Below are 115,343 nucleotides of genomic sequence, written 5' to 3'. Positions count from 1 at the left end.
CCATTTTTTGCACCTCCTGCTATTCTGTATTCGCTTTATTCTATTCATATTTCCATAATATGGTACTTTATTTTTGTTCAAGGGGCAAAAATATACCCTCCCGAGCAGTTCACTGCCAATGGGAGAGTATATTTTGAGTTTCTTCATCTCATTTGTAATATATTGAAACTTTTATCTTGTTTATCTTCGCGGGAATGCTCTCCTGGCCCTTGGTTCCTTTAGAACCTCAGCCCAGACCACGCCACGCATCACTTCCGAAGATGACAAACCCAGACTGAAAGCCGCTCTTTTTTGGGAAATTTGATCTCTCGGTGTGATCTGCCTGTTGGCATAATCACTGCCTTCGGCTCCCCATGTTCCTTCCTGGTCTGCGGCTCCTTCATCACCGCCAAGGCCTTCAGTGCCCTGGGTGCCCTCGTTCGAAATATACCGATCATAGTCCGATCGTCCTTCTTCTCTCCATTTGTTTTCTGTTTTTTGGACGGTTTCAGCTTTCCGCGGAACTGAAGAAGCAGAAGTTGGAGGGGCAGCAGCCTTTTTCTTGACGGTTGATCCGTACGGTCCAACCTGCAGCTCTCTCTCAGCCTTTTCCACAGATTCCCTGAGCTGTCTTTCCAGATCTTCGAAGAAATTTCCTTTTCTCTTTCTTTCCATCCGGGAAATGTCCCTGTCCATCTCGGCTATCAGAGGTTCGGACGGCGGCATATTGTCCTCCGGCCTAACAGGCCTGCGCTGCGGAGGCTTGTCTTTATTGGCAAAGAAGCTGTAAATTACAACCGCAATAATGATAAATGTTATGATATCCACTGAACATCACCTACTTCTTGGGTATCGTCGTTTCCGGTTCATCTCCTTTGGCTGTGACAGCGATATTATCCCGCATGCGGGTATCTGCAATCACGTTTTGCAGATTGTAATAATCCATAACGCCAAGGCGTCCTTCTTTTAAAGCTGACGCCAGTGCCAGCGGCACCTCGGCTTCCGCATCCACAACTTTTGCTCTCATTTCCTGAACGGACGCTTTCATTTCCTGTTCCCTGGCCACCGCCATCGCTCTGCGTTCCTCCGCTTTGGCCTGGGCAATCCTCTTGTCCGCCTCAGCCTGATCTGTTTGCAGCTGCGCTCCGATGTTTTTGCCGACATCGACATCGGCAATATCAATTGAGAGGATTTCAAAAGCTGTTCCGGAATCCAACCCTTTATTCAAAACGGCCTGGGATATCATGTCCGGATTTTCGAGGACATTGGCATGGGAAGAGGAACTGCCGATACTTGTTACTATGCCCTCTCCGACGCGTGCAATAATCGTTTCTTCACCAGCTCCGCCAACCAGACGGTCAATGTTTGCCCGAACTGTGACTCTTGCTATGACTCTTAATTCAATCCCATTTTGTGCAACAGCAGAGACAGTGGGTGTTTGGATAACTTTCGGATTAACGGACATTTGCACCGCTTGCATAATATCACGTCCTGCCAAATCAATGGCTGCGGCTCTTTCAAATTTAAGCGGTATAGCTGCTCTTTCCGCAGCAATTAATGCGTTAACGACCTTGTCGACATTTCCTCCGGCAAGGTAATGGGCCTCAAGCTGTGCCGGGGTAAGTCCCAGACCAGCTTTATGTGCTTTAATCAATGGGTTCACAATCCTGATCGGTGCGACTCGCCTAAGTCTCATCCCGATCAGCGTGAATATGCCGATATTAACACCGGCTGCCAAAGCCGAAATCCAGAGACCGACCGGAATAAACGTAAAGAGAACCATTAGAATAATCAGAACCAGCATAATCAGTATCACCGTTGTAACAAGTGCTGTTGTCATATGTTTTATGACCTCCTATTCATTTTCTTCCCTGCTCACAATGATTCTTGTACCCTCAACCGCGATTACCTTTATCGCAGAATCTTTCGGGATAAAACTTCCATCTGTGACGACATCGACCCGTTCCCCTTCAATCTGCGCTGTGCCTGCCGGACGGAGCAGGGTCAGGGCTTTTCCGGTTTTCCCGAGATAGTGTATATAATCTGTTTTGGGTGCTACGAAGCCTTCTTCGGTTCTCTGCTTTTCCCCCAAAGCTACCTTGCGCCAGAGTTTTTTCAGCCGACCTGTTTTATACCCAATATAGACCAGCAGCCCTGCCACAATAAGTATGATCAGAAGATACACGACACCCTCGGCGAACGAATCAGCCACTAAAAATACTCCGCCGATCATCATCAAAAGTCCGATGATTCCAGAGACGCCAAAGCCTGGAATAATGAATATTTCCAGAATAACCAGAATGATTCCTACAATAATCAGGGAAAGAGAAATCCCGACAAAAACATCCAAATTCACATCCCCCTTTCTTCGCTTATTTTAGCATAATTTTACTTTTAGGGCTATTCTTTCTTCGTGCTGTCACGCCTCATTCATAAATTCATTCGTAAAGACAGCCGTTTCCTAAACCTTACAATATCCGGCAATGATTAAATTCACCTTAGAGCTTATTCGATAATCTATGATTCATTCTGCAGACAAATATCTGCATTAATCATTTGTCTGCATTAATCATATCTTAAGCTTACTGCTTATAATAATAATCAGAGGTGATATAATGCCTGATTTATTAAAATTCCTTCTATATTCTATTTTTGCTTTTGGAATAATCTTCCTTTCAGCAATAGCTTCTTGGGTCTTTTTGCTTCTCCTGGGCATCGGGATTTCCACCCGCGTCATCTATCAGAAATTTTTCAGCAAGAAGAAAAAGACCACACTCGGGGCAAATGCCTTTCGCCAAGGGACGTGGAATAAAACTGCCAATGACAGTCAGCGGGAATATATGACTGTGATTGATGCGGATAATACAGAGAACGAATACCGGATACCGAAGATATAACAACTTTAAGGAGACAGTAAAAGGAAGAAGCCGATAAACAGTTAGATAAAAAGCTCTATGTCCGCTTCCAGGGCATCCTGCAGATAATCTTTCGCTGTCATAATTTTGACATCCGGAATCATTTCTTCAAGTGTAAAACCCATGATCTCAAGGGAAAGCTTGCATATGTAAAAGCTTACCCCCTTTTTTTGTGCTCCTTTCAGAAAAGCGGAAAGATCGGGTGCGTCCTGGTCTTCCATCATTTGTTTCAGCATGGCTTTTCCAATACCAGCCATATTCATCCGGGAAAGCGGCAGGTCTTCCGGACCTTTCGGTGCCGTCATTCCCAGCATTTTTTCATAAACCGTTTTATCTTCCAAAGACATCTTCTCCGGATCGCGTATCAGGCACAGACCCCAAAAAGCGAAAAAGATACTGACTTTCATGTTGAGTTCGCGGGCCGAATTGGCCAGGATCAAGGCAGCCATCGCCTTGTCATAATCCCCGCTGAACAAAATCAGGCTGAGTTTCTTCTCTTTTTCCATGATAAGCACCACCATTTCTTAGATGTATGCTTTTATTCTCGGTAATGGTTCTTATCTTTATGCAGGCTTGACTGCCTTAGCTGTACATTTTCAAATATCGTCTTCTGTCTTTGGCAATTTCCTGCAATACTTCCAGCAGCCTGCCAACTTCGTGAGGTTCATTGTATAAACCAAAACTGACTCTGACCATCCCGGGTCTGTTTTCCGGAAGATGATCTGCAACTGCGCTTAAGATGGCTGGTTCGACTTTCATGAGCTTTTGGACGTAAGGATGCGCGCAAAAACACCCACTCCTGACAGAAATACCGGCTTCTCCAGCTAGTATATCCGCCAGTTTCTCATGATAAACGCCCTTCATATTAAAGGGAACAATCCCGACTCGTTCCTGACTTTGATCTTCTGCACAATAGATGTCGATACAGTCTATTTTTTTTAGTCCCTGAATCAGTTGAGATGTTAGGGTTTTTTCATGCTTGTACACATTTCGCATCCCGACTGCACTTAAGGTTTTTATACTTGCGGCCAAGGCCAGCACGCCCATTAAGTTGGGCGTTCCAGCCTCATCTTTGGAAGGAGGATCATTCCAGATTACAAAATCGCGGGTTACGGCTTTGACTGTTCCTCCGCCCTGATAATCGGGGCTTCCCTTCAGGAAAAAGTCTTTGGGGCCAATCAGAACGCCGGTCCCAAAAGGCGCATACATCTTATGTGCGGAGAAAACAAGAAAATCGATATGCTTACTGGAAGCGGAAGGCTTCGTATCAAACGGCTGATGAGGAAGCAGCTGTGATCCGTCAACCATGACCTTGGCGCCATATTTATGGGCCCATTCAGCAATTCGATGTACGGGATTGACATAACCTGTTACATTTGAAGCTCCGGCTACAGTTACCAGCTTGACCCGGCCTTTATATTTTTCCAGCTTTTCAATAAAATCGTTAAAAATTAGCCTGCCGCATTCATCCACCTCAATATAGTCGACCTCATACTTTTCCCGCCAAGGAAGGTCATTGGAATGATGCTCCATGGAAGTGGAAAGGATAACACTTTTTATGTATGGATCCATGTCCTGTGACAGTCTGAAGGCCACTTTATTGATAGCTTCTGTGGCATTCTTAACAAAGATCACCACATCTCTTTTGTGGTCTGCACCCACAAAATCCATCACTGTTTTCCTGGCATTTTCATATTTTTCCGAAGACAATTTGGACTTGTAGCCGGACCCCCTGTGAATTGACGAATAATACGGCGCAAAATTGCTGATTTCCTGGAGCACTGAAACAAAAGGCGGCGTCGTTGCTGCATTGTCAAAATTGATTCCCCTACAGTTTTTACCGTTTTTGAGCTCAACCTCCGCATCAATTCCGATAACCAGTTTACCGTAATTCATTTTGGTAATAGCAATACTCATTTTCCTCTCCCCTATAACATAATGATCCCCTCATAGTTTATTGACCAAGCAAAAATTTGTTACTTCATTACGCGCAGACTCATTTTATATTCATGAATCAGCGTCGAGAACTGCTCATTATTGGCTTCCTGAGCCACTAAAACACCGCTTTTTTTTAGTAATCTTTGATGAACTTCTTCCCGGTTGACTAAGAATTGGAGCATTTTCTTTAGTGAAGTGTCCTCAGTCAGTGTGAGATGCCGCAGGTACAGTCTCTTAGCCCTGATCTCCGCTTCTTCATTGATTTTGAGCATCTCATTAATATCCGTACTCTTCTCAACATATTCCATATTCCAGGACTCCTGCCCGGAATTGGCAAGCGGCAAATCAGCAAGGCCAAGCTTTCTGACTGCAGCTGCAATAATCTCCATATGCGCAAGCTCTTCCGAAGCAATCATACCCAAAAGATCACGAATATATGGATTGATCACATGCAGGCGTTGATACATATGACGTGTAAAAGCAGTAAATTCCCCGTCTTTCCCGCCGATATGTTCCAATAAGGTCCAGGCCAGCTTCTCATTTTTCTGCTCAACATAAACCGGATATAGTAAACGTTTCTGGTAACTAAACATCCCAATTCCTCCTGACGGCCATGGCAAATCATTCTTTTAGCTTATTATATTGATGATCCTTTCAACCGGTTCCGGCCCATGCATTTTAAAAAGCCCTCACTTTTGTTCCCGTCGAGCATGTATCGGATGTATGCATATCTGGCCTCGTTGTATTCCTGAAATATTCTCCTGGCTTTCTCAGGAGCATGGTAGACCTTCCAGTAACCGGTCAGCAGAGGTTTTTTATCGGGGAAATAGATAAAATCTGCCACATCGTCCAGTGGGAAGCCCAGAAATAGTCCGATTTCGTGAGGGAAAGGCCCAATGATCCATTTTTGTTTTAAAGTCTGGATTGCCGTATCCTGATCCGTCTCCCCACAATAATCCAGTGATCTTAAGAAATGCTGGTTCTCAGGGATTTGAAGTATTGAAGATAATCTGTCTGCGGCATAAAATAATACGCTGACAGAAGCTTTATTCCTGACAATTTCCTGAACCGTCACATAGGGGTAAAGCCTATCTTTGATTTGATCCCAGGTCTCCAGCGCATCTTTTTTGATGGCAGTGGTAAATGTAAGCAGTTCAGCCGGCTTGGATGCGATAAGCAGCGGTGCGAGATGATAGGTGATATTATCGAGCAGATATCGCCGGGTCTCCTGTTTTTTTCTTTGGCTGGTGTAAGTCGCAATGAAGTTCTGCATATCATCCTCCAAAACCAAATTTTCAATGGTACTAGATTTATTTTCCTAAATGCCAGAACGGATTATACAAAAAACCTGTTTCCTTATTTTTGTAAGGAAACAGGTTTTTTCATCTTGTTATTATATTTTAATACTGTATTTGATCGCTTACTTTCTTCTTTCTTCATTTGAGCGCGAGTTTGTCCATCGCAGCCTGCATGATTTCAGCATCTCTGACTCTTAGAACGACCTGGGCCTGCTCGTTTTCCTTTTCCACAAAACCATACATATATTCAACGTTCACACCCTCGGCAACAAGCTTGTTCAGTTGTCCAGCCAGACCTCCCGGACTGTCGGGAACTTTTAGCACCCAAACCTGGGTAATCTTGACGACACAATTGCGCTCCCGGAGTTTCTCCGCAACTTCTTCCGGATTCTCCACGATAATCCTGAGTACACCATAATCTTTGGTGTCAGCAAGGGACAGCGCGCGGATATTGACTTGAAGGTCAGCTAAAGTATTCAGTGCGTCTGCCAGACGGCCCTGGGCATTTTCCAGAAAAATTGACAGTTGTAACATATGTTTTTCCCCCTTTATTTTTTTCATTTAGGAGAATTTAGCTTAATTGTTTTTCCTTGCGTTTATCAATTACACGCTTCGCTTTTCCTTCGCTGCGCGGGATACTCTTCGGCTCGACAAGACGCACCCTGGCCGCAATATTAAGGATCTCATGTATTTTAGTTTGAAGCCTTTGCTGGAGCTCTTCGAGTTCCCGGATCTCATCGTTGAAGCTTGCCGCATTCACCTCAATCTGGACTTCGAGGGTATCGAGATTGCCCTCACGGTCCACAACAATCAGATAATGCGGTTCGATTCCGCCCACCGACAGGATCGCTTCTTCAATCTGGCTTGGGAAGACGTTGACACCACGAATAATCAGCATATCATCGACTCTTGCCGACACTCTCTTCATCGTCCAGCCGGTGTGGCCGCAGGTACAGCTTCCATAGGTGATGCTGGTAATATCTTTCGTTCTATAGCGGAGTCCGGGGAAACCCATTTTGTTAAAGCTGGTAAGAACTAGCTCTCCTGTTTCTCCTTCCGGCAGAACATTTCCGTCTTTATCTAGAATCTCAGGGTAGAAGTTCTCATCTATATGCAGCCCTTCGCCCTTCAGGCACTCTAGAGAAACGCCGGGTCCCATCGTTTCACTCAATCCATAGATATCAAGCGCCCGAATACCAAGTCTGACCTCAATCTCAGCTCTCATCTGTTCTGTCCAGGGCTCAGCGCCAAATATCCCGACCCTCAGTTTCAAGTCTTCTTTGGTCATACCCTCTTCTTCCAGACTGTCTGCCAGATAAAGTGCGTACGACGGAGTACAGCAAAGAACCGTACTTCCAAAGTCACGCATCAGCATCAGCTGACGCTGGGTATTGCCGCCGGAGATCGGAATGACTAAAGCCCCGAGTTCTTCACATCCGTAATGCAGTCCCATACCGCCGGTAAACAAGCCATAGCCGTAAGCGACCTGTACAACGTCGTTGGACGTAATGCCGGCTCTTCTGAGACCGTTGGCCACAATTTTGGCCCATAACTGAATATCTTCACGGGTATATCCTACAACGGTCGGTTTTCCCGTTGTTCCTGAGGAAGCATGGATTCTGACCATCTTTTCCAATGGCTCGGCAAATAATCCAAAAGGATAATTCTGGCGTAACGCTTCTTTATCCGTCAATGGTATCTTCCGAAAATCCTCCAGGGATTTGACATCACCGGGATAATAGATACCCACCTCAGCCAGTCTTTTCTTGTAGTAGGGAGCTTTTAAGACCTGTTCAACGGTCTTTCTTAAATGAAGTAACAACTCATCCTGAGTCATCCTACCATCCTCCTGCCTCAAACTTATTTTGACACGCTAACTGTTAACAATAGGTATATTATATATCAAGATAATCCATATTTGAATCTGTATTTTTAAAACGCTTTTAATAAAAATTGTAAGTTTTTGTTTTCCTGTTATCAACATAAAAAGGATGCCCTGGATTCCCACGACACCCTCTGCAGTCTGTTATTCTTCTACTGACACCGATGATTTTTCTCTGCTATAGCTTATTTCTATTGGAAGCTTAACAACGTTTCAGCGTCCGGCTAGTTTCCTTAATTGTTCGACTTTATCAAGCTTCTCCCACGGGAGGTCAAGGTCATTGCGGCCAAAATGCCCGTAGGCCGCAGTCTGTCTATAGATTGGTCTGCGGAGATCCAGGGTGTTGATAATTGCAGCCGGACGAAGATCAAACGTTTCATTAATCAACGCGATGATCTTATCATCACTGACCTTGCCCGTCCCAAATGTTTCAACAGAAATGGAGACAGGATGCGCAACACCAATCGCATAAGCAATCTGAATCTCACAGCGGTCAGCTAGGCCCGCTCCGACAACATTTTTGGCCACATAGCGCGCGGCATAAGCCCCGGACCGGTCAACCTTCGTAGGATCCTTTCCGGAAAACGCCCCGCCACCGTGTCTAGCCATACCACCATAAGTGTCGACAATAATTTTTCTGCCGGTAAGTCCTGCGTCGCCTTGAGGCCCGCCAATCACAAATCTGCCCGTCGGATTGATATAATAACGGGTATTCTCATCCAGCATTTCAGATGGAACCACTGGTCTTACGACATGCTCCAGAAGGTCGTTTTTGATCTGCTCCTGGGAAACCTCAGGATGATGCTGGGTCGAAATTACAATCGTATCGATTCTTTTGGGTTTTCCGTCCTCGTATTCAACGGTAACCTGCGTTTTGCCGTCAGGTCTTAAATAGTTCAGCACTTCCGCCTTACGGATTTCAGCCAGCCTGCGGGCCAGCTTATGCGCAAGATCAATCGGCACCGGCATGAATGTTTCGGTTTCGTTTGTGGCATAGCCAAACATCATCCCTTGGTCTCCTGCACCGATCTCACTGATGTCTTCTTCGGATATCTTTGCCTCCAATGCTTTGTTAACGCCTAAGGCAATATCACTGGACTGCTCTCCAATCGAGGTCAGCACCGCACATGTATCCGCGTCAAAGCCATACTTGGCTCTCGTATATCCGATCTGTCTGATGGTTTCCCTTACGACTCTTGGAATATCCACATAACAATGGGTGGTAATCTCGCCGCTTACCAGAACCAGCCCGGTTGTCACAGATGTTTCACAGGCGACTCGTGCTTCTCTGTCCTGACGCAGGACGGCATCAAGAATTGCATCCGAAATTTGATCGCATATTTTGTCGGGATGTCCTTCGGTAACAGATTCTGAGGTAAATAATTTGTAACCCATTCAAAATCACTCCTTTGATCCAATGCCTTTGTCCAAGGCAATCTCTTGCACCAACTTTCTGGCAACTTCCAGCTTGCTCATTTTGGGCAGATCTATTTTTCTGCCATCAGGATAAAGAAAACTAACAATATTGGTATCCGTACCAAAACCAGCCCCTGATGCTGTGACATCATTGACCACAAGCATATCGGTCTTTTTGCGGTTCAGCTTTTCCAGACCGTTTTCAATCACATTTTGGGTCTCAGCAGCAAAGCCAACCAGGTACTGGTGCTTCTTCCGAGCTCCCAAAGCTGACAAAATGTCCGGATTCGGTACTAATTCCAGGATAACAGACTTTCCGTCTTTCTTGATCTTTTGCTGATTGCGGATTGCAGGCCGAAAATCAGCAACCGCAGCTGCTTTGACGACGATATCCTGTTCCGCATATCGTGTCATAACTTCCGCATACATCTCTTCCGCTGAAATAATCCGGACCGTTTCCACGCCGAATGGGGGAAGAAGATCCGAGGGTCCGCTGACCAAGGTCACCTGTGCGCCTGCCTCAGCAAACGCCTCAGCAATTGCATAGCCCATGCGGCCTGAGCTGTAATTTCCAAGATATCTGACCGGATCAAGTTCCTCGCGGGTGCCGCCGGCCGTAACTAGCACTTTCCGGCCTTTCATGATTTCACGGTTTAACATAAAATTCTGAAGGAAATCAATGATCTCCCCAGGCTCACTCATCCTGCCGTCGCCTTCTGTCCCGCAGGCCTGGAAGCCTCTGGCTGGTCCAATCAGATGAATCCCCCGCTGCTGAAGAATCCCCAGATTCTGCTGCGTCGCAAGGTGATGATACATAGCATGATTCATAGCCGGTGCCACAAAGACAGGATTCTGAACGGCCAATAAAACTGTCGACATAAAATCATCGGCAAGCCCAACAGCCATCTTCGCAATGATATTAGCGGTCGCCGGTGCGACCAACGCAAGGTCTGCCTTCTGTGCCAGGGAAATATGTTCAATGTTCCACAGTTTGGGTTCACTGAACATATCCGTATAAACCGGCTGGCCGGTGATGCTCCTGAAAGTCAAAGGCGCAATGAACTCTGTCGCTGATTCTGTCATCACGACAAAGACCTCTGCACCGCTTTTCACCAGTCTGCTGGCAATGTCGACCGCTTTATAAGCAGCAATACTTCCTGTCACACCCAGAAGTACACGTTTACCGCGTAGCATCTGTCGTCACCTTCTCAAAAAAGTCGGAATTGATTTTGCCGTATGCAATCTCAACCAGCGCCCTGCTGACAGGTTTCGTATCCTTAAATTCATTTGCATCCATATTGTTCATGAGTACCCTGGCCCTTTTAGCAGCGGCCACAACAAGGGTATATTTACTATCTGCCTGGGACATCAGAACATCCAAAGAAGGCTGCTTCATCGTTATTCCTCCTTTAAACTAAAACGACTTTGGATTTATCCGGCATTTTTCTGCAATGATGATACTCTTAAGCTTTTCAGCTGCAGTACCGATTTCGTCGTTCTCAACAGCATAATCATAATCCTTCATATTTTTCATTTCCTGAACGGCTTGTGCCAGTCTGCGCTGCACGACGTCAGGTGTTTCCGTTCCTCTTCCGTAAAGCCTTTCAGCGAGCTCCTCCAAGGAAGGTGGAACAATGAAAATAAACACACCATCCGGAAAAGCCTTTTTGACAATTTTTGCTCCCTGCATATCGATTTCCAGTAAGATGGTCTTGTTTCGTTTCAGGACACTTTCCACATGAAATCTTGGGGTTCCGTACAGGTTTCCGCAAAACTCTGCCCATTCCAGGAACTCATTGTTCTCGACCATTTTAAGAAATTCATCCCTGGAACGGAAATAGTATTCTTTTCCCTCTGTTTCTCCCGGTCTTGGTGCCCTGGTCGTTACGGAAACAGAATATTCTAGATCGCCGCACTCGGCAAAAAGCCGCTTACACAGCGTTCCTTTTCCAACTCCTGCAGGACCTGAAACCACAATCAGCAGCCCTTTGTCTTCCATTTTAATCAACCGGATCCTCATTACTGGATTCTTTGGCGGTCAGACGATGGGCAACCGTTTCAGGCTGAACAGCCGACAAAATCACGTGGTGGCTGTCACACATAATGACGGCACGCGTTCTTCGCCCATAGGTGGCATCGATGAGCATTCCTGTATCGCGCGCTTCCTGAATGATCCGTTTAATAGGTGCTGATTCCGGACTTACAATCGAGATAATTCTGTTGGCCGATACAATATTGCCAAATCCTATATTAATTAGTTTGATATCCAATTCCTTATACCTCCCATATTCAATACGCTGCATATCGGCGTTATTACTGCTCTTTTCATCGTGTTACTCGATATTCTGAACCTGTTCCCGGATTTTCTCCAATTCACTTTTTCCCTGAACAATGATATGTGAAATCTCCAGATCATTTGCCTTAGACCCAATGGTATTGATCTCTCTGTTCATTTCCTGAATCAGAAAATCCAGTTTCCGTCCAATCGGTTCGTTGGCCGAAAATGCTTTGGTAAATTGTTCAAAATGACTCCCGAGCCTGACCAGCTCTTCCTCAATAGAAGACCTGTCGGCAAAAATGGCAACTTCGGTAATCAGTCTAGCTTCATCCAGCGAAGTGTCCGCCAGAAGCGCCGCAAGCCTTTCCCTCAATTTTTCCTGATATTCTGCCACAACCTGCGGCGCTCTTACAGTTACTTGATCAACCATTCCGGAAAGGTCATCTAATTTTTTCAGCAAATCCTTGGCCAGTCTCTCCCCTTCAGTCCTACGCATTTGAATTAACTGGTTCAGTGCCTCCTGTAAAGCCATACTGAGATATGGCCACAAGGCTTCGGCATCCGTCTCTTCGTTTTCAACACTGAGTACTTCAGGGAGCGAAACCAGACTAAAAAGATCGCTCTTATACGTGGTATTGAGCAAATTTGCCAATTCCTTCAGAGAATTATCATACGACAGCACTAAATCTTTGTCAACCTTAACTAATCTCTTTTTTTCTTCCGTTTCCTTGATATTCACGTAAATATCAACACGGCCCCGCTGGACTTTTTCCTGCACGGCTTTCCGGAAACGCTCCTCGATGATATTCAGGTTTCTGGGCAGTTTCACCAGGACTTCAAGGAAACGGTTGTTTACAGATTTCATTTCTACTGAGATCTGAACTCCAAGTCCTTGAGCTTCCCCTCTGCCAAAACCAGTCATACTATTTGCCAATTTCCTCAACTCCTTAACGACAATATACCACTCTTTTGTTCTTAAGGGCAAGAATACTATGCTTTGCTCTCTTTACATGCGTTTTAGAGTTATACAAGGTACCAGAAAGAAAAAATTGAGGAGACAAACAGCTCCTCGGTTAAATCACGTTCTCAAGCAGTAGATTGCTTCATCCTACCTAATAGCTTTATACTATCCTGGTCCTTATCCTTTCAATGGCCCTCGCCGTATTCTCCCTAGTGTTGAAAGCCGTCAGACGGAAGAATCCTTCTCCGCTCGCACCGAAGCCGGCTCCAGGTGTTCCGATAACATTTGCCTCTTTCATCAGCTTGTCAAAGAATTCCCAGGATCCTAACTGTCCCGGTGTTTTTAGCCAGATATATGGTGCATTCACACCGCCAAAGACGGTATATCCCGCTTTTTCGAGACCAGCCCGGATAATTGCGGCATTATCCATATAATAATCAATGGTTTCTTTGACCTGTTGTTTCCCTGCCTCAGAAAATACGGCAGCAGTGGCAGCCTGGATCGGATAAGATACTCCATTGAATTTTGTGGTCTGCCTTCTAAGCCATAATTTATTCAGACTGTGCGCTTCCCCTTTGGAATCATAGACCATGACTTCCTTTGGAACGATGGTATATGCGCAGCGGGTTCCGGTAAAACCAGCCGTCTTGGAAAAACTCCTGAATTCCACGGCCACTTCGCGCGCACCTTCGATTTCAAAAATACTATGGGGAACACCGTCTTCCCGAATGAAAGCTTCGTACGCAGCATCAAATAAGATGATGGCCTTATGATCGCGTGCATAATCGACCCATTTCTTCAGTTCTTCAGCCGAAAGTGTCGTTCCAGTCGGATTATTCGGATAGCACAGGTAGATCATATCTGCTTTCGTGCTGGGAAGCGCCGGTTTCAGTCCATTTTCCTGATTACAGGGAAGATAAACGATTCCTTCAAACTGCCCTTTGTCGTTGTTATAAATACCGGTACGTCCAGCCATGACATTGCTGTCCACATAAACCGGATAAACCGGGTCTGTAACAGCCAAGATATTGCCCATTCCAAATATCTCCTGGAAATTGGCGGTGTCCGTCTTGGCCCCGTCACTGATAAACACTTCGTTAACTGCCAGGTCGACACCGCGGGGCTTGAAATCGTGCTCAATGATCTTTTCAATCAGGAACTCATATCCCTGTTCTGGGCCATATCCTCTAAAGGTTTTCTGCTGGCCCATTTCCTCGACAGCCTGATGCATTGCTTCGATGACGGCTGGCGGAAGCGGGCGGGTCACATCACCAATACCCATTTTTATTAAGTCACAGTCCGGGTTTTCCTGTCTGAACTGCTTTTCCCGGCGGGCTATTTCCGAAAAGAGATAGCTTCCAGGCAGTTTAAGATAATTTTCATTGACAAAAGCCATTCTATTCACTCTCCTGTAAATATGTAGTTATAATTCCCTGATGTTGTCTTTACTATAGTAGTCATTCAAGTATGATGATGTCTTATGATTCAAGCGTACTTCCGCGAAAAACACAGACTGCTGGACCCGTCATATGGACCTGCTGACCTTCCTGCCATTCAATCTTCAGGTCCCCCCCGGGCAAATGAACAATCACAGTTCTACCGGTTCTACCAGCCAGTACTGATGCAACCACAGATGCGCAGGCTCCCGTTCCGCAGGCTAGCGTTGGGCCGACTCCGCGTTCCCACACCTTGACGGTTATTTCACCTGAATTGTTTACTTTGACAAACTCCACATTTGTTTTTCTCGGAAACAGCGGGTGTTTCTCGATCGCACGGCCCAGCGTTTCAAATGGAAGCAATTCCAAATCCTCGGTAAAAATAATACAATGCGGATTTCCCATCGATACCGCCGAAAAAATATATTCTTGCCCGGCAACCTCAAGTTTTTGGTTAAGTGCAGTATCCGTTCCGGCCAAAACAGGTATCTTAACGGGATCAAGACACGGCTCGCCCATGTTAACCGTAACATGGTGTACAGCTCCCCGGCAGATCTCCAGTTTGACATTCAGAACTCCAGCCAACGTTTCTATCTTAAGCGAATCTCTCTGAACGTAACCGGCTTCATAAACATATTTGGCAAAACAGCGTATGCCATTGCCGCACATCTCCGGTTCAGAACCGTCCGGATTAAATATCCTCATCCTTGCATCGGCTACATCGGAAGACAGAATCACAATAAGACCGTCACCGCCGACGCCGAACTGTCTGTGGCAAAGCTGGACAGCGGTTTCGGCATAATCCATACCTGTCTGAAAAAGAAAATGATCCAGGCAGATAAAATCGTTTCCCAGACCATGCATTTTCACAAAATCCATAAAGGGTTCTCCTCTCGCTGCCTTTTACAGAGTCTGTTCAAAAGTGACCTAATCGACAAAGGCCCATGGGCCTGCGCCAGCCAAGTTTCTTTAAGAATACTATGAGAACAGCAAAGGGTCAATATTTTTGTCTGAAGTATACATAATGTATGTTTTCATTATCGTAGATTAATTCGCAGGTCCCGTAAGCTGCAATAATACGTAGCTATGTTTGGGTCAGTCTCCATAATGGATGGCCGCTTTCTGTTTATTGTATCATCTTTGACACAAAATCCCGCGCTGCGCAATCCATGCTCCGCTTAGTGCTGGCCATCCATTACGGAGACATATTTTATAATTAGTGAACGCTTTTCTTGAAGCTAAAATTTGGGCTGGATTTAGCTGGCTGATATCTGTTCCGAATAAGTCGTGTCAGGCCGATGATTAAGCTTGGTCCGCAGGCAGCCACCAGAATGACAAACCATTGCCAGCCGACCAGCGCTGTTGTTTTGAAAATTGCCTGCAAAGCCGGAAGATAGATTACCGATAGCTGCATGATAACAGAGATTGCTACTGCCACAACCAGCAATGGATTGGAAAATATACCAACCTCAAAGATTCCGCGGCGTTCCGACTTGCAGTCAAAGACATGGAAAAGCTGAGAAAAAACAAGCGTGGTAAACGCCATGGTCCGTGCCGCTAAAAGGCCGACGCCATACCATAAACCAATAACAAATACAAAGAGTGTCGCTAAACCAATAATCGTTCCCCTGATTAGAATTTTTTGTCCTAATCCCCGTGCAAACACACTTTCCTCCGGCTGACGCGGAACCCTCTTCATGATATCCGGCTCTGTTCCATCCACTCCCAAAGCCATCGCCGGCAAACCGTCCGTAACCAGATTGACCCAGAGAATTTGTATCGGCAGCAAAGGCAGCGGTAGCCCTGTAAGCGTTCCCAGAAACATGGTCAGCACTTCTCCGAGATTGCAGGAAAGAAGGTACCGGATAAACTTTCGGATATTGTCATAAATTCCTCTTCCTTCTTCGACCGCTGCGACGATCGCCGCAAAATTGTCATCAGAGATTACCATAGCCGAGGCCTCTTTGGTGACATCGGTTCCGGTCTGCCCCATGGCGACCCCAATATCAGCTTCTTTCACAGCGGGGGCATCATTGACGCCGTCTCCGGTCATCGCTACAATTTGGCCGTTCTTTTTTAAAGCCCTGACGATTCTAAGCTTATCCCTTGGTGCGACCCGGGCAAACACCGAAATATTCATGACCATGTTGCTTAGATCTTCATCTGTCATCTGATCAAGTTCTATTCCGGTAACGACCCGTTCATTAAATCCGTGAATGATCCCGAGTTCTTTCGCGACAGCCTGCGCCGTCAGCTTATGGTCCCCGGTAATCATGACCGGCTTGATCCCGGCAGCCTGGCATACTTTTATCGCTTTCACCGCACTCGTACGTGGCGGATCGATCATCCCGGTCAAACCCAGGAATATTAGATCATTTTCCACATCACCGTTTGGTTCGCCACGCCGGACATCTTTCAGCCCAAGTGCCAGAACCCTGAGTGCATGCGATGCCATCTCGTCATTGTAAAACAGAATTTGCTTTCTTCTTTCGGAGGTCAGCTCCACCACGCCATCCTTTGTCATCTCCCGCAAGCATAGTCCCAGAACAACATCCGGAGCTCCTTTGACGTAGGCTTTATATTCCTCTTTATTCTTATAAATAACCGTCATCCGTTTCCGTTCCGATTCAAAAGGGATTTCCGCAACCCTTTGTTCCTTCCGTTCCAAAGCCTCCCGCCAGACTCCCGCTTTGGCGGCAGCAACCAGAAGGGCGCCTTCCGTCGGATCACCTTCGATTCCCCAGATGCTGTCCTGACTTTTGCCTCTGAAAAGTCCTGCCACCTGAATTCCTTTCTTAGTTAATACAGCATTATTGCACAGGGCTGCACACCTGAGCAGTTCTTTCAGAGGGCCTTTATCCTTATACGGGTCAGCGCCATGATAATCGCCTTTGGGGTCATAGCCCTGACCCGTCAGCGTAATGACCTGGTTATCGCAGAAAATCCGCCGGACCGTCATTTCATTTTGGGTCAGCGTTCCGGTTTTATCTGAGCAGATTACAGTCGCGCAGCCCAAGGTTTCCACAGCCGGAAGCTTTCGGATCACTGCGTTGCGTTTGACCATCCGCTGTACACCGATTGCCAGTGCAACCGTAACAATTGCCGGAAGACCTTCAGGGATCGCAGCGACTGCCAGAGATACTCCGGCAAAAAACATCTTTTCGAAGCTTTCCCCTTGTAAAATTCCTGTCACCACGACAACAACACAGACGGCAAGACTGATCGTGACCAACCATTTCCCAAGCTGGGCCAGCCTTTTTTGCAGAGGCGTCTCTTCCTCGTTCACCTCCTGAATCATTCCGGCAATCATCCCCATCTCGGTATTCATGCCTGTGGCTATAACGATCCCAAGTCCTCTTCCGTTCACAACCACGGTTCCCATATAGCCCATGTTTTTTCGGTCGGCAACCGGACTGTATTCGTCAATCAAAGGCTGGTTCATTTTAGCGACCGGTTGGGATTCTCCGGTCAGCGCTGATTCTTCCACACGGATGTTCGAGGTCTTCAGCCATCGGATATCGGCAGGTATCCGGTCACCTGCTTCCAGCATAAGGATGTCCCCCGGAACCAAGCCGGAAGCAGGTACCTTTTCCGTCCTGCTATTACGCAGAACCATCGCCTCCGGTGCCGTCAGGGAACGCAGCGATTCCATGGACCTTTCAGCCTTGTATTCCTGAATAAAGCCGAGCACTGCATTTAGAAAAACAATAGCCAGAATGGTTACTGCGTCCGCAATTTCCCCCAGCAGACCTGAAATAAGCGTAGCAACCATCAGCACCAGAACCATGAAATCCTTAAACTGACCCAAAAATAAGAAAACCGGGTTAACCCCTTTTTTTGCAACCAGAGAATTCGGACCAAATTCTGCCAGCCGCCGGCTGGCTTCCCTATCACTAAGACCCTTTTCAGGATCTACTTCAAATCCTTTGCATATTTCTCCGCAGGTTAATATGTGCCATACTTGCCGCTGCATTTCTTGCTCCTCCTTTTCATTTCCATTAGTACATGCTATTCGGCCTGTCCAGAAAAAATTCCCGGATTTGTGTTATACTGATATTGAATTTTGTTGACTAACCCTGCCTAGAAACATTTGAGTTTGAAGGAGTTAACGATATGGCCCTTGACAGTATTACACTCTATCATCTATTGAAAGAGCTTGAGCCGGTTCTGGTTGGAACGCGTATTGATAAAATTCAGCAGCCTGAAAAAGAAGAGGTCCATCTTCTACTGCGGAGTCCCGGAAAAAATTTGCGTCTGCTGTTAAATGCCGGCAGCACTTCCGCCAGACTGCATCTGACTGAGCAAAATAAAAAAAATCCTGTCTCACCTCCGATGTTCTGCATGATTCTACGCAAACATCTCGAAGGCGGCAAGATTATCGGGATCAGTCAGTCCGGACTGGAACGCATCATTACCCTGACCGTACAGAATTACAATGAAAGAGGCGATCTTCAAGATTATCAGCTTATCCTGGAAATCATGGGCAAGCACAGCAATTTGATTTTAGTCGATCCTCAGACCAATATTATTCTGGACGGAATCAGACGGTATTCCCATCTCCTGAGCAGGCACCGGGAAGTGCTTCCCGGAAGATTGTATATCTCACCGCCTTCCCAGCATAAAGCCGAAGCTGTCAGCGATGAACAAAAATGGATGTCAGTCATCCTCGGGTACCCGCTTGACCGAAAAGTCTGTGATGTCCTGGTGAATCTGTTTGACGGTATCAGCCCTGAACTGGCCAAAGAGCTTGTTCTGAGGGCTTGTCTTGAGCTAGATGTGCTTCTTGACAACTGCGGGCAAATTGACCTGAGCCGTCTTTTCCAGGCTTATTCCTTTTTCCTGCTGGCCAAACAGGATACAGCCGCTGATCCGTGCGTATATTATCAGTCCGGACGGGACAAGAACATGCCGGCTGCTTTTACCTTTATTCCGTATGTGCAGTACGAAGGTCTCAAACTTCAGAAAACACCGTTCCTAAATGACGCGGTAGATTTGTATTACACCCAAAGAATGACCAGTCGGAAGAATGAGTCCAAAAAAGGCTCGCTCCGCAAGGTTGTCCAGGATCATTTTGTCCACACCAGCAAGAAAGACGTTATCTATTGTGATACAATTGCCAAGGCTCAAAAAGGGCTGGAATATCAAAAACTCGGAGAACTTTTGACGGCCAATCTCTATCAGCTTTCACCGGGTATGAAGGAAGTTACCGTAGAAGACTATACCGATCCCGATTATAAACCTGTTACCATTGCGCTTGACTCAAACCTGACCGGCATTGATAATGCACAGCGCTACTACAAGACCTACAATAAGGCCAAAGCAACAATCAGAAAAACTGAACCATTGCAAGAAGCTGCCCAGGAAGAAATGAATTATCTTCAGACGCTCGCTTTAAGCATTGACCAGGCTGAAGACGATATCGAACTCAATGAAATCTATCAGGAGCTGATTGATCAAGGGTATATCTCCAAAAAACAGGATAAGCATGTGACGAAAAAGAAACAGTCTGCTGGAAAAGAACAGAATTCCTTTTCTCAGCCACATGTCTATCTATCTAGAAGCGGCAAAACCATTTTGGTCGGACGCAACAATAAGCAAAATGACCGGTTGACCTGGCGGGAAGCGAGACCAAGTGATCTTTGGCTTCACGTCAAAAACATTCCGGGTTCCCATGTCATCGTTCCTTTGACCGAAGATGAAGAGTTTCCGGACGACAATACGCTGCTCGATGCCGCGGCACTGGCTATTTATTTCAGTCAGGCCAGGGGGTCAACCCATGTCCCAGTCGATTATACCCACGTGCGGCAAATTAAAAAACCCCGGGGGGCTAAACCCGGGATGGTTGTTTATGAACAAAACTGGTCTCTCCTGCTGACGCCGGAGCCGGATGCTATCGAGCGGCTCCTAGCTACCGAACAATAGATAACTCGATAATCAGCATTCAATAGCTAGAGAAACCTTCGCAAATACCATAAAATAGACTCCGTAATACGTAGACAGCGTCAGCGGAGCACGATGCGGAGCGCGGCTTTTTGTGCCAAGGGAGCACAACAGCCGAAAGCGGCTATGTATTATGGAGTCCTACCTAAATATTCACAGTTTTTACTTGTTTCGGTCTATTTTATTCCCCGGCTCCCAGGTTTCTCCCACGGGATACCCTGCTTGCAAAGCGGGCAATCATCCGGCTCATAAGCTTCAATATTCATCTGGATCAGACTATGCAGTAAAAGTCCGTCAAAATCAGCTTTGCCGCCGCTGCGGTCCACAAGCACGCCTACACCGACCGCAACTGCACCGGCCTCCTTGACGATATGGATGACTTCTTTGACCGATCCACCGGTTGTGATAACATCTTCGACTACGAGGACTTTTTCGCCAGGTTCAAGCTTGAATCCTCTCCTGAGCGCCATTTCCCCATTCTGTCTTTCAGTAAAGATTGCTTTGACGCCTAAGTTCCGGCCAACCTCATGGGCGACGACAATCCCTCCCATCGCAGGACCAATAACGGTTTCGATCTCCATTCCTTCAAACTTTCCGGCCAGCTCCTTCCCAAGAACCGCAGCCTTCCTCGGATACTGAAGTACCTGGGCGCACTGCATATAACGCGCGCTGTGTTTCCCTGAAGTAAGAAGAAAATGACCTTGAAGCAGCGCTCCGGTCTCCTTGAAAATATCGAGAATGTCATTTTCATTTAATCTTTCAGTCGCTGAATGATCAGACACGTTTATTCCACCTTCCAAAATGTGATTTCTGAATTTATCCAGAGAATACCAGTAAAATAACATTTTACATGTATTATGGCACTTAAAATATTCTACCACATTGATTCAGAAAAAAGGAACTATTTTGGTGTGGAATCTATCTTAACTTTTGTTCTGTTCATTTGCGAAAGGAGCATTCCCGTGAATATGAGTACCCATTCAGCATAGGCTACACTTACCGAACATACGCCTCCGTTTAAGACGTGGAGTTTGCCAAATTTTTTATGCGAGTTGTTAATTTACATCATCAATTCCGTACGAAGTTAATTTTGTTGAAATTTGTAGAAAAATACATTGTTATACACAAAATATACTAAGTATTATTTACAAAAATAGTTATTATATTTATTATTTTTTGTTATATAATAGATTACAGAAATATTCCTTACTTTATTTTACATTTCTTTTATTTACTAGTAATCACTATTTTATAATATCTAAAAACTAAAACAATCTATTATTTATGATTAGAAAATAATAGATTATTTACCAAGGTGGTTTAAATGATATATCAGGATTTTGATGTCTATTTCAAAAGTGAGCAGGATAAAGAAGAAAAACTTCTATATGCCTTCATGAGCCTTGAAAAAATACCCGATAGTGTGTTCTGGGTCGATGACGAAGGAAACCTCTCTTTCGTCAATGAAGCCGCCTGCCGGACATTAGGCTACACCAGAGAAGAGCTGCTTACTTTTAATATTAGGGACTTTGATCCTATTGTTGCAGGCGGAATTAATCAAAACATTATTGAATGTGTTGATGTTGATTACGGGGGACTTTCTCTTTTCCGGACATTTCACAAACATAAGGACGGTCATCTAATCCCGGTCGAAGTATTAAGCACAGTCAGACAATTGGTCGGTAATAAATATCTCGCTACATCCATTGTCCGCGACATCACGGACCGGATTCAGGTAGAGGAAGAATTAAAAGAGACGTACAACCGTCTTGAGGTTTTATATAATATTTATCAGGCGACGACAAGTGAAAAGAACATTAACAGACTCATCCGACAAGCTGCCGATATCATGAAAAGAACGTTTGAATTTGATGCTTTTGTGTTTTACTTTTATGATGACTACCTGCAAAGCTCGGCGTTATATTATACGCTTGGACTGCCCAAGGAGATCATCCGCAAAATAGAAATTCTGCCGCAGTATGTCGGTTTTATCGGCCAAAGTCTTACATCAGGCTTTGTGGCATACTCCAATTATACGGAAAAAACTGAAATTGATGAAAACATTAAACAGTTATTTCTTGATTACGGCTTTACTGATGAAATGGCTTTTCCGATCATGTTTGAACAAAAAACGATCGGCGGTATTGGATTGATTAATAAGCATAATAAGCCTTTCAAAGCCAAAGATAAGGAATTGCTGCAGGCTGTTTGCGGGCAGCTCAGCACGGTTATCCAAAATCTCAAGCTGATCCACTCTCTGAGCAAAGAACTGAAAGAGCACAAACGCACGGCTGAAGCTTTAAAAAAAGTGAATGCTGAATTGGAAAAATCAGCATTCACCGACCAGCTCACAAATATTTGGAACCGAAGATGCTTTCTGAAGAATTCGGCAATTGAAATTGAACGTTCCAGACGTAACAAGTATCCGCTTTCCCTGCTGCTTCTGGATATTGACCACTTCAAATTGATCAACGACAACTACGGACATCAGGCCGGGGATCAGGCTTTGATTGAGTTTGCAAATCTTCTGCGGGACAATATCCGGAGCTTTGACTCTTTAGCACGTTGGGGAGGGGAGGAATTCCTGATCCTGGCGCCTCACCTTCGGGCCGGAAATGCCGTGCAGTACGCCGACAGGCTCAGGGAGCTGATCGCGGAACACCCGTTCCAGGAAGTCGGAAAAATCACAGCAAGCATCGGGGTCGCCGAACTGGCCAATACCGATAACATAGATTCCTGGATCAAGAAAGTGGATAACGCTCTCTACCGGGCCAAGGAACAAGGCCGCAACAGAGTAGAGTTCAATGGCGTTGTCATCCTCTGAAATTAGCCCACAAGCTTCCCTGGACATCGTCTACCAGAGATCCTGCTTCAAACTGGTTCCTGCCGTTGGCTTTCGCTTTATACAGCTGGAGGTCAGCTTTTTTGATCAGTTCCTCGGCCGATTCTTCTTTAAGCTCACTGATTCCTCCGCTTACGGTTATATGTATGCCTTCCCGAAAATCAGTTAGCGCTATCTTATATCTTAGCCGTTCCGCCAGGAATAAAACCTCATCCGAGGCAGTATCGGGCAGGATAATGACGAATTCGTCCCCGCCATATCTGCCGATAATATCGGTGCCCCGGCATGCCTGGCTCAATATTCCGGCAACACGGATGATGACATCGTCTCCACATTGATGACCGAACCGGTCGTTGATGTCTTTAAAATCATCGATATCCATCATAATGATAGACAGTGGATAATCAATCCGTTTGGCACGTTCAATCTCTTCCTTGAGTTTCAGAAAGAGATTTTCATGGTTATATAGGGATGTCATCGAATCGCGGACGGATAGGTCGGCCAATATTGTATTTTTAGTTTCAATTTCTTTCTTATAAATCAAGGACAATAATCTGATTCTGAACACCATCCTGGAAAAAATCCAGGCGCACAAGTTCATTATAAAGGCATTGATACGCAGAATCTCTACCGTATATGGATCTGGCTGATAGTATGGAATAACCCCGAAAAAGAAAAGGTAAATGGTAAAATACAAAATAAAACTTGTCAAAGGGGTTAAATAGATAAAAGCTGCTATGCCGAATACCGCAATAATATAGGGATTAATAGAAACAAGTTCATTTTGCGGCAGAACACTAAGCGCGCAGCCAAAAACCAGTAAAATGATTAAATATCCAACTTCTGTACAATAGATGATTTCCTTTCTGTAAACGTTGCATTTCCGGTATACTTGAATAAGAAGCGGAAGCATCAGCAAACTGACCGGAACAAAAATCAATATGCTGATTTCAACGTCTACGACCGCATGCGGAAAAAAGATCAGAAGCAAACTCTCACAAATGCTAAAAAATCCCGCGACAACAATTAGCTTTAAAAAATTGTCTTTCCAAAGCTGACGCGAAAATTCATCCTTGTTTTCTTTTGGAAGAACCGTAAAGTATTTACGTAAACGCTCAAACCTCATGAATTGCCTAACCTCATGAATTTTTTCATGCTGTCAAGTTATGCTGTCATTTTTATGCTGTAAAATATAGCTTCAAATAATATAACCATATCATGTCAACTTATAACGTCACAACTATATAACGATAGCCAAATGCTGTCAATACAAATACTGTTCCTATTTTAATCCCATAGGCGCTCCATGGCTTCCCTGGGATTCTCATTCAAGGTAATCGGTCTGCCGACTACCAGATAAGAGCTTCCAGCTTCCAGGGCCATGCGCGGGGTAAGAATCCGCACCTGGTCATTTCTTTCGCTCCAGGCCGGCCGGATCCCCGGTGTTACGAGAAGAAAATCCTCTCCGCATTCCTCCCGCAGAATTTTTGCTTCCTGCGCGGAAGAAACGACCCCTTTTAAATTTGCTTTCTTGGCGAGCATTGCTAGTCTCAGTACCTGCTCCTGCGTACTGCCCTGCACCCCGATCGATGTTAGGTCTTCCTGTCCCATACTTGTAAGAACGGTTACGCCGATAATGGTTTTGCCGGCCTTTTGGCCGACCTCGGCCGCTCTAGCCATCATTTCGTATCCGCCGCTGCAGTGGACATTGATCATATCCACGCCGGAGGCGGTCAGCACACTTAGGGTTTTTTCGACGGTGGTCGGAATATCATGCAGCTTGAGATCGAGAAATATTTTAAATCCGAGCTCCTTAAACTGTTGAATCAAGCTTAAACCCGAAAACGCATAAAGCTCGAGACCGACCTTCAGCCAGCACCCGCTGCCGGCAAGTGCCCGGGCAATGTCCAGGGCTTTTTCTTTCGTATTGACATCCAGGGCAACGATGACTTTTTCATTTAAACTTTGTAAAGTTTCCATTTTCCTCATCCTTTCTGTGCATGAGCAAGTCCGACGATTTCCCCGACCGACTGATAACCTCTCTGATTGCAATAGGCCTGAATTCCTTCCAAAATTTCAACGGGCGCAAGCGGATTGCCAAAATTAGCTGTTCCGATGCTCACTGCCGAAGCACCTGCCAGCATGAACTCGATAGCATCCTGCCAGGTCAAGATTCCTCCCATCCCGATGACCGGTAGCTTTACAGCCTGATATACCTGATAGACCATTCTGACGGCCACCGGCCTGACTGCGGGACCGGATAATCCCCCCATCGTGTTGGCCAACACCGGCTTCTGGGTATTGAGATCAATCTGCATGCCCAAAAGCGTATTAATCAGAGAAATGATATCCGCCCCGCCACTTTCCACAGCTTTAGCCATCGCTGTAATATCGGTCACATTCGGAGACAGCTTCGCAATCAACGGCAGATCCGTTTCTTTTCTGACAGCAGCGATGACTTCTTCCGCACTCTTGGGATCAGTTCCGAAAGCCATTCCGCCGTGTTTGATGTTCGGACAAGAGATGTTAACTTCCAGGGCTGCAATCCCACAGCCGCGTTGGAAGGATGATGCCATCAGGGCATAATCTTCCAGTGAGAAACCCGAGATATTGACAATCACTGCCGTGTCCAGCGAAGCCAGCTGCGGCAGATAACTTTTTAAGAAAGCCTCCAGCCCGGGATTTTCCAAGCCTACAGAATTCAGCAGGCCTGATGGCGTCTCCGCGAGCCTCGGTACAGGATTCCCAAGACGCGGAAGCGTTGTAATCCCTTTGACTGTGATCCCGCCGAGAATGGAAGGTTCATAAAACGGCGCATAAGCTTCACCGAAGCCATACGTGCCGGAGGCAGTGATGACAGGATTTTTAAGCTTTAATCCTGCCAGATCAGTCTCAAGATTAAATGTCTGCATCCCAGACCACCTCCTGCCCATTCATTACCGGTCCTTCTTTGCAGACGCGTTTTCGTTTCAGTCCGCCGTTTGCATCTCTGACGGTACAGACACATCCCAAACATGCACCTACCCCGCAGGCCATCCGCTCTTCTAAAGAAACTTCGAGCGGAACATCGTTGTTCTGGCAAATCCCCGCGACAGCCTTCAGCATGCCGTTCGGACCACAGGCTGCAGCCTGTAGAAGGCCCTTGCTCAGTAATTGCTGCGTGTTTTTATCAGCTAAATGCTTTTCGAGCAATGCGGTAACCAAGCCTTTCTCTCCGCAACTTCCGTCCAGCGTAGCAAGTTCAACATCCAGACCCTTAGCAAGAAGCTGATTCGGATCGGCACTGACTAGAAATTCTTTGTTTTCTCCGCCCCAGAGGACTTTTATTTTTACAGGAACTTTCTGTGCGGCCTGGATTACAGAGAACAGCGGAAACATCCCTATTCCGCCCGCAATCAGCAGAAGCTCCCCTTTCTCCGGGATTGAAAAGCCCGTCCCCAGCGGCCCCAGCACACTTAAATATTGGTCTGCCGGTATCCTTGAGAGAAGTTCAGTTCCTTTCCCTTTGATTCTATAGTAGACAGTCACTTCTCCGCGTTCAGGGTCGATCCCGGCAATGCTAAGTGGTCTGCGCAGAAGCGGATCACTCGTGTCCGTAACCTGGATATGCAGAAACTGGCCCGGTTGAGCTGTTTTAGCAGCTTCTCCGCTCAAAACAAGTTTATACAAACCCTGGACGGGATGTCCGATCCTTTCATTGAAGACGACTTTTTCCTTGAGGTTCATGATATGCTCACTCCTAGTAGATCGATTTTATTAGCAAAGGCCTTTCACCACGATGGACGGCGCTGCCCATCCATTACGTTGATAAAACCTGCAACTAGTGAAAGTGTGTTCCTTGGAATTCGCCGTACTAGTACAACGTTCTAAAATTTATTGCTCAAATAATTCATTCAAGCCTGATTACCCCATATTAGGTCTGGGTGCCACAAGTTCCAGCGTCAAGCGGAGCATGGATGCGGAGCGCGGCTGTTAGACGGCCACGGATGGCCTAATGTCGCGATGCCATGGATGGCAAAGAGCGACTCGCCATGGAGGGCGCTAGCTGCCGAAAGCGGAATTGTGACACCCAGACAACCCTAGATACTTATGGGCTGCATATATTTGCTTATTTATTTAAAGAACGTTGTACTAGCTGAGTGGTACGATGCTCGGTATATTGGCCTCCAAAACATGCAGCCAGGCTTCGGCCGTATCCATACTGGTAAAGCACGGTACGCCATGTTCAACGGCACTTCTACGGATCGCAAAACCGTCACTGGCAATGATTCTGCCATGTGTGGTTGTATTTAAGACGCACTGGACACGTCCTTTGCGTATCTTCTCGGTGATATCGTCCGATCCTGAATGAAGTTTACCAACTGTGTCAACTTCAATACCGGACTGGCGAATCGCCTTAGCCGTCCCTTCCGTGGCGATGATTCTGAAACCAAGTTTGGCAAAACGTTTAACGAGCCGTATCCCGTCTTCCTTATCGCGGTCGGCTAGGGTGGCAAGCAGCGTGCCGTAAACCGATATCTGCATGCCGGCGGCCACTAAAGCTTTCTGGAGTGCTTTTTCATAATCATAATCAATCCCCATGACTTCTCCGGTTGATTTCATTTCAGGACCGAGAGAAGGTTCAACGAGCAGCAGTTTTGAGAAAGAGAATACCGGTGCTTTTACCGCAACCTTCTCTCCAACCGGCCACAAACCGGATTTAATACCCATGCTCCCCAGCTTCTCTCCAAGAATGACCCGGGTGGCCAATTCCACAATCGGCACGCCGGTAATCTTGCTTAAGAAAGGAACCGTGCGGCTGGAGCGGGGATTGACTTCCAAAACATAAACCTGGTCTTTATAGATGACATACTGGATATTCAATAAGCCTTTGATCCGCAGACTCCGGGCCAGCGAAACGGTTAAGTCCTCGATGATTTCTTTGATGTTGTCTGCAACCGTTTGCGGCGGATAGACCGCAATCGAATCGCCGGAATGAATACCGGCTCGTTCCAGATGTTCCATGATTCCGGGAATGCAGACGGTTTCGCCGTCGGAAATTGCATCGACTTCGACCTCTTTGCCGAGAAGATACTGGTCGATCCAGATGCTTTGTCCCGGAAAATCCGCCAAAGCCCTTGCAAATACGCCCTGGAGTTCCTGAGGTTCATAAACAATTTGCATAGCCCTTCCTCCAAGCACATAGGAAGGACGTACAATCAGCGGATAGCCGATATCCTCTGCAAGCTTTTCAGCTTCTTCCATGTTGGAAACACATCCGCCGCGGGGCCGGCGAGCGCCCAGCTGCTGCAGAACTTCATCAAAGATTCCTCTCTCTTCCGCTCTGTCCGTGTCTTCCACCGTCGTACCAAGAATCCGGTAACCGCGTTCCGCCAGTCCTTTGCATAACCCGATCGCAGTCTGTCCGCCAAATTGGACGACGATACCCTCAGGTTTTTCTTTCTCGAGTACTGCCGTGACATCCTCAATCGTGAGCGGTTCAAAGTAAAGCCTGTCGGCCGTATCAAAGTCAGTAGACACTGTTTCCGGATTATTGTTGATAATGATACTCTCAATACCTGCCTTGCGCAGCGCCTTCACAGCATGAACTGAGCAATAGTCAAACTCGATGCCCTGACCGATCCTGATCGGCCCCGATCCCAGGACGACAACTTTCCGTCGGTCTGTCGGCTGCACCTCATCCTCGACATCATAGCTCGAGTAGAAGTACGGGGTCGTCGCTTCAAACTCCCCGGCGCAGGTGTCGACCATTTTAAAGACAGGCTTCAGGTTGTTTTGGATCCTGAAATCATAAACCTGCTGCTCTGTCGTATTCCAAAGTCCAGCAATCTGCCGGTCGGAATAACCAAGCCGTTTTGCTTTCGCCAGAACTGTTAAATCCCACACCTGCTGCTTTATTTCTGTGGATGTCCTGACAATCCCTTCTATTTTCTTCAAAAAGTAAGGATTCCACTCATTTAACCGATTAATTTCGTCTACAGTCCATCCCCTCCGGAAAGCTTCCGCGATCACGAAGAGCAGATTATCTTCCGGCAGGCTGCATCTTTTCCGAAGAAGTTCATCGTCGATGTACTCCATCTCTTCGAGCAGGATGCCGTAGGCTTTCGTTTCAAGGGAACGCACCGCCTTTAAAAGGGCCGTCTCCAAATTGCGGCCCAAACCCATCACTTCGCCGGTCGCCTTCATTTGCGTACCAATCCTGCGGTCGGCATCGGAAAATTTATCGAAAGGCCAGCGCGGGATCTTCACGACCACATAGTCCAGGGCAGGCTCAAAACAGGCCGAAGTCTTCCCGGTTACCGCATTCGGCAGTTCGGCCAGCGTATAGCCAATCGCTATTTTGGCAGCCACCTTCGCAATCGGATAGCCGGTCGCTTTGGAAGCCAGCGCGCTCGAACGGCTCAAACGCGGATTGACCTCAATGACACAGTATTCAAGTCTTTCCGGATGCAGCGCATATTGAACATTGCAGCCTCCCTCAATGCCGAGGGCAGCTACGATTTTCAGGGCCGAAGTCCGAAGTGTCTGGACTTCCTTATCTGTAAGCGTCTGACAGGGTGCCACGACGATGCTGTCACCGGTATGGACGCCGACAGGATCTATATTTTCCATATGGCAAACCGTAATACTGTTGCCGCAGCTGTCCCGCAGCACCTCATACTCAATTTCTTTCCAGCCGGCTACACTTTTTTCGATTAGAATCTGCCCAATCATACTGGCTTTGATTCCGCTGGCAGCAATTGTTGCCAGGGCATCCGCGTCTTTGGCAATCCCGCCGCCGGTACCGCCCAGCGTGAATGCCGGTCGAACAATCACCGGATAGCCTATTTCTTCAGCAAATTTTAGGGCTTCCTGCACATCCGAAACAATCGAGCTTGCCGGGATCGGTTCCCCGATTTCGTTCATCAAATTCCTGAAAAGCTCCCTGTCCTCCGCCTTGCTGATGCTCTCCAGCGGCGTTCCCAAAAGCGTAACACCGCAGCGGTCCAGAATACCGGCTTTGGCTAGCTGGAAAGCCAGGTTCAGTCCGGTTTGGCCGCCCATAGTCGGAATCAGTCCGTCGGGTCTTTCCTTCTCAATAATTCGCTCCAAAAACTCCAGTGTCAGCGGTTCGATATATACTTTATCGGCAATCTCTTTATCCGTCATAATGGTAGCCGGATTGGAGTTGACCAGAACAATTTCCACGCCTTCTTCCCTTAAAGCCCGGCAGGCCTGTGTTCCGGCATAGTCAAATTCAGCCGCCTGTCCAATCACGATGGGTCCTGAACCAATCACCATGACCTTCTGCCAATTTTGTTTTGGCATTTATATTTCCCCCCATTTAGCGTTTAACATCTCTGCAAAGCGGTCAAATATTTCATCATTTTCCTCAGGGCCCGGTGCAGCTTCAGGATGATATTGCACAGTTAAAACCGGATATTTTTCGTGCTTCAGCCCTTCAACCGTGCCATCATTCAAATTCGCATACATGATGTTAAACCCAGTTCCCCGAAGCGATTCTTCACTGACAGCATAACCATGGTTCTGAGAAGTCATGGTTACTTTGCCCGTTTCTTTGTTCTGAACAGGATGATTTCCACCGCGATGGCCAAACGGCAGCTTGTAGGTTGAAGCGCCCGCTGCCATCGCCATGATCTGATGACCCATACAAATGCCCATGATCGGTAATTCTGCAATCAGTTTCCCCATGTTCTCTGCAATCTCAGGCAAACGGGACGGGTCCCCAGGTCCGTTACTGAGTACAAGCCCCCTGGGACCCAATGCAAGAATTCTCTGAGCGGGAGTCCCTGCAGGGAAAACATGCAGCTGGTAACCCCTTTTTTGCAGGCAGCGCAAAATATTCTTTTTGGCGCCAAGATCAAGTACGGCCAACTCCGGGCCGTTACCGGGAATGACATATTCTTCGTCGGATGTCGCCTGGTACACCCAATGTTTTTCAGGGTCAAAATCCTGCGGCGTGCTTTTCTGCCAGAACGCTGCGGCCTGTTCCAGTTTCTCGACCATTATGCCGGACATCGTCCCGTTGTTCCGGATATAGCGGGTCAACGCCCGGGTATCGACGCCTTTTAAGCCAGGGATATTCTGTTTCATACAGAAATCCTCCAGGCTTCCGTCGGCATGCAGGCTGCCTTCACCAGCCGAGAGCTCCCGAACGATGATACCCTTAAGCAGTACCTTGTCAGCTTCGCTCTCTTCATTATGCCAGCCGTAGTTCCCGATCTGCGGGTGAGTAAATGTCAGGATCTGTCCGGCATAGGACAAATCGGTAATCATCTCCTGATATCCGCACATTGAAGTATTGAATACGACTTCCCCTTTGATCACGTGGTCTCGGCCAATCCAGGGACCAAATTTTTCTCCTTCGAAAGCTTTTCCGTCACTTAAAACCAGCCAAGCCATTATGCTTCCTCCTTATTGTCTAAAAGCTTTCTTCCAGCCATTCGTATTTTTCCGCCGACAATGGTCATTACTGGGAATCCCTGCATCTCCTGTCCCAGGAAAGGGGTATTCGGCGACTTTGTCTCCATTGTCTCCGCAGAAATCATTTCCCGGTATTCCGGGTCAAACAGGACCAAGTCGGCCTGGCTCCCGGTTCGAAGCGTTCCACTCGGCAGGCCGAAACGGCGAGCCGGGTTCGCCGACCATAAAGCGATGACCTGATCCGGGGTTATTTTTCCTTTTAACACGAGGTTCTGCCAGACTGCGGCTAGGACTGTTTCCAGCGCGTTGATCCCAAACGGTGCTTCGGCAAAAGGCCGAGTCTTTTCTTCCCAGGTATGCGGGGCATGGTCTGTCGCCAGCATATCGATCGTCCCATCCAGCAAGCCTTCCAATAGCGCAATCTGGTCTTCTGCCGAAGGAAGCGGTGGATTGACTTTATAAGAGGCATTGGTCAGGCTAACATCCTGATCCGTAAAGATCAGATGGTGCGGGTTCACTTCGGCCGTTACATCCACACCCATTTTTTTGGCTTCTCTGATAATCTGCACACTTTCTTTTGTCGACACATGCGCAATATGGAGTTTCCCTCCTGTTTCAGCCGCCAGCAGCACATCCCTGGCCACCATTACGCTCTCGGCGCTGGCCGGAATTCCTCTTAAGCCGAGTCTCGCACTCATTTCACCTTTGCGCATCACGCCGTGTCCGGCCAGGCTGTCATCTTCACAATGACTGATGATCGGGCAGCCGGTTAGCTTGGCGTATTCCAGTGCCAGACGCATCATCTCAGCGTTCTGGATTCCTTTGCCGTCATCGGAAAACGCCACTGCTCCGCCGTCGAGGATATCCATCATCTCAACCAGCTCTTTGCCAAGAAAACCTTTCGTTACCGCCGCGATCGGATAGACTCTGGCCATAGCGGCGCGTTCTCCCTGCAGCCGCACAAATTCCGTTAGCGCACGGTTGTCAACAATCGGCGTTGTATTGGCCATGGCGAGTATCGAGGTAAATCCTCCTTTTATCGCAGCTCTGGAACCGCTGCGGATATCTTCCTTCTCCTCTTGACCGGGTTCGCGGAGATGCACGTGCACATCAATTAGACCGGGGAACAAATATTTTCCTTCCCCCTCAACCTGTAGCACATCCTCCAGCCGCTGGGTTTCCAGCGCTTCCAGAACGTCTGCAGACTGCAGGTTCCCGGCTAATTTCGCGATAACGCCATCTTTAACCAAGATATCATTGATCCCGGACAATCCTTGGGCCGGGTCAATCACATACGCATTCTTAATCCACAACACTGCCTGTCCCTCCTATCAGCAAGTAAATCAAAGCCATCCGAACGGCAACACCGTTGGTAACCTGCTCTTCAATCACAGACTGTACACTGTCAGCCAAATCACTCGTAATCTCGACACCTCTGTTCATCGGACCGGGGTGCATGATAATGGTGTCTTTGCCGGTTTGTTTTAACCTTTCCTGGCTAAGACCATATAACCTGCTATATTCCCTGATTGACGGAAAGAGGCCGCTTTGCTGCCTTTCCAGCTGAAGGCGGAGAGCCATCACCGCATCGGCCCCGGGCAGTTCTTTATCCAGATCGTAAGAGGTCTTCACACCAAGGTAATTCATTTCCTGTGGCAGCAGCGTCGGCGGGCCAACCAAAACGACTTCGGCACCAAGTTTTTTCAGTCCGAGGACATTGCTCCGCACAACTCTAGAGTGCAGCACATCGCCGACAATCACGATTTTCTTGCCTTGAAGTTCACCCAGTCTTTCCTGCATCGTAAAAAAGTCCAGCAAGGCCTGAGTGGGATGGGCATGCTGGCCGTCACCACCATTGATCACGCCGGCTGAAAGCTCGTCGGCGAGGAACTCTGCCGCCCCTGAGCTGCCATGCCTGATGACCACCAAATCTACTTTCATGGCCTGAAGAGTCTTCGCTGTATCCAGAAGGGTTTCTCCCTTACTTACACTGCTTTGGGCAACTGCAATATTTGACGTATCTGCTCCAAGGATTTTGGCCGCAGTCTCGAAGGAAGTCCTGGTCCGGGTGCTGTTTTCATAAAAAAGCATCACCACAGATTTCCCTCTCAGTGTCGGTAATTTCTTATTGGGTCTTGCCAGAATCTCTTTCATCGGAGCCGCAGTCTTCAAGATATGTTTGATTTCTTCCGCTGTCAGTTTGTCCAGATCAAGCAGGTCCTTGTGCTTCCATTTCATGCGTACGCCTCCCATCAATCATTTCTTCATGCCTGATTTACTTCTCAATCCATTCCAACCTCAAATTTCTTTCCATGCTTTTTAAGTTCGTTTTACCAAAGAATTCGGTTTGATTGTATAAAATATATTCGGAATCTTTGACCCGAGATTTATCTACGTAATGGATAGCCAGCGTCAAGTGAAGCACGATGCGGAGCGCGGATGTTTGCGCCACGGAGGGCGCAATCTTCCGAAAGCGGCTATCCATTACGTAGATTTACCCGATCATCATAATAAAAACCTCCCGCCAAAAGGAAGGCAGGAGGAATTGAATAATCAACTTTCTCGCTTTCCCTTGGCTATCTCTCTGGATAACATTTAAAGGGTCGGACTCAAAATGTTCGTTATGTTTTTTCCTGTAGGAATACTTCTTCACTTCCGTCCGTTTCTTCCAGGCACACAGAAACAATTTCTCTGCTGGAAGTCGGAACGTTTTTGCCGACATAATCGGCCCTGATCGGCAGTTCCCGATGCCCCCGGTCTACCAAAACGGCCATCTGGATTTTCGATGGTCTTCCGAGATCGAGCAGTGCATCGAGCGCTGCTCTGACTGTACGGCCGGTAAACAAAACGTCATCGACCAAAATGACGATTTTCCCATCTAAACTGAACGGCACTTTGGTCTCGTGCAACACAGGTTGAATATCGATTGTACTCAGATCATCTCTATAGAGTGTGATATCAAGCAGTCCGAGAGGAACCGATACACCCTCAAATTCTGCAATCCTTTCTTTAATGCGTTCTGCTAACGGGACCCCTCTCGTCCTTATCCCGATCAGGACAAGATCTTTCGTTCCTTGATTCTTCTCCAGGATTTCATGGGATATCCTGCTGATCGCTCTGCGGATCCCGTCCGCATCCATGATCCTGTTCTTTGGCGTACCTTCCATTTGAGTTCGCCTTCTTTCAAAAATAATAAAGCTGCCTGCAGGAGCAGACAGCCATACTTCACGTACAACATTTCATCTGCCTTACCTGCCTCACGGGACAATTTTAAAGGCAACTGATTCAATTTCATCATAACTAGTTTAGTGTACTAGGCACCAAATGTCAATCGCTATTCTTTAGCTTTTCCAGAACGTCCTGAAATGATTCGGGTGGATCTGCCGTAAATGTCATCTTTTCTCCGGTCCGCGGATGAATAAAACTCAGCGTCTCGGCATGAAGAACCTGCCCGGTCAAGCCAAAAGGATTTTTCTTCGGTCCGTAAAGCGGGTCTCCCAGCACAGGGTGTTTCAAATAGGCCATATGCACTCTGATCTGGTGGGTCCTTCCTGTATCCAACACTGCTTTGATCTCGGTAAATTGCCTAAATCGTTCCAGTACATAATAGTGCGTCACCGCATTGCGGGAATTCTTAAAAACAACCGCCATTTTCTTACGATCCTTTGGATCTCTGCCAATGGGTGCATCCACAGTTCCCGACGGTTCCGACATCAACCCGTGAACGACAGCCCTGTAGCTTCGTCCGACACTGTGCTCTTTAATCTGATGGGCAAGATGATGATGCGCGTCATCCGTTTTAGCAACGACCAACAGCCCGGAAGTATCTTTGTCGATCCGGTGAATAATTCCCGGGCGGATGACACCATTAATTCCGGAAAGGTTTTGGCAGTGATACAGCAGTGCATTGACCAGCGTTCCGCTCCACGCACCAGGAGCAGGATGCACCACCATGCCCTGGGGTTTATTGACCACGAGAAGATCATCGTCTTCATACACAATATCCAGCGGTAATTCTTCAGGCAGAACGTCCAGCTTCTGCGCAGGGGGAATACTGATCTCAACACGGTCTTCTTCCTGAACCCGGTAATTGGCCTTCTTAGGCTGGCTATTGACAAGCACGCATCCCTGCTGGATAAGGTTTTGTATATAACTTCTGCTCAGTGAGGTGCATTCCGCCAGCGCCGTATCCAGCCGCTGGCCGGGAGCTGCCTGAACAAACTGCCATTCCTCACTATCCGGCTCCTCAATAAAATGATCCTGCGTTTCTTCTTCAAAATGGTAATTCGTCATTTGTATCCTCTTTCATTCGCATCAAAAGAATAATCAACAAGATACCGCCGATGACAATCATGCTGTCGGCGATATTGAAAATATAGGACCAGACCCTGAAATCAAGAAAATCAATCACTTTTCCGGTAAGCAATCGGTCCCAGAGATTGCCGAGCGCTCCGCCCCCGATCAGCCCCATGCTTACCCGCATAAGCTTTTGTCCCTGCGGCACTTTTCTTTGAAAATAGAACAGGGCGGCAAGAACAATTACTGAAACAGTGACCAGCACCCACTTTTGGCCCTGCAGCATGCCAAAGGCCGCGCCGGGATTCAAAATATAGGTCAGATGGAAAAAGCCTGGGATAACGACCCGGCTTTCTCCCAGCGTCATATTGCTTTGAACGACCCATTTACTGAGACGGTCTAAGACTAAGACAACGATCAGTGTTACCCAGGTATATAAGAATGGCAAAAGGTTACCCTCCATCTAATGAATCATTAATCCTCAATGATCACCGTTCCGGTATCTCCGTTTTTAAGCCCCAGCGCATTCGCTTCATCGGTATCGATGTGCAGATCCAGCGCATAAGTTGATTTTACTCTGACCAGAACGTTATGAAGAATGCCGCCACGAGGTCCTTCAAAAAGCACTTTCACCATATCCTTATCCTTGATGCCATACTGCAGCGCATCGTCTTCACTGGCATGGATGTGACGCATCGCAGCAATGACTCCGCGTTCCAGACTTACTTTTTTATCTCCGGCTGAAATATCAATACCGGGTGTCCCTTCGGTATTGCCGGAATCTCTTGCCGAAATGTTTAATCCCAGTTTAATCGCATCTGTCACAGCAAGTTCAATCTGGGTTTCATCACGGGCAGGCCCCAGGACACGGACTCCCTCAAGTTTCCCTTTGGGACCGATCAGCGTTACGGTCTCTTCAGCTGCAAACTGTCCGGGCTGACTTAAGTCTTTCTTTTTAGTAAGTGTACTGTTTTCACCAAAAAGCTGGTTGATATGTTCCTCCGAAAGATGAAGATGACGATTGGATATTCCAACCGGAACAGAAAATGTACGCATGATGTTCACTCCTCAATGTTTGTTTGAATGATTGCTCCATGGTCCATGATCGCAACAATTGCTTGTCAAGAAGCTTTCCGACATAAATGACCGCAATACTTTAATGTTTCTATTATAAACCAGATAGCTGCAGATATCCTGCATCGTACGTTCAAGATTCAAAAAAGACTTCTTTGTCTTCAAAGACTCCGATACCGGCAGACCTGGCAATGGGAACTAGAATTATTTTACCATATGAAGTCAAACCCCGCGACGGTACAGGAAGTGTAAAGGCGTTTAAATAGCCTTCACGGTGTCGAATACGTCATAGATGACATGGCATTCGGTTGAGAATACGGAAAACTCGTCTCAGGACGAGTTTTCTATTTGCGATATTCAATATCTCACCGCATCTGTTGGACGTTTCTTCCGTTCTAAATAATGAGCCTGGCAATAAGCGCATAAAGCGGCGCAAGAATCACACTTTTGATCAGCACGATGGCCAGGACAGCAAAAAATGGGGCAAAATCCACCATCATTGCCTGGTTACCAAACCGTATTCTTCGGAAAGGCCTCAAAAGTGGTTCAGTGATATCGTAAATGATCCGAATAAACCTGTTGCTTGGCGAATGAGGTATCCAGGATAAAATACAGCGTATGATTACAAGCCATTCCAGGATCAGAAGGACCTTGTCGATAATTGCGTAACTCCAATAAAGAATCGTAATTCTGATTACCCCCCCAAGATTAATGCCTGTGGATGAATGCCTTCGATTAATTATTGATTTTAGGCCAGAGGATATCCCGCTCGGTCGTTTTGTAATTCAACTCGCCGCTAATGTCCACATTATTTGGGACAAACAGGAAAATACCATTGCCAACCTTCTGCATATTTCCACCTAAAGCATAGGTCGTACCGCTGATAAAATCAACAATCCGCTGGGACAGATGACCGTCGGTCCGTTCCAGGTTCAGAATAACTGATTTGCGGGCTTTAAGGTGCTCGGCGATTCCCTGGGCTTCCTCAAAAGAAACCGGCTCTACGACGATGACCCTTACCTGCTTTTGGGTGTGAATGCTAACCACAGAAGCTTGTTTTCTTTTCAGGGCATTGTCTTTGTATGTTTCCCTGCTGAAGGATTCGCTCGGAGCGGATTCTCTGAGCGCATTATCTCTAAAACTGCTGTTTCTGGACTTCTCTGCTCTTCCGGAATACTCTTCTTCTAATTCTTCAGGTTCGAAATCGTCCTCATCGTCCCCAAAACCCATAATACCTATAAATTTGTCAAGTATCTTTGCCATTTTCATCCTCCATGATTTTAATTTTTTTTATAAGTTTTATGTAAAATATATTAATTCCTGTGCCCGAAAATCGTATTTCCGACCCGGACAATCGTAGTGCCCTCTTCGACCGCAATTTCATAATCCTGGCTCATCCCCATCGACAAGTGGGGAAGACCATCAGGCCCTCCGGCACCTTTTGTCAGTAAATCATCTCTGATCTCCCTGAGTTTCCGGAAATACCCTCTTGTTTCTCCGGGTCCGGCATCAAGCGCACCAATCGTCATCAGTCCGTGGACTGTCACATAGGGAAAGTCGTGCACGCTGTCCATAAAGTCCTGAAGTTCTTCAATCTCGAGACCGGCTTTGGCCTCATCCCTCGCAACATTGACCTGGACAAGCGTCTTCCATCTGATCTGACGTTTTTCCCCTTCCAGATTCAGCTTCTCCAGCAGAGCAAAGCGGTCCAGCGAATGAATTAGCGCGATGCTGTCGTCTAGGTATTTTACCTTGTTCGTCTGCAGACGGCCAATGATATGCCACTGGCAATCTTGCGGCAGCAAGAGGTGCTTGGTCTGCCACTCCTGTACTTTATTTTCCCCGAAAGCCCTTAAGCCTGCCCTGTATGCCTCCATGGTCCTGTCTTCAGGTACTGTCTTGGATACGGCCAGAAGTGCGATATCCTTCGGGCTGCGGCCTGCTCTCGCAGCGGCTGCCGCAATTTTTTGCTGTACTTCCGAAATGTTATTGACTATACTCATTGAACTCCTGCCGCCTGTGTTGGCGTATGATCATTTATATGTTCTACATTTTCCTTGATTTCCCTGCTTTTTATGCAGGAAATGGCTGAATTTATTGACTTTTTTAAAATTAGGACTTTACATACATGCCTTCAATGCCTTGTCTCGGATTAACGACAACCTGGACACCCTCCGGAAGACCTTCGACACAGACTAAATTCTCGCTGCTGTCCTTGACGATGACACCCTGGTAGCGGATCACGCCGTCCTCCAGGACATAGACTCCTTTTTCCTCACCGGAGGTGCACAAGGCACTGGCAGGAACGACCAAACCCTTGGTCGGGGGCCGGAATCTCCAGACAATTTCGCGTATCCTGTTCTCCGTGGTCCCTTGCACATATTGACTAAAGCGGATCACTGCTCCTCCGGGCTGCGCCGAAAGTTTCATGACCGTACCATAGTATTCTTCATCATCAATCACAAACTCGGCGACATCTCCAACAGCCAGAGAATCCTGGATTCCCAAATACACAAACACCCAGCTCGGATAAAGGTTGTTCACCATCTTGCCGATCGGGGAATGCAGACTGACCGTGGTATTCTGACTGTTATCCGCAGATTGACCGTTCTCCTGGGCAGTCTCTGTCTGCTCTGTTTCTATCCCGTCATTTTGCGTCTGGGCCAATAATCTGTCCAGATCCATATTCATCAGATTTTCCGATGTCATGATCTGTTCCAGCCCGTCCCGCTGCGAATAAAACAGGCCCGAAACCGGCGCACTTATCCATATTCCTGCGTCGGATTGTTCATGTCCTACTCCGACAGGGATCACCCGGGCTACTGACTCACCTTTTTTAAATCTTCTTGCTTCCTCGCCAACCAGTACAACGGTTCCTTCAGCCGGTGCCGTCAGTACGGTTTCCGTATTGGCAAATACGGCCTTTACTGTTTTCTCGTGTTGTACAAGGCCCTGATGAACAGTCTCAAACGAAAGTGAGCCAGCAATCCACGATGACCGGTAATCCCAAAGGAATAGACCAATTATAGACAAAACCAATATCATAAAAAATACATTAAATCTTTTTCTGGTTTTTTTAGCCATTATCATTCCTCTTAAAAACAGTACTTATGAGAATCCGATATAAGCGGCCATCCTGCCGGTTATCCCTTCTCTCCTGTAAGAAAAGAATTCTCCGGAATGACAAGATGTGCACATTTGAGCGGTCAATATATTCTCTGCGCGAATTCCGGCGGAGATCAACAACTGACGGTTTGCTTCCTGTAAATCGAGACGGTACTCACCCGGTGCTGTTTCTGAAAGCACGGAAGGTTCGTTCCATTTTTCTCGAAATATTGAAGCGACGGGATCTCCAACGACATAACAGCACGGTCCGATGCAGGGGCCGATCGCGGCCAAACATTCTTCCGCATCAGCTCCGGCTTGAATCATCCTGTTCACCATTTCTTGAACGATATTGGCTGCCGTTCCTCTCCAGCCGGCATGCGCAAGCCCGATGATTCTGCTACGCGGATGGAAAAAGAAGACGGGCACACAATCCGCATAAAAACTAAGCAGTCCTACGTCCTGCGCCGTAAGCATTCCGTCGCAGGACGGCAGCGCCGATACCAAATCCTGCATACCCCTGCCCCGGTCTTTTTCTGCTACAAATCGAACATCGGTACCGTGAACCTGTTCAGCGGCGACACAGTCTTCTGGTGAACGCCCTATTCCGGCCAGAAATATCCGTCTGTTATGTAAAACATCATCAATCGTATCACCGACATGCAAAGCCAGATTCAAAGAGGAATAAGGCGGGCTGCCGACGCCCCCGTCCCTGGTCGAGAACACAGCGGTTACTCCGTGAAGGGACCATCTAGGAATTGTCAGGTAAGCTAGTCCGCCGACCGTTTGTCTCTCCCATGCCATATGATTATACCTCATTGCAGTCAAACCTTAAATCATTTCTATTATTATATCGAAAAAAACCTTTGAATACAGCTCTTTTACAATTTTTAATAGTTGATATTGATTAAATCCCTGCCGTCGACCAGGATTACATCAATACCGATCTTGATCACTTTTTCCCAAGGAACAAATACGTCGCCCGTCCTCCCGCTGCCAAAAAAGCCTTTCGCCCGGGAGGAAGCCATGATAATGATCCCTTTCACAATCCCTTTTTCCAAATCCAGATCAAGGTCGATGACCGGTCCTAGGCGCCGCCCGTCCTCTATGTTGATAATATCGAGTACCCTCAATTCAGAGACTCTCATGGCAAAGCCCCTCCTCTCACTTACTATCATATGAGGAGGGGTTACAATCATGACACCTTAAAAGCAGCGAGATGTTTGATAAGATATTTTTAGGCCAATGCCTATTTGGGACTCAGACATGCTTGCGCATATACTTCAAAGCGGCTTTCTCAAGGCGTGAGACCTGTGCCTGGGATATCCCAATTTCTTCGGCCACTTCCATCTGGGTTTTGCCCTGGAAGAAGCGCAGCGAGATAATCTTCTTTTCCCTTTCTCCGAGTTTGCCCATACCTTCCTTAATCGAAATCGATTCCAGCCAAAGTTTGTCCGACTGTTTGTCATCACCGATCTGATCCATGACAAAAATCGGATCGCCGCCATCATGATAGATCGGTTCAAAGAGAGATACGGGTTCCTGGATCGCATCGAGCGCAAAAATAACATCTTCATGGGAGATTTCCAGTTTCTCGGCAATCTCATTGATTGTTGGCTCCCGCGAGCACTCCGATGCCAGCTTGTCCCGAACCTGCAGGGCTTTATAGGCGATATCCCGTAAAGATCTGCTGACTCTGATCGGATTGTTATCCCTTAAATAGCGCCGTATCTCCCCAATAATCATTGGGACAGCGTAGGTAGAAAACTTGACGTTCTGACCAAGATCAAAATTGTCGATCGCCTTCATCAGGCCGATACAGCCTACCTGAAAAAGGTCGTCCACATGCTCCCCTCTATTGCTGAACCGCTGAATCACGCTGAGCACCAGGCGAAGATTTCCCCGGACCAGCTGTTCGCGGGCCGACTTGTCCCCGGCCTGAAATTTCAAAAACAGTTCTTTCATCTTGGCACCACTTAAGACGGGCAGTTTGGACGTATTCACTCCGCAGATCTCAACCTTGTTTAAGACCATTAAAATACCCTCCAGATGTGGTTTTTTATGGTTATTCTCTGGAGAGTATGCCCTGACAGCAGACAAGTTATTCCAAATCGTTATTCCAGCCGGACAAATTCTTTCCGCAGCCTGCGTATGATGCGTTTTTCGAGTCTGGATATGTATGATTGCGAGATCCCGAGGCGGTCAGCCACCTCCTTTTGCGTCTTTTCTTCGCATCCGCCCATGCCGAATCTAAGCTCCATAATCAGTTTTTCCCGCTCACTCAGACTGCCCATAGCGAGGTCCAGCAGCTGCCTGTCGACTTCCTCTTCGATCGGACGCGAGATGATATCGTTCTCGGTTCCCAGTACATCGGACAGAAGCAGCTCATTGCCGTCCCAGTCGATATTCAGAGGTTCATCAAAAGAAACCTCTGTCCTTATTTTATTATTTCTGCGCAGATACATCAGAATTTCATTTTCAATACAGCGGGAAGCGTAAGTGGCCAGCTTGATCTTCTTGGCGGGATCAAAGGTATTGACCGCTTTAATCAAACCGATCGTCCCGATCGAGACCAAATCCTCGATACCGATTCCCGTGTTCTCAAATTTGCGGGAGATATAAACAACCAGTCTTAGGTTGCGCTCGATCAGCATATCTTTCACCGAAAGGTCCCCATGCTCGAGTCTCGTGATCAGATATTCCTCTTCTTCCAGGCGCAGCGGAGGCGGCAGAGCTTCGCTGCTGCCGACATAAAAGACCTCCCTTACCCGATGCAGTTTCAGGGACAAAAAAATTAATTTTCTCTTAAATGCCGACATTACTGCCCTATAATACTGTTTGATGCGGTTCATCAGGCGATCTCCTCCTTGCCAACTGGCATTTGAATATGTTCCGGATGCAGCAGGGCCACAAATTTACCTTCCGAATTTAGACCATGCGGGACCAAGGCGGCGGTAACGGCATGTTCCCATACTTTTTCCCCCTGACGGATTTTAACAGATCCGAGCCGGATTCCCGGCAGCCAGGTTTGGCCATTGATTCCCCTGGCGGAGATAAACACCATTTTTTGTATACAGGGGTCTTCACTGTTCCAGATATAAGTCCAGGGGTTGGCACTTTCCCTCCAGGGCATAAGCAGAAACCTTTGAATTCCTTCCGGCAGGGCCTGGGCCACAGCTCTTTCTTCCACGACCATCACAGGTGTCCCAGTTAGCGGGTCCCGCAGTTCGTTTCCGGTATCCAGCAGTGCCTTAATCTGTGCCTGCCGGCCATTCTCAAAAGACAGTTCAACCTCGTAGCACACATTATCGAGAAATAACGTCGTTTTTTGGATTTTTTCCCAGACCCGGCAACCTGCGGTCAGAATCAGGGCAATCACAGGCAGGACCCATAAATCCTTTAAAGCCAGCCCTGTGCCTTCCAACCCAAGCCAGCCCGCCAGCGCATAATAGATTCCGGCGCTTAAGGATGCCAGAAGGCTGAAATACAGGAGTCCTTTAGCCAGATCAAGGATTGTTCTGGTTCTCAAAGCCACTGCGACCATGCCGACAGGAACCAGAATTCTGGAAACAGCGATGACCCACGAAGGCCCAAAGATGATGAATACAATTGGCAGCTCGCCAAGAAGAACTGCTCCCAGTAGATTTCGAACCTGAATCTTTTTTCGAAGCAGATGGGCCGTAAAAACCAACAAAAAAGCATCCATAGCCCCATTGATGAACAGAATAATATCCAGGTAGACCATACCCGAAATCCTTTCTGCGCGAAGTTATTCTCATTAACAAATTATACCTCTGTGTTGTGAGAAATCCTGTCGCTTTAAGTGGGCTTGGAATGCGATTTTTTTGGCTAAGGGAATACAGATTATGATGGATATTTGGTTATTTTTTCTTTTCTGGGGCATGGAGCCTTGCCCAAAACACCCCACTCGCACGTTTTCGTAGCTGCTCGCTCTGATCCTCGCCGACAAAATTAACTACCAGCATATTGGTGGTAGTTCGTTAAATATTAACGTTTGTAGAAATTACATTGTCTTGCGGCGGATTACCTGATCCAAAGCTGTAAAGGTCTGCGGTCCCGCAATACCATCTGGGATAAGTTCATAATCTCTTTGGAAAGCGATCACAGCTTCCCTGGTCTTAGGCCCAAATACTCCATCAGCCATTCCTGGGGCATAGCCGAGTTCTTTAAGGATTGACTGCAGTGTAGCAACTTCCGGACCTCGGGAACCTACTTTGAGAAAGGCAGGTTCAGTAAGGGTTCTGTTCAAAGCTGCTGTCGTTACCGGACCTACAATTCCGTCCTGTACCAGCCCGTTATTTTGCTGAAAGGCCATTACTGTTGCTTGGGTACGGGGACCAAAGATACCATCTGGAGTTCCAGGATTGTAACCCAGTTCGATCAGCGCAATTTGCAGCTGTCTGACATCATTACCACGCATCCCTAGCCTGAGAGTTCTAGTTAGCCGAAGGCTCATTGAAGCTACCCCCTCGATGTTAATTATCCTTATATTTTCTAGTAAGTTCTGGGCATTATCGTTTTTATAAGCTTACCACCATCTTATGTTTTCTTAGGGTGACTATGTGAAAAAGACCTGCCCCATCTTTGGGTTTGGGGAAAGAAGCTACCAGGTAATCTCTTTTTAATCTAAGACCGTTACCAAGCTTCCTTACCAAATACTTTCTTGAAAATAGGTACGCTTACACCGCATGATAGGTTATCAAGCCTTCAGTGTGAATCTTCGATACGAAATAATTTCTGAATTTGAAGAATCCCCAAACGCTTGGAAGTTCTTCGGTTATCTAAAAAATACGTGGCGGTGTCGCAAAACTACAAAAAAGTAGTTAAGCAACACCGCCTTCTTCTATCGTTGAATGAAAAGCCAGCAAAATTTTAGGATCTCTGTTTAAAACCCAAGGCTTGAAGTTTTGCTTTTTTTAACAGGCATAAAAACGGAGAGGAAGGATAGAACCAAGCATATAGCTCCGGCCGACAATAACGATGTCATTGGTTTAATCATATTGGTACCAGCAAAATAGAAGAAATCCCGCATCACCTCTACTCCAAAGCGTAAAGGCATCCAGGAATATAACCAAAACTTTGACGCAGAGGAGAGCATTTCATAAGGCAGAGAGATCATTGGAAGCCCGAAAAAGAATACCAGCATGACAAGTACAATTCCCTGAGCGCCTAATCCGTTTACCAGCATTGACTGCATTAGGAAAAAACTGAAGCTTATCAGTGTAAAATATAAACAGAACTCAAAACTGTTCGGAATCGTCATTTTCAATAAGCCGTTTCCAACGATCAAGATAACCAACGAAGCAATGAAGCAAAACGCAATGGCACAAACGATCTGTATTCCAATCGTAAGCGCCTTTTCCGTTTTTTTAGTTGGCTCAACTTTCTTTATCACAAAAAAGAGAAGTATGGATAATATTAAGCCGGTCATCCAAGCCAACATTGTGACAGAAACAGGTGCATTACCATTGGCACTGTGATCAGGAATAACGTTAACTTTGTCAATTGTAAAACTTACGAGCGTATTCTGCTGCAGATTTTGCATTATCTGCCTCTGCGCTTGCATTGCTGCGGCTTGGGCGGAAGCCGTTTGACTGGTTTGCTTTGACGGACTTTGACCGATCTCCGGAGTTTGTTTAGTAGCGCTGGCTAGCTGAGCTGCTAGCTGTGTTCTTAATTTGTCATTGATACCCGTCTCCATTTTTTCCATAACCTGCGTTAAAATATTGGCAACGGTTTGACTCATTCCGTTGTTGATATATACCTCAACTTCACCAGGCGTCTGGTTTGCACTTATGACAGACATCACCTTTTTACTAAAATCCTTTGGAATAATCAGAGCACCATAATATTTCTGATTATTCATTGCATCCATCGCCTGATTTTCGTCAGTGAGAATCGTCCATTTAAAGGCTGAGTTGTCCTGGCTGTCTAATGTTATAACGGAGTCTACTATTTTTTGCCCAAAATTTAAATTTACTCCGGACTGCAAGGCTACTCCCTCATCCTGCAAAACTAAAGCCATAGGCGCACCTTTCAATTCAGCATTAATCGTTGATCCTAAAAGTGCAATTGTCAGCACCGATGCAAATACAATCACCACTGCTAATCCAATCCACAATATTTTTTGTTTTAAAATACCAACAATAAATTCCATCATCTCAACCCTTTCCATAATTTCTTTTTTAGGCTGTAATCTTGGGCTATGTAATTCACCCACACCGCTATTGAAATCAACACAGTGTTGATTTATTATAAAAATATCATAGAAGATTAGCGTGATCAATCAACAGATCATTTGAAAATGTTTATATTTCCGCGTATCTCCCTAATTGTTACATAGGAGTGGTTTTTATGACGGGAATCGCTGGACCAAAAAAGTCCATTCAGACAAAACGCATTTTCATGGATGCTTTCATTGCGTTAAATCATTATAAAATGATTGATAAAATGAGTATTAAGGAGCTTTGCAATCGCGTCGGGTTTAATAGGGGAACATTCTATCTTCATTTCCAGGATATTTATGATTTACGTGATCAAATTGAAAATGAGTTGCTGAATGGTATGAAAGAAATTTTTCTTGAGTTTAGCAAAGATATCATTATAATAAGAGACCCTCATATAGCAAGAAATGCCTTCAGTAGTATACTTGCCTATATCCAAAAGCATCACTTGTATTTTGAAGCCCTTCTCGGCCCAACCGGTGACATTTCGTTTATTAATAAAATCAAAGATTACGTAAAGCTTGTACTCCTTGATAACTTATTATTACGCGATAAGGAAAATAACATAAATAAAGACTATTACGAATTAATTTTAGAATATGGTCTATCGGCTAATGTCGGTATCATCATATATTGGATAAAAAATGGTATGAAAATACCAATAGATGAACTGGCTACCTTATATAACGAACTAATGTTTAATGGCTTGGCTCAAGGTATTTTAACCCCCAATACTTCCTCCCGAATTCTGAAGGAAATATAATGGTTTTTAGTACGAGGACAAGGTATTTAAATTAAATGCGGCCACAGATGGCCTAATGTCCCGATGCCATGGATGGCAAAGAGCGACTCGCAGGGAGGGCGCTATCTGCCGAGAGCGAAATGTGGCGCGCAGACCAGATCCAAATGATTTGATTGATAAGCTTTACTGCGGCATCGGGGTTATGAAGCACAGTAACAGCGAAGAAGCTGGATTTTTAGCTTATATGACTTAATATGGATTGGTCGCAAGTGTGTAAAACATCTTCTTAACGGCATGTCCCAAAATCGACATCATCAATGTCGATTTTGGGACATGCCTGACGGTGGTGAGTGGGTATCTGTAATTCGCTATGTTGTGCCGGTATTCTTCTAGAGTAGTTTTCTTTTTAGAGCCTGATCAGCCTTTCGGCAGTTTTCTGAGTTAATAAGGATAGCAAAAAAGACGCCTTATTGAGACGCCTTCAGCATTGAATAGAACCAACTTTTATGCTTAAAAGTCAGTGTTTATCTTTTATATTTCAGGAAATTCGGAATATCCACGTGATCCTTGAATGGATTGTAGTCATCCATCTTGGCTGTTTCCTGCGGGTTCTTTACTTTTTTGACAAAGCTGGATCGCTGGTCAAAGCCTGTGGCGATGACCGTTACCCGGACATCATCTTTTAGGTTTTCATCGATGACTGCACCGAAGATAATGTTGGCCTCCTGATCGGCTGCTTCGCCGACGATTTCGGAAGCTTCGTTGACCTCAAGCAGGGTCAGGCTCGGACCGCCGGTGATATTCAGCAGAACACCCTTCGCGCCTTCAATCGAGGTTTCAAGCAGCGGGCTCGAGATCGCCTTACGGGCGGCATCGACCGCTCTGTTTTCTCCGGAAGCCTGTCCAATACCCATCAGTGCCGAACCGGTATCGGACATGATGGTCTTCACATCGGCAAAGTCGAGGTTGATGAGTCCCGGAATGGTGATCAGGTTGGAAATCCCCTGTACACCTTGCAGCAGTACGTCATCAGCAATGCTGAAGGCTTCCTGGACCGTCGTATGTTTATCGACAACCTGCAAGAGTCTGTCATTTGGAATGGTAATCAGCGTATCAACCTTTTCCTTCAGTTCAAGGATTCCTCTTTCAGCCTGCATGGCTCTTTTGCGTCCCTCGAACGAGAAAGGCCTTGTAACAACGCCGACTGTCAGGGCTCCAATTTCCCTGGCGATCTCGGCAACAACGGGAGCGGCTCCCGTTCCTGTTCCCCCGCCCATACCGGCGGCAACAAAAACCATATCGGCACCGAGCAGCGCTTTGGCAATCTCGTCGCGGCTCTCTTCAGCCGCACTGTGACCGATTTCCGGATTAGCTCCTGCACCGAGTCCTTTGGTGAGTTTAATGCCGATTTGTATTTTTTCAGCTGCCCTGGACATTTGAAGCGCCTGAGCATCTGTATTCAGCCCGATGAACTCTACTCCTTTAAGACCAACGGAAATCATTCTGTTTACGGCATTGTTTCCGCCGCCGCCCACTCCTATTACCTTGATCCGTGCAAACTGCATCTCATCACTAATGAATTCGAGCATCTTTTCCCCTGCCTCTCCTTATTCTAGTTCTCATCTATTGGTTATGTTTTTCCGATGCAAACGGTTAATAGTCAACCCAACTATATGAGTTCGAGATGAGAAACTATTACTCCTCTTTTTCCGTCATAATATTTAAATTTTTTTGGTTCCAATCAGGTTTTATAATATTTATTAATGATATGCCGGCGAATAATACTGATGTTTTGGAATAATCTGGTGCCAAAGGCCACCACGGCAGCAAGATACAGGTCGACGCCTATTCTGTCCCCGATAAATGCCAGCAAGCTGGCCATAATGATATTGACAATAAAACCGCTGAGGAAGATCGTGCTGTCGAAATGATCTTCCTGATAGGATCTTATGCCGCCCATGACTGAGTCCAGTGCGCCTAAAATCGCCACTGAAAAGTATTTGGTATAATCAACCGGAATACTAAACGGACTTACAAACCCAATGAACAGTCCAATAATTAATCCGAAAACCGGCAGCAGCCACATGATCTATCCCTCGCTATCTTCCTAAAACAGGTTTCCCTGCAGTTAAATCAATATATTTAATTGCTTTTTCAACTGTTTTGTATTCTTCACTGTTTAACAATTCCTGAAGCAGCTTCAGCTTTTCTGTAAACTCGGCGTCAAATCCTATTTTCACTTCAATGCCGGAGGTCATATAAAGGCTTATTTGCCCGTCCGTTGCACTGTGAACCTCTCCAATTAGCGGCAGAAGTTCCGCAGGGGCTTGTCCCAGCAAAAGAAGGGCTTTGTTCAGATTCACATTGTCAATCTTTTGCCCAGGCCCGATTGTTTCAGGGACTTCGATTCCGGTCAGCACTGGGTTGTCTTCCGCGGGCCAGGAATCATAAAACTTCAGAATGACGCCCTGAAGATCCACGACGACAACCCCGTCACCAGTTAAGATCATTGCGACCGGAACACGTTCCTGTACTTTGACCACCAGCGTTTCCGGCAGTTCTTTTTTTACCTGCACCTGATCAATCAGAGGGTGCAGCTTGACCTTCATCGCCAGGGCTTCGGTATCGGTCAAAAAAATATTCTCACCTTTTACGGTCCCCAAAAGCTGTAATACTTCATTCGCGGTGACATTGCTTAATCCTTCTGTCCTGACTTCCTTCACGTTAAAAAAATCCGATTTGGAAAACATATAAAATCCTACAGCAATGAGACAGATCAAAGCCGCTGCGTAGATCCAAAATGTATTTGATCTGGTTTGAGCCAAAATCTTCCTCTCCTGCTCTCGTTTTATCTATTTTACATTATCCGCCTGGCAAGGTGCAACACTATTGTTTGACAACCCGCTGTATTTTTGCTCCCAAAGCCCTGTATTTTTCCTCAAGATCTTCATAACCGCGGTCAATATGATCGATTCTCTCCAGAACCGTACCCTCTTCAGCAGCCAAAGCTGCCAAAAAGAGAGCCGCTCCAGCGCGCAAATCAGTTGCTTCCACAAACGCACCTTCGAGGTTGGGCCGGCCGTTAATAATTGCGGTTCTTCCCTCAACAGTAATCCTGGCTCCCATCCGTCTCAGCTCAGCGACATGCTGGAAGCGGTTTTCGAAAATCGTCTCGGAAACAATACTCGTTCCGTCGGCAATCGTTAACAGTGCCAGGAACTGCGGCTGCATATCGGTCGGGAATCCTGGATAGACCAGCGTTTTAATTTCGAGCGCTTTAAACTGTCCTTTTTGGCGTACCCTGACGCTGTCTCCATAAGGGGTTACTTCAGCTCCCCCCTGGCGCAGTTTGGCAATAATGGGGCTGATATGTTCGGGAATCACGTTTTCCACCAGGATATCCCCGCCTGTCATGACAGCAGCGGCCATATGCGTGCCGGCTTCTATCCTATCAGGGATAACGGTATGTTCCGTACTCTTAAGTTTCGCGACGCCGTCGATGCGCAGGACGTGAGTCCCGGCCCCTCTGATCCTGGCTCCCATTTTATTCAGTAGATTCTGCAGGTCAACAATTTCCGGTTCTCTGGCCGCATTGCGGATGATGGTTGTGCCTTCGGTCAGAACCGCAGCCATCATGATATTTTCCGTAGCCCCGACACTCGGGATATCCAGATAGACATCTCCGCCTCTGAGTTTCCCCGCTGTGGCCTCTATGTATCCATGTCTCTCTTCAACACGTACGCCAAGCTCCTGCAGTCCTTTAATATGTTGATCCATCGGACGTGTCCCAATCGCACAGCCGCCCGGTCTGGATATTTTTACCCTTCCGTTTCGTGCGAGCATCGGGCCTAAAATCAAGTTGGATGCCCGCATTTTCCGCATTAACGCTTCATCGACAATGCAGTCATTCAGTGAAGAGGAATCAATGGTCAGTTCATTTGAGCTGAATTGTGTTTTACAGCCAAGGCTTTTCAGAACTTCGCCCATACAAAGGATATCTGTGAGATGAGGAATTCCCTGCAATCCTGTTTTTCCATCGGCCAGAATGGCGGCTGCCATGAGCGGCAGTGATGCGTTTTTTGCTCCGCTGGTCCGAATACTTCCCTCAAGTCTTTGTTTTCCCGTAATGACATAACGATCCATCGTCATGTCTCCTCCCCCTTTAGCCAATTAAATGACGCGTATTTCTGTTTCGAGCTGAATATCAAATTTTTCGGACACATCTGTTTGAATTACCTGAATAAGCGTTAAAATGTCAGTGGATGAGGCGTTCCCTCTGTTCACAATAAAATTGGTATGTTTCTCAGATACCTGAGCATCCCCAAGGCGGCGTCCTTTCCACCCTGCCTGCTCGATCAGCCTTCCCGCGGAGTCTCCGGCAGGATTGCGGAATACACTTCCTGCATTGGGATACTCCAGCGGCTGATGTTCTTTCCTTTTGGCCATAAGACCCTGCATTTGAGCCTGGATCATGGCCTGATCCCCTGGATGGAGGGACAGCGTACATTCCAGGACAATGCATTCCTTTTCTAAAAGGGAACTGCTGCGATACCCAAAAGCAATCTGGCCCTTCGGTATCATTTCAATTTTTCCCTCGGCCGTCAATACACTAACTTTCTTAACCAAATCACCAATTTTTCCGCCATAAGCACCTGCATTAATGGCTACTGCTGCGCCGAGTGTCCCTGGTATCCCGCAGGCAAACTCAAGCCCGCTAAGGCCGCTCTCTCCTGCCTCCCGGGCCAGACGCATCAGAGAATAACCTGCTTCGGCCGTGACTTCTTCACCATGCCAGCGAATGCTGTCCATGGCTGTAACAACAATCACCACACCCTTGAATCCGTGATCCGGCAGCAATACATTTGAACCCCGGCCCAGAAGCAGAAACGGTATGTTATTCTTCCTGCACCCATCAATCACAGAGACCAGTTCCTCAATGTCCCGGGGCCAGACAGCAAGTTCGGTCATACCGCCGATTCTCCAGGTATTCAGCTTTTTTAAAGGATAATCTTTTTCAATCCTACCCTTTATGTTCGGTAAGTACATGATATTCCTTTCCCTTTTCCTTACAGCATATCTTATGCTGATCCGGCTTGCAGTGTTAAAGAAGTTTATCTCCAGGCAGTCTGCAGGCAGAGATTGATAATGCGGTTCAAAGCTCCAGGCGCAAATACCTCCCTGGCCCGCGCGGCCATTTCTTCCAGTTTAAACGAATTCAACAGCACTTTTTGAATATTGTCCCACAAAATCTCCGCATTCAGTTCCTTATCTAAAATAACACAGGCTGCTCCCTTATTTTCAAAAGCCCTGGCATTATATTCCTGGTGATTTTCAGCCGCATACGGGTACGGGATCAGGATACCGGCCTTCCCTGCAGCCGAGATTTCTGCCAGCGTGGATGCCCCAGCCCGGCAGATGCACAAATCGGAGCAGGCCAGAGCTTCAGGCATATGCTCAATGTAGGCTAAGATTCTCCATTGTTCTCTTTGCCAGTTAATGTTACGCGTTTCAAGCTCATGTAAAATCGTATCATGCGTCGCTGTCCCGGTTGCCCATATCAGCTGGACATCCGGGTATTCGGTCAGTTTTGGCAGGAGTCCGGTCAGTGCCTGGTTGATGCTCAGTGCACCTCTGCTGCCGCCGGTTACCAGGATTGTTCTCTTGCCGGGATCAAGACCAAAGGCCTTAGCTCCGGCTTTGCGGTCAATCTTGCCGATTTCTTCCCTGACCGGCAGGCCGACAACCTGAAGCTTGTCTTTAACCCCAAAATATTTTTCACTTTCCGGAAAAGTCAGTAAAATACGTTTAACCATTCTGGCCAATATTTTATTGGTCTTGCCCGGAAAAGCGTTCTGTTCGTGTAAAACGGTCGGGATACCAAAAAAGGATGCTGTCAGGACGACCGGACCGGATACATAGCCACCGGTCCCTACTACCAGATCGGGATCAAACTCCTTCAAGATCCTTTTCGTTTCCCATAAGGCCCGAACGTTCGTGCCGGCTGCTTTCAGTATTTCGGCGCTTAACTGCCGCGGCATTCCTTGACCGGATATTCCCCGGAATTCGAGACCGTTTTCCGGAATCAGCTTCGCTTCCATGCCGCTTCTTGTTCCAACGTATAGGACGCGAATATCATTCAGCTGCTCCTGCAGCGCTTTGGCGATTGCCATTGCAGGATAGATATGCCCGCCTGTACCGCCTCCGGTTACAATAACCCGCAATTAAAAGACCTCCTCAGATCTGCCCGCAGCCGCAGAAATATTCAAGAGCAGCCCGGCTCCGATCATTGTAAATAAAAGTGATGTACCCCCATAGCTTAGAAATGGCAGGGTGATTCCCGTTACCGGCAAAACGCCTGATACCACACCCATATTGATCATTGCCTGAATCCCGATCAGGGATGTCAAACCCACAGCCATCAAACCAAGAAATGGTTCCGGCGCGAGCATGGCTGTCCGGAAACCGCGCCAGATGAAAAGGAAAAAGAGCAGAACAACAAGTGAGGCACCGACAAAACCAAGCTCTTCTCCAACCATGGCAAAAATAAAATCTGTATGGTTCTCAGGCAGATAAAGAAATTTTTGTCTGCTTTGACCGAGTCCCAGTCCGAATAATCCGCCAGGCCCGAGAGCCAGGAGCGACTGAATAGTCTGATAGCCCTTGCCTGAAGGATCAGCCCACGGATCAAGGAAAGCAAAGATCCTGCGCATTCTGTACGGAGCAGCTGCAATCGCGGCAACCACCATCGCTAGCCCGGCCAGACCAAGGCCTGCCATGTGCCACATTCTGGCCCCTGCGGCCAGAAGCATAAAGAAAACAGTAGCGGCAATTACCAGCGTTGTGCCGAGATCAGGCTGCAGCATAATCAGGGCACAGACCACACCCAGCAAAGCCAGGGAGGGGATAATGCCCTTACGAAATGACTTGATCTGATAAGGGTTTACAGTAAGGAACCTCGCCATGGTCAGCACCATGGCCAGTTTCGCCACTTCGGAAGGCTGGATGGACATCGGACCAAGTCCAATCCAGCGGGTTGCACCATTCACTGTCCTGCCGATTCCCGGGATCTTAACCAGGATCAGCAGAACCAAAGCTGCGTATAAAATAGGTTTCGCCCACTTATGCAGAAACGCGATATCGATCATGACGGCGACACCCATGGCTGCAAGCCCCAGAGCCACCCACAGCAGATCCGCTTTGAAATAATGATAAGGATCCTCATAGTACAGGTAGCCTTTCACAGCACTGGAACTATAGGTCATGATGATCCCGATCAGCAGCAGGATAAGAATCACGCCTAGCAGAACCGGGTCGACCTTTAGGAATTTTCGGATCACATAGCTCCCCCCTCCAAAATCATTCGGGTTCGCTATAATGCTTACGCACCAAATCCTTAAACAATTCCCCTCTTTCTTCATAACTTTTAAACATATCCCAACTTGTACAGGCTGGCGACAGTAAGACGACGTCACCCGGCACTGCCTCGGTAATAGCAATATTGACAGCATCCTTAAAATCAAGCGTCCGGATAATGTTCGGGAACCCTAAACGGACAGCAATCTCCTCAAGCTCCGGAGCCGCCATCCCCACTAAAATCAGACTTTTTACCCTTATACGTGCTTCCTGCAAGAATTCCGTCATATCAAGGCCTTTGTTTTTACCTCCGGCAATCAGCACGATCGGTTCCTCATAGGACTGAAGGGCTTTGATCGATGAGTCAGGATTGGTTCCCTTGGAGTCATTAATATACAGAATATCATCAAATCTGCCGACGATTTCCTGGCGGTGTTTCACCGGCTGGAAATGACGCAGTACGTCAGCAATTTTAGAGATATCGAGTCCGAACTCAAGCGCAGCTGCCACTGCAGCCATCACGTTCTCAAGATTATGGCCACCCCTCAGCAGCAGTTCCCTGCGTCCGATGATCGTCGCGGCAACGCTATGATCTTTTTTTAGGACAATATCCTCTCCGTTTAAGCAGATTCCGTCTGACAAATTTTCCTTCAAGCTGAAGAATACCACCCGAGCCTTGGCTTTAGCGGCTAATTCTTTAACAATCGGATCATCCCAGTTTAGGATGGCTAAATCTTGTTCCGTCTGGTTTTCAAGGATCCTGGCTTTGGCTGCAGCATATTTCTCCAGTGAACCGTGCCGGTCTAAATGATCAGGTGTCAGGTTTAAAAAGATCGCAATGTTCACCCTGGTCTTATTAATCAGTTCCAGCTGAAAGCTCGAAAGCTCTGCAACAACAATCCCATTCTGATCAAGATGTTCAACCTGACCGCATAAAGCAAGCCCGATATTTCCGGCAACAACCGTCTCACGTCCGGTTTCCTTAGCCAGCTCTCCGACAAGCGTGGTAGTGGTCGTCTTACCGTTGCTTCCGGTTATGCCGGCAATCACTGCCCTTGAATCCCTTAAAGCCAGTTCGACCTCACTCCAGAGTGGGATGCCTGTTTCTGACGCCTGGCGGATAAATGGCAGGAGCGGGGAAACCCCCGGTGATAAAACCAGTAAATCGGGCCTGATCTCCTTTAGATCCGGTTCCCTTTCCAAAATAAGATGAGCAGCGTCCAGTTTCAATTCATCTATACCTGTAAGCTTGGCCAAAGGCTGCATATCGGCGAGAAAGACCTCAGCTGCTTTGCTCTGAAGCTTATGAGCCGCAGCTAGGCCGCTTCTGCCACCGCCTACGACCAGCACTCTTTTTTCGGCTAATTCCACAATACGATCCCTCCAACCTTAATTGATCATCAACCAAAAGGCGCTAACTCCAATCAACGTGAAGATGGCTGCAGCCAGCCAAAAAACGCGTACAACCTTTTTTTCGCTCCAGCCGCCCAATTCAAAGTGATGGTGCACCGGACTCATCCGAAATATCCTCTTCCCCCTGGTCTGAAAAGAAACAACCTGAAGAACAACGGACAGACCTTCCAGGACAAAGACCCCGCCGAGAATTAGCAAAACAAATTCACTCTTGCTGAGGACCGAGACCGCAGCCAGCGCTCCGCCCAGAGCAAGTGATCCACAGTCGCCCATAAAGATCCTGGCCGGGTGGATGTTAAACCTTAAGAATCCCAGACAGCCTCCCGCAATGGCCGCGGCAAAAACCGCGAGGTCGCTGGAAGAAACATCGATGCCGTCAATAAATCCTGTCCGCGCAGCCAGATAAGCGATGCCAACATAGCCGACAGCCGAAATGACTGTACAGCCTGCGGCCAATCCGTCCAGTCCGTCTGTCAGGTTAACCGCATTGGACATATACACCACAATAAGTATGACCAGCGGATAGTAGAAAATCCCTAAATCTATTTCCAAAGCCGTGAACGGAAGTTCTACCGCTGTGCCCCTACCAAGGTACAAGGTGGAAACTCCGACCAATATCACCGCAAGCAGGATTTGACCAGCCAGTTTCTGCCAGGCCCGTAAGCCAAGGTTTTGCTTCCTGATTACTTTTAAAAAATCATCCAGAAAGCCAAGTAAGCCAAAGCCTAAGGTCACAAGGAGCATGGTTAGCATTCCGGGTGAATAAGGTTTTTCCGCAATCATCAGCACCCCGGCTGTAATTCCGATTAGAAATATAAGTCCGCCAATCGTCGGTGTCCCGGCCTTGGCAAGATGCCGTTTGGGGCCATCAACCCGGATACTTTGACCAAATTTTAACGTACGCAGGACTGGTATTAAAAAAGGTCCCGCCAGAAGACTTACCAGCAAGGCAACCCCCGCCGCCAAATAGATTTTTTCCGTCACTTCCCGAATGTTCCTTTCTTAGCCTTAATCACTTAATTCGAAGTTGTATACACACAAAACTTAGAGAGAATTACTCTTTCGGGTAGGTCTGCAAGCCACAATACCGCTCTTCAGCGAATTGCGCCATCCATGGCGCAAATGCCGCGCTCCGCAATCCATGCTCCGCTTTTCGCGGAAACTGTGGCTTGCAGACTGATCACCGGAGATAATAGACGTATTTGGGGCCAGTTCAAGATGCTTTGTAGCTCTTTGCAATAAGAGGTGTGCTGCTTTCTATCTATTTTCTTTAGCTAAGCAATGCAATTGAATACCTAAGAGAAATACTTTCATATCTTTCAATCAGTCTGCGAGCCACAGTTCCGCGTTAAGCGGAGCATGGATGCGGAGCGCGGCTCTTTGTGCCAGAGAGGGCACAAGAGCCGAAAAGCGGTATTGTGGCTCGCAGACCAACCCAAAAAAATATCGTCGTCTACTCTTCCTGACAAAGCGCACCGCTTACGCGCTCCATCCTCATGCCGCGAGATCCCTTAACCAATACCCAGACGTCGCTGCCCATCTCCTCAATAAGTGTCTTTGCCACAGAAACGGCCTCAGCGCATTCGCTGCAAACATGAATGCCGGAGACAGGGAAGCCTGCCTCAGAGGCTCCATGTGCAATATCTTCAGCCATTTTGCCGACCGTGATCAGCGTGTTGATTCCCAGCTCCGCAGCAGTCCGGCCGACATCCCGGTGACCGGGGACGGCAGATTCTCCCAATTCATACATTTCGCCAAGCACTGCAATCGTTTTTGCCCCTCCGCTTTCAGCCAGCACGCGCAGTGAAGCTTTCATGGAGGTAGGATTCGCATTATACACGTCATTAATGATCGTACTCCCGAAAACGCCCTGCTGAATCTCGAGCCTCATCTTGGACAGTTCCAGTTCTTCGAGTGCCTTGGCTCCTTCAGCCAGGGATACCCCTTTAGCCAGTCCAACACTCAAAGCCGCCAGTGCATCGAGCACATTATGCTCTCCTGGCAGCGGCAGGCGAACCTCAGCTCTGTCCTCGCCGGATACCACTTCAAAACACGTCGTTAGCGTTCCGGAGCTTCGGATATTGACAGCATAAACATCTGAAGATGCATATTTACCGGAAATCCCGTAGAAGACTTTTTTCACATCAGCAGTGGCTGCCTTGCTGACACTGAACGCATCCTCCGCATTCAGCACGGCTATGCCTCCTTCCGACAGAGCGTCAACCAGTTCCCATTTGGCCTTCGCAATATTCTCCTGTGATCCTAACAACTCCAAATGTGTTGTCCCTATATTCGTGATCACAGCAACCGAAGGGCTGCAAATATCGCAAAGGGCCTTAACCTGCCCAAGTCCGCGCATTCCCATCTCCAGAACCATGATCTCGGTTCCTGCCGGTGCATTCAGAATGGTCAGCGGCAGCCCAATCTCGTTATTATGGTTTTCCAGATTCTTATGGACCTTAAAGCTTTTGGCAAGTACGGCAGCCGTCATATCCTTGGTCGTAGTTTTGCCGCAGCTGCCGGTAATCCCAATGACCACAGGATCAATCGTTTTTCTCCACGCTATGGCTAAATCCTGCAAAGCCCGTAGAGAATCCTTCACAGCAATGATTGCTTTGCCTGCGGGAATAACCGGAAGTCCGAATTCTTCCAAGCTGCGGGTTTCCGCCAACGTAATTGACGCCCCGGCTTCAAAGGCTTTGTTGATGAATAGATGCCCGTCGGTCTTTTTTCCCCGGATCGCAGTGAACAGCACTCCTTCGGAAGCTGCCCTGCTGTCAATGACGCATCCCTTAAAATAAGCCGACTCCGAACCGTAAAGTCTGCCGCCAAGAATTTCGGCAATTATACCGCTATTCCACATAACCCAATCTCCTAAGAACTTTATCTGCTTCTTCCCTGTCATCAAAATGTATTTTTTCCGTGCCAAGAATCTGATAATCTTCATGCCCTTTGCCGGCGATAAGTACCGTGTCTCCAGAACCGGCTGCCATACAGGCTTCGTCGATCGCACTGCGGCGGTCTTTTATCACCTTGTAATTGGCTGATTTAAGCCCCGGAATAATATCTTTAATAATTTCATCAGGGTCTTCAGTCCGGGGATTATCTGAGGTTACGACAATGTAGTCGCTAAAATGGCCCGCGGCTTCTCCCATGAGCGGCCTTTTTTTTCGGTCCCTGTCACCGCCGCAGCCAAATACTGTGATCAGTTTTCCACCAGTGATTTCTCTGGCCGTACGCAAAACATTTTCCAGACCGTCCGGTGTATGGGCATAATCGACAATAACCAGAAAAGGCTGGCCTTTGCGAATACTCTCAAATCTGCCCGGAACCCCTTTGATACTGTGAAGCGCTTGCACCACAGTCTCAGTCGGATATCCGCTTTCCAGTGCCCAGGCAATTGCGGCTAGAACATTGTAAACACTGAATTTACCAGGGGTACTGTAAAAAAGCTCGGTCCTTTTCCCGTGAAAAAGCACGTCAAATTCAACACCTCTGTCTGAAAGCCTGATATTCACAGCTCGGTAGTCCGCCTCGTGATCAACACCATACGTGACTACCCTGCAACCTGCCTGTTCTTTCAGAAAAACGCAGGAGCCGTCGTCAGCATTGAGCACAGCCAGCTGGCCGGCTTTTCCGCCGTTCAGGCCGGAAAAAAGCAGTGCTTTCGCTTTGAGATATTCCTGCATATTCTTATGGTAATCCAAATGATCCTGGGTCAGATTAGTAAAAATCCCGGCATTGAATACACAGCCGCTGACTCTTCCCAAATCGAGCGCATGCGAAGATACTTCCATCACAGCAAGGTCTACATTCTCCGCGACCATTTCAGCCAGTAAATGTTGAATCTCCGTGGACTCCGGTGTAGTATGCTGGCCGGGATATGCGTTGTTTCCGATTCTGCTGCCGAGCGTGCCGATCAGACCGGTTTTCTTTCCACTTTGCTGAACGATCCGCTCAATCAGGTGCGTCACTGTGGTTTTACCGTTCGTCCCGGTTACACCGACAAGTTCAAGCCGGTCGGATGGATTCCCGAAGACCTCAGCCGCTAAAAAACCCATGGCCTTCCGGGTATCCGTAAATTTAAGCTGGGGTACGGCTAGCGGCAAGAACTCCTCCACGGCTAACGCTGTAGCGCCGGCCTGGACAGCAGCCTCGGCAAACGCATGACCGTCCGCCTGATAACCTCTGATGCATACATATAGATTGCCCGGAGATACCGTTCTTGAGTCATGGGCGATCCCATTAATTACCGTCTGCGTATCTCCAAGCACTTCAACCTGTTTCATACCGTCAATGATTTCCGCCAGTGTTTTTTCAGAACTAGACACGAGCTACACCTCTTCTCAGCTATCTTACCACAATCATGCTTTTTTTTCTAACTCCATCCTGATTATGACATATCGTCTTTATTCGGCCAGGTCAGGATTCAGGCTGATCGGGATCCGCTCTCCCAGGTTTTCAATCGCTTCCACATCCGGGTCACCCACTTCGAGCCATGGAGCCAAGGTTTCTTTGCCTGTTTCGGTTCCAAAATAAAGCAGCACCGTCGAACCTTTTTCGACCTCTGCGTCTCCATGCGGGATCTGGTCAACTACGACCGCACCACTGCCTTTCACTTTCACGTTAAATCCCTGCTTTTTCAGGGCAGCTTGGGCCTCAGCTGAAGTATATCCCAGAACGGAAGGTACAGTGGCGGCTTCTTTGACAGCGGGGAACTCCACACCATAAAGCGGTTCTCCCGGAGTGAGCGGAGCATTCAGATCAGGCTGGACACCAAGATATTTCAGGGAATCAAGCATAACACTCGAGAATACCGGGGCTGCCACAACCCCGCCGTAGAACGGGACACCATCAATAATGACCAGAATTGCCAGACGTGGATGATCTGCCGGTGCAAACCCGATAAAAGAAGCAACATATTCCCCCTGAATATAGCCGCCGCTGCCGACTTTCTGGGCTGTGCCGGTTTTCCCGGCTACCCGGTAGCCGGGAAGAAAGGTCCTTCTGCCCGTGCCATTGGTGACGACAGACTCCAGGATTTCACGCTCGAGCTTAGCCGTATCCTCACTGATGACCCGCCGCACCGTCTTCTTCGCAAACGGGACAAGTACTTCACCTGTCGGTACTGTAATTTCCTGAACCAACTGGGGCTCAAGCAGTGTACCACCGTTGGCAACCGCTGAAACTGCTGTCAGGAGCTGAATAGGGGTAACATTATTGGTTTGGCCAATGGACATCGTGGCCAGATCCAATGCTGTTGCCTTCTTCTTTTTGGCCAGGATACCTTTCGCCTCTCCAGACATTTCAATCCCTGTCTTCTGCCCAAAACCGAACGCCGTCAGATATTGATAGAACTTATCCATCCCGAGGCGCTGCCCCAGCATAATGAATCCCGGGTTGCAGGAGTTCTCGACAACTTCCACCATGGTTTGGGTTCCATGTCCGCCAGCTTTCCAACAACGGATCTTTTTGTTTAAGATTGTTGCATAACCGGGATCTGTAAACCTTTCTTTCGGGTTATAGTCATCCTCTTCAATCGCTGCTGCGAGTGTAATGATCTTAAAGGTTGACCCTGGTTCATAGCCATTTTGGATCGCAATATTTCGCCGGGTCGACGCATTGGACGCTTGGTAGTTATTCGGATCATAAGTGGGTGCAGAAGCGATCGCCAGCATTCGTCCTGTTGAAGGCTCCATAACAAGAATAGAGGCACTCTTTGGGACTTTGCCTTCCATGTTGACACCTTGGCCAGCCATCAGTTTGGCCAGCTCTCTTTCGGCAAAAGCCTGGATGTTTTTGTCAATGGTGAGTTTTACTGTATTTCCCTGAACCGGCTGGATAAATTCATGCTGGCCTCCGGGAATTTTTATGCCGTTTGCTCCGTATTCGGTAAGGATGCTGCCGGATGTTCCTGTAAGTTCTTCATCCCTGGAGTATTCAATTCCTTCCAGCCCCTGACTGTCAATTCCGGTAAAACCTAAAATATGTGCCGCCAATGAGCCATTCGGATAAAACCGTGTACTGTCTTCGATAATACCGATACCCGGGAAATTTTCCCTGGTGATCTCTGCTGCAACTTCCGCAGATACTTTCTTTTTGACATACTCGACGGAAGTCCGTTTCGTAATTTTTTGCAGAACCTGTCCTTGGTCCGTGTCCAGAATAGCGGCAAGTCCGGCCGCTATTTCATCCTGCCGCTTGGATTTTCTGACTTCGGCCGGAATCGCATAGACTGTCTGGGCACTGACACTCATCGCTAGGATATTGCCGTTGCAGTCTTCAATATTGCCTCTTTTAGCTGCGACCGGAACACCGCGGTAATGCTCGGCATCCGCCAGGTCTTTTAGGAAAGGGCCGTCCCGCAGCTGAACAAACGCGAGCCGGATAATCAGAATCAGCAGGAAAAGGCTGCATAGCCCAAATAACAAGAGAATTCTTTTACGCGTCTTGATGTATTGCACCATAGAAAATCTACCCCTTTTGAGCAGAGGTAGATTAAACTCAGGCGACGCTATCTTTGGGTTGAAGCAAAAAAACTAGAAAATATGCTGAATACATTTTCAAATATAGAATTGGCTTTGCCTTCATCCGGCACCGCCGCAGTCTTCTGAGTTTGGTCAACCTCTGCTGTACTCTCAGGCTGGATCAGGCTGCTGGCGATATAGATCGTTCCTTCCGGCTTCTCCATACCCATCGCCAGGGCAACCTTTTCAATTCTGGAAACGGAGCTGAGCTTGTCGACTTCAACCTGCAACAGATCATTTTCTACGTTCAGGGTCTGAATTTCTTTTTGCAGGGCTTTGATTTCCGCAGCTTTGACCACGGTGATATGTACTGTTTTGGCCCCAATCAGACCGAACATTCCAATGATCCCCAACATGACCAAAAGCGCTATGGCCCGGTACTTCAGCATCTGAGAGGTCTTTTTGGACGGGGCGGCTTTTTTGGCCTTTGGCTTGCCTTTATCAAGGATTTGATCATATTCCTGATAGGCAAAGGATTCATTGAATTGTAGTTTTCTCTGTGCTGTTAACATCGTATTCTTCTCCCCCCCTATTTAGACCTTAAGTTTCTCAGCAGTACGAAGCTTGGCGCTCCGCGATCTGGGATTATCATTTTCCTCTTCCCTGGATGGAACAATCGGTTTTTTATTGACCAGCCTCGCCAGGGGCTTTGCACCGCAGCAACAAACCGGAAGAGAAGGAGGGCATGTACATTTGCCCATCCAGGACTGAAATTTGTTTTTAACAATTCTGTCTTCCAAAGAATGAAAGGTAATGACGGCTATTCTTCCGCCATCCTGCAGGCACCGCAGAGCCTGATCCAATGTTTCTTCCAGTACCTCAAGTTCTTTATTCACAGCAATCCTTAAAGCCTGAAAAGTGCGCTTGGCAGGATGAGGTCCTTCTCTGCGCGCTGCAGCAGGGACCGCATTCTTTATGATTTCAACAAGTTGCCCTGTTGTTCTGATTCTATCGTGAATTCGGGCTTCGCCAATAAACTTTGCAATCCTCAGCGCCCATTTTTCTTCTCCGTAATCCCGGATAATTCCGGTCAGGTCTTCCACACTCCAGCTGTTGACGATTTCTTCGGCAGTAAGCGGTTTTCTGCGGTCCATGCGCATGTCGAGCGTTGCATCCTGCATATAGCTGAAGCCTCTTTCCGCTTCATCCAGTTGGGGCGACGAAACCCCTAAATCATACATGATCCCCGCTGCCGGCAATAAGCTATTCGTTCGGATCGTATCCTCAAGTTCCACAAAGTTCTTTTGAAAAACAGTGACTCTTGGGTCATTGGCAAACTTCATGCGGGCATTGGCAACAGCAATTTCATCCTGATCAAAACATACCAGCCTGCCCGAAGCACTCAACCGCTGGAGCAGCAGTGCCGAGTGTCCGGCTCCCCCCAGCGTACAGTCCACGTATAGCCCGTCAGGGTCTGTAAACAGCATTTCAATTGTCTCTTGCAGCAGGACGCTTTGGTGTTCAAAAACCACTTAGGGCCATTCCTTTCTTTGCTTTATCGCAAGCGTACCCACTTTTTGTTCAGCCTATGTACAATGGTGTATTCTCTATATCATTAAACCCATTGCAGCAAGGGACTCAGCATCATCTTCATAATTTTTGGCTGCGTTGGTGCTGTATTCTCTCCATTTCAAGGAATCCCAGACCTCGATTCTATCCATGACACCGACAACAACGACATCTTTTTCCAAAAAAGCACGCTCCCGTAAATTCGCAGGTACCAAGATCCTCCCCTGTTTATCAAATTCGCACTCGGCAGCGCTGGAAAAGAACAAGCGGGTAAATTCACGGGCTCTGGTTTGCGATACAGGAAGCTGTTTCAGCTTCTCCACAAAATCAAACCATCCGTTTTCAGGGTAAAGAAAAAGACAGTCTTCCATCCCCTTGGTAATAAACGACTTATTGCCAAGAAGCTCTCTGAACTTTGCCGGTATGATCAGACGGCCTTTATTGTCTATCGTATGGAGAAATTCCCCCATGAACATAATCTTCACCCCACCAGGCACCACTTACTTACCACTTCAACCCACTATACCCCACATATTCTCTATTTTTTTGAGAATTCCTGCTGCAAAAAAAAGAAAACAAAAAAAATAGGAATTTAGTCCCTATCTTTTATGTTTTCCTTAATCCGCTAACCAAAAAAATCCAAACGTAATGATTAGGTAATGTCCTGCGAATTTTTATTTGGCAGGATTGCAGCAGCAAAATTCTGTTCTTGAAAAAGCTCACGAATCAGTTCCCGCAGAATCAGATTTTTCACCATCTTGGGCAGAACGCCGCTTTGCTTCACGAAAGCAGGCAGGGCGAAGGCTTCCCCGCTGCTCTTTGTTTTCACTTCCCGTAAATTCATACTGACCAATTCCAGAAAATCCTGAAACGAATAGACTCGAAACCTATAGATATCCTGTTCCAGTGCAATAAATTCCAAAAGAGCAATTACCATTTCCTCATAACTTGTTTCTTTTTTCACATCAAGCAAAGCAGCAATCTTCGGTATAATATATTCATAAAGCATCCTCCTGTAAGGAATGCCTTTAAAGCCCAGCTTTTCTCCCAACGCCAAAATTTTTTTCTCACCGAGAGACAGCATCATGCGAATAAAAAAGTCCTCATCCCCTGTTGGTTCGATATAATACTTTTGGCCTTTCAGACGCCTGAACTGCCTTATAACATCGTAATAACCAAGTTTAAGATGATATCTGGCCTGTTCATTGCTGAAATCCAGGATACTGCCAAGCGTCTCGGCGGGAGAAATATATTGAACATGAACCTCCCTGTCCGCAAGCTTTCTGCGACGGCCCAGCGCGTTGGTCCTGATCGCAATGATCTCTTTGAAACCTTTGCTCACCAGCATGTTTAAAGGCAGATTGTCATAAAAACCGCCGTCAAGATAGTGTTTTCCGTCAATTTTTTCTTGCTGAAAAGCAGGAAGGTTTGAGCTCGCCAGTAAATACTCTACAACTTTGCCTTTGGGGACATCCTCCAGAAAAAATTCCACGGGTTTCATATCCGACAGGGAAACCGTCGTAAATCCGAACAACATTTTGGATTCTCTAAGCTTGTCTTCATCCACGATTTCCTGAAGCAGTTTTTTGATAAATGTGATATCCAGGCCTTTGCTGGAGGCAATTTCCTTGGCCTTTTTCATATAGTAAAGCAGTCCGTCATGAGATATGTCCAACTTTTTAAGTTCTTCCAGCCGTACTTCTTCAATATCAAATACCTTCGAGGGAGACATCTCATACCACAGCTCATACGCTTTATCCAGTTCGCCCTGAACAATCATCGCTCCATTCAGCGCCCCGATGGACGTACCGGCCACTGCCCCGTAGTTTATGCCCAATTCCCGCATCGCCTTACAGGCTCCGATCTGATAGGCGCCTTTTGCACCTCCGCCTTCCAAAACAAGACCGTACATCCTTCCACTCCTTCACTCAAACTCCTGAAGTTAATACCGGATAAGGAAAACTTAATCGGCGCCAAACCTTTGGCGGCAACCTCACCTGCTCTTATTTCTATCAAAAATGCTTACACTTTTATGATACACTAAAAAAGCCCTGCGGAATATACCGCAGGGCCTTGTTGTTGCGAGAATGATCGGGGTACTTGGAGTCCTTACTGTCCGACGGCTTTGTTAAGCTCTGCCACCAGATCATCAGGGTTTTTGCCATGCGTGATCGCAGCGCCTTCAACACTCTCCCTTGTTGCAGACGGGCATCCTAGACAGTGCATACCAAGTGCCACAAAAATTTCTGCAGTTTGCGGGTATTGTCTGAGAACCTGGCCGATAACCATATCTTTCGTGATCATTCGATTTCCTCCTGTACAAGTTGTTCAATGCTATTATAAAATATTTCATTATAAGAAGCAAATAAATTCATCCACCATTAGAATTTAGAAATAGATATTAAAATAATTGAAAAGAAAAGTCGATGTTGGGCAAGACCATTTGAATCAGATAGGAAAAATCCTGGTAATGCCATAAACACGTGATCAGAATGCCAAAAAATACTGTGGCTGGAACGATCAGCAGGCGTGAGTGTTTCCCACCGGCTTTCCAGGAGCCTCTGATCCTGGCAGGCAGGAATATAACAGACAGAAGGATATACGTTGCAATCGGGAAATAGTAAGGCATGCCGTATATTGTCAGCACGAAAGCAACGCCAACAAGAACAATCCAGCCGTATTTTCTTTCCATCCAGCATGTCAGCCCCAACGTCCCTGGATTTTGTGGGAAGGCTGAAGCTGCAACCCCAATCTGCAGCAGTCTTAAGACAATCAAAAAGAAGGAGATAAGGATGCAGACAAGTACGAACGGGAGATCCTGTACTTCCTTAAGCCAGGTGAAGTCGTAAGAAATCCAGGGCGGTATGGTATCGGCCGGTAAATCAAAAAGCGGAGAAGCGACAATCGCTCCGAGCGTTCCCATGCGGGCCACGAGTGACAGGCAACACCAAAAAAAAGCTCTGCGCACGGCCCTTTTGGGTAAATCATTAAACAACTCCTGGTATTTCCATTTAATCGAGAAGAAGTTTTGGGCACTCAAAAACACAAGACAGATCAGCCATAAAATTACGGCGACTTTCTCCGTTTTCCATTTGGAATCTGATGGTTGCACCACGTTAGCTGACCTATCGGAATAATAAGTCAGATTTCCCCATTCGCCATGCAATCCTTCAGACAGGATCAAAATATTCTCGGTTACGCTTGAATCAACCGGACCTTTTGGGAATGAAAGTTGATACTGCGAAAAGCCGGAAATCATATCCCCGGCCTTCTGAAGGTATTCTGAGGAAGCCGTGGAATCATCAATGCCTTTGGCAACTGTCCAGGCTAATACCGACGGATGCTTTGCCGCAACGGCAGCAAGATCTTCAAAGACTGCCGGATCCGGTATTTTAGACGATGCCGTGAAACCGACAGGCATTTCCAGCCATACGCCCACGCCAAGCTTGTCCGCGGCATACAGCCAGCTCTCATCAGGAAAGAAGCCCATAAAGCAGATCACATGATAGCCGCCGGATTTAAGGTTCTTCAGAAAGGCCTCCGTCTGGCGCTGATTTCGAATTGTGTAATCCTGTTCCTGGGAAATGATTTTGCCCCGGACGTCCAAGGCTGTACCGTTCATTGTCCATTTTCCGTTTGCTGTTCCCAGCTGACGGATTCCCACCGGAAGCTGAAGACTGTCATAGCCTCCGCGGTTATTGGTTATATTCAAATTAAGCTCATACAGAAAAGGATCTTCCGGACTCCAGAAATGCGCAGCCGGCACCTGAAAAATCAGCTCCGCGTCTTGTTCAAATTTGCCGTTTGTACTCAGCGGAAGCACACATTCGGCGAACTTCTGCTGATTAGCAGTTAAAGCTCCGTTTAAGACCCAAGGTCCTTGCTCCAGCATATCGTGATGCTTGATCTTCACGCGGGCCTTCACTTGCTTTTTCGCTGAATCATACGAAACAGCTATGCTTGATAAATCAATGGTCGTTTCCGATACTGCCTCCAGGCGTACCTGACCGGTAATTTTTCCTTGTTCCGGCCATAACCAGCCGAAAATTCTGTTCTGCTGAACGCTGTTCTTCTCAGTCTTCAGGTACAGCGTGTTTTCCTTGCTGAAATCAAATCTGGAGGCAGGAAAGTTTAAAATATATACGCCGCCGTTTCCTTCAACTTCACCGATCAAATTCACATCATCAATGCCGTTTAAGAATACACTAACCTTTCCGCTTACCCCTTCCAGAGTCAGCTGAGCCGTCTTGTAACTCCATTTGCCGGCAACAGAAAATTTTTTAGCGGCAACATCGAACCCCTGACTCGAAGGTATAATCAAATCTTTGGCCTGGTTGAGGTCCAAAACATCAATCATGCTATCCGTTGCCTCATTTTCATAGGTCAAAGCCTGCTTTAAGCTTGAATAGCTATTCCATTTTCCGCCTAAATCCTGGGCAATCCTGTACGGTTTTGTGACAGGATTATCACTGTATAGTTCAACACCCTGAGTATTTTCCCAGCATATAGATACTGCAAGAGCAGCAATAATAAGCATCGAAACAAGTATGACTGTAAATCTTTTAAACATAAAACCTCGCAAGATCTTGCATTTCCATATTTATTTCGAGCAAAGCCCTAAAAAAACCTGCAAAAATTTAGAAAACTTGGCTGCCAAGCTTTGGCAGCCTTAGTTACACTTAGATCTATCAGAAAAATGTAATGACCGCGGCATTTATCCATCCATGGACATCAAAAATGCTGATAATAGTCTGAAACTATTACCAGCATCCTATTTAGCGTTCTGTTGCTTATAAGTTTACCCCAACATTTGACTAAGAGCCTTATTCTTTGCTATCTTGACAACCTGGACATACCCCATAAAATACCAGGTTATGGGTATATACAACAAAGCCGGTTTTATCAGTGACCATTGCATCCATATCAATCAATGAGCTATGAAAATCGACAACCCTGCCACAGCTCGAACACATCACATGATAATGGTTTACCGGATTACCATCAAAACGGCTGGACATATCCCCACAAGGAAGTTCCAGAAGGAACCCATGTTCCTTGAGCATATTCAGTGTGTTGTAAATCGTGCCCAGACTCACACCAGGGAACTTCGTCTTCACCTGTTTGTAAATCTCTTCCGCAGTGGGATGAGAATCAGTAACTAATAAAAATTCCAAAATTGCCTGCCTTTGGGGAGTAAAGCGTATTCCCTTATCCTTTAATCCCTTTAGAATTTCGACAGCATTCACGGCTTTCAATTCCTTTCGTCAATTGTTGAGAAACTTTGAGTTTGTATATAAATTTAGTCTATTTTTAGAATCATTATAATTATTTGTATTATATACCCACTGGACAAATGCCGTCAATAAAAAGAAAGAGCATCCTTCAGATACTCTTTCTTTATTGCAGTATTTAATTATCCTTCAATAATTGCACCTGAAGGACAAGCGTCTACACAAGCGCCACATTCTGCGCAGGTATCAGCATCGATGACATATTTGCCGTCGCCTTCGCTAATAGCTCCTACTGCACATTCGTCGACACAGGATCCGCATGTTGTGCAGTCGTCAGTAATAACGTATGCCATAGTCCCAACCCCCCTTTTCCTATCTCACCAGCAACTATATCAAAGTGCAGACAAAAAAACAAGTGTATTTTTGAGCTAAGCTATTTTCGGAGAGAAAAATGATTGCCATGAAAACCTTAAAATATTTGAAGTACTAAGGCCTGTATGGCACCTTGTATAATCTCCTCAGGCAATAGGAACAATATGGAAGCATCCGGTTGCTGACGTGGTTGCGGCGAAATATGACCCTGGAAATATCATCGTGTTCGTGTCCGCAGGAACGGCATCTTTCAATCATTGAATTTCCATCTCCCGTTTGTGTTATTGTGAACAAAGAACAATTAACGTAACGTCACATTATTTAGTTCTATTATTCTCCAATCAACCTGTTTTTAAACATCAAAGCATGCGGTCTTTGCCCCGTGAACCCGGTTATTTCTTTTACGCCGAATAGCTTTAACTGCCGGACAACCTCTTCAAGATCACGTCCCACCGTACTTGGTTCATGCGCATCTGAGCCCAGGGTGATTGGGATACCCATCTGGTGAATCAGTTCAAGCAGTTTCGGCTCCGGATAAAATTCCTGCACAGGCTTATACCTTCCGTTGGTATTGACTTCGATGGCCAGTCCTTGCTTCCTAATCGTTTCCAGAGCCCTGGCTGCAAGAATTTTTACGTCTATCCGCGGCCTTATTTTGAACAGTTTGATCAAATCGAAATGCCCGATAATCTGAAACATTCCGCTGGCAGCTGCTTTTTCCACCAGCGCGAAGTACTCCAGGTACAAGCTGTCAGGGTCCCGCCTGAGATGTTCTTCTTCTTCCTCGGGATAATCGAAGAACCATCCGTTAATTTCATGGACAGAACCGATCGTATAGTCAAAAGGATATGAACTGATCCGTTTGCGGATCAGTTCTTCATTCTCTTCCCGATAGTCGACCTCAAGACCTATTCTCACCTGCAATTCAGGATACTCTTCGGCAACTTCTCTGATCAGATCCAGGTTTAGGTCATTCCAGTACATATCATGATCTGCAAAGCCGATCTGAACTAAATTCTTCTTTTTAGCCTCGTCAAGAAAAAGACGGATATTTCCCCTTGTTACTTCCCGGTCAAGATGCCCGAGCAAATGAACATGTAAATCAAGCATAACCTACCTCGTAACCTTTAATATTTTTCTTTAAACCTTAGATCGAATGATTCATCCTACCTAATGATTATCTGGCGGAATATGAAACATCTGTATGCAATCTATTTTCCATAAAAAGCACCAAATTCCTGCAAAAAAACTTTTGCATAGTTTCGTAGAAAACGGGACACAATGGTATTAGTCTCACGTTTTCCAATTTTATCCCCACTCCTCTCTTTTCTTAACTTGCGGCAGATGGTCGCAAGTTTTTTTGTTATTTAATAGGAATATATATTAAAAATCATGTTGTTAGGGCTTCTTGTGTAATTATTTAACAAAAGCCGTACTAGCGTTTGATAATTCAGACATGCGGCTGGTTCAAGCGAATAGAATTAACCGAGTGATCTTATTCTGAAAAGCCGAAGGAGCTGCTGATGCTTGTCCCCGTCTGTTTTACTTTTTTAGGCCTGATGCTATTATTGACAGGAATAAAAATTCTTAGAGATGGCCTGGAAAAGTTCACGGGGTCTTATTTTCAGCTCGTTCTGCAGAGATTCACCGCAACCACCGCGAGAGGATTCATCAGCGGCATTCTGGCGACAAGTATCCTGCAATCGAGCACAGCGCTGACCGTAATGGCAATTTCCTTTGTTGACGCCGGTTTGTTAAGCTTCCAAAATACGCTCGGACTGATCCTCGGAAGCAATATTGGCAGCACGGTAACGCCCCAGCTTTTGTCTTTGCCGCTCAAGGATTTCGCCATATGGCTGATCCCGCCCGGATTTCTAGGGTTTTGGCTGCTGAAAGGCAAAATGAAATTCTTTTGCTATGCGTTGGCCGGCTTAGGCCTGATGTTTTTCTCTCTTTCCGTTTTGGAATCCGCGATGATCCCGCTTGCCTCGACCTCATATTTTCAGGAACGTCTGCTCCATCTGAACAGCAGCTATCTTGAAAGCATTGCAGCAGGTACCGTTCTCTCGGCAGCCCTGCATTCTTCAAGTGCAACGACAGGCCTTGTGATGGTTTTAACAGAAAGAGGCTGGCTTGATCTGCCAACCTCCCTTGCTTTTATTTTCGGAGCCAATATCGGGACCTGCTTCACCGCTTTGATTGTCTCAGCTTTTACCTCAAGATCCGCTCAATGGGTTGCGTTATTTCATGTGTTCGTTAACGTTTTTGGCGTTCTGATGTTTTACCCGCTTCTGGATCCGCTGACCGAGGTGATCAGGTCTCTTGGGGGAAGCCTAAGCCGCCAGATCGCCAACGGCCATACAATTTTTAACATCCTGTCATCGCTTATGGTTCTTCCTCTGCTGCCCTATATCAGTCGGTTACTGGCCAGATCCCGTTAGCGCGTACTGCCGTCCCATCTTAGCTTTCCAACCTGAAGGTTCCCTTTGTCCCTGAAAATATCAACTTTTTGAGCCGGTTCATCAATCTTGATCAGCTCTTTGCCAATGAAAATTTTAATATTGGCGTGGCAGAATTCGATATTGATATGGCTGTTTTTGGATGCCTTGATTGTCGTGGCACTGATATTCGAGCCGCCAAGTTCCCAAATGTAAACATCACCCGAGCAACTGATTTCGCCGCCGCGGCAGACACCATGAATTTTCATACCGCCTTCAATTTTCAAAATGGAATTGTACACGCCTTTGTGGCAGAAGAAATCGCCAGCGCAGCTGATTTCAGAGTTCTGAACATAACTGACATCACAGAGAACACTGGCCGAGGCGGCCAGTCCTTTGGTGGCCATGAAGAAGCCTATAATCTTCAGGGCATTTTTAAGATAAAGCGTATCTTTAAGCTGAAGCGGTCCTAATCCTATCATAAAATGCTTCACCGAACGTATCGCCTGATCAAGCTCCTGGGATACAAACCCGGATTCCTGGCTGTTAAGCAGTCTCTCCAGCTCTTCAACTTTTTTTGGCAATTGTTGGAAATTCCTCTCCAGGATGACCTTGAATAGCTGGCCAACACTCGTATTGGCGGATGCTCCCTGCAGCTGCTCAATCTGATGAACACAGAGCGTAAGCTCTTCACTGACTTCCTGCATGGTTTTGATAAACTCGGATCTAGAGACATGTTTCTCTCCGACAAATATTTTACTGGCTATAATATTATTTCTTACTGCCAGTCCCGTTTCTGCTTTAATATCAGCGCCCGAGATAGAACCCTGTACTTTGACTGTGCCGGAGGAATGAATATACAATCCGTCCGCAACATTGCCCCCGATAAACACATCCCCTGGAAAGTCGATGCTTCCGGTACTCAGATCAACATCTTTGTTTTGAATAAACGCGTTTTCAACCAAGTATGTATTTTTATTGACCCTTACCGGTGTACCGGAACAGGAGGCTTTAACTTCCATATTCTCAGTCAGATAGACATTCTTCTTCATTGTAATGATGAAGTCTTTGATTTTATCAACCTGAGTGGCTTTTCCAAAAATGTTCGTACCGGGGACCCCTTCTTTACCCGGGATCTTCCTGCCCAGAATATCATCCTTCTGGCAAAGGACAATCTTACAGGCGAAATAATCAATTTTGTCTTCATTGCTTTCTTCATTCTGAAATACGGGTTCACCAACATAGTCGATTAGCTGAGGCTGAACAGTTGGAATCGGCAGGGTTGCTTCAGCGATGACAATTTCGCTTTCACCGTCGACTACCATAAAATCCGCCCAAAGATTGCTTTTTATTCCATAAACAATTCCTTTGTCACTGATTTCTTTCAGCAGGTTTGCTTCCGTTGACAGCGCATCAGGTTCAGGGGAAGCATTAAAGGAAACATGTTGTTCCAGTACAAGCTGCGAATAATTCGGGAGAGAATTGGCCAGGACATATTCACCCGCACGGGCATGTCTGACTCTGGCGACAGCTTTGCTGCCGTCCGGCTCAACGGTGATTTTCCAGGAAAGTTCACCCTGCTGGACCAAAGGATAGAATTCAAAGGTATCACCTTTATTAACAGGCATTTCATATTCAATTTCGTTGCCCAGCATAAATAATTTTCCGGCATGTGGATAAGGAACGATGCTTTGAACCCGCGATCCGGGATAAATCGTATATTTGACTTGATCCCAGAGGACCCGAGTATCTTCCTCCTGGGTATCTTCCTGCGGAAAATTTTGTTTGTCCGGATCCGGCAAAATTACGTTTACCTTATAGAGCCTGCTGAAGACTCCCGGTTTCTCTATGGTTTCTATCTGCAGCTCTTCAGGATCACAGCCCCATTCCCGAGACCATTTCTCTCTGATTTCTTCCAACGTTTTACCTGTTGCAATCATTTCTTTCATGGCCCGCACTCTCCTTAAACAACCTGGAAAAATAGTCTGATTTTAAAAACAAAACGTGTAGGACTTTAGTCCTAAAAATCGCATATATTAAATAAAAGTATTAAAATAATAACGAAAATAAGCCAAAAAATTATCTGTAAAATTACAATTTTTTTAAAAAAAGAATACTGTAATAGCATAATTACAGTATTTTATGATTATTCTCTCTCATTTTACTGACTATTTCGATATTTGTCTACAAGAGAATTATTCAGGAATGATTAATAGCTTTGTTTCCTTCGTCTTGTTATCTGAAGCATTGCCATTGTCCAAATTACTTTCACCCTGGCCCAGGCTGTTGCTCTGGTCCGGACTGCCCGTACCCTGTCCAATGTCCGTACCGGTTCCGCCGCCTGTTCCTGTACTTCCGTCATTCAGCTCTGTTCCGGACGAACCTTCACTGCTCCCGCTCGTACTGCCCGAGTCATCGTGACCTGGAGACGCGGCGCCGTTTGGATCTGAAGAGCTTCCGGGTACCGTGATATGGGACTGAAGTTCCGGGCTCAGCAGGTCGAGGACTGTCCCGTCGATGGTTATATCGGTGGTAATCCCGAGCAGAAGATTCTTAGCCACTTGTTTGGCATGATCGGGATTGACTTCCCAGTAACTGATATTGTCAAGATAAAGTCCATAGCCAGGCAGTGTTTGATTCACCATGTTTGAACTGTCGAAAGCCGCGGCTGCCTTGGATAGTCTTAGAATATCCGCGAGTTTCAGATCGCTTTCAACAACTTCATTGATTTGAGGAATAAGCTTGGGTAGTTTAATAATGGTTGAGGGCTGCAGGACTGCTTTGGCCACTGCTTTCAAGACCTTCTGCTGCCGTGCAGTTCTGCCGATGTCCGCGGTGCTGTCTCCCCGGAATCTGGCATACTGGAGCGCCTGAGTCCCGGTCAGATGCTGCTCTCCGGCTTTCAGGTCAATCACGCCGTCAACTTCGTCTCCGGTCTCTTTGTACATATCCATTTCAACATCGAGTTCAATTCCGCCCACTGTGTCGATAATACTTTTAAAACCGTCAAAATTGGTCACGACATAGCCGTCAAGCAGTATGCCCGTCAGTTCGGTAACCTCATCCATCAGCTCAGGAATTCCTCGGTACATCACGACCGAATTGATTTTGACGTAAGAATTTGATCCAGGAAGGCTGACCCTGGTATCCCTGGGAATGGACAAGAGAGAAATTAATTTCGTATCGGGATCCACACTCGCAACAATGATAGTATCCGTATTATAGGAAGTTTGTCCGGGCCTTTTGTCTGCACCGATTAGCAGGAAGCTTATCCGTTTGTTAAGAGAGTCCGTACTTGAGTTTTCTGTGCTGCCTCCCGCATCTGTACTTCCTTGATTTAAGAAAAAGTAGCCAAAGGCAGCCGAACCGGCAATAATCCCTGCGAGCAAAACTGCAATAATCGTAAAAGCTTTCCTTTTTTTATTTTTTTTATTCCTCAAGTCTGTCCCACTCCATTTATCGTAGTCTTGCCAAAGGCATGGGTTCCCCTACGAATCAATACTTTTCCGGGTTCTCCCTTCGATACTCTGCCAATGATCTCGACAGGATGCACATCCCTGTTATGACATTCCATGATTAGCGTTTCAATTTTTTCTTCAGGCACTGCCAGAAGCAACCCCCCTGAAGTCTGAGCATCACCGAGGATCAATTTCCAGTCCAAACTGCACGCTGCTTCCAGATAATCCTCGAGATAAATCAGGTTGGACAACGTTCCTCCGGGAATTGTTCCTTTCTCTAGGCAGTCCCAGGCATAGCCCAAGACCGGAACATTCCCTGCAAAGATCTCAGCCTGCATACCGCTGGCCTTCATCATTTCGTGAAGATGTCCCAACAGACCAAAGCCGGTAATATCCGTACAAGCATTTACTCCGGTCAGGACTGCAATCTCCGACGCTTCCTTATTCAACCGTGCCATGACCTCAATGGCGGCTTTCTCATCCGTTGCTGGGACAATCCCGTTTTTTATCCCAGTCGTGATAATCCCAAGTCCTAATGGTTTTGTCAGAACGAGCAAATCGTTTTCCCTGGCGCTGGAATTAGTCAGCACCCGTTCAGGATGAACAATGCCTGTTACGGACAGACCATACTTCGGTTCAGGATCATCGATCGAATGCCCGCCGATGATTAAGGCTCCAGCTTCTTCAACTTTGTCTTTTCCCCCTCTTAGTATCTCCATTAATATGCTTTTATCAAGCTTATCAATTGGAAAAGAAACAAGATTCAGCGCAGTCAGCGGACGCGCACCCATGGCATAGATATCACTGAGGGCGTTGGCTGCGGCAATTTGCCCGAAAGAATATGGATCATCAACGATTGGAGTAAAAAAGTCAACTGTCTGGACGATCGCCTGATTGTCATTAAGACGGTAGACACTCGCATCATCTGACGTATCAAAGCCGACCAGAAGATCCGGGTTGGACGTTTGCTTTGGAAAGTGACACAAAACTTGTGCCAGGTCACCAGGACCAATCTTGCATCCTCAGCCAGATTTACTCGAGTACTGCGTCAGTCTTATTTTGTCGCCGGACATTGGTTTCCCTCCTTTCGTTTTCTCCTTTGTCGCTCAGTTGTTTTTTTCAAAAGCAATTATAACACAACATGACCTGCAGACCTAATATAAAATACAAAAGGATAAATCAACAATTTAGTAAGTAATTTTAGAATGCTGTAATCGTATTTTGTCACGAACCCCATCCCCGTAAACGGTCTGCAATCACCTGATAATCCTCCGGAAGCAGCGTCCGAGGGTCAACAACAACTGCATCTTTCACAATGCGAGCAAGAATAGGTATGTCTCCCTGTCTTAAAAAACTTTCAAGATCAACTACGGAATTCTGCTTTGGTTTTATCGCACATACGTAAGTCGGAAGCACCGCCGTCGGAAAAGCCCCGCCTCCGACGCAGGATTCAGCGTCCATAACCTGTATTTCTAAACCGGGCAGGCCAGCAAGCATTTCACTAAGCTTCAGCGCGTCTTTCCAAAGATCATCTTTTGTATGGGAAAGCATATTCCAGACAGGTATTTTACCGATTTCCCCTCTCTGATAGAAACGGAGCGTTCCGACCAAGGCAGCCAGGACCAGCTTATCAACTCTCAAAGCCCGAGTAAGTTGATTTTTTTTCAAGCGATCAATCAGTTCCTTTTTGCCGATAATAATTCCGGCCTGAGGGCCTCCCAAAAGTTTGTCCCCACTGAAAGAAACCAGTGAAGCTCCGCTTTTCAGCGTATCCTGCACCGTCGGTTCCTGCGGAAGACCATATTCCGATCCATCCAGGAAACTGCCGCTGCCAAGATCCACGACAACCGGAATCCTCGACTCTTTACCGAGCACCACAAGCTCATCAACCGGAACTTCATGCTGGAATCCCTGAATCCGATAATTACTGGTATGTACTTTCAGCAACATCGCCGTCTCCGGGCCAATCGCCTCCTGGTAATCCTTCAGCCAGGTCTTATTCGTTGCTCCGACTTCCACCAGCTTTGCCCCTCCTGCTTTGAGCACTTCAGGAATACGGAAAGATCCGCCGACTTCCACCAGTTCTCCGCGGGAAACAATGACTTCTTTATGGACGGCAAAAGTATTCATGATTAAAAGTACCGCTGCTGCATTGTTATTCACAACAAGGGATGCTTCGGCCCCGGTCAGCTCTGCCAGAATTTCTTCGATATGGCTGTACCTCGAACCGCGATTTCCGGTTTCAAGGTTAAGCTCAAGATTGCTGTAAACAACAGCCTGTTCCGCAACATAGGCGGCGGCTTCCGGAGCAAGCAGTGCTCGTCCGCAATTCGTATGCAGAATTACACCTGTAGCATTGATGACTCTCTTCATACTTCCATAACCTCTCAATTGTGCTTGGATCTCCTTATACAACCACACTCGAAAGACCGGTACAAATTCTTCAGGCTGACAGTACAAAAAATTCTGAAGTTTTTTAGTTTTTCCACTATTCAATTCTTCGCCATCGTGATTCAGATCATCCAAAAGAATCTTTCTGGCTTTTTCCAAAGCCTTCCTTACAGCCCAGGTAATTACCGAAAGTTCATAACCATTACAGGCATCGGTTTTTGCTAATTCGGCAATGACCTCGTTTACCGGAGGAAGAAGGCGCAGTTTGCTGTTTCTCAAAAAAACACCCCGAATTCTGCAATCTAAGACAAAATGTTCATTCTTACCCGCTTGGTTTTTTTTAGGATTTCGACAAGCTGGATCGTTTAATATTATCATAATAACATTTCAGCCCGCTGAAATAAATCCAAGGGGGAAAGGCAATGGAGCCGTCCGGAACAAAAATATACGACTTCTGCGTGTTTCAAGCAAAAAATAGATCCAAATGCATTTTCTGCAATGGCAAGGATCAGCTTCTGTTGTTTAAAAAACAACCCGTTTGCCCGGATTGCCTGATCAGTATCCGCAAGCTCTACAAGGCAGGCCATTTCAATCCTGCCGGCTAGTACCCAAAACAAAAGGAGCTGTTAGCTCCTTTTCTTTTTCTCGAGGCGTTTTAAGATTTTTACGGCATCTTCCTCGATAATCGTTTCACCGTGCTCTTTGAGAAACGTATCCGTGGTCATGACAGATTCCCCAAATTCGTCCAGTATCGCTTCAGCCAGTTTCTTTTTACGTGGGTTTCCAATATTGCTGATTGTCAGGTAATATTCACCTTCATATTGGAACAACGCGGATTGAAGCTGGAGAATCCCCGGCAAAAGACGGACTGCGGAAACAACATCTTCGAATTCTTCAAACAAATATACCCATTGCTCTTCAGACGCAAACTTCGGAGAAGGGCGTGGATTCTTTTTCTTTTCTCCAAAAGCGGTTTGAATAATATGGTTAATCTCCGCATCAATTTGTTCTTCCTGCTTAATTACCGTTATGACAAATTCATCTTCTGAAGCAACAGTAGCCTGGATCCAGAAAGGCTGATCTAAACTAAAGTCTACCTCATCTCTGGCTTTTGAAATCAATTCCCAAAAAAACTGTTCAGTTCTCGCGGAACGTTGAAACAAGTCAGCAAGAGATATATTGCGATCTGCGAGCTCGGTAAAGGAGATAAAAATGCGAACCGTATTGTCATTTACCTTAAGAATACGCATAAGTTCCACCTCTCCTTTCCATGGACGTGATTGATAAAAACACGATTGCTTAATTATATTATATCATGAGACGTCAATAATCAATTCCATTAAATGTCAAACATAAGCTATGCTATTATATGAAATTGTCAGCTTGTCGGGTTAATACGCTGCATTGAACTACCTCTTTTTTCTGGTGAAGATAAGTGACTTCCACTAAATCGTTCTTATGAAGCTTATGGAAAGCAGCTGCATCAATACTTAACGTGAGTATCTCTTCTCCGCTGCGCAAAGTGAGCGTATACTGCTCAGCTTCCGCCGCGAGGCTTTCGATGACCCCTTTCGATATTGCAGGGTCGTTCAGCCAATCCTGATTGTAATTCATAAACATCAGGGCGTAAATAAAAACGATTAAGACCAGGAAAAGCGATTTGGCTGCAGCAAGAAATTTGCTGAAATGATTCTTTTCGGCCAACGCCTTTCTAAGTATAGAAAGACATTTTATCCCTATAAAAATGCAGACAAGAAAAAGACCGCTCAAAGCCGGCCAACTAATTTTAAAAAGATATAAATAATAGTCGATATGCACTGCTAATCCTTTTTCACTATCTTTTCTTTATCAGCGCCGCATTCGGGACATTGTTTCGGACGACATCTTCCTTCAGAGACCTTTTTGCATACACTGCATTCCCACATAGCCATACTTAGATGCCCCCCTTTTCTGATTCAATTTAAAATCAATTCAATTAGATTAATATAAATCAATACCTAGAAAAAGTCAAGTTAGCCTACCAAATCTCCAGTCACCAGTAAACAGACAGACGGAGCCAATCAGGCCAAAAACTTCAAATCTTCCAGCTCATCGGTTCTAAAGATGAATTCCGGATCAAGCTGAACGATCAGTCTGTCCGTGAGATTGACAATCCCTCCGATAAATGAGGCAGCGACCAAAGGAGGAGCCTGGACAACATTCTCGAGTGTCCTTACCTCAATGATTTCATCAACGGCAATGCCGACAACCTCATCATTAATTTTCATAATGATTGCAAAACCAGCCTCATTCCGGGACGGAATCTCAAATTTGGCATGCAGATCAATCAGTGGAATCGCCTGACCTCTGATAATAATAAGGCCTTTGACATATTCCGTGGACTGGGGTACAGGATGAACTTCTGTCAGCTGTGTTATTTCCTGCACGACCTCAATCGGGAGGCCATATTCTTCGCTACCCAGCAAAAAAATAACGGATTGGGAGCCCATAGTTATCACCTCTTACGCATGTTCTGCTTTTTCGGAAGCCAGTTACACCTTTCCTATTTCATTGACAGCTTTCTGTAAAATCTCATCATTGGTTTGGACCACTTTTTGATTCGCTGAATACGAGCGCGTTACCTGAATCATTTTGACCATTTGCGCATTTAGGTCAACGTTTGATTCCTCAATAAAACCCTGTTCAACCCGGACGTTTTTCGGTAGTATTTCCGTAGGCGGATTCTGGCTGCTATAAAGACTCGTAAGTCCGTCACGATCCAGATCTTCCGCAGGAATGTCCACAATTGTAAGTCTATCTATGATCTGGCTGCTCTCAGTACTGACAATTGTTCCATCCTGCAGAATAGTGAAATCGTCCGGCAAAGGGCCGATTGCTCCGCTTTGACCAAGAACAAGATTACCACCTGCTGTTCTGAGCATGCCGGAAGGATCAACCTGAAAATGTCCGTTTCTGGTATAACGTTCCCCGTCAAGCGTTTCAACGACGAAAAAGCCGTCGCCGTTAAGCGCCACATCGGTCATATTCCCGGTTTCCCGGATCAAACCTGGTTCTGTGCTGTATAAGACTTTCTCCGCGTAGACACCCGTTCCCATGATTCCGAGCGGGACATTCTCCGAAGGCTTGTCACTGGTCGTAGAAGGCGTGAGCCTGCTGACCAGCAGACGCGGAAAAGAAGTGACCCGCTCACTTTCCTCCAGATAGCCGGGATTGTTTATACTCTCCAAATTCCGGTCTATTGCCTCACTTTGTTGGTTATTTAAGATCATTCCTGAAGCCGCCGTATATAATCCCCTTAGCAAAAAAACTCACGCTCCTCAAACGAACGTCTATTCTTGGATGGCTATTCTTGAATTGCCTGTTTCAGCATGGAAAGATGCATCGTCAGCATCCTGGATAATGAATTGTATTGAAGTGTATTTTCTGCAAGCCTGGTCATCTCGAGGTCAATATCCACGTTATTTCCGTCATTGCGGTAGATGGTATTCTCATCCTTAACTACAAAGCCGTCTGAAGTCAGCCCTGTCCCGGTAATAGGGATATGGCCGGGCTCTGTGCCGGATACTGTTGCCGTATTGTTTATGCTGTCCATCGTGGCCTGCAAGATTTTATCAAAACTAACATCTGACCTTTTAAAATCGGGCGTATCATTATTGGCAATATTGTCGGCTAAGACACGCTGACGCAGTCCGAGTCCGTCCAAACCGCCCTCGAGTAAATTAAAAATCGGACTATCCAGCCAACCTGCCATACTCATCTCCTCATCGCAATGGTTTGGACCGTCATCTCATCCTCGTCCTGCGTAATCCTGACATCAACCTGATATGCTCTCTGGATCCGTATGAGATCAGTCATTGCCGTTAATAGATTCGTATTGGATTTTTCCAGCATCGCGTTCTTAATGACGCCAAATCCATCTTTCCCAGGGACCCCTGCAGTCGCCTGGCCCGAGGCTTCAGTTGCAAAAAAGACATTGTTTCCAGCCTGTTCTAAGCCATCGGAATTCGTAAAGCGGAAAACAGAAATCTTGCCCAGGGTAACAATGTTGCTCTGTTTTTTCTCTTCCCCAGTAAGGACAGTCGTATCCGCATTTTCTGCCGCTGTCCGTACGCCATAGATGGTACCATCGCTGTTAACACTAATGTCCGTCACATTATCCGGAACTGCCACCTTCGGTTCAAGCAGCATGCCTTCGTTATTGACCAGGTTTCCGGCAGCATCGACGCCGAAAACACCTGACCGTGTATATCCAATTTTTCCATCCGTGGTTTTTACCTGAAAAAATCCATCTCCACAGATCGCGAGGTCCAAAGGATTCCCGGTACTCACTAGGGACCCTTGGGAAAAATCAAGGCGGTTTCCGTCATAGTGATTGACGTGAATCACCGGATTTTGCGTCACAGGCACACCGCCATACTGCGCCATGGTATTGCTTCTATCCTGAACATCGTAACATTCTTCAATGGACAGCAGCTGTTCCTTGAAACCTGTCGTGCTTGCATTTGCCAGATTATTACCAATCATATCGATACGATCCTGAAGCGTTTGTAAATATTCCGTTGACAACTTCATTGTTCGCAATCTCCTTTACCTGCTTAATACTTCTCCGTCAACGTCAAATATCCTTCATTATTTAGCTGCGTTTCAGGTTGATCAGTTCTTCAAGCAGGGTGTCAGAAACCGTAATAACTCTGGAGTTAGCCTGGAATCCGCGCTGGGTTACGATCATATCCGTAAACTCCTGGGAAAGGTCAACGTTGGACATTTCAAGGTATGATGTCATGATATCGCCCTTGTCGCCACTGCCCGCGACCCCAAGTTCAGCGTCACCTGAGTTGTTGCTTTGTGTATAGAAGTTGTTCCCCTCATAATTCAGTCCGCCTTCATTGTTGAACGTAGCAAGGGCCAGCTTAAACATTTCACGGCTAACAGAATTGCCCGTTGCAGCATCCGTGAAAACCCCGGTAACGACGCCTTTGGAATCAATCCCGTAGCTTTCCAGCGTATAATCAGTACCACCGATCTGATACGTCTCTCCCTGCTGGATAATGATATCGGACAACGTGGTCATATCATAATCAGTTGTTGAAGGAAAATGATCATTCGTATTATCAGCTAATGCATAATCTCCATTCAGATACCCTTGGACTTTTGCTCCTGTGTTCGTATCGACCAGCATACCGTTTTCATCAAGATCAAAATTGCCGGTCCGGGTATAATAGGTGTTTGGCCCAATCTCAACAACAAACATTCCTTCTCCCTGGATCATCATATCTGTCGATTTACCGGTATAGGAAGAGCTTCCCTGCGTCATAATCTTATCGACGGATCCAAGCACGCTGCCGAGACCGATTGTAATGCCGTTGGTCCCCCCTATCGTTGCTGTTGAAGGATTGCCCGCAGTGGCTAGGCTTGGAGCTGAAGCTCCTTGGGAAGCCTGCCCGAGCATCGTTGCGAAACTGGCTCTTTCTCTTTTATATCCACTCGTGTTGACATTGGCGATATTGTTACCAATAACGTCCATCGCGGTCTGGTGATTTCTTAAACCCGTAATTGCGGAATATAGTGAACGCATCATAAGGCGTTTCCTCCTGTTAGTTCAATTTTATTCAAAAGTTGTTCTGATACAGACGCATTTTCTTTGCCTTTTGCTTACGGTGCAGCAGCAGAGCCTTTGATCTCTGTAATATCCTCTAAAGACAATTCGGCGTCCCCGACCACCAGGGCCAGCGAACCATCGGACCATTTTACCGAAGTGACCGTTCCGCTCTGCGATGCTCCAGCACTGTCAGTCCAGGTTACCTGTTTGCCGATCATTGCCGCTCCTTGCGTCAACAGAGATTGGCTGTTCAACGTAACCATGCTTTCTTTCAGCTCATCCATCGCTGTTGCCATGTTTGAGAGCTGTTCAAGAGAACCGAACTGGGCAAGCTGGGCAACGAACTGAGTATCATCCATCGGAGACATTGGATCCTGGTTTTGCAGCTGAGCAACCAAAAGCTGCAGAAAGGCCTGTTTATCTAAAGTCGTACTGTCAGTACTGCTGGTACTGGCGTTTGTGGCTGTATCCGAAGTTGTACCGGTTACATTATAGACGCTTGTCATGGTTTCCTCCTCGTTTCAGACACTGACATTAATTCGATTACCCTGGTTACTTGTCGTCAGGTAAGACGTAAATACCGGTAAAATACTGCTTGCTTCTTCTTGAAGGGTTAAGGCTGTTTCCTGCTGGCTGCGGTAGTTATTCCTGTCCTGCGAGGACTGCTGGTCATTCTGGCGGTAACTCATTTCGAGAGTTCCACACGAAACGCCGATCTGCGCCAGACCGTTCCGCAAATCCTGCAGATTGTTCTGAAGCAACGATCCCGTAGCCTGTTCAGAAGCATTGATGATTAGATGCAACTGCCCATTTTCAAGCTTCATGGATACATTCAGCTTTCCAAGGTCCTGCGGCTGCAACTGAATGGAGATCTCCTTAATCTCCTGAGAATTCAGATCCTGTTTGTTCAGGATGCCCAAAACCTGGTCCCAAACCGCACCTGGGCTGACCGATCCTGCTTTGACACTGCTTACATCAGTTGCTGAGCTGGAAAGCGCAACATCAGTCTTGTTTCCTGAAACCAGTATCTGGTTCGGATCTATTGATCTGTCCATCAAATAGTTTTGAGAGTTGTTTCCCGAAGAAGATGAATTCTGCTTGTTTTCTGCAGAATCGTCCGCCGCTGTAACGCCGCTCAGGATATTCTGAGTGGTTGTCTCCAGGGCTGTTGCGGCAGAATTGTCCGCTCCGTTCTTATCTTGAATCAGAGACAATTTGTCAGACAGCCAGTTGAGCAGCTTCGCATTCGTATCCAAAGGTTCTGTTGCTTGATTATTCTGGTTTTTTTGTGAAACAATTTTCCCAGAGAGTTCTTTTAAATATCCTAATATATCATCCAACTCCGCTGGATCGAGAGAATCGGCCGTCGAACCAGAAATCCCTTTAAGTCCGAAAGCCTGCAGGTAGTTCCCGAGGTGTAAACCTTCGCCATTGGTCATAGTCTTATCGGCTTGCCCTGCGCCTGAGGAAAGAACTTCTTCCAAGGCTTGTCCGAGCATCATCCAGGCATCATCGTTTCCTTTCAGTGCTAAACCTGATACCAGGGAACTATTTTGATCTCCATTTGATCCGGAAGTGGCCTCCATGCCAGCCGGAAATAGGTTTTGAAGAATTTGCAGATAAGTGCTTAGTTCCGAAACAGTCCCATCAGAAATGGTGACTTCTCCTGAATCGGAATCCGGACCAGCTTCCGCCAATTCTCCAAGAATTTGTTTATCAGCCTTGTTGGAAGGATTCAATTTCTGCATAAAAAGCGCAAACAGAAGGTTGTTCTGGTCAATGCCCTTACCTTCTTTTCCTGCTGCAGAATCAGTTTTTGTTCCTTCAACATTTACAGGCGTCAAAACATTCGCTACATTCATCCTTTCACCTCCTGTGTACTGTTATTCAATATATCGGCAAATTTTGGCCCGAACTTTAGTTTCTGCCAATAAAAAAACCATTCTGTCCTCCAAAATGGTTTAGAAAATATTCTTTTTCTGTCTTCCCAGATAGCCTCGTAATCGTAAGATGGCCTGAGAATGAACTTGTGAGATCCGGGATTCCGATAAATTCATCACCACCGATATCTCTTTTAAAGTCAGTTCTTCCCGATAATATAAAGCGACCACCAGCTTCTCTTTCTCCGATAATTTCTCAATGGCTTCCGTCAAAATCTGTTTCTGTTCCTCTTTTTCGATCTGGCCAAACGAATCCTGCGAGCTCGGGTCAATAATCAGATCAAGAGGTGAACTGGTGATGTCCTCGTTATCGTTGGAATTGACATCTTCAAGCGACACGAGTGTCATATACTGTCCCTGCAGCAGGGTCGCATTCAATTCCTCAACGGAAATATCGAGGTGCCGGGCTGCTTCTTCCAGGGTTGGGCTGCGTCCAAGCTGGTTTTCCAGCCAGGCATAACCCTGCGTAACCTGCTTGACCTTCTGGCGTGCTGAATGCGGAACCCAATCCATCGTTCTTAATCCATCAATAATCGAACCCCTGATTCGTAACGTTGCATACGTTTCAAATTTTACGCCGCGAGAAGGGTCAAATTTTTGAAGCGCATCCAGCAAGCCAAATACGCCGTACCCAAATAAGTCCTCCTGATCAATATGCTCTGGCAGAGACATGGCTAGCCGGCCTGCAATCCTTTTCACGAGCGGCAAGAACTTCTCTAAATGCTCTTCTGTCCATACAGCTTGTTTGGGTGTATCATATTGTCCTTTATACATGCAGCATACACCTCCTTATTGATCATCACCCCAGCCCATTTTTCTGACAATCTCCGCTCTGGCTGCAGCATCCGGTAACTGATCCATGATCTGGTTGTTAATTTGGCCCGGAACCCGTTTTTTTAGTGACAGAAGGCTCTCTGCAGGCTGCCCCGTCTTATTCGGGGCATTTTCGTCCTGACTTTCCATATCCCCAAGGAAGATATCAATTTTGGAAGGTGTTTTTTCTTCTTTGACCGGAGGAGAGGCCTTATTCCATAACACAATAAGCCCTTTGCCCAAAAGATAAATAAATAAAAAAGCCAGCACGGTTCGTAGTATGATAGCAGGATAACGATAGCCGTTGAATATGGAGAATACCAGAACGATTCCGGCGCTGATAACTGACAATCCAAATGCGTTTTTTTTAAGTTTTTTTTCTGGCTCTGCCATCAGATCACCTTTTCCCCATGGTTAATGGTCCTCACATGCAAATCGCCGGATTGAATGTCAAAAGTGATCGTTCGCCCGAAGTTGCCGCCAACATCGTGGACAAGCAGCGGAATCCCGGCCTTTTTTAATTCCTGTTCCACTGACTGGGCGTTGCGCTCCCCAATTTTCAAGAGCGGTGCCTTATTCCCAAACGAAAACATCTGAGCCCCACCGGCCATTTTGGCTTTGAGTCTCGATTTTATAACCCCAAGCTTAAACATTTCCTCGAGCATCATGGCCAGGCATGTGTCGGCATACTTCATCGGATTGCCCTGAAGGCTCTCCAAAGAGTTGGGTAGCATGATATGGGCCATTCCCCCAATCTGGGATACCGAATCATAAACACATACCCCGATACACGAACCCAGGCCTGCCGTCATCAGCTTGTCAGGAGACCTTTCCACTTTGTAATCAGCCATTCCTACAATGATCGTTTTGCTCATATACCAAATACTCCCAATAATTTATCAAGAGAACCTTTACTCGGAATAAAGAAAAATTTCCCTTCCACTTCTTTAACCCCGGATAATTTTGTATCAATGATCAAAACGTCGTCATCGATTATTCCTTCTTCCAGCAGGACACCGTCAATAATCGCGCCGACCATGTCAATGGCCATGGCCGGAATTGACGGATGCAGGAGGACTCCGGAAAACTTGGACAATGCGATGATGAAGGAACTGACCAGAATATTTCCGACTTCCTGCAGCGCCGACTGCGCCATTTCATCACTGAAGATATCCGGACGTTCCTGAAGTGAAAGCAGTTTTTGGGCTATGACCCTGGCACTTTCAATCGGGAGGACAAAAATAGCCTTTCCGGGTGCGTCCCCCTCGACTTTCAGATAAAGGGCCACCTGGACGGTATCGTATTCACCAAGCGCCTCGCCGAGTTTTTCGAGCGGAACAAGCCATACTTTCGGCACGGACATGTCTATTCTTGCCTGCAACAGTTTAGAAAGTGATGTTGCCGCATGCCCTGAACCTATATTTCCAATTTCCTTTAAAGCTTCCAGCCTGATTGCAGATATCTCCATGTTCAAACCAGTCCTTTCTTACGCATCTCTCGTTGCAGCTCAAACACATAGGTAATAATTTTATCACGCGTTTTTTCAGAAATCTCATAAAACTCCGCAGAAACCAGATAAGAATCTTTTTCTTCTTTCATGCAGCGAACGACAATTGCCGGAATCTGCATCGGCGTATCCCCGATGACAGGCTCCACCAAAACCGGTGTCTTTTCAGGTATGCACTCTCTAGCGTGAAAAAGCAAACCGCCGCCACTCAAATCATGCATAAATCCTTTCTGCTCTATCCCTAAACCGTTTCTCTCCACTATCCTGTATTGGAGAGGACTAACCACCTGAACCCTAACATATTTTCTTCTTTGAACTTTGGATATTTTCTCGGGAAATTCGATAATAAACGTTGGAATAGGAACAGAGAGCCTTTTGATCAGGACGGTCGAAAAGGAATACGCCGACAGGTCGTCAACAAATACCACTTCCAGCTGTGTTCCCTCTCGAAGCGGAATAAACTGGCCGCCAGCGACCGGTACCCCGATGGTTATGATTTTCTGCCCAACCTCTTCTACCCTGGTCTTATATCTGCCCTGATATTCTCCTTCAGGGACAACAATTTGGACACTTAAGCCTTCATATATTTTGTCTTTATAAAGCATCTTCATCACTCCCCAAATACCTCTGACCAGGCTAGTCACATCGTTTGATGTCTGACGTTATCTTAATTTCATTATTTCAATTTCAGCAGAGAAGAAATAAATCCTCTGATTCCGCTGCTTTGAGTCGGAGGCTGCATATATACGCCTGCAACATTTCCGGCGATCCATTGCACGCAGCGATAGGCATAACTTTCAGGATCCGATAACCCGACCGGCTTCTGTTCCATCACGGAACGTCCGACTGATGGGTCGTCGTAAACCCATCCCAATAAACTGATGGGCATACCCAAAAACTTCGTAACCGCATGCTCCAGTCTTTCATAGGCCTGCTTGGCTTCTGCTTCACTCTTAACCCGATTCACCACAATGTTGAGATTCACTTTCCCGGTCGGACTTTTGATTGATTTGATCAGTCCATAAGCATCGGTCATGGAAGGCGGCTCCGGCGTAAGAACGAGAATGACATCATCCGCCGCGCTGATAAAGTTCAGTACGGTATGTCCTAAACCAGCTCCGGTATCAATCAGTAAAATATCTGCCATTTTTTCAAGGCGGCCAAGATTAACAAGAACATTTTTCAGCTGTCCTCTGTCCAAATTTGCGAGCTCTACCATTCCAGATGCTCCAGGCAATACTTTGATTCCTTTGCCAATCGGGTAAAGAATATCTTCAATTCTTTTTTCGCCAGTCAGCAGGTGTTTAATATTGTATTTCGGCGTGATCCCAAAAGCTACATCGACATTGGCCAGTCCAAGATCTCCGTCGAGAATAATCACCCTGTAATTGTATTCGGTCAGAGCAAGCGCCAAGTTCACCACAAAACTGGTCTTGCCCACACCGCCTTTGCCGCTGCTGACTGCAATGACCCGCATATTTCTTGGCATTGCAACTTCTCTTTCACTCGCCATCTGCCTGAGTATACTTGCTTGGTCATGCATATGGATTATCCTCCCCAAGAACGTACCGGGTTAGTTTCTCGGATGTAGCTGCATCAATATCATCCGGGACATTCTGTCCGTTTGTTAAATATGCAACAGGCAAATTGGTCTTTGCCAGAAGATCAAGTATGGAACCGAGAGAAAAGCTCTCATCCAGCTTTGTTAAGATCAGATGCGTGGATAACTCATTGAACCTTTCGTAAACTTTCATCTGGTCTGTCAGGTTGGTCGTGACACTCATGACAAGCATTGTCAGATCAGGTTTGGCCTTGTCCAAAAAAGCTTCCAGTTCATCCATATGAAGGTCGTGCTGTGGACTGCGTCCGGCTGTGTCGATAAAAATAAGTTCTTTGTCGGCATGGATATCAATCGCTTCCTTCAACCCTTCCGGCGTCATGACGACTTCAACGGGAACACCGATGATTTCTCCGAAAGTTCTGAGCTGTTCGACCGCCGCTACTCTGAATGTGTCGGCAGTCACCAGTGCCACCTTTCTTCTTTCAATGATGCTGAAACCTGCTGCAAGCTTCCCAATGGTTGTTGTTTTCCCGACTCCGGTGGGTCCTACCATCGCGACCACCAGTGTCCTGGATTTGCTAGGCCTGATAACCTCGGTGTTTGAACATAACCTTTCTACTTGATTTTTCAAAAGTTCAAATACTTTTGCATTGTTTTTCCACTGGTCTTCGGCAAGATCGTTTCTGATAGGTTCGAGCAGTTCAGCGGCAGTCTCTCTGCTGGCTCCTCTGTCCGTCAGAAAATTAACCCAGTGGGAGTAGGGTTTGGATTCAGCACTGCTGCTTAAGTCCCCTTTGGTGATATGCCCTTTGATTTCTTTTAAAATATTGTGCATCTGTTTGATTTCGGACTGGGCATCATCGGAAATACTCTGCTCTCTAGTGTTTTCATTTTCTTTTTCTCTGTAAGCTTCATAGGCCTTTTTTATCGCATCCGTATTAACAACTTTGACAGGTTCATCCTCCGCTGACTTCATCGCGGCATAATTTTGCTGTCTTTCTTCAATCGCTGCGGTAATTTCCACTTTTGTACGCGCAAAAAAGCCCAGGAATCCGCCTTCTTTAATCTGGCGGGTCTGTAGAATCACTGCCTCCGGCCCAAGCTCCCGTTTAATCTTCCCCATTGTATCTGCCACATTGTCACCGACGAACCGTTTCACCCTCATTAATCCAACACCACCATTCCAAGAGCCTGAACCTCTATTCCCTGTACAAGTTCATTATAAGACAGGATGACCAGGTGAGGAAGCTGACGCTCTGTCATTCTTTTTAAACTTATCCTGACCACAGGAGCACACAACATTACGGGATTGTGTCCCTGCAGCATAATTTTTTCTACTTGGGCCCCTATCCTTTTTAAGAGCTTCTGTATGACATTCGGATCAATATTCACGTAACTGCCGAAGTCCGAGGGGCGAAGATTATCCAAAATCATCTGCTCAATCTTGGGCTCAAGCGTAATTACTGGCAATTTTTTTTGAGGATTTAGGAAGGGCTGTACGATCTGGCGGGCCAAACTCTGCCGGACATATTCGGTGAGCCTGTCGATATCTTTTGTCAAAGGAGCACAATCAGCAAGCGTTTCCAGGATCGTCACCAGATCTTTAACCGATACTCTTTCCCGCAGCAGGTTGCTGAGTACCTTCTGAACCTGCCCTAGACTAAGCAGGTCAGGAATAAGCTCTTCGACAACTGCCGGCGACTGTTCCTTGGCATGATCAATTAATTTCTTCACATCCTGCCGGCTAATAATCTCATGGGCATGCGTTTTTAGAACTTCCGTCAAATGGGTGGCGAGTACAGTCGGTGCATCGACGACGGTATACCCGGAAAGTTCAGCCTGCTCTCTGACCGACGCGTTAATCCATTTGGCATCAAGACCAAAGGCCGGTTCTTTTGTCGGAATACCCTGGATGGAATCATCCTCAATTCCCCCACTGAAGGCCAGGTAATGATCGGTCATCAATTCCCCGGAAGCAACCTCGGCGCCTTTCAGTTTGATCGTATACTGATTCGGCTGCAGATTCATATTATCCCTGACCCTGATCACCGGAACGATAAATCCGAGTTCCCCGGCCAGCTGCCTGCGGATCAGAATAATCCTGTCCAGAAGGTCCCCGCCCTGACCGGCGTCAACCAGCGGAATCAGCGCATAGCCGATTTCCAGTTCCATATGATCAATTCCAAGCATATTCATTACATTTTCAGGCTTTTTGGTCTCGTCAATATCGCTTCTAACCGCTGCCTCCGATTCTTTCTTGGCTGCCTGAGCAGTGTTGCGCTGAAGGTAGTAACCCATTCCGGCTGTAGCGGTGGCGAACATCAGCATCGGTACCTGGGGCATGCCAAAAATTGCAAGAGCTACCAATACCCCAGAAGTAATATAAAGCGCCTTTGGAGTCCTGAACAGCTGTTTGGCCAGATCCTGCCCGAGGTTACTGTCTGATGCAGCTCGGGTTACGATAAGCCCAGTAGCGGTTGAAATCAGCAGCGCCGGGATCTGGGTTACCAGACCGTCTCCGATCGTCAGCAGCGTGTAGGTGTATAGAGCGTCGGTGACCGCCATACCCTTGGTTGCCATCCCGATAATAAAGCCGCCGATAATGTTAATTAGCAGGATAATGATTGCCGCAATGGCATCCCCTTTGACAAACTTGCTAGCGCCGTCCATCGCACCGTAAAAATCTGCTTCCTGCTGGATATGCAGTCTTCGGGCTCTAGCTTCCTGATCCGTGATGATGCCGGCGTTCAGGTCGGCATCGATGCTCATCTGTTTCCCGGGCATTGCATCCAGGGTAAAGCGGGCCCCAACTTCGGATACGCGTTCCGCACCTTTGGTGATGACCAGAAACTGTACCACGACCAGGATACAGAACACAATAAAGCCAACAATCGGATTTCCCTGGATGACAAACTCTCCAAACTGCTGAATGACCTGCCCCGCCTCAGCCTCGAGTAAAATCAGTTTCGTCGTGGAAAGATTCAGGGCAAGTCGGAACAGTGTCATGGTCAGCAGCAAAGAAGGCAGTACGGAAAACTCCAGTGGATCCTTTGTAAAGACAGCCAGCAGAAGAATCAGAACTGATCCAGTAATGTTTAAGGTAATAAGAAAATCAAGCCAGCCTGCGGGTACGCCAATGACCATGACAACAATAATGCCGACAATGCTGATGGCTGCGATAATATCCGTATTTCTTGCTAATCTGCCCGCGCGAGCTGTGGCCATGATGCAGTATCCTCCTGTTTCTTAATTCAGTGTTTTGCGATGATGATACTTCAATATCTATTAAACCATTGGTTAAAGAAAAATCGCTTTTCGGGTAGGTCTCCGCAATATATAGCCGCTTTCGGTCGTTGCGTCCTCCTTGACGCATCGCTCCTTGCCATCCGTGGCACGCAGACTTGCCCTAACATAATGGTACCAGCTCCTCTACGCGGAATAGGACCGTCTCTTTTTGTTGAGACGGAAGACAAACGCGAGGACTTCGGCGACTGCCTTGTATAGTTCCCTTGGCACGGACTGCCCAAGCTCAACCTGGGAATAAAGCGATCTGGCCAAAGGCTTGTTTTCCATAATCACAATATTGTTTTTTTCGGCAACCACCCTGATTCTTAAAGCCATTTCATTCTGCCCTTTGGCAACGACATAGGGAGCAGGATATTTGGCTGTATCATACTTTAGGGCGACTGCATAATGTGTCGGGTTCGTAATAACGACATCGGCCTGCTTGAGATCCTCCATCATTCTGCGCATGGCCATCATGCGCTGGCGTTTCTTAATCTGGCTCTTAATGAGCGGATCTCCCTCAGTCTGTTTATATTCTTCTTTGATTTCTTCCTGGGACATTCTGAGATTTTTCTCATAGTCCCACCATTGATAAAGGAAATCGGCAAATGCAATAACCAGAAAGGCCAGCGCTATTTTCCAGGCCATTTCAAACAACAACCCGCTTAGGAAAATGAGGGACTGACCAACTTCTGCTCCTTGCAGTGCCGAAAATACATCGATGTTTTTTCGAATGACATCGATAAGAAAATAACCAATCACCAGCACTTTGAACAAGGACTTAACCAAATTGACCAGGGCCTTTAGACCAAACATTCTTTTGACCCCTTCAACAGGACTCATTCTTGAGAATTTCGGGATCATAGGCTCGGTAATGAACACCGGCCCCGTTTGCAGAAAATTTACGGCAAAGGCGATCACCAGCGCGGCAGCAAATACCGGAGCCAGGATCAGCAGGCACTGCCAGGAAACATCGATGACAACCTTCCAGAGGGACTGAATATTCCAGTCCACGGAGAGAGTTGCTGTATACGTAAAAATGTTAGCTAACCTTTGAAACACATATGGCAGCCATATTTTCAGCAAACCGATAATTGCCAGAAGCATTACCGCCGAAGTCAGTTCCTGACTTTTAAGTATCTGGCCTTTTTTACGAGCGTCCTGCTTTTTCTTGGGAGTCGCCGGGAACCTTTTCTCAGCTATACACTCCACCCCCTGAACAGTTCAAAAATCCACTGCATCGTAATATCGAAAACTCTGGATACCGTATCTCCAAAGAAAGCAATCATCAAATACAGCATGGCCAAGCCAAAAATGATCTTTACCGGGAATATCACGGAAAACATATTCAGCTGCGGTACGATCTTCGCTAAAAGGCCGACACCGACATCCGCCAGTAATATGGCGCCAAAGACCGGCATTGCAATCTGCAGCGATAAACTTAAGACCTTCCCGGTAATTTCAATAAAAAATTCTGCGCCATAGTTCACCCCGACAGGATTAATCGGCAGAAACTCATAACTTTTGGTCACCGCAGCGATGATATAGTAATGGGAGTTTGTGGCCAGAAGCAGCATCGTTGCAATCATAGCCAGGAAACTTCCCGTCATCGGACTTTGCATACCGTTGATCGGATCGACAACATTCCCAGTCATAAACCCGAGTTGAAAATCAATCAGCTGCCCAGCTCCCTGCATGACCATGGAAAGCAAGTTGATAATGAATCCTATCGTAAGGCCCAGAAGCGTCTCCTTCACCAGTATCCCAATCAAAGGGAGCAATTCATTCGGTATGACAGGGTTTTGGGCTTGAATCAGTGGGTATACTACAAAGGACAGTCCTGCGGCGAGACCAAGTCTTATCATCGCCGGAACGCCTTTTGCGCCGAACACCGGAGCAAGCATGACCATTCCTGCCCAGCGGGAAAAGATAAGCATGAATAAAGTAAGATTCCACTGTAAGTAATCAGACAGGTTCAAATTGCTTCCTCCATTGGGCTGCTTTTAATACCGGGCATATGTGGCAATCTCAGTAAAGAGCGTTGCCGTGTAAGTGGTCATGACATTTAGCATCCAGGGGCCCAAGATAAGCAGAATCACGGCAACTCCCAATAATTTTGGAATAAAGGACAGCGTTTGCTCCTGTATTTGCGTCATTGCCTGAAAAATACTCACAATAAGACCGATAAGCAGGCTTACCGCCAGGACCGGTCCGCCAACAATGACTGCTATCGCTATTGCTTCTTTGGCCATAGCAAGAATTTGATTTTCAGACATTCCGTTTCACCTCTGGCAAATTTCTTGGAAATCCATTTAACTGAAACTTGAAACCAGAGACTTCACCACCAATGACCATCCGTCAACCAGAACAAACAGTAATATCTTGAACGGCAGGGAAATCATCATCGGAGGCAGCATCATCATCCCCATCGACATCAGCGTACTCGATACAACCATATCGATAATAATAAAAGGAATAAAAATCGCAAAACCCATCTGGAAAGCCGTCTTTAATTCACTAATGACAAAAGCCGGGATTAAAACATACGTCGGGATATCCCCATACGTTTTGGGCTGCTCAATTTTTGCCATATTCACAAACAACGCCAGATCTTTTTCCCTGGTTTGTTTAAACATAAACGTTCGCAACGGCTGTTGGGCTTTGTCCAGGGCTTCCTCCTTCGTTATCTGGCTTTGCAGGTAAGGCTGAAGCGCATTGGTATTGATTTCGTTGAACGTTGGCATCATGACAAAAAAAGTAAGAAATAAGGAAAGTCCGATAATGACTTGGGTAGGAGGCAGCGTTTGTGTTCCCAGCGCATTACGGACAAAAGATAAAACGACAACAATCCGGGTGAAAGAAGTCATTAATACCAGAATAGCCGGTGCAAAGGAAAGGACAGTAACAAGTAAAAGGATCTGAACTGCTGAGCCAGTCTGCCCTACATCAAGTGTTATGTTCATTTTTTCTCCTCCTTGAGATAGTACTCAAGTTCAGCAGAGAAAGATTCATTCTTTTGCTTCCTTCTTAACCTCTTCCAGATGCCGGACATCCATCTGTCCATCTTTTCCTGCGGTTGTCGGGCAATTTCTTCAAGAATTTCAGCAGCAACATCAAGATCGTCAATCTCGGCCACCTTTGTGATATGATGATCCGTCCCGCCAAGCACCTGAATCTTACCGGCAATTTCGACCAAATACAGGGTCTGTTGGCCGTTTAAGACCTGCCGGTCAAGGACTCTTACCCACGGAGATTGAATATTGCGCACCGAAAAGCGGTTCAGACGTTTCATCAGCCATAAGGCTACGGCGAGAATAATCAAAAAGACGACAATCATCCCGATCAGACCGGCCCAGGAAAAAGGTTCCGTTGCGGTTGTCGCTGATGCTGCAGCTTCTGAAGCACCCGGATAAGGCTGATTTTCATATCCGTTCATGGCTATTTCAGCGCCTTGGCGATCGCTTCAAGTACTCTTTCCGCTTGGAAGGGTTTGACAATAAAATCTTTTGCTCCGGACTGGATAGCTTCAATAACCATGGCCTGCTGACCCATTGCACTACACATGATGACTTTGGCCTGCGGATCCTTGGTTCTGATCTCTTTCACAGCCTGAAGCCCATCCATTTCGGGCATTGTAATGTCCATAACTGTGATATCCGGTTTCAATTCCATGTATTTGTCGACACCAACCATCCCGTTTTCTGCCTCACCGACAACCTGATAGCCATTATTGGCCAGGATATCTTTGAGCATCATTCTCATAAATGCAGCGTCATCAACAAGCAAAACTGTTTTACCCACTACTCTTCCTCCTTGATCTAGTTTAATGTGTCGATTCTTTCATTTGGATTCACAATTTCTGTGATACGGATTCCAAAGGTCTCGTTGATTACGACAACCTCGCACTTGGCGATAAGTTTGCCGTTAACAATCATATCGACCGGCTCGCCTGCCAGGCGGTCAAGTTCAACGACGGATCCGGGACCCAAATCCAGGATTTCCTTGATCGTTTTTATTGCTTTACCGAGCTCAACATTGACCTGGAGCGGAACATCATAAATCAGTCCCAGATTACTTGGCAGACCTGCGAGCCCCCCCGAAGAAAGCGGTGCAAACTGCGCCGGCTGCACAAAGGTTGGTTGAACCCTCTGGGAAGGGAAATCCACAGGCGGCTGCCATATTGTCTCCATCGGCGAAGGTGGCGGAGCCTGCGACTTCGGTATCTGCGGCTCCGGCTGCACAGACATGGCTGGTGCAGTGTATTGGGGCTCCGGCACTGTCTCCTGTACCGGCGAGGTATACATCTGTCCCAGAAGCCTGTCGGCCATGCCTTTGGCAACTTCAAACGGGAGCACCTGAATCAGAACGCTGTCGATGATTCCTTCTATGATCATTCTAAAAGAAACTCTGATCAATGGTTCATCGGCATTCAGATTCTTGCTTAACTCATAAACCTCATTTTCCTCCTCCGCTACGATGACGCGGGGAGGCGTGATGTCCACAACCGAATTGAACATCGTAGACATGGATGTGGCTGCCGATCCCATCATTTGATTCATGGCCTCTGAGATACCGCTTAACTGGATATCAGATAGTTCATTTGTCGGACTCTTGCCGGTCCCCCCCATCATCAGATCCACAATAATGGAACCGTCTTCGCGGGAAAGAACCAGCATATTGGATCCTTCAATCCCTTTTTTATATTTGACATCAATGAGAACATGCGGCACAGGATAATCTTCAAATATTTTCTGCGCTGTGGTCAGGTCAACTTTTGGAGCAGTTATCTCTACGCGCTTTCCGACAAGTTGAGATAAAGTTGTTGCCGCTGTCCCCATCGATATATTCGCAATTTCCCCCATGGCGTCTTTTTCCATATCGGTAAGCTGAATAGTCTGGCTGCTACCTGAAACAGGCTCGTTGGCCTCTTGGGAATTGATATCCATCGAGCCGGACAGCAAGGCATCTATCTCCTCCTGCGAAAGCATTCCGTTACCCATCCTCATTCCCCCCTTTTTTAATGACATCAGTAATCTGCACTGCCATTCTGTTTCCGAATAAACCAGGCATTCCTCTGAATTTGATGTATTCTCCGACGTAGACAGCGAGAGGATCCTTGATGCCCTGATTCAGAGGGATCACGTCCCCCCGTTCCAGGTTGATCAGATCCTGTATGGTAATCTGGGCTTTGCCGATAATGGCTTTCATCGGTACTCTGGCCCATTCAATCTTTTGCCGGATCAACTCTCTTTCCTCAGGGGATATGACCTTCCCTCCCGAAGAAAACAGCAGCAGATTATTTAATTTTTCTAAAATTGGTTTCATAACAATATAAGGAAGACAAACATTGATCATCCCAGACTGCTCTTCAATCTTCACCTCCATGGTCACAACAACCACCATTTCGTTTGAAGCAACAATCTGGGTAAACTGGGAATTTGTCTCCACATTAATTAGCTGAGGATTACCTTCAAAAATTTCAGCCCAGGCTTCCCCCATTAACTGAACAATCTTGCTGAGCCGGCTGACAATAATCTTACGTTCGATTTCCGTCAAATCACGGTTTTTGGCCGGTTCCATCCCATGTCCGCCGAGCAGTCTGTCCACCAGAATGAAGGCCAGTGAAGGACTGAGCTCGAGCAGACCGTTTCCTTCCAGCGGCGGCATGCTGAAAATTCCAAGGATTGTCGGATAGGGCAGAGAACGGATAAATTCATCATAAGTTACCTGCTCGGTAGACAGCACTTTGGCATCTACGGCAGTGTGCATGTTCCCAGCCAGAAAAGTCGCCAGTGAGCGGCAAAAATTTTCATGGATATTCAGCAAGGAGTTCAACTGTCCTTTGGAAAACTTGTTGGGCCTTTTAAAATCATAAACTTTAATTTTATGAGGGCTGGACATTTTTATGGTTTCTTCATCAACTGAGCCGTCTGATAATGCATTTAGCAAAGCATCGATTTCCGCCTGGGATAATACTTCACCCATCCAATCCCTCCTCCTTTTAAACCATTTGAGATTTGTTAATCATAAATAAAATTTTTGAACAATACTTCTTTGACCTGGTCACCGCAGACATTATTCAGCTCGGTCAGCAGCTCCTCTTTGAGTTTTTCACGTCCTTCATTTGTCCGAATATCGTCAATTCCTTTCGAACCAATCACGGAAATGATACGGTCTCTCAAGAATATCTCTTTTGCAGTAATCTTCTCTTGAGATTTCTTGTTCACGCCTTCCAGCACAATATTCGTCTTTACCATTCCACCTCCGTCGAGGTTGATCATGAATTCGTCTTTCATTTCAATCAGCGGTCCGACTTCCTCCGTAACTTTTTCGACCTGTGCGGTGCCAGAACTGGAACCCGGGAAGATTTTATCTTTAGCAATCGTGCCGCCTACGCCAAGCCCTGCTCCGATAACAATAAAGATAAGGGGTACAATAATTCTTTTAATTTTCATTACTACGGGTTCCTCCTCTGAATTCTGGATGGCAGCGTCTTCGAAATTCTGCAATCCTTTCGATGAGCTCATCAATGGATTCTTTGACGACGTATTTCTTTTCAGTGGTCAGTGTAATGACCGTGTCGGGAGTAGCCTCCGCCGTCTCAATCAAGTCGGGGTTTATTGTAAATTCTTTGTTGTTCAGTCTTGTCAAATAAATCACATCAATCCTCCTGTCATTTCCAGCCTCTGAGGTTCTGGGCAATTTCATCAATCTCAGATTGTTCTTTTTTTAATTTTATCATATAAAAAAGTCTTATTTTTTTTTCTTTAAGCCTTTTGTATTTTTCTGTTTTAATTCGGCATTCCAGCAGCTTTTCCCTTTGTTTTTCGACCCGAACATTTTGTTCTTCGACTTCTTTTTCTCGCTTCAGCAAAATATTCTTTTGATCATAACAGTATCTTTGCCAGAGGTTCAGTGTCTGCGGCTCTTCAAGACAAGCTATTTTTTGTTTCTCGAAGGCCTTGTTCAAAAGCTGCGTTTGGAGATCCCTTTGTTCAGTCAAGTTGTGCAGCGTTCTGAGCTCCTGCGCCAGTAACCCCTGCTCGATGTCCATCTCCTGCTCGGCAAGCCGCAGAGAAGCCTCCAAACGGAATTTGAAAGGCATCACTTATCGCCCTCTTCAAAAACATTTTTCATGAAGCTCAGCATTTCGGCAAAACAGCATTTTTCATCCGTATTCTGACAGACGAAAGCGCATATTTTTTCATGATACTTGATAGCCTGGTCAATCCGACTGCTGCTTCCCGCCACATAGGCACCGATGTCAATCAAGTCCTTGGCTTCGTGGTAGACTGCGAGATGCTCCCGGATTTTCCCGGCGAGTTCCCTGACCTGCGGATCCGCAACATCGCTCATTAAGCGGCTGATGGATTGCAGGATGTCGATGGACGGATAATGGTTTTTCGACGCCAGTTCCCTGGTCAGAACAATATGGCCGTCCAGTATTCCCCTTACAGCATCCGCAATCGGTTCATTATGGTCATCACCGTCAACAAGGACGGTATAGATCCCTGTAATACTGCCTTTTTCGGATAGACCAACCCTTTCCAACAATTTTGGCAGCATGGCAAATACCGACGGAGGATATCCCCTGGTTGCCGGAGGTTCTCCGACTGTTAAGCCTATCTCCCGCTGGGCCATCGCGAAACGGGTCACGGAGTCCATCATGAACAGCACATTTTTACCTTTGTCGCGGAAATATTCGGCGACCGCAGTTGCCGTGAAGGCGGCTTTCATTCTGACGAGAGCAGGTTGGTCGGATGTCGCGACAACGATCACAGACCGGGATAGACCCTCTTCTCCAAGGTCTTTCTCCATAAAATCCCGTAATTCCCGTCCGCGTTCCCCAACGAGCGCAATCACGTTCACATTGGCTTCCGAATTCCGGGCCATCATCCCCAAAAGGGTGCTTTTACCGACACCTGATCCGGCAAATATCCCCATTCTCTGGCCTCTGCCCATTGTCAGCAGCCCGTCGATGCCTCTAACCCCAACGTTAAGAGGCTCACGAATACGCGGTCTGAACAGCGCACTGGGTGGCTTATTATGAAGTGGGTACGATTGATCCGTATTCAAAGGTCTGCCATCAAGCGGCTGACCAAGTCCGTCAAGGATTCTGCCCAGCAATTCAGGCCCGACTTTGACATTCAGCGTTTCATCCTGGGGGATCACCTTATCGCCCGGGGCTACACCTTCCAACTCCCCGAGAGGCATAAGCAGTGTTTTTGTTCCTCTGAAGCCAGCGACCTCAGCAGGGATCGCTTTGGAGTTCGAAGCCATAATATGGCAGTATTTTCCGACGCTGGCCCTCGGGCCATCCGCTTCAACCAAAAGGCCGCTGATTCTAGAGACTAATCCCCGGGCCGAAATAGGCTCGTATTGTTCAATTTTCTGGGCAAGTGCCTTCCAGTCGGCCATACTTCAACTCCTCCTTGAGGTATTTCTCTATCTTTTCCAGCTGCAGTTCGATCCGGGCATCAAATATTCCCTCGGAACATTCCAAAAATGCATCTCCGGCCTTGAGCGTTTCATCGACAATGACCGGATAACCAGGTTTGTACTCAGCCGGGAGATCTTTATACCAATCCCAATCTTTACTGGACAGGTGAATTTTTATGCTCTGTTTGTCACTGGGCAGCAGGGTAAGATTCTTGATGATGCCCAAAAGAATTTCAGGATCGATGTCCAATGAGGTATGAATAATTCTGCTGCAAATCTTCAGGCAAAGGTCTGCCAGTTCCCTGTCTGCTTTATTGAATTCATCCGCCAGGATCTTTTGGGCCATCTCCAGATAGTTTCTGGCCTGCTGGGTAATCACGTCGGCCTGAGACTGAGCTTCTTCAAGCCCCTTATTATAACCTTCCGTGAAAGCGACAGGTGCAATCTCGCTTTTGACTTTTTCCTGATACTCGACGGTTAAGGCTTCGCTTTCTTTCCGAGCATTTTCAATGATTTCAGCTGATGTTTTTTGGGCTTCGGCAATCAGCTCATCGGCTTCAGCCCTAGCTTTCGCCAGGATATCGGAGACCTCCGGTCCCCAGTCTTCCTCTGCAACCGAAGCCGTTTCAGTCACACACTGCTCCATGACCGTACGGTCCTCAGTAACGGACAGCACGGCCAAGGCAGACGAAGTATCGTAAACATTCGTCCTATTTCTGTATTTTTCCGGATCCGGTGACTCCAGAATACGCGGAGAAGTAATTTCAATGACTTTGCTCTTCAGAACTGAGGTTTTAGTAGATAATTTCATCTGCACCACCTCTGGAGATCACAATTGCTCCAGCTTCTTCCAGCTTACGAATTACTTTGACAATCTTCTGCTGGGCCTCTTCAACTTCACGCAGCCGAACGGGGCCCATAAACTGCATATCTTCCTTCAGCATACCGGCAGATCTGCTGGACATATTCGTGAGAATCTTCTGCGTGACATCTTCGTTGGAACCTTTCAGGGCCAAGGCAAGGTCCTTGGTTTCAACTTCACGCAGCACCAGCTGAACAGAACGATCGTCAAGCAGGATGACATCATCAAACACAAACATCTGCCGCTTAATCTGTTCGGCGAGATCTGGATCATCCATTTCCAGAACATCCATGACGGTTTTTAACGTACCAGGATCTGCCCTGTTAAGCATATCAACTACAGACTGCATCCCGCCTGAAGATGTATAATCGGTCGGGGCAAGATTGGAGATTTTGTTTTCAAGGACCTTCTCAATTTCTTTCAGCACTTCCGGGCTTGTTCTTCCCATCAGGGCAATCCTTTTTGTGACTTCAGCCTGCAGATCCTGAGGCAGACTCGCTAAAATCGTAGCCGCTTTGTCCGGGGGAAGGTGAGTCATAATTAAAGAAATTGTTTGCGGATGCTCGCCTTGGATAAAAGAAAACAGCTGTTTGGGATCCGTGCGGCGGACAATGTCAAACGGACGCATCTTCAAAGAAGAGGACAAGCGTCCAATAATATCAAACGCTCTTTGCTGTCCCAAAGCCCTTTCTAATACATCCCTGGCATATTCAATGCCGCCTTGCGCAATGTAATTGCTGGCCAGACACATTTTATGAAATTCATCAATGACCGAGTCTCTCTGTTCCTCAGACACCTTGCGCATATTGGACATTTCCAGCGTAAGCTGTTCGATCTCCGGCTCCGAAAGAAATTTAATGATCTCCGAAGATCTTTCCGGACCCAAGGTAATCAGTAGTACTGCTGCTTTTTGTAATCCCGTAAAAATCCCGCTGCTCATCCTTATTGCTCCTCAGTCAGCCAAGTTTTGACTAATCTTGCCACTTCATCCGGATTTTCCACCGTATATTTTTCGACTTCTTGACGGATCTTCTCTTTTTCGATTTCTTCCGTAGTTTTGGCTTTCTTCCGTGCAAGTTTCAAGTCGGCTTGACGTTCGGCCTCAATCTGCGACGCCAGGATCTGCTCAGCTTCCTGCAGCGTGACAAATCTCGATCCATCTGCCATATTCATCGACTCGATCGCCAATTCTTTCTTTTTCGATCTGGACCGTAAGAATGCAATCAGAAGAGCAATCGCCAGCAGCACACCTCCGCCAATCTCCGCATACAGTAGAATTTGAGCCTTGCGGGCGGCTTCTTCTATCGCCGCCTGCTCTTCAAGCGCCGTCGTCTTTTCAAAAGGCAGTCTGGCCGCCTCAATCACATCACCGCGATCCTGATTATAACCGACCGCGGAAGAAACAATATTTTTGATATTATCAAGCTGTTCATCCGTCACACTGTCCGAATCCGCCAGAACAGATACGGTCAGTCTTTTGATTTGCCCGGGACTTACGACCGTTTCTTCCTGGGTCATGCTTGGCTGGAAATTCTCCGTCAAACTGTTTTTTTCTGAAGTCGAAGTTGTTCCGTTCTGTCCGGTGACAGGATATCCGGGCACATTGGTTTCTGTCCCTGCAACACCGCCGTTAGAAGAAGTATTACTACTTTTCTCTGTGACTTCCTGACGGCTGGTAACAGCCCCGGTTTCATTTTTTTGACTGGTAATCTTTTTTTGATCAAAGTCAATGGTAGCATTCGCTCTGACAATCGTTGTCCCGGTCCCAAATACTTTATCCAGCATCGTTTGCACGGAATTCTGAATGTCGTTTTCATATGTTTGCTGAACCTGAAGCTGGGTCGCGGATAATTTTTGCGGGGAAGTGCTGCTCCCGAGAATGTCGGATAAGACATTGCCATCGGTATCAACAATCGTCACTTTATCAATACTAAGCCCTTCGACCGAATAAGATAAAAGATTTGCGATTGCCCTAACCCGATCTTCCGACATCTCCTTTCCGTATTTTCGTTTGATCGTTACAGCAGCGGTTGTGTCTTTCTGTTGTTCGGAGAACAGCGCATCTTCAGGCATAACAATATGAACCCTTGCATATTCCACACCGTCAAGCGTTCCAATCGTTTGTTCCAGTTCAGTCTGCAATCCCAATACATACCTCAGTTTACGGTCTTCGTCAGTTTCACCGATTCTCATCTGATTCAGATAATCAAAACTGAACTTGCTTTCACTGGGCAGGTCTTGATTGGCTAGCTGCAACCGGACTTCTGCAACATCCTTTTGAGGAACTTCGATAGTTGAACCCCCATCCGCCAGTTGATATTCAACATTCAATCCTTTGAGCGCCTCCGTGATCGCTCCGGCTTCCGTAGTTTCCAAATTGGAAAACAGAACCGTATACTGAGGACGGCTTGCCCAAAAGATAAGGCTGATCAAAGCAGTCGCAACAATAACCGGTGCGGCCACTAGAATAATCCTTTGCGGGCTGGTCAGTTTTTCCCAAAAATTACGTACAGCATTCAGTATTTCCGTTAAGGAAAAATTCAACTACCTTTCCCCCTAGAATTAGATTTGCATCTGCATGATCTGATTATAAGCATCAACAACTTTATTGCGCACAGTAACCGCCAGTCCTAAAGCCAGGCTGGCTTTTTCCATCGCAATGACCGGCGTATGGAAATCATCGACTTGACCCGTGGCCAAATCTGCCGCAGCCTGTTCAGCTTCAGACTGCGTACTCTCAAGCTTATCGAGCGCGTCACTCAGGAAAGAAGAAAAATCAGCGGAACCATTGGTATTGTTCGCTTTGGATGTTTGGGAAGTACCAGAGTTATCCAAAGGGGAAAGCGGAACAATTGTCGTGAAGGGACCAATCGCATTACTCATTTTTTACCCCTTTCCAATCCCGAGGGCTGTGGAAGCCATCGCTTTACTCGCGTTCAGGGCGGTTACATTCGCTTCATAAGACCTGTTAGCTGAGATCATATCAACCATTTCCTCTACAAGGGTCACATTCGGATAGCGCACATATCCGACAGGGATCCCATCTTCGGCTGTTTTGGCCGCGTCCGGATTATTCGGATCGTATTCCAGCCTGAATTCATTGTTATCCTGAACAACAGCAGTGACCTGAACCCCTTCGCTTCTTAACTTGGTGCGGGTATCCTTAAATACATCTGCAAAATCTGTTTCAGATGGGCGAGAAGAAAAGACGGCAACTTCGCGCTGATAAGGAATGGGGTTACCGGCCGCAGTTGTTTGTCCTGTATTGGCTGTATTGATATTGGCAATATTATTGGATATCAGATCAAGCCTAAGTTTTTGGGCGGTAAGACCAGAGGCGCTGATATTCATACCGGTAAACAGACCCATGTTTTTACTACCTCCTTTTCACACACTCTATCATTGTATTCCCGATATCGGGAAGCATTTCGATTCTGTCGGCCAACTTCGCTTCGATAATGGAGCGGGGCATACCGTAAATGATACAAGTCTTTTCAGATTCGGCAATTGCATAAGCCCCTTTATCCTTCAAGGCTTTCATGCCTGCCAGACCATCATTCCCCATTCCTGTCATCACGACACCCAGCACACCGGCTCCGGCTTCTTTCGCCAGAGACAGAAACATTACATCGACAGAGGGCTTGTAAAGTGTAGCAATCGGCGATTCCGTAGTGACATTCGCGGTAAGACCGCTACCGTTTCTTGCCACCTGAAACTGTTTCCCGGCCTGTCCGATATAAACGGTACCTGCTTTCAGCAGCTCGCCGTGCTCAACTTCCTTCACTGTAACCTCACAGATACTGTTCAGCCTGGAAGCCAGGGAGGAGGTAAATCCAGCCGGCATATGCTGGGCGACGATTACGGGGACCGGAAAATTTTTGGGCAGTTTGCTCAGAACATTCTGCAGGGCGCTTGGTCCGCCCGTCGAAGTACCAATTGCAACAACTTCTATTTTGCGGCCAATTGGCTGTATTTGCTGTTTGACAAACGTTGGCGCAGACCCCAGGCTTTTTTTGTTCAAACGGGTAGGATCTACCCCGGCGACACTCTTTATTTTCAAAACAATCTCTTCAGCCAGGGCCGAGAGATTATCTCCTTCTTTGCCCGAGGGTTTCGCGACAACATCAATAGCGCCAAGGTCAAAAGCTTTCATCGTCATCTTAGTGCCGTCAGTTGTTACGGAACTTAACACAATGACCGGCGTCGGCTGCCAGCGCATAATCTCTTCCAGGGCTTCCAAGCCGTTCATCACCGGCATCTCAACATCCATGGTCACGACATCCGGTTTTAGGGCCTGAAGCTTTAATATTCCTTCTTTCCCGTCCTGTGCAGTAGCCACTACTTGAATAGCCGGATCACTGCTCATAATTTTTTTCAGGGACATCCTGATGAAAGGTGAATCATCAACAATCAAGACTTTGATCGGCTTAAGCAATTTGTTCATTCATGCCATCTCCACCCATAAGTTGATCCAGCTTCAGGAGGATGAGCAGTCTTTCACCTATCTTGCCAACTCCGCGGATGTAATTTGAATCCATGCCAAGTGCAATCGGCGGGGGCGGTTCTATTGCTTCGCTGTCCAACCGCAGCACTTCTGTCACGCTGTCAACCATAATGCCAAACACCCTGCTGTCGATTTGCAGAACAACGATCCTGCTTAAATCGGTTTCTTCCCCGGGGGGCATACCGAAGCGGGACCTGAGATTAACAATCGGGATGACGTTCCCGCGCAGGTTGATGACACCCTCAATATAGCTGCGGGCCTTCGGTACCCTGGTAACAGGAGGTATCCGGATGATTTCCTGGACTTTCATAATATCGACTCCAAATTCCTCCGAACCCAACGAAAAAGTAACCATTTGTTCTTCAGCCATGTATTTGAGTACCACCTTTCTTAGCGCTTGATCAAAATATCCTGAAGAAGTGATCCGATGTCCAAAATCAATGTTACTTTGCCATCTCCGAGAATCGTCGCCCCTGCAATCCCTGGCAAGCCGTTCAGATAATCCCCTAGAGACTTGATGACAACCTCCTGCTGGCCCTGTAGTTCATCGACAATAATTCCTACGGTTTTATCGCCCAAGCCAACCACAACGACATAAACTTCCTCATTTATGGTTTCACTTTCGGGCAAATCAAATTTCTGTTTCAAGGAAATCAACGGCAGGGTATTCCCTCTGAGCTGAACCATCGGCAGGCTTCCGACACTCTTGATATCACGCTTGTTGACAAGCAGCGTCTCAACAACAGAAGACAACGGCACAGCATAAGTCTCTTTGCCTACTTCAACGAGCAGCGCCTGAATAATCGCCAGCGTCAGCGGCAGCCGGATTATCATCGACGTTCCAACGCCTTTGCTTGTCTTAATATCAATGATGCCGCCCAAATTCGTTATGGCTTTTTTCACAACGTCCATGCCAACCCCGCGCCCGGAAATATCCGTCACTTGATCGGCCGTGCTGAATCCCGGCAGAAAAATGAGATTGGCTATATCGCTCTCGGATAGACCCTCCCTTTCACTGACGAGGCCCTTTTCCAAGGCTTTTTTGTAAATCTTGTCAATGTTAAGTCCTGAACCGTCATCCGAAACGATGATCGCAATATGGTTTCCTTCATGGTAGGCATCGAGCGTAATTGTTCCTACTCCAGATTTCCCGACTGTGAGTCTTTCTTCCGGTGCTTCTATGCCGTGGTCAACCGAGTTGCGGATAATATGCGTCAGCGGGTCACCAATCATTTCGATGACGGTCTTGTCCAGCTCTGTTTCTTCGCCGTGAATAACAAGTTCAATCCTTTTCCCGGTCTTCCGGCAGAAATCCCTGACGAGACGCGGATAACGGCTGAATACCGTGCCAATCGGCACCATACGCAGCCTCATGACACTTTCCTGAAGATCATTCATCAGACGCCCGAGGTAGACATTTGCTTCATTAAGGCTTGCAACAAGCGGATCAGACTGGTTCTCCGTCTGCAGGTCCTGGCCGATTTTCACCAGTCTGGTTCTGGTAATTACCATTTCTCCAACAAGATTAATCAGATTATCCATTCTGGCTGTGTCTACACGAATCGTATGCACCTGATTAATATCTTTCTGTGGCTGTATATTTGTGTTCTGCTCAGTAGGCTGATTCGCTTGTTTAGAACGGCCCATTTGAATGGGTTCTTCAACGTTCTTCTCTGTCCGGACAGGATTTGCCTCTTCAGCCTGAACGGTTAACCCGATCTCCGGAGCATCTGATTCCGGCAATGTGTAATTCGTGACTTGGGCGTCGTAAATTTCGGATACTTCAAGGATGTCCGCCCGAATGTCTTTCTGCGATTCATTGGTCACAAACAAAATATTGAACTCCAGCGCTTCACAAACTTCAAGCTCATCAATCGAGGGAATGATCTTCACGACATTGCCGAGCAGCTCCAGCCTTTGAATCACCATAACCGCCCTTACTGCCTTCATCATGGTATTCGGTTCAAGCGCCACGTTAAGCCAATAAACTGACTTACTTGTAAATGCTGCTTCACTGACCGTCCCAGTTTCCTCCGGTGATAGGGCAAAGTCAATCCCGGGCTTTTCTTCCTGTTCCTCCACCTGATTTCTTCCGACAAACGGCTTGCTTTTCTGCACCAGAGCTCCGGTCTCGGTGATCGTCTTCATCTGAGAGGTCAGATCACCATAATCGACCAAAATATCTGAACGTTGCTCGACCTGGGCCAACATCATTTTTACTTTATCGGTTACCGCCAGCAACACATCGATGATCTCGTTGGTAACCAGCATCTTTCCCTGTCTCATTTTATCGAGCAGGTCTTCTGCGGCGTGCGTTAATTCAACGATCGGGGTAAATCCCATGGTTCCTGAGGCGCCCTTTAAGCTATGCGCACTTCTGAAAAGATCATTAACCAGCGAAATATTTTCGCCGTCTCTTTCCAGCTGCAAAAGACCAGAGCCAAGCTTCTCAACCTGCTCCTGTGAATCAAGCAAATAGAACTCCAGAAAGTCATCAAGGTCTATTCCCATATTCTTCTCACCTTGGCTCAATTTTCTCCCCCCTTTGTCATCATTATTGTTCCGACAAATTCTTCATATAATTGTTTAAAGAAAACTAAAAATTTTATAATTAACCCAAATTACAAAGTTCGCCGTTTCTTGTTAAAATCCTCCAAATAGTCTAGATTATATGCAATTTTTCTGCAGCATTGTCGAAATTTATAGCTCATTTTATTTTAAGTTAAATCGTAAAATTTTCAAAGCCTAAAATCTAATGGTAATAACATACAAACAATTTACAAACATTGGTTTTCTCCAAAAAAAAATCCCTTGCTCAGGATTTTCTTTTGGGACCGTTTTATTGGAGAACTATTTCGATTTGTCGATAAACCTTGGCTCACGGGACACTGGGCTACCATAGGCAAATTTCATCTTTTTTACCCCTCTGATACGGGAAAGCTCTATTTTCACAGATTCTAATTCTGTCTGGATTTTAGGTATGATCTGCTGATCTATCTCCCGAATCTTATCCAGGGAGATTCCCAGCGCATCATGAATCTCGCAGAACTGACAATATTCAGTATCACTCAGATAAGGCTTCAGCAGCTCATTGCGAAATTGCAAAACGCCGATGGCCTGACAAAGTTCATTTTTCAGCTGTGATGTCTTATCAATATTCAATTTGAAGCCGGCAAACGTCTGAGCCCTGGTTGCCGAAAACTTCTGAAGCAGCGTGTCAAATATTTTTTCTTGCTCGGTAAGCACAAGAGCATCCGCTGTTTCCGGATGGGAAAGGGTCCTTTTATCCTGCTTGCTTGTCTGGTAATCATCCAATACTCTGTTATATTCCGTTAAAACCGCCAAGTGCTGCTCGCACTGCGGAAGAAGACGCTGATAGATTTCCAGTAAGGCACTGATCGTTTTTTTCGGCATCATTTTGCCCCCAAGCGGCTGATCCTGGCTGCTTCGATCCAGACATCCCTGAATGCTTCAAAGAAGTTAAGCACGGGCGGCAAAAAGCTTGCGTCCTTTTTGACATTCGCCTTGATCGTTTCCATATAGTAAAACCGATAGAGCTCACGCAGGTTCTGCGCGATTTCACCGCCATTCTCCATATCCAGGGTCCTGTCCAACTCGCTGATAATATCCTGAACCCGCAGGAGATTGTTATGAATCTCTTCCAGCTTTTTTTCCTCAAAGGCTTTCTCCGTCTGATGCAAAAGCAGAATCACCTTCGAATAAAGCATTGTTATAAGCTTTTCGGGGGAGGAAGTCTCGACTGACGCCTGCTTGTACGCAGTCTGAGAATTTTGATAGGCATTTTGTTGTAACGCTGTATTCATTGCCCAGCCTCCTGACATAAATTAAACCAGTATTAAGTAACCTGTATAAATGAACCTGCATATTTTGAGTCGTGCCTTGGTTTGATGATAATCTTAGCTTTTCGAGTCGGAGCTGGAACTGGAACTGCTCATCGAACTAAGCAGGGAGGTCATATAGGTGCTCTCCGAACTCAACGCTGAGAGCTGTGCTTCCAGCTTTGAATATTGGTTTGTAATCCTCTCCGTGTAGGCATCGATTTTTCCCTGGAAGTCTTTCATTCTGCTCTTCAGGTCACTGATCTGACTGGCATAGCCATCTTCTGTCTGGTCAAGAGACCCGCCATACTTCACCATCGGATTCAGATACTCTTCCAGAATGTTAGCCAGACCCTGGGCCTGCGTCGTTTCGGTTGTTTCTGTGACTGGGGTTACCCCGCCGGCTGTTGCACCGAACAAATTGGCAACACCGTCCGCATCCTCTTTTAGCGCTTCCGCAAATGCATCCGTATCAAACTCCAGCAAAGCACTCTTGCCGAAATTATCGGACGAAGTATCAATACCGACATCCGATAGAAGACTGAACGTGCCACCCATGCTTCCCATCGAATCAGACAGGAGGGTTCTGAGCCTGCTCTGAATGCTCTGAACCGTCGGATCTCCAAATAAGACACCTTTTGTATTGGCCGCTTCATCATAGGCCAAATCTGTTTCAATTAAAGTTTGCAGGGAATTATACTGGTCGACAAAAGCCTGAACAGCTTTCTCCGCATCCGTATAATCCGCTGAAACCGTTACATTGACCGTCGTTCCGACGGCCTCTTTATTCAGGTTCAGGGTCAGTCCGTCAATCGCAGTGGTTACGGTGTTCGACGAACTGGTGATATTCGTAATCCCGTTGATAGTCAGCTGCGCATCCTGAGCCGGCTGAACAACATTCAGCGTTCCGGTAGCAGACGGTTTGATCCCTAGAAAATCAAGCATGTTTCCCGTAGTATCCGTAAAATCAGCAGCATATTCTGTTCCGGTTTTTGATGATACCAGAGCAAGCTGATAGCCGCCGCTGACTTTGACGACCGAAGCATTCACGCCTGCTCCAGCATTATTGATGGAGGTGGCAATATCCTGAAGACTTGCGCCGTCCGCTACAGAGATATCGGCCGTTGTACTCCCGACACTGATTTGAAACGTCCCGGCTGTGAGTCCGGTAAGTGACGTGGAGGCGCTTGCAACATTCTGGACAGTACTTGCGGCCGTCTGTGCTTTAGCAAGCTGGATCACCTCGACCGCATAAACACCCTTCAGCGTCGAAGCGTCGCTGGAAGCTGTGAGGATGGTTTCATTACTCGATACCGCAGAAGTCCCTGTCCAGGTTGAAGACTTTTTCAAATCAGCCAGGGTGTTTTCCAGCGCCGACAACCGCGTATTGATATCCTGCCAGGCATATTTTTCTTCCTGAAGACTGCTCAGGCTGTTTTGCATCGTCGTCAGCGGTTTGCTGTAGTTACTGATTAATGCTTCGGTGATCCCGCTGAAATCATATCCGGATATTCCGGAAAGTGATAAACTCGATGTCATGATGGTATCCCCTTTCCCTAGGCTTTTTCATCCACCAGTAAGCCTACCGAATCCTGAACGGATTCAAGCATTTCGACAACTCTGGCCGGCGGGATTTCACTCAGGATTTCACCGCTTTCCTGATCGATGATCTTTACGACAATCCTGTCGGATTTTTCTGCAACTTCAAACTGCAGTTTTTTATTGAAAAGCCCCATCAGCCGGTTCATTTTTTCCGTCACTTGTTCGACTTCCTCACGCGGAAGCTCTTCTCTAGCCGAAGCAGCATTGTCTTTCTGATCGACTATCAAACGGGGCGCTTCATTTTTCCCCTGCTCAAGTTTCTGGCCGGAAAAAGTATCCTGCGGCATTACCGGATTAAGGTTAGTTGGCTGGACAGCGCTAACCATCTTCAATTCCTCCTCATAACCATTTTTCTAGTATGCAAAAACAAACGATATAGCTGTGCTTATGTTAAATCGCAAATGATATTATATGCTTAGTTACGATGCGTTCTCTTTTGGAAGAAGAGCTGACCGAGATGACCCGGCCAGCTCTTTATCATGCCGGCAATATCAGTAAACGAATTCTTAGGACAACAATTTAAGAACGTTCTGCGGAACCTGATTGGCCTGAGCCAGCATCGCAACACCAGCCTGGCTGATAATCTGATTCTTGGTGAAGTCCGACATTTCAGCAGCCATGTCGACATCTTTGATAGTCGATCTGGCGGACGTTAGATTTTCGGAAGCAACATTCAGGTTGGCAATGGTGTGCTCAAGTCTGTTCTGATTTGCACCAAGCTTGGCGCGTTCGTCGGATACTGCTTTAATCGCATCATCAATCGTTGTAATTGCAGCTGCAGCACCGGCCTGTGTGGTCAGCGTAATGGCACCGGAGTTAACAGTTAACGCCGCGGCAGTCATTGTGCCGAGCGTAACGGTGAGTGTCTGTCCATTGTTGGCGCCAATCTGGAATGTGTAAGTCGCATTGGTGCCATTCAGCAGGGTCTGTCCGTTGAACTGAGTTCTCCCGGAAATATCCGTAATTTCAGTTTGCAGCTGGGTGATTTCCAGCGCTATTTCATTTCTGTCAGCAGTCGTGTTAGTATCCGTAGCCGCCTGAACAGCAAGGGTTCTCATTCTTTGGAGAATGCTGTGAGTTTCGGTCAACGCGCCTTCTGCGGTCTGAATCAATGTAATGGCGCTTTCAGCATTGTCTGAAGCCTGGTTCAAACCGTTGATCTGGCTGGTCATCTTTTCGCTGATGGCCAAACCTGCAGCGTCGTCGGCCGCTTTGTTGATCCGGTAACCGCTGGACAACTTCTCCAAGGAACTCTGCATAGCTTTGTTGGTTGTGTTAAGGCTTCTCTGAGCGCTCAGGCTCGATAAATTGGTATTGACTATCATAGTTTTTCCCTCCATGAAATTTGATATTTCGCATCCTTGCGATTATTTGTTGTTTTAATTTTCTGCCGATGTCTTAACAATATTTTCCTTTTACTTGTTAAGAATTAGGATAGAAGCTTTAGAACATTCTGCGGAACCTGATTGGCCTGAGCCAACATCGCAACACCCGCCTGGCTGATAATCTGATTCTTGGTGAAGTCTGACATTTCAGCAGCCATGTCAACGTCTTTAATCGTCGATCTGGCAGATGTCAGGTTCTCGGAAGCGACATTCAGGTTGGCAATGGTGTGTTCAAGTCTGTTCTGATTTGCACCAAGTTTGGCACGCTCGTCGGAAACTGCAGTAATAGCAGTATCAATCGTTGCAATTGCAGCTGCAGCAAAGGTCTGCGAAGATACAGAAATCGTACTGACACCTAAAGATACATTATTCATTTGATTCAATGTAACACTCAACGTTTGGCCACAGTTGGCACCGATCTGGAACGTGAAGGCATTGCTTGCAGTATTCAGCAGGTTCTTTCCGTTAAACTGGGTTCTGTTGGCAATTCCATCAATTTCACTGTTTAGTTGGGTGATTTCCAGCGTGATTTCGGCGCGGTCAGCAGTCGTGTTAGTATCCGTGGCCGCCTGAACAGCTAGGGTTCTCATTCTTTGGAGAATGCTGTGGGTTTCAGTTAACGCGCCTTCCGCGGTCTGAATCAATGTAATGGCACTTTCAGCATTGTCCGAAGCCTGGTTCAAGCCGTTGATCTGGCTAGTCATCTTTTCACTGATGGCCAGACCTGCAGCGTCGTCGGCTGCTTTGTTGATCCGGTAACCGCTGGACAGCTTCTCCAAGGAACTCTGCATGGCTTTGTTGGTCGTGTTAAGGCTTCTTTGAGCGCTCAGGCTCGATAAATTGGTGTTGACTATCATAGTTTTCCCTCCATGAAATTTGATATTTCGCATCCTTGCGATTTCCATTGTTTCAGGTTTCCGCCGGCAATGGAAACCTGTTCTTACTTATATTTTCGTATATTTGAAAATATTCTTTAGGACCAATTTCCAAATATACAGATGATTATATCTTCCTTTCTTAAAAATACTCTCGTTTTCTCTGCTTTTTATTAAATCTATCATTCATCCAAAAATTAATACTTTTTTTCAAAAAATACCTCATTCTGATATAATATAGTCAATTGGATTCGACCATCGATGTCACTTTTCATAAAGGAGGCTCAGAAATAAGTGTTGATGATTTCTCCGCAAGCGAAAATATCACCTCTGGCAGATATTGAAGATTCCATCAGAGGCTCAAAAATTTCAATCGCTCCTGGTGTTGTTATCGATTCCTTCGTTAAAATAAAGCCTGCCGGAGGTATGGGGGATATTGAAATTGGTGAAAGCAGTTTTATTAACTCCGGCGTTGTAATCTATAGTGGAAACGGCGTTAAAATTGGCCGTGATGTTCTAATTGCTGCCAATTGTACCTTCGCTCCTGTCAACCACGAGTATCATGCCAGAAATCAAAAAATAGTGGACCAGCGATTTATGCCCAGTAAAGGAGGAATCTTCGTCGGTGACGATGTCTGGATTGGGGCAAATTGTGTAATTCTTGACGGAGCTCATATCGGAAATGGCACAGTTATCGGCGCCAACTCAATTGTCAGTGGAACACTTGAAAATTACGGTGTGTATTATGGTCATCCTTTACGCTTAAAAGAATACCGCAAGTAACACGGGGGGGAGATTATGGAAACAACCATTATCGGTGCCAATGGCTTTATCGGAAAACATCTGGTCAATGAGCTAAAAAAACTAGGACAGTCTTATTTTGCTCCTGACCGGAATGATGATTCGGTTTTCCATGTTCCCCTTGGCAATGTCATTTACTGTGCCGGATTATCTTCCGATTTCCGCAGCCGGCCCTTTGATACCGTAAGGGCACACGTTACCCTGCTGTCCGATTTATTGGAGAAATCATCCTATCATTCGTTCTTATATCTTTCTTCCACCAGAATCTATATTAATACGACAAGAGCTGAGGAAGATGCCGATTTAACTGTTAATCCTAGAAACAGTGAAGATATTTTCAATATTTCCAAGCTGATGGGAGAATCCATTTGCCATGCAACCAATAATCCAAAGGTTAGAATCGCGCGACTATCCAATGTCTGCGGCAATGATTTTTCTTCAGACAATTTTCTTTATTCGATCATAAAAAATGCCGTTAGCACCGGGGAAGTGACATTCAGGACTTCACTTTCTTCAGCAAAAGATTATATTGCAATCGATGACGTTGCCAGAATCCTTCTAAAAATATTAAGCGCTGGAAAACAAAAGACCTATAATGTGGCATCCGGTCAGAATATCTCACATCTAATGATCGCAGATCTTCTTCAGAAACTTACCTGTTGCAAAATACACGTCGCGGACCATGCTGTCCCGGTTACTTTCCCTAAGATCAACATTGATCGTATCTCCAAAGAATTTCATTATACACCTTCAGATCCTCTGATATTGATAAAAGACCTTATCTTGAAGTATCAGCGAAATCAACCCAATACGTTTTTAAAATCTTATAAATAAAGAGGACTGTGTATTTTAGGATCCTTATGTTTTA

121 protein-coding genes (1 of these 121 cut by a window edge) are annotated in these 115,343 nt (G+C 46.6%); 8 read left to right on the top strand and 113 right to left on the bottom strand.

Features of this window, described 5'->3' with window-relative positions:
- Positions 1–180: 180 nt before the first annotated feature.
- The 3 genes from AAH944_RS04230 to AAH944_RS04220 are packed head-to-tail and all read right to left on the bottom strand — an operon-like array spanning position 181 to position 2,335.
- Complete coding sequence (locus tag AAH944_RS04230) at positions 181–807, bottom strand: hypothetical protein (protein ID WP_415536755.1); 627 nt, start codon at positions 805–807, stop codon at positions 181–183.
- Positions 808–817: 10 nt separating this feature from the next.
- Positions 818–1,819: a flotillin-like protein FloA gene (gene floA, locus AAH944_RS04225; RefSeq protein ID WP_015043488.1), complete on the bottom strand. Its 1,002-nt coding sequence runs from the start codon at positions 1,817–1,819 to the stop codon at positions 818–820.
- Positions 1,820–1,834: 15 nt separating this feature from the next.
- A complete protein-coding gene (locus tag AAH944_RS04220; protein WP_415536753.1) occupies positions 1,835–2,335 on the bottom strand; it encodes an NfeD family protein in 501 nt (166 codons plus the stop codon).
- A gap of 259 nt (positions 2,336–2,594) precedes the next feature.
- On the opposite strand from AAH944_RS04220, the gene AAH944_RS04215 reads away from it, so the two are divergent.
- The gene (locus AAH944_RS04215) at positions 2,595–2,876 is read left to right on the top strand and encodes a hypothetical protein (protein ID WP_415536751.1); all 282 of its coding nucleotides are present in this window, start codon (positions 2,595–2,597) and stop codon (positions 2,874–2,876) included.
- A 41-nt stretch (positions 2,877–2,917) separates the two neighbouring features.
- Here the strand turns inward: AAH944_RS04215 and AAH944_RS04210 are convergent, their stop codons facing one another.
- The 15 genes from AAH944_RS04210 to AAH944_RS04140 all read right to left on the bottom strand — a co-directional run bounded on the left by AAH944_RS04210 (position 2,918) and on the right by AAH944_RS04140 (position 18,076).
- Positions 2,918–3,400 (bottom strand): DsrE/DsrF/DrsH-like family protein, encoded by a 483-nt coding sequence (locus AAH944_RS04210; protein ID WP_415536749.1) that lies wholly within the window; start codon positions 3,398–3,400, stop codon positions 2,918–2,920.
- A gap of 76 nt (positions 3,401–3,476) precedes the next feature.
- Positions 3,477–4,811: an aminotransferase class V-fold PLP-dependent enzyme gene (locus tag AAH944_RS04205; protein ID WP_415536747.1), complete on the bottom strand. Its 1,335-nt coding sequence runs from the start codon at positions 4,809–4,811 to the stop codon at positions 3,477–3,479.
- A 59-nt stretch (positions 4,812–4,870) separates the two neighbouring features.
- Positions 4,871–5,425: a manganese catalase family protein gene (locus AAH944_RS04200; RefSeq protein ID WP_415536745.1), complete on the bottom strand. Its 555-nt coding sequence runs from the start codon at positions 5,423–5,425 to the stop codon at positions 4,871–4,873.
- Between the two features lie 44 nt (positions 5,426–5,469).
- Positions 5,470–6,105, bottom strand: coding sequence for a DUF3793 family protein (locus AAH944_RS04195; protein WP_415536743.1), 636 nt, complete (start codon positions 6,103–6,105; stop codon positions 5,470–5,472).
- A gap of 163 nt (positions 6,106–6,268) precedes the next feature.
- On the bottom strand, positions 6,269–6,664 hold the full coding sequence (locus AAH944_RS04190) for an ACT domain-containing protein (RefSeq protein WP_015043495.1): 396 nt from the start codon (positions 6,662–6,664) through the stop codon (positions 6,269–6,271).
- A 37-nt stretch (positions 6,665–6,701) separates the two neighbouring features.
- Positions 6,702–7,967, bottom strand: coding sequence for a phenylacetate--CoA ligase family protein (locus AAH944_RS04185; RefSeq protein ID WP_415536741.1), 1,266 nt, complete (start codon positions 7,965–7,967; stop codon positions 6,702–6,704).
- 258 nt (positions 7,968–8,225) lie between these two features.
- A complete protein-coding gene (gene metK / locus AAH944_RS04180; protein WP_415536739.1) occupies positions 8,226–9,407 on the bottom strand; it encodes a methionine adenosyltransferase in 1,182 nt (393 codons plus the stop codon).
- Positions 9,408–9,413: 6 nt separating this feature from the next.
- Positions 9,414–10,622 (bottom strand): bifunctional phosphopantothenoylcysteine decarboxylase/phosphopantothenate--cysteine ligase CoaBC, encoded by a 1,209-nt coding sequence (gene coaBC / locus AAH944_RS04175; protein WP_415536737.1) that lies wholly within the window; start codon positions 10,620–10,622, stop codon positions 9,414–9,416.
- The gene (gene rpoZ / locus AAH944_RS04170) at positions 10,609–10,824 is read right to left on the bottom strand and encodes a DNA-directed RNA polymerase subunit omega (protein WP_415536735.1); all 216 of its coding nucleotides are present in this window, start codon (positions 10,822–10,824) and stop codon (positions 10,609–10,611) included. The genes coaBC and rpoZ overlap by 14 nt, the downstream gene beginning before the upstream one ends.
- Before the next feature lie 18 nt (positions 10,825–10,842).
- Complete coding sequence (gene gmk, locus AAH944_RS04165) at positions 10,843–11,427, bottom strand: guanylate kinase (RefSeq protein ID WP_415537766.1); 585 nt, start codon at positions 11,425–11,427, stop codon at positions 10,843–10,845.
- A 1-nt stretch (position 11,428) separates the two neighbouring features.
- The gene (gene remA, locus AAH944_RS04160; protein WP_415536733.1) at positions 11,429–11,698 is read right to left on the bottom strand and encodes an extracellular matrix/biofilm regulator RemA; all 270 of its coding nucleotides are present in this window, start codon (positions 11,696–11,698) and stop codon (positions 11,429–11,431) included.
- Positions 11,699–11,761: 63 nt separating this feature from the next.
- Complete coding sequence (locus AAH944_RS04155; protein ID WP_415536731.1) at positions 11,762–12,640, bottom strand: YicC/YloC family endoribonuclease; 879 nt, start codon at positions 12,638–12,640, stop codon at positions 11,762–11,764.
- A gap of 187 nt (positions 12,641–12,827) precedes the next feature.
- On the bottom strand, positions 12,828–14,063 hold the full coding sequence (locus tag AAH944_RS04150; RefSeq protein ID WP_415536729.1) for an LL-diaminopimelate aminotransferase: 1,236 nt from the start codon (positions 14,061–14,063) through the stop codon (positions 12,828–12,830).
- A gap of 82 nt (positions 14,064–14,145) precedes the next feature.
- Positions 14,146–14,982 (bottom strand): diaminopimelate epimerase, encoded by an 837-nt coding sequence (gene dapF, locus AAH944_RS04145; RefSeq protein WP_415536727.1) that lies wholly within the window; start codon positions 14,980–14,982, stop codon positions 14,146–14,148.
- 337 nt (positions 14,983–15,319) lie between these two features.
- On the bottom strand, positions 15,320–18,076 hold the full coding sequence (locus tag AAH944_RS04140; protein WP_415536725.1) for a calcium-transporting P-type ATPase, PMR1-type: 2,757 nt from the start codon (positions 18,074–18,076) through the stop codon (positions 15,320–15,322).
- A gap of 140 nt (positions 18,077–18,216) precedes the next feature.
- On the opposite strand from AAH944_RS04140, the gene AAH944_RS04135 reads away from it, so the two are divergent.
- Complete coding sequence (locus AAH944_RS04135) at positions 18,217–20,025, top strand: Rqc2 family fibronectin-binding protein (RefSeq protein WP_415536723.1); 1,809 nt, start codon at positions 18,217–18,219, stop codon at positions 20,023–20,025.
- Between the two features lie 194 nt (positions 20,026–20,219).
- Here AAH944_RS04135 and pyrE read toward each other — a convergent pair whose 3' ends face one another.
- Positions 20,220–20,867 carry an orotate phosphoribosyltransferase gene (pyrE, locus tag AAH944_RS04130; protein WP_415537764.1) on the bottom strand — a complete coding sequence of 216 codons (648 nt, stop codon included), beginning with the start codon at positions 20,865–20,867 and terminating at the stop codon, positions 20,220–20,222.
- A 500-nt stretch (positions 20,868–21,367) separates the two neighbouring features.
- Between pyrE and AAH944_RS04125 the strand changes: the two genes are divergently transcribed.
- A complete protein-coding gene (locus AAH944_RS04125; protein WP_415536721.1) occupies positions 21,368–22,867 on the top strand; it encodes a diguanylate cyclase in 1,500 nt (499 codons plus the stop codon).
- On the opposite strand, the gene AAH944_RS04120 is transcribed toward AAH944_RS04125, so the two are convergent.
- From AAH944_RS04120 to AAH944_RS04005, 24 genes are all read right to left on the bottom strand, one after another.
- Positions 22,857–24,011 (bottom strand): GGDEF domain-containing protein, encoded by a 1,155-nt coding sequence (locus AAH944_RS04120; RefSeq protein ID WP_415536719.1) that lies wholly within the window; start codon positions 24,009–24,011, stop codon positions 22,857–22,859. The genes AAH944_RS04125 and AAH944_RS04120 overlap by 11 nt on opposite strands.
- A gap of 161 nt (positions 24,012–24,172) precedes the next feature.
- The gene (gene pyrF, locus AAH944_RS04115; protein WP_415536717.1) at positions 24,173–24,865 is read right to left on the bottom strand and encodes an orotidine-5'-phosphate decarboxylase; all 693 of its coding nucleotides are present in this window, start codon (positions 24,863–24,865) and stop codon (positions 24,173–24,175) included.
- A 5-nt stretch (positions 24,866–24,870) separates the two neighbouring features.
- Positions 24,871–25,797, bottom strand: a complete 927-nt coding sequence (locus tag AAH944_RS04110; RefSeq protein WP_415536715.1) for a dihydroorotate dehydrogenase — start codon at positions 25,795–25,797, stop codon at positions 24,871–24,873.
- The gene (locus AAH944_RS04105; RefSeq protein WP_415536713.1) at positions 25,784–26,611 is read right to left on the bottom strand and encodes a dihydroorotate dehydrogenase electron transfer subunit; all 828 of its coding nucleotides are present in this window, start codon (positions 26,609–26,611) and stop codon (positions 25,784–25,786) included. Before AAH944_RS04105 ends, AAH944_RS04110 begins: the two co-directional genes overlap by 14 nt.
- A gap of 405 nt (positions 26,612–27,016) precedes the next feature.
- The gene (gene carB / locus AAH944_RS04100; protein ID WP_415536711.1) at positions 27,017–30,193 is read right to left on the bottom strand and encodes a carbamoyl-phosphate synthase large subunit; all 3,177 of its coding nucleotides are present in this window, start codon (positions 30,191–30,193) and stop codon (positions 27,017–27,019) included.
- On the bottom strand, positions 30,194–31,288 hold the full coding sequence (locus AAH944_RS04095) for a carbamoyl phosphate synthase small subunit (protein ID WP_415536710.1): 1,095 nt from the start codon (positions 31,286–31,288) through the stop codon (positions 30,194–30,196). It lies immediately after the preceding gene.
- Complete coding sequence (locus tag AAH944_RS04090; RefSeq protein WP_415536708.1) at positions 31,288–32,625, bottom strand: dihydroorotase; 1,338 nt, start codon at positions 32,623–32,625, stop codon at positions 31,288–31,290. The genes AAH944_RS04095 and AAH944_RS04090 overlap by 1 nt, the downstream gene beginning before the upstream one ends.
- Positions 32,612–33,547: an aspartate carbamoyltransferase catalytic subunit gene (locus tag AAH944_RS04085; protein WP_415536706.1), complete on the bottom strand. Its 936-nt coding sequence runs from the start codon at positions 33,545–33,547 to the stop codon at positions 32,612–32,614. The genes AAH944_RS04090 and AAH944_RS04085 overlap by 14 nt, the downstream gene beginning before the upstream one ends.
- 37 nt (positions 33,548–33,584) lie before the next feature.
- Positions 33,585–33,794, bottom strand: a complete 210-nt coding sequence (locus AAH944_RS04080) for a hypothetical protein (RefSeq protein ID WP_415536704.1) — start codon at positions 33,792–33,794, stop codon at positions 33,585–33,587.
- A 136-nt stretch (positions 33,795–33,930) separates the two neighbouring features.
- Positions 33,931–34,476 (bottom strand): bifunctional pyr operon transcriptional regulator/uracil phosphoribosyltransferase PyrR, encoded by a 546-nt coding sequence (gene pyrR, locus AAH944_RS04075; RefSeq protein WP_415536702.1) that lies wholly within the window; start codon positions 34,474–34,476, stop codon positions 33,931–33,933.
- A 160-nt stretch (positions 34,477–34,636) separates the two neighbouring features.
- Positions 34,637–35,602 (bottom strand): RluA family pseudouridine synthase, encoded by a 966-nt coding sequence (locus AAH944_RS04070; RefSeq protein ID WP_415536700.1) that lies wholly within the window; start codon positions 35,600–35,602, stop codon positions 34,637–34,639.
- Positions 35,583–36,053, bottom strand: coding sequence for a signal peptidase II (gene lspA, locus AAH944_RS04065; RefSeq protein WP_415536698.1), 471 nt, complete (start codon positions 36,051–36,053; stop codon positions 35,583–35,585). The genes AAH944_RS04070 and lspA overlap by 20 nt, the downstream gene beginning before the upstream one ends.
- A 26-nt stretch (positions 36,054–36,079) precedes the next feature.
- A complete protein-coding gene (pduL, locus tag AAH944_RS04060; protein ID WP_415536696.1) occupies positions 36,080–36,661 on the bottom strand; it encodes a phosphate propanoyltransferase in 582 nt (193 codons plus the stop codon).
- Positions 36,662–37,074: 413 nt separating this feature from the next.
- Positions 37,075–37,317: a YggT family protein gene (locus tag AAH944_RS04055; protein ID WP_415537762.1), complete on the bottom strand. Its 243-nt coding sequence runs from the start codon at positions 37,315–37,317 to the stop codon at positions 37,075–37,077.
- 97 nt (positions 37,318–37,414) lie between these two features.
- The gene (locus tag AAH944_RS04050; RefSeq protein WP_415536694.1) at positions 37,415–37,942 is read right to left on the bottom strand and encodes a cell division protein SepF; all 528 of its coding nucleotides are present in this window, start codon (positions 37,940–37,942) and stop codon (positions 37,415–37,417) included.
- A gap of 50 nt (positions 37,943–37,992) precedes the next feature.
- A complete protein-coding gene (locus tag AAH944_RS04045) occupies positions 37,993–38,682 on the bottom strand; it encodes a YggS family pyridoxal phosphate-dependent enzyme (protein ID WP_415536692.1) in 690 nt (229 codons plus the stop codon).
- Between the two features lie 109 nt (positions 38,683–38,791).
- Positions 38,792–39,763, bottom strand: coding sequence for an HlyD family efflux transporter periplasmic adaptor subunit (locus tag AAH944_RS04040; RefSeq protein ID WP_415536691.1), 972 nt, complete (start codon positions 39,761–39,763; stop codon positions 38,792–38,794).
- Between the two features lie 24 nt (positions 39,764–39,787).
- Positions 39,788–40,588, bottom strand: coding sequence for a peptidoglycan editing factor PgeF (pgeF, locus tag AAH944_RS04035; RefSeq protein ID WP_415536689.1), 801 nt, complete (start codon positions 40,586–40,588; stop codon positions 39,788–39,790).
- Positions 40,589–40,674: 86 nt separating this feature from the next.
- The gene (locus AAH944_RS04030; RefSeq protein ID WP_415536687.1) at positions 40,675–40,932 is read right to left on the bottom strand and encodes a YlmC/YmxH family sporulation protein; all 258 of its coding nucleotides are present in this window, start codon (positions 40,930–40,932) and stop codon (positions 40,675–40,677) included.
- A gap of 112 nt (positions 40,933–41,044) precedes the next feature.
- The gene (gene sigG / locus AAH944_RS04025) at positions 41,045–41,818 is read right to left on the bottom strand and encodes an RNA polymerase sporulation sigma factor SigG (RefSeq protein WP_158208461.1); all 774 of its coding nucleotides are present in this window, start codon (positions 41,816–41,818) and stop codon (positions 41,045–41,047) included.
- Between the two features lie 80 nt (positions 41,819–41,898).
- Positions 41,899–42,603, bottom strand: coding sequence for an RNA polymerase sporulation sigma factor SigE (sigE, locus tag AAH944_RS04020; protein ID WP_368294578.1), 705 nt, complete (start codon positions 42,601–42,603; stop codon positions 41,899–41,901).
- Between the two features lie 32 nt (positions 42,604–42,635).
- The gene (locus AAH944_RS04015) at positions 42,636–43,529 is read right to left on the bottom strand and encodes a sigma-E processing peptidase SpoIIGA (RefSeq protein ID WP_415536685.1); all 894 of its coding nucleotides are present in this window, start codon (positions 43,527–43,529) and stop codon (positions 42,636–42,638) included.
- Positions 43,530–43,808: 279 nt separating this feature from the next.
- Positions 43,809–44,261 carry a peptidoglycan-binding domain-containing protein gene (locus AAH944_RS04010; RefSeq protein WP_415536683.1) on the bottom strand — a complete coding sequence of 151 codons (453 nt, stop codon included), beginning with the start codon at positions 44,259–44,261 and terminating at the stop codon, positions 43,809–43,811.
- A gap of 429 nt (positions 44,262–44,690) precedes the next feature.
- Positions 44,691–46,091 (bottom strand): ABC transporter permease, encoded by a 1,401-nt coding sequence (locus AAH944_RS04005; protein WP_415536682.1) that lies wholly within the window; start codon positions 46,089–46,091, stop codon positions 44,691–44,693.
- A gap of 68 nt (positions 46,092–46,159) precedes the next feature.
- Here AAH944_RS04005 and AAH944_RS04000 point away from each other — a divergent pair, with 68 nt between their 5' ends.
- Positions 46,160–46,792, top strand: coding sequence for a TetR/AcrR family transcriptional regulator (locus AAH944_RS04000; RefSeq protein WP_415536680.1), 633 nt, complete (start codon positions 46,160–46,162; stop codon positions 46,790–46,792).
- Between the two features lie 503 nt (positions 46,793–47,295).
- Here AAH944_RS04000 and ftsZ read toward each other — a convergent pair.
- The 21 genes from ftsZ to AAH944_RS03895 all read right to left on the bottom strand — a co-directional run bounded on the left by ftsZ (position 47,296) and on the right by AAH944_RS03895 (position 70,286).
- Complete coding sequence (gene ftsZ / locus AAH944_RS03995) at positions 47,296–48,360, bottom strand: cell division protein FtsZ (RefSeq protein WP_158208468.1); 1,065 nt, start codon at positions 48,358–48,360, stop codon at positions 47,296–47,298.
- 152 nt (positions 48,361–48,512) lie between these two features.
- On the bottom strand, positions 48,513–48,857 hold the full coding sequence (locus tag AAH944_RS03990) for a small basic family protein (RefSeq protein ID WP_415536677.1): 345 nt from the start codon (positions 48,855–48,857) through the stop codon (positions 48,513–48,515).
- A 13-nt stretch (positions 48,858–48,870) separates the two neighbouring features.
- A complete protein-coding gene (locus AAH944_RS03985; RefSeq protein ID WP_415536675.1) occupies positions 48,871–49,596 on the bottom strand; it encodes a cell division protein FtsQ/DivIB in 726 nt (241 codons plus the stop codon).
- A gap of 61 nt (positions 49,597–49,657) precedes the next feature.
- Positions 49,658–50,920, bottom strand: a complete 1,263-nt coding sequence (murA, locus tag AAH944_RS03980; protein ID WP_415536673.1) for a UDP-N-acetylglucosamine 1-carboxyvinyltransferase — start codon at positions 50,918–50,920, stop codon at positions 49,658–49,660.
- A 21-nt stretch (positions 50,921–50,941) separates the two neighbouring features.
- On the bottom strand, positions 50,942–51,817 hold the full coding sequence (murB, locus tag AAH944_RS03975; RefSeq protein WP_415536671.1) for a UDP-N-acetylmuramate dehydrogenase: 876 nt from the start codon (positions 51,815–51,817) through the stop codon (positions 50,942–50,944).
- A 65-nt stretch (positions 51,818–51,882) separates the two neighbouring features.
- Positions 51,883–52,992, bottom strand: coding sequence for an undecaprenyldiphospho-muramoylpentapeptide beta-N-acetylglucosaminyltransferase (gene murG, locus AAH944_RS03970; RefSeq protein ID WP_415536669.1), 1,110 nt, complete (start codon positions 52,990–52,992; stop codon positions 51,883–51,885).
- Positions 52,993–54,108 carry a putative lipid II flippase FtsW gene (gene ftsW / locus AAH944_RS03965; protein ID WP_015043542.1) on the bottom strand — a complete coding sequence of 372 codons (1,116 nt, stop codon included), beginning with the start codon at positions 54,106–54,108 and terminating at the stop codon, positions 52,993–52,995.
- A 19-nt stretch (positions 54,109–54,127) separates the two neighbouring features.
- Entirely contained in the window at positions 54,128–55,495 is a 1,368-nt protein-coding gene (murD, locus tag AAH944_RS03960; protein ID WP_415536667.1) for a UDP-N-acetylmuramoyl-L-alanine--D-glutamate ligase, read from the bottom strand.
- An 18-nt stretch (positions 55,496–55,513) separates the two neighbouring features.
- On the bottom strand, positions 55,514–56,521 hold the full coding sequence (mraY, locus tag AAH944_RS03955; protein ID WP_415536666.1) for a phospho-N-acetylmuramoyl-pentapeptide-transferase: 1,008 nt from the start codon (positions 56,519–56,521) through the stop codon (positions 55,514–55,516).
- 469 nt (positions 56,522–56,990) lie between these two features.
- Entirely contained in the window at positions 56,991–58,400 is a 1,410-nt protein-coding gene (locus AAH944_RS03950; protein WP_415536664.1) for a UDP-N-acetylmuramoyl-tripeptide--D-alanyl-D-alanine ligase, read from the bottom strand.
- Positions 58,390–59,868: a UDP-N-acetylmuramoyl-L-alanyl-D-glutamate--2,6-diaminopimelate ligase gene (locus AAH944_RS03945; RefSeq protein ID WP_415536662.1), complete on the bottom strand. Its 1,479-nt coding sequence runs from the start codon at positions 59,866–59,868 to the stop codon at positions 58,390–58,392. The genes AAH944_RS03950 and AAH944_RS03945 overlap by 11 nt, the downstream gene beginning before the upstream one ends.
- A 78-nt stretch (positions 59,869–59,946) precedes the next feature.
- Positions 59,947–62,004 carry a penicillin-binding transpeptidase domain-containing protein gene (locus AAH944_RS03940; protein WP_415536660.1) on the bottom strand — a complete coding sequence of 686 codons (2,058 nt, stop codon included), beginning with the start codon at positions 62,002–62,004 and terminating at the stop codon, positions 59,947–59,949.
- A 47-nt stretch (positions 62,005–62,051) separates the two neighbouring features.
- Entirely contained in the window at positions 62,052–62,576 is a 525-nt protein-coding gene (locus AAH944_RS03935; protein ID WP_415536658.1) for a septum formation initiator family protein, read from the bottom strand.
- 21 nt (positions 62,577–62,597) lie between these two features.
- On the bottom strand, positions 62,598–63,536 hold the full coding sequence (gene rsmH, locus AAH944_RS03930) for a 16S rRNA (cytosine(1402)-N(4))-methyltransferase RsmH (RefSeq protein WP_415536656.1): 939 nt from the start codon (positions 63,534–63,536) through the stop codon (positions 62,598–62,600).
- A gap of 75 nt (positions 63,537–63,611) precedes the next feature.
- A complete protein-coding gene (gene mraZ, locus AAH944_RS03925) occupies positions 63,612–64,049 on the bottom strand; it encodes a division/cell wall cluster transcriptional repressor MraZ (RefSeq protein WP_019226174.1) in 438 nt (145 codons plus the stop codon).
- Between the two features lie 176 nt (positions 64,050–64,225).
- Entirely contained in the window at positions 64,226–65,485 is a 1,260-nt protein-coding gene (locus AAH944_RS03920; protein WP_415536653.1) for a patatin-like phospholipase family protein, read from the bottom strand.
- A gap of 197 nt (positions 65,486–65,682) precedes the next feature.
- A complete protein-coding gene (locus AAH944_RS03915) occupies positions 65,683–65,877 on the bottom strand; it encodes a DUF1858 domain-containing protein (RefSeq protein ID WP_015043552.1) in 195 nt (64 codons plus the stop codon).
- Positions 65,878–65,974: 97 nt separating this feature from the next.
- The gene (locus AAH944_RS03910) at positions 65,975–68,143 is read right to left on the bottom strand and encodes a beta-galactosidase (RefSeq protein WP_415536651.1); all 2,169 of its coding nucleotides are present in this window, start codon (positions 68,141–68,143) and stop codon (positions 65,975–65,977) included.
- Between the two features lie 253 nt (positions 68,144–68,396).
- Positions 68,397–68,819, bottom strand: coding sequence for a Fur family transcriptional regulator (locus AAH944_RS03905; RefSeq protein WP_415536650.1), 423 nt, complete (start codon positions 68,817–68,819; stop codon positions 68,397–68,399).
- A 167-nt stretch (positions 68,820–68,986) separates the two neighbouring features.
- Positions 68,987–69,157, bottom strand: a complete 171-nt coding sequence (locus AAH944_RS03900) for a DUF362 domain-containing protein (RefSeq protein WP_015043555.1) — start codon at positions 69,155–69,157, stop codon at positions 68,987–68,989.
- A gap of 349 nt (positions 69,158–69,506) precedes the next feature.
- Complete coding sequence (locus AAH944_RS03895; protein WP_415536647.1) at positions 69,507–70,286, bottom strand: histidinol-phosphatase HisJ family protein; 780 nt, start codon at positions 70,284–70,286, stop codon at positions 69,507–69,509.
- 413 nt (positions 70,287–70,699) lie between these two features.
- Between AAH944_RS03895 and AAH944_RS03890 the strand changes: the two genes are divergently transcribed.
- On the top strand, positions 70,700–71,617 hold the full coding sequence (locus tag AAH944_RS03890) for a Na/Pi cotransporter family protein (protein ID WP_415536645.1): 918 nt from the start codon (positions 70,700–70,702) through the stop codon (positions 71,615–71,617).
- On the opposite strand, the gene AAH944_RS03885 is transcribed toward AAH944_RS03890, so the two are convergent.
- The 4 genes from AAH944_RS03885 to selA all read right to left on the bottom strand — a co-directional run bounded on the left by AAH944_RS03885 (position 71,614) and on the right by selA (position 77,742).
- On the bottom strand, positions 71,614–73,563 hold the full coding sequence (locus tag AAH944_RS03885; protein ID WP_415536643.1) for a flagellar assembly protein A: 1,950 nt from the start codon (positions 73,561–73,563) through the stop codon (positions 71,614–71,616). The genes AAH944_RS03890 and AAH944_RS03885 overlap by 4 nt on opposite strands.
- A gap of 246 nt (positions 73,564–73,809) precedes the next feature.
- Positions 73,810–75,054, bottom strand: coding sequence for an LCP family protein (locus tag AAH944_RS03880; protein WP_415536641.1), 1,245 nt, complete (start codon positions 75,052–75,054; stop codon positions 73,810–73,812).
- On the bottom strand, positions 75,051–76,145 hold the full coding sequence (selD, locus tag AAH944_RS03875; RefSeq protein ID WP_415536639.1) for a selenide, water dikinase SelD: 1,095 nt from the start codon (positions 76,143–76,145) through the stop codon (positions 75,051–75,053). The genes AAH944_RS03880 and selD overlap by 4 nt, the downstream gene beginning before the upstream one ends.
- Positions 76,146–76,296: 151 nt before the next feature.
- The gene (gene selA / locus AAH944_RS03870) at positions 76,297–77,742 is read right to left on the bottom strand and encodes an L-seryl-tRNA(Sec) selenium transferase (protein WP_415536637.1); all 1,446 of its coding nucleotides are present in this window, start codon (positions 77,740–77,742) and stop codon (positions 76,297–76,299) included.
- 143 nt (positions 77,743–77,885) lie between these two features.
- On the opposite strand from selA, the gene AAH944_RS03865 reads away from it, so the two are divergent.
- Positions 77,886–78,068 carry a hypothetical protein gene (locus AAH944_RS03865; RefSeq protein ID WP_415536635.1) on the top strand — a complete coding sequence of 61 codons (183 nt, stop codon included), beginning with the start codon at positions 77,886–77,888 and terminating at the stop codon, positions 78,066–78,068.
- A gap of 21 nt (positions 78,069–78,089) precedes the next feature.
- On the opposite strand, the gene AAH944_RS03860 is transcribed toward AAH944_RS03865, so the two are convergent.
- The 44 genes from AAH944_RS03860 to AAH944_RS03645 form a co-directional block, all read right to left on the bottom strand.
- Positions 78,090–78,713, bottom strand: coding sequence for an adaptor protein MecA (locus AAH944_RS03860; RefSeq protein ID WP_415536633.1), 624 nt, complete (start codon positions 78,711–78,713; stop codon positions 78,090–78,092).
- Between the two features lie 115 nt (positions 78,714–78,828).
- Complete coding sequence (locus tag AAH944_RS03855; protein WP_415536631.1) at positions 78,829–79,167, bottom strand: hypothetical protein; 339 nt, start codon at positions 79,165–79,167, stop codon at positions 78,829–78,831.
- A gap of 116 nt (positions 79,168–79,283) precedes the next feature.
- Positions 79,284–79,394: an RCKP-type rubredoxin-like domain-containing protein gene (locus AAH944_RS03850; protein WP_415536629.1), complete on the bottom strand. Its 111-nt coding sequence runs from the start codon at positions 79,392–79,394 to the stop codon at positions 79,284–79,286.
- 129 nt (positions 79,395–79,523) lie between these two features.
- Positions 79,524–79,952, bottom strand: a complete 429-nt coding sequence (locus AAH944_RS03845) for a chemotaxis protein CheW (protein WP_415536627.1) — start codon at positions 79,950–79,952, stop codon at positions 79,524–79,526.
- Positions 79,953–79,994: 42 nt separating this feature from the next.
- On the bottom strand, positions 79,995–80,765 hold the full coding sequence (locus tag AAH944_RS03840; protein WP_415536625.1) for a flagellar hook-basal body protein: 771 nt from the start codon (positions 80,763–80,765) through the stop codon (positions 79,995–79,997).
- 41 nt (positions 80,766–80,806) lie between these two features.
- Complete coding sequence (gene flgB / locus AAH944_RS03835) at positions 80,807–81,214, bottom strand: flagellar basal body rod protein FlgB (protein ID WP_415536623.1); 408 nt, start codon at positions 81,212–81,214, stop codon at positions 80,807–80,809.
- Positions 81,215–81,216: 2 nt separating this feature from the next.
- The gene (locus AAH944_RS03830) at positions 81,217–82,035 is read right to left on the bottom strand and encodes a flagellar hook-basal body protein (RefSeq protein ID WP_415536621.1); all 819 of its coding nucleotides are present in this window, start codon (positions 82,033–82,035) and stop codon (positions 81,217–81,219) included.
- Positions 82,036–82,096: 61 nt separating this feature from the next.
- A complete protein-coding gene (locus AAH944_RS03825) occupies positions 82,097–83,041 on the bottom strand; it encodes a flagellar hook-basal body complex protein (RefSeq protein ID WP_415536619.1) in 945 nt (314 codons plus the stop codon).
- 74 nt (positions 83,042–83,115) lie between these two features.
- On the bottom strand, positions 83,116–83,568 hold the full coding sequence (locus tag AAH944_RS03820; RefSeq protein WP_415536617.1) for a flagellar hook capping FlgD N-terminal domain-containing protein: 453 nt from the start codon (positions 83,566–83,568) through the stop codon (positions 83,116–83,118).
- 15 nt (positions 83,569–83,583) lie between these two features.
- A complete protein-coding gene (locus AAH944_RS03815; RefSeq protein ID WP_415536615.1) occupies positions 83,584–84,924 on the bottom strand; it encodes a flagellar hook-length control protein FliK in 1,341 nt (446 codons plus the stop codon).
- A 99-nt stretch (positions 84,925–85,023) separates the two neighbouring features.
- Positions 85,024–85,776 (bottom strand): FliA/WhiG family RNA polymerase sigma factor, encoded by a 753-nt coding sequence (locus tag AAH944_RS03810; protein WP_415536613.1) that lies wholly within the window; start codon positions 85,774–85,776, stop codon positions 85,024–85,026.
- Positions 85,777–85,791: 15 nt separating this feature from the next.
- Entirely contained in the window at positions 85,792–86,208 is a 417-nt protein-coding gene (locus AAH944_RS03805; protein WP_415536611.1) for a hypothetical protein, read from the bottom strand.
- Complete coding sequence (locus tag AAH944_RS03800) at positions 86,208–86,690, bottom strand: chemotaxis protein CheD (protein WP_415536609.1); 483 nt, start codon at positions 86,688–86,690, stop codon at positions 86,208–86,210. Before AAH944_RS03800 ends, AAH944_RS03805 begins: the two co-directional genes overlap by 1 nt.
- On the bottom strand, positions 86,687–87,283 hold the full coding sequence (locus tag AAH944_RS03795; RefSeq protein ID WP_415536607.1) for a chemotaxis protein CheC: 597 nt from the start codon (positions 87,281–87,283) through the stop codon (positions 86,687–86,689). The genes AAH944_RS03800 and AAH944_RS03795 overlap by 4 nt, the downstream gene beginning before the upstream one ends.
- Positions 87,284–87,285: 2 nt before the next feature.
- Positions 87,286–87,933, bottom strand: a complete 648-nt coding sequence (locus AAH944_RS03790; RefSeq protein ID WP_415536605.1) for a flagellar brake protein — start codon at positions 87,931–87,933, stop codon at positions 87,286–87,288.
- A gap of 65 nt (positions 87,934–87,998) precedes the next feature.
- Positions 87,999–88,865, bottom strand: a complete 867-nt coding sequence (locus AAH944_RS03785) for a MinD/ParA family protein (RefSeq protein WP_415536603.1) — start codon at positions 88,863–88,865, stop codon at positions 87,999–88,001.
- The gene (gene flhF, locus AAH944_RS03780; protein WP_415536601.1) at positions 88,858–90,048 is read right to left on the bottom strand and encodes a flagellar biosynthesis protein FlhF; all 1,191 of its coding nucleotides are present in this window, start codon (positions 90,046–90,048) and stop codon (positions 88,858–88,860) included. Before flhF ends, AAH944_RS03785 begins: the two co-directional genes overlap by 8 nt.
- Complete coding sequence (flhA, locus tag AAH944_RS03775; protein WP_415536599.1) at positions 90,048–92,108, bottom strand: flagellar biosynthesis protein FlhA; 2,061 nt, start codon at positions 92,106–92,108, stop codon at positions 90,048–90,050. Before flhA ends, flhF begins: the two co-directional genes overlap by 1 nt.
- Positions 92,109–92,312: 204 nt before the next feature.
- Positions 92,313–93,380, bottom strand: a complete 1,068-nt coding sequence (gene flhB, locus AAH944_RS03770; RefSeq protein WP_415536597.1) for a flagellar biosynthesis protein FlhB — start codon at positions 93,378–93,380, stop codon at positions 92,313–92,315.
- Positions 93,368–94,147, bottom strand: coding sequence for a flagellar biosynthetic protein FliR (gene fliR / locus AAH944_RS03765; protein ID WP_415536595.1), 780 nt, complete (start codon positions 94,145–94,147; stop codon positions 93,368–93,370). Before fliR ends, flhB begins: the two co-directional genes overlap by 13 nt.
- 24 nt (positions 94,148–94,171) lie before the next feature.
- Entirely contained in the window at positions 94,172–94,444 is a 273-nt protein-coding gene (fliQ, locus tag AAH944_RS03760; RefSeq protein WP_015043585.1) for a flagellar biosynthesis protein FliQ, read from the bottom strand.
- Positions 94,445–94,480: 36 nt separating this feature from the next.
- Positions 94,481–95,131, bottom strand: coding sequence for a flagellar type III secretion system pore protein FliP (gene fliP, locus AAH944_RS03755; RefSeq protein ID WP_368293984.1), 651 nt, complete (start codon positions 95,129–95,131; stop codon positions 94,481–94,483).
- A complete protein-coding gene (locus AAH944_RS03750; protein WP_415536593.1) occupies positions 95,128–95,604 on the bottom strand; it encodes a FliO/MopB family protein in 477 nt (158 codons plus the stop codon). Before AAH944_RS03750 ends, fliP begins: the two co-directional genes overlap by 4 nt.
- 2 nt (positions 95,605–95,606) lie before the next feature.
- The gene (locus AAH944_RS03745; RefSeq protein ID WP_020491880.1) at positions 95,607–95,969 is read right to left on the bottom strand and encodes a response regulator; all 363 of its coding nucleotides are present in this window, start codon (positions 95,967–95,969) and stop codon (positions 95,607–95,609) included.
- Positions 95,970–95,986: 17 nt separating this feature from the next.
- On the bottom strand, positions 95,987–97,168 hold the full coding sequence (fliY, locus tag AAH944_RS03740; protein WP_415536590.1) for a flagellar motor switch phosphatase FliY: 1,182 nt from the start codon (positions 97,166–97,168) through the stop codon (positions 95,987–95,989).
- Positions 97,161–98,153: a flagellar motor switch protein FliM gene (gene fliM, locus AAH944_RS03735; protein ID WP_368293981.1), complete on the bottom strand. Its 993-nt coding sequence runs from the start codon at positions 98,151–98,153 to the stop codon at positions 97,161–97,163. Before fliM ends, fliY begins: the two co-directional genes overlap by 8 nt.
- Before the next feature lie 35 nt (positions 98,154–98,188).
- Positions 98,189–98,623 carry a flagellar basal body-associated protein FliL gene (gene fliL, locus AAH944_RS03730; RefSeq protein WP_415536588.1) on the bottom strand — a complete coding sequence of 145 codons (435 nt, stop codon included), beginning with the start codon at positions 98,621–98,623 and terminating at the stop codon, positions 98,189–98,191.
- Positions 98,613–98,828 carry a flagellar FlbD family protein gene (locus AAH944_RS03725; protein WP_083916770.1) on the bottom strand — a complete coding sequence of 72 codons (216 nt, stop codon included), beginning with the start codon at positions 98,826–98,828 and terminating at the stop codon, positions 98,613–98,615. The genes fliL and AAH944_RS03725 overlap by 11 nt, the downstream gene beginning before the upstream one ends.
- A 13-nt stretch (positions 98,829–98,841) precedes the next feature.
- Positions 98,842–99,273, bottom strand: a complete 432-nt coding sequence (locus AAH944_RS03720) for a flagellar export protein FliJ (RefSeq protein ID WP_415537760.1) — start codon at positions 99,271–99,273, stop codon at positions 98,842–98,844.
- Positions 99,273–100,586 (bottom strand): flagellar protein export ATPase FliI, encoded by a 1,314-nt coding sequence (fliI, locus tag AAH944_RS03715; RefSeq protein WP_415536585.1) that lies wholly within the window; start codon positions 100,584–100,586, stop codon positions 99,273–99,275. Before fliI ends, AAH944_RS03720 begins: the two co-directional genes overlap by 1 nt.
- On the bottom strand, positions 100,552–101,418 hold the full coding sequence (locus AAH944_RS03710; RefSeq protein ID WP_415536583.1) for a FliH/SctL family protein: 867 nt from the start codon (positions 101,416–101,418) through the stop codon (positions 100,552–100,554). Before AAH944_RS03710 ends, fliI begins: the two co-directional genes overlap by 35 nt.
- Positions 101,402–102,409, bottom strand: a complete 1,008-nt coding sequence (gene fliG, locus AAH944_RS03705; protein WP_015043597.1) for a flagellar motor switch protein FliG — start codon at positions 102,407–102,409, stop codon at positions 101,402–101,404. The genes AAH944_RS03710 and fliG overlap by 17 nt, the downstream gene beginning before the upstream one ends.
- Positions 102,410–102,411: 2 nt before the next feature.
- Positions 102,412–104,013, bottom strand: coding sequence for a flagellar basal-body MS-ring/collar protein FliF (gene fliF / locus AAH944_RS03700; RefSeq protein ID WP_415536581.1), 1,602 nt, complete (start codon positions 104,011–104,013; stop codon positions 102,412–102,414).
- Between the two features lie 18 nt (positions 104,014–104,031).
- Complete coding sequence (fliE, locus tag AAH944_RS03695) at positions 104,032–104,352, bottom strand: flagellar hook-basal body complex protein FliE (RefSeq protein WP_015043599.1); 321 nt, start codon at positions 104,350–104,352, stop codon at positions 104,032–104,034.
- Positions 104,353–104,355: 3 nt separating this feature from the next.
- Positions 104,356–104,838 (bottom strand): flagellar basal body rod protein FlgC, encoded by a 483-nt coding sequence (gene flgC, locus AAH944_RS03690; protein WP_415536579.1) that lies wholly within the window; start codon positions 104,836–104,838, stop codon positions 104,356–104,358.
- Between the two features lie 7 nt (positions 104,839–104,845).
- Positions 104,846–105,913: a protein-glutamate methylesterase/protein-glutamine glutaminase gene (locus tag AAH944_RS03685; protein ID WP_415536577.1), complete on the bottom strand. Its 1,068-nt coding sequence runs from the start codon at positions 105,911–105,913 to the stop codon at positions 104,846–104,848.
- Complete coding sequence (locus AAH944_RS03680) at positions 105,897–106,343, bottom strand: chemotaxis protein CheW (RefSeq protein WP_415536575.1); 447 nt, start codon at positions 106,341–106,343, stop codon at positions 105,897–105,899. The genes AAH944_RS03685 and AAH944_RS03680 overlap by 17 nt, the downstream gene beginning before the upstream one ends.
- Before the next feature lie 20 nt (positions 106,344–106,363).
- Positions 106,364–108,484, bottom strand: coding sequence for a chemotaxis protein CheA (locus tag AAH944_RS03675; protein WP_415537758.1), 2,121 nt, complete (start codon positions 108,482–108,484; stop codon positions 106,364–106,366).
- A gap of 339 nt (positions 108,485–108,823) precedes the next feature.
- A complete protein-coding gene (locus AAH944_RS03670) occupies positions 108,824–109,387 on the bottom strand; it encodes a hypothetical protein (protein ID WP_415536573.1) in 564 nt (187 codons plus the stop codon).
- Positions 109,387–109,797, bottom strand: a complete 411-nt coding sequence (gene fliS, locus AAH944_RS03665; RefSeq protein ID WP_415536571.1) for a flagellar export chaperone FliS — start codon at positions 109,795–109,797, stop codon at positions 109,387–109,389. Before fliS ends, AAH944_RS03670 begins: the two co-directional genes overlap by 1 nt.
- Positions 109,798–109,890: 93 nt before the next feature.
- The gene (gene fliD, locus AAH944_RS03660; protein WP_415536569.1) at positions 109,891–111,351 is read right to left on the bottom strand and encodes a flagellar filament capping protein FliD; all 1,461 of its coding nucleotides are present in this window, start codon (positions 111,349–111,351) and stop codon (positions 109,891–109,893) included.
- A 17-nt stretch (positions 111,352–111,368) separates the two neighbouring features.
- Positions 111,369–111,740 carry a flagellar protein FlaG gene (locus tag AAH944_RS03655; RefSeq protein WP_415536567.1) on the bottom strand — a complete coding sequence of 124 codons (372 nt, stop codon included), beginning with the start codon at positions 111,738–111,740 and terminating at the stop codon, positions 111,369–111,371.
- A 180-nt stretch (positions 111,741–111,920) separates the two neighbouring features.
- Positions 111,921–112,739 carry a flagellin gene (locus AAH944_RS03650; RefSeq protein WP_415536565.1) on the bottom strand — a complete coding sequence of 273 codons (819 nt, stop codon included), beginning with the start codon at positions 112,737–112,739 and terminating at the stop codon, positions 111,921–111,923.
- Between the two features lie 104 nt (positions 112,740–112,843).
- Positions 112,844–113,656, bottom strand: a complete 813-nt coding sequence (locus AAH944_RS03645; protein ID WP_415536563.1) for a flagellin — start codon at positions 113,654–113,656, stop codon at positions 112,844–112,846.
- A 318-nt stretch (positions 113,657–113,974) separates the two neighbouring features.
- On the opposite strand from AAH944_RS03645, the gene AAH944_RS03640 reads away from it, so the two are divergent.
- Positions 113,975–114,457 (top strand): acyltransferase, encoded by a 483-nt coding sequence (locus tag AAH944_RS03640; protein WP_415537756.1) that lies wholly within the window; start codon positions 113,975–113,977, stop codon positions 114,455–114,457.
- Positions 114,458–114,472: 15 nt separating this feature from the next.
- Positions 114,473–115,309, top strand: a complete 837-nt coding sequence (locus tag AAH944_RS03635) for an NAD-dependent epimerase/dehydratase family protein (RefSeq protein WP_415536561.1) — start codon at positions 114,473–114,475, stop codon at positions 115,307–115,309.
- Here the strand turns inward: AAH944_RS03635 and AAH944_RS03630 are convergent.
- Positions 115,300–115,343: the 3' portion of an FkbM family methyltransferase gene (locus AAH944_RS03630; protein ID WP_415536559.1), read on the bottom strand. 1,021 nt of this gene lie beyond the right edge of the window; 44 of the gene's 1,065 nt are visible here — the last part of the coding sequence; its start codon lies beyond the right edge, outside the window; its stop codon occupies positions 115,300–115,302. The two genes, AAH944_RS03635 and AAH944_RS03630, sit on opposite strands and share 10 nt — an antisense overlap.

Origin of the sequence: Dehalobacter sp. CP, assembly GCF_047652685.1 — a bacterium.
Classification (GTDB): domain Bacteria; phylum Bacillota; class Desulfitobacteriia; order Desulfitobacteriales; family Syntrophobotulaceae; genus Dehalobacter.
Note: the sequence above shows the minus strand (reverse complement) of the source record. Positions and strands in the feature narration are given on the sequence as shown.

What these genes read in the sequence shown, in the direction of transcription:
- AAH944_RS03910 (WP_415536651.1), bottom strand. Translation starts at nt 68,143, where the DNA reads ATGTTTAAAAGATTTACAGTCATACTTGTTTCGATGCTTATTATTGCT.
- AAH944_RS03815 (WP_415536615.1), bottom strand. Translation starts at nt 84,924, where the DNA reads ATGAATGTAGCGAATGTTTTGACGCCTGTAAATGTTGAAGGAACAAAA.
- AAH944_RS03825 (WP_415536619.1), bottom strand. Translation starts at nt 83,041, where the DNA reads ATGATGCGTTCACTATATTCCGCAATTACGGGTTTAAGAAATCACCAG.
- AAH944_RS03785 (WP_415536603.1), bottom strand. Translation starts at nt 88,865, where the DNA reads ATGCATGACCAAGCAAGTATACTCAGGCAGATGGCGAGTGAAAGAGAA.
- flgC (WP_415536579.1), bottom strand. Translation starts at nt 104,838, where the DNA reads ATGGGTCTGTTTACCGGTATGAATATCAGCGCCTCTGGTCTTACCGCC.
- AAH944_RS04190 (WP_015043495.1), bottom strand. Translation starts at nt 6,664, where the DNA reads ATGTTACAACTGTCAATTTTTCTGGAAAATGCCCAGGGCCGTCTGGCA.
- AAH944_RS03890 (WP_415536645.1), top strand. Translation starts at nt 70,700, where the DNA reads ATGCTTGTCCCCGTCTGTTTTACTTTTTTAGGCCTGATGCTATTATTG.
- floA (WP_015043488.1), bottom strand. Translation starts at nt 1,819, where the DNA reads ATGACAACAGCACTTGTTACAACGGTGATACTGATTATGCTGGTTCTG.
- dapF (WP_415536727.1), bottom strand. Translation starts at nt 14,982, where the DNA reads ATGGATTTTGTGAAAATGCATGGTCTGGGAAACGATTTTATCTGCCTG.
- AAH944_RS03850 (WP_415536629.1), bottom strand. Translation starts at nt 79,394, where the DNA reads ATGGCTATGTGGGAATGCAGTGTATGCAAAAAGGTCTCTGAAGGAAGA.
- AAH944_RS04015 (WP_415536685.1), bottom strand. Translation starts at nt 43,529, where the DNA reads ATGGTCTACCTGGATATTATTCTGTTCATCAATGGGGCTATGGATGCT.
- ftsZ (WP_158208468.1), bottom strand. Translation starts at nt 48,360, where the DNA reads ATGCTCGAATTCATTAGTGATGAGATGCAGTTTGCACGGATCAAGGTA.
- fliM (WP_368293981.1), bottom strand. Translation starts at nt 98,153, where the DNA reads ATGGGTGAAGTATTATCCCAGGCGGAAATCGATGCTTTGCTAAATGCA.
- AAH944_RS03860 (WP_415536633.1), bottom strand. Translation starts at nt 78,713, where the DNA reads ATGCGTATTCTTAAGGTAAATGACAATACGGTTCGCATTTTTATCTCC.
- AAH944_RS03655 (WP_415536567.1), bottom strand. Translation starts at nt 111,740, where the DNA reads ATGGTTAGCGCTGTCCAGCCAACTAACCTTAATCCGGTAATGCCGCAG.
- fliS (WP_415536571.1), bottom strand. Translation starts at nt 109,797, where the DNA reads ATGAATACAGCGTTACAACAAAATGCCTATCAAAATTCTCAGACTGCG.
- AAH944_RS03670 (WP_415536573.1), bottom strand. Translation starts at nt 109,387, where the DNA reads ATGCCGAAAAAAACGATCAGTGCCTTACTGGAAATCTATCAGCGTCTT.
- AAH944_RS03685 (WP_415536577.1), bottom strand. Translation starts at nt 105,913, where the DNA reads ATGAACAAATTGCTTAAGCCGATCAAAGTCTTGATTGTTGATGATTCA.
- AAH944_RS03865 (WP_415536635.1), top strand. Translation starts at nt 77,886, where the DNA reads ATGGAGCCGTCCGGAACAAAAATATACGACTTCTGCGTGTTTCAAGCA.
- AAH944_RS04080 (WP_415536704.1), bottom strand. Translation starts at nt 33,794, where the DNA reads ATGGATAGCCGCTTTCGGAAGATTGCGCCCTCCGTGGCGCAAACATCC.
- AAH944_RS03940 (WP_415536660.1), bottom strand. Translation starts at nt 62,004, where the DNA reads ATGGTGCAATACATCAAGACGCGTAAAAGAATTCTCTTGTTATTTGGG.
- AAH944_RS03950 (WP_415536664.1), bottom strand. Translation starts at nt 58,400, where the DNA reads ATGTGGAATAGCGGTATAATTGCCGAAATTCTTGGCGGCAGACTTTAC.
- AAH944_RS03720 (WP_415537760.1), bottom strand. Translation starts at nt 99,273, where the DNA reads ATGCCTTTCAAATTCCGTTTGGAGGCTTCTCTGCGGCTTGCCGAGCAG.
- AAH944_RS04045 (WP_415536692.1), bottom strand. Translation starts at nt 38,682, where the DNA reads ATGAGTATAGTCAATAACATTTCGGAAGTACAGCAAAAAATTGCGGCA.
- AAH944_RS04010 (WP_415536683.1), bottom strand. Translation starts at nt 44,261, where the DNA reads ATGAGCCTTCGGCTAACTAGAACTCTCAGGCTAGGGATGCGTGGTAAT.
- AAH944_RS04105 (WP_415536713.1), bottom strand. Translation starts at nt 26,611, where the DNA reads ATGAACCTCAAGGAAAAAGTCGTCTTCAATGAAAGGATCGGACATCCC.
- fliQ (WP_015043585.1), bottom strand. Translation starts at nt 94,444, where the DNA reads ATGTCTGAAAATCAAATTCTTGCTATGGCCAAAGAAGCAATAGCGATA.
- flhF (WP_415536601.1), bottom strand. Translation starts at nt 90,048, where the DNA reads ATGAGGGTGAAACGGTTCGTCGGTGACAATGTGGCAGATACAATGGGG.
- AAH944_RS04185 (WP_415536741.1), bottom strand. Translation starts at nt 7,967, where the DNA reads ATGACTCAGGATGAGTTGTTACTTCATTTAAGAAAGACCGTTGAACAG.
- AAH944_RS04110 (WP_415536715.1), bottom strand. Translation starts at nt 25,797, where the DNA reads ATGCAGACATTTAATCTTGAGACTGATCTGGCAGGATTAAAGCTTAAA.
- AAH944_RS04215 (WP_415536751.1), top strand. Translation starts at nt 2,595, where the DNA reads ATGCCTGATTTATTAAAATTCCTTCTATATTCTATTTTTGCTTTTGGA.
- fliD (WP_415536569.1), bottom strand. Translation starts at nt 111,351, where the DNA reads ATGACATCGAGTTTATCACTTTCCGGAATATCCGGATATGATTTCAGC.
- AAH944_RS03885 (WP_415536643.1), bottom strand. Translation starts at nt 73,563, where the DNA reads ATGAAAGAAATGATTGCAACAGGTAAAACGTTGGAAGAAATCAGAGAG.
- AAH944_RS03830 (WP_415536621.1), bottom strand. Translation starts at nt 82,035, where the DNA reads ATGAAGTTGTCAACGGAATATTTACAAACGCTTCAGGATCGTATCGAT.
- pyrR (WP_415536702.1), bottom strand. Translation starts at nt 34,476, where the DNA reads ATGGAAGGTACGCCAAAGAACAGGATCATGGATGCGGACGGGATCCGC.
- AAH944_RS03920 (WP_415536653.1), bottom strand. Translation starts at nt 65,485, where the DNA reads ATGTACGGTCTTGTTTTGGAAGGCGGAGGTGCAAAAGGCGCCTATCAG.
- sigE (WP_368294578.1), bottom strand. Translation starts at nt 42,603, where the DNA reads ATGTCGGCATTTAAGAGAAAATTAATTTTTTTGTCCCTGAAACTGCAT.
- AAH944_RS04140 (WP_415536725.1), bottom strand. Translation starts at nt 18,076, where the DNA reads ATGCAGCGGCAAGTATGGCACATATTAACCTGCGGAGAAATATGCAAA.
- flhA (WP_415536599.1), bottom strand. Translation starts at nt 92,108, where the DNA reads ATGGCCACAGCTCGCGCGGGCAGATTAGCAAGAAATACGGATATTATC.
- AAH944_RS04085 (WP_415536706.1), bottom strand. Translation starts at nt 33,547, where the DNA reads ATGAAATGGAAGCACAAGGACCTGCTTGATCTGGACAAACTGACAGCG.
- AAH944_RS04040 (WP_415536691.1), bottom strand. Translation starts at nt 39,763, where the DNA reads ATGGCTAAAAAAACCAGAAAAAGATTTAATGTATTTTTTATGATATTG.
- pgeF (WP_415536689.1), bottom strand. Translation starts at nt 40,588, where the DNA reads ATGGCATGGGAGAGACAAACGGTCGGCGGACTAGCTTACCTGACAATT.
- carB (WP_415536711.1), bottom strand. Translation starts at nt 30,193, where the DNA reads ATGCCAAAACAAAATTGGCAGAAGGTCATGGTGATTGGTTCAGGACCC.
- AAH944_RS03935 (WP_415536658.1), bottom strand. Translation starts at nt 62,576, where the DNA reads ATGTTAACAGCACAGAGAAAACTACAATTCAATGAATCCTTTGCCTAT.
- pduL (WP_415536696.1), bottom strand. Translation starts at nt 36,661, where the DNA reads ATGCGTACATTTTCTGTTCCGGTTGGAATATCCAATCGTCATCTTCAT.
- AAH944_RS03895 (WP_415536647.1), bottom strand. Translation starts at nt 70,286, where the DNA reads ATGCTTGATTTACATGTTCATTTGCTCGGGCATCTTGACCGGGAAGTA.
- fliP (WP_368293984.1), bottom strand. Translation starts at nt 95,131, where the DNA reads ATGAACATAACACTTGATGTAGGGCAGACTGGCTCAGCAGTTCAGATC.
- fliG (WP_015043597.1), bottom strand. Translation starts at nt 102,409, where the DNA reads ATGAGCAGCGGGATTTTTACGGGATTACAAAAAGCAGCAGTACTACTG.
- AAH944_RS04210 (WP_415536749.1), bottom strand. Translation starts at nt 3,400, where the DNA reads ATGGAAAAAGAGAAGAAACTCAGCCTGATTTTGTTCAGCGGGGATTAT.
- AAH944_RS04200 (WP_415536745.1), bottom strand. Translation starts at nt 5,425, where the DNA reads ATGTTTAGTTACCAGAAACGTTTACTATATCCGGTTTATGTTGAGCAG.
- AAH944_RS03900 (WP_015043555.1), bottom strand. Translation starts at nt 69,157, where the DNA reads ATGGCATACGTTATTACTGACGACTGCACAACATGCGGATCCTGTGTC.
- fliI (WP_415536585.1), bottom strand. Translation starts at nt 100,586, where the DNA reads ATGGCCGACTGGAAGGCACTTGCCCAGAAAATTGAACAATACGAGCCT.
- AAH944_RS03805 (WP_415536611.1), bottom strand. Translation starts at nt 86,208, where the DNA reads ATGGCAGAGCCAGAAAAAAAACTTAAAAAAAACGCATTTGGATTGTCA.
- AAH944_RS03915 (WP_015043552.1), bottom strand. Translation starts at nt 65,877, where the DNA reads ATGATCACGAAAGATATGGTTATCGGCCAGGTTCTCAGACAATACCCG.
- AAH944_RS03845 (WP_415536627.1), bottom strand. Translation starts at nt 79,952, where the DNA reads ATGGGCTCCCAATCCGTTATTTTTTTGCTGGGTAGCGAAGAATATGGC.
- AAH944_RS03800 (WP_415536609.1), bottom strand. Translation starts at nt 86,690, where the DNA reads ATGAGCAAAACGATCATTGTAGGAATGGCTGATTACAAAGTGGAAAGG.
- AAH944_RS04195 (WP_415536743.1), bottom strand. Translation starts at nt 6,105, where the DNA reads ATGCAGAACTTCATTGCGACTTACACCAGCCAAAGAAAAAAACAGGAG.
- AAH944_RS04120 (WP_415536719.1), bottom strand. Translation starts at nt 24,011, where the DNA reads ATGAGGTTTGAGCGTTTACGTAAATACTTTACGGTTCTTCCAAAAGAA.
- AAH944_RS04125 (WP_415536721.1), top strand. Translation starts at nt 21,368, where the DNA reads ATGATATATCAGGATTTTGATGTCTATTTCAAAAGTGAGCAGGATAAA.
- fliY (WP_415536590.1), bottom strand. Translation starts at nt 97,168, where the DNA reads ATGGGTAACGGAATGCTTTCGCAGGAGGAGATAGATGCCTTGCTGTCC.
- AAH944_RS04150 (WP_415536729.1), bottom strand. Translation starts at nt 14,063, where the DNA reads ATGGCTTTTGTCAATGAAAATTATCTTAAACTGCCTGGAAGCTATCTC.
- AAH944_RS03790 (WP_415536605.1), bottom strand. Translation starts at nt 87,933, where the DNA reads ATGAAGATGCTTTATAAAGACAAAATATATGAAGGCTTAAGTGTCCAA.
- AAH944_RS03795 (WP_415536607.1), bottom strand. Translation starts at nt 87,283, where the DNA reads ATGGAGATATCTGCAATCAGGCTGGAAGCTTTAAAGGAAATTGGAAAT.
- pyrF (WP_415536717.1), bottom strand. Translation starts at nt 24,865, where the DNA reads ATGGAAACTTTACAAAGTTTAAATGAAAAAGTCATCGTTGCCCTGGAT.
- AAH944_RS03635 (WP_415536561.1), top strand. Translation starts at nt 114,473, where the DNA reads ATGGAAACAACCATTATCGGTGCCAATGGCTTTATCGGAAAACATCTG.
- AAH944_RS03675 (WP_415537758.1), bottom strand. Translation starts at nt 108,484, where the DNA reads ATGGGAATAGACCTTGATGACTTTCTGGAGTTCTATTTGCTTGATTCA.
- AAH944_RS03710 (WP_415536583.1), bottom strand. Translation starts at nt 101,418, where the DNA reads ATGAAATTATCTACTAAAACCTCAGTTCTGAAGAGCAAAGTCATTGAA.
- AAH944_RS03680 (WP_415536575.1), bottom strand. Translation starts at nt 106,343, where the DNA reads ATGGCTGAAGAACAAATGGTTACTTTTTCGTTGGGTTCGGAGGAATTT.
- AAH944_RS03810 (WP_415536613.1), bottom strand. Translation starts at nt 85,776, where the DNA reads ATGTATAAAGGACAATATGATACACCCAAACAAGCTGTATGGACAGAA.
- AAH944_RS04070 (WP_415536700.1), bottom strand. Translation starts at nt 35,602, where the DNA reads ATGACGAATTACCATTTTGAAGAAGAAACGCAGGATCATTTTATTGAG.
- AAH944_RS03750 (WP_415536593.1), bottom strand. Translation starts at nt 95,604, where the DNA reads ATGAACGGATATGAAAATCAGCCTTATCCGGGTGCTTCAGAAGCTGCA.
- AAH944_RS03650 (WP_415536565.1), bottom strand. Translation starts at nt 112,739, where the DNA reads ATGATAGTCAATACCAATTTATCGAGCCTGAGCGCTCAGAGAAGCCTT.
- AAH944_RS04030 (WP_415536687.1), bottom strand. Translation starts at nt 40,932, where the DNA reads ATGAGAGTCTCTGAATTGAGGGTACTCGATATTATCAACATAGAGGAC.
- coaBC (WP_415536737.1), bottom strand. Translation starts at nt 10,622, where the DNA reads ATGCTACGCGGTAAACGTGTACTTCTGGGTGTGACAGGAAGTATTGCT.
- AAH944_RS04135 (WP_415536723.1), top strand. Translation starts at nt 18,217, where the DNA reads ATGGCCCTTGACAGTATTACACTCTATCATCTATTGAAAGAGCTTGAG.
- rpoZ (WP_415536735.1), bottom strand. Translation starts at nt 10,824, where the DNA reads ATGAAGCAGCCTTCTTTGGATGTTCTGATGTCCCAGGCAGATAGTAAA.
- murB (WP_415536671.1), bottom strand. Translation starts at nt 51,817, where the DNA reads ATGTACTTACCGAACATAAAGGGTAGGATTGAAAAAGATTATCCTTTA.
- murA (WP_415536673.1), bottom strand. Translation starts at nt 50,920, where the DNA reads ATGACGATGGATCGTTATGTCATTACGGGAAAACAAAGACTTGAGGGA.
- gmk (WP_415537766.1), bottom strand. Translation starts at nt 11,427, where the DNA reads ATGGAAGACAAAGGGCTGCTGATTGTGGTTTCAGGTCCTGCAGGAGTT.
- flgB (WP_415536623.1), bottom strand. Translation starts at nt 81,214, where the DNA reads ATGGCAGGTTGGCTGGATAGTCCGATTTTTAATTTACTCGAGGGCGGT.
- mraZ (WP_019226174.1), bottom strand. Translation starts at nt 64,049, where the DNA reads ATGTTCATGGGGGAATTTCTCCATACGATAGACAATAAAGGCCGTCTG.
- AAH944_RS03820 (WP_415536617.1), bottom strand. Translation starts at nt 83,568, where the DNA reads ATGACAAGCGTCTATAATGTAACCGGTACAACTTCGGATACAGCCACA.
- AAH944_RS04205 (WP_415536747.1), bottom strand. Translation starts at nt 4,811, where the DNA reads ATGAGTATTGCTATTACCAAAATGAATTACGGTAAACTGGTTATCGGA.
- AAH944_RS04050 (WP_415536694.1), bottom strand. Translation starts at nt 37,942, where the DNA reads ATGGCAAAGATACTTGACAAATTTATAGGTATTATGGGTTTTGGGGAC.
- metK (WP_415536739.1), bottom strand. Translation starts at nt 9,407, where the DNA reads ATGGGTTACAAATTATTTACCTCAGAATCTGTTACCGAAGGACATCCC.
- AAH944_RS03645 (WP_415536563.1), bottom strand. Translation starts at nt 113,656, where the DNA reads ATGATAGTCAACACCAATTTATCGAGCCTGAGCGCTCAAAGAAGCCTT.
- AAH944_RS04095 (WP_415536710.1), bottom strand. Translation starts at nt 31,288, where the DNA reads ATGGCTTGGCTGGTTTTAAGTGACGGAAAAGCTTTCGAAGGAGAAAAA.
- fliL (WP_415536588.1), bottom strand. Translation starts at nt 98,623, where the DNA reads ATGAAAATTAAAAGAATTATTGTACCCCTTATCTTTATTGTTATCGGA.
- AAH944_RS03990 (WP_415536677.1), bottom strand. Translation starts at nt 48,857, where the DNA reads ATGTGGCTGCTGCCGGTTTTCGGATTAATTATTGGACTGTTCATTGGG.
- AAH944_RS04000 (WP_415536680.1), top strand. Translation starts at nt 46,160, where the DNA reads ATGACGGGAATCGCTGGACCAAAAAAGTCCATTCAGACAAAACGCATT.
- fliE (WP_015043599.1), bottom strand. Translation starts at nt 104,352, where the DNA reads ATGAGTAATGCGATTGGTCCCTTCACGACAATTGTTCCGCTTTCCCCT.
- AAH944_RS03640 (WP_415537756.1), top strand. Translation starts at nt 113,975, where the DNA reads ATGATTTCTCCGCAAGCGAAAATATCACCTCTGGCAGATATTGAAGAT.
- sigG (WP_158208461.1), bottom strand. Translation starts at nt 41,818, where the DNA reads ATGGTCTTAAACAAGGTTGAGATCTGCGGAGTGAATACGTCCAAACTG.